Consider the following 115,343-nt stretch of genomic DNA (forward strand, 5'->3'; position numbering starts at 1 on the left):
CTCGCGAGGATCGCCGCGGTGGCGCCGTCGGTGAGCGGGGAGGCGTTGCCGGCGGTCACGCGACCGTGCGGGCGGAACGGCGTCTTCAGACTCGCCAGTCCCTCCATGGTCGTCTCGGGGCGACGGCCCTCGTCCTCGGTCGCGAGGCCCCAGCCCTCCGCGGTGCGGATCGCGACGGGCACGAGGTCGGGCTGGATGTGTCCGGCCTCGTACGCGGCCTGCACCTTCTGCTGGCTCAGCATGCCGAACCGGTCGGAGCGCTCCTTCGTCAGGTGCGGGAAGCGGTCGTGGAGGCGCTCGGCCGTGTTGCCCATGTTGAGCGCGTCGGCGGCCACGAGCTTCTCGGTGAGGAAGCGCGGGTTCGGGTCGGCGTCGAGGCCCATCGGGTGACGGCCCATGTGCTCCACGCCGCCGGCGATGACGACGTCGTACTGGCCGAAGCCGATGCCCGAGCCGGTGGTGGTGACCGCCGTCATCGCGCCGGCGCACATGCGGTCGATCGCGAATCCGGGCACCGTCATCGGCAGGCCGGCGAGGATGGCGGCCGTACGGCCCAGGGTCAGGCCCTGGTCGCCCTGCTGCGTCGTCGCGGCGATCGCGACGTCGTCGACGCGGTCTTTCGGCAGGTTCGGGTTGCGCTCGAGCAGTCCCGTGATGGCCTTGACCGCGAGGTCGTCGGCCCGGGTGTTCCAGTACATGCCCTTTTCACCGGCTCGACCGAACGGGGTTCGGACCCCGTCGACGAACACGACATCAGCTCGTTCAGCCACGCTGCAGCTCCCTTTCGATCAGGATGCCTCGATCCTACGAACGGCTCGGAAGGGCGTGGAATCGGTTGACGGAACCTACGAAGCGGCCGCGGAGGCGTCTTCGACGGATTGTGCCGCCTCGACAAAGGCGTCGGCGATAATCTGTGCGGTCGCGTCAAGCTGCCAGGGGCGGGCGCCGAGCGCCGCGAGCGCCTCGCGGATGCCCGCCGCCGAGGCATCCGCCGGCGGCTTCCAGGCCACCCGCCGCAGGTGGTCGGGGGTCAGCAGGTTCTCGACCGGCATCTGCATGCGCTCGGCCTGTTCGCCGACAGCGGTCTTCGCGAGGCGCAGCCGGGCATCGGCATCGGGATGCCGCGCCGCCCACGCCCGCGGCGGGGGAGGAGCGTCGCTCGGCACACGGACCGCGGGCAGGTCCTCCGTCGCGAGACCCTCCTCGATCGCGCTCCACCAGCGGTCGATCTCGGACCGGCTCGCGCGACCCGTGAACTCCCGCAGCTCGGCGAGCCCGCGCTTGCTGCGCGGCAGCGCCTTCGCCGCCGCGATGATCGACGCATCGGGCACGAGTCGTCCGGGGGCCACATCGATCTCGGCGGCCCGAGCGTCGCGCGCGAGCCACAGCGCCCGTGCGACCGCGAGGTTGCGCGCGTGACGGATCGAATGGATGCCCGAGAGCCGGCGCCACGGCTCCGCCGCAGCGGGCTTCGCCTCGCGGTGCAGCACCGCCTCGAACTCCTGAGTCGCGAGCTCGGCCTTGTGCGCCTCCGTGAGCCGTTCGTCGAGCCGGTCGCGGATGTCCACGAGCAGCTCCACGTCGAGGGCGGCGTACGTCAGCCACGACTCCGGGAGCGGCCGGGTCGACCAGTCGGCGGCGGAGTGCTCCTTCGCGAGCTTCACACCGAGCAGCTCCTCGGCGACCGAGGCGAGTCCGACGCGAGGCATCCCGAGCAGTCGCGCCGCGAGCTCCGTGTCGAAGATGCGGGTCGGGTCGAGCCCGACCTCGCGGAGGCACGCCAGGTCTTGGCTCGCGGCGTGCAGCACCCACTCCTCGCGCATGATCGTGTGCTCCAGCGCTGAGAAGTCGGGGATCGTGGGCGGGTCGAAGAGGAACGTGCCCGAGCCCCGCCGGTACATCTGGATGAGGTACGCGCGCTGCGAGTACCGGAAGCCGCTCGCCCGTTCGGCGTCGACCGCGATGGGACCCTCGCCCGCCGCCAGCGCCTCGACGGCGTCGTCGAACGCCTCGGGGGTCTCGATCACCCGGAATTCAGCCACGGTTCCTCCGTCGGGGCAGGGCCGTCACCCCTTCCGATCTGGGCGGGAGCCCGGCGAGCATGCACAACAGCTCACCCCACCCTTCCACATGCGGTGCGATCTGCGCGTCGAGCGGCGTCCACGAGGCACGGAGTTCCAGCTGCGCCCCGTCGCCGCGATGCGCGAGCTCGCCGTATCCCGTCGACAGCACCTTCGTCGCAGTGCCGCTGGCGGCCATGTACTTCGCGCCGCGCGCGTCGAGCGCGTCGACCAGCCACGACCACGCGACGTCGGCGAGGAACGGGTCGAGTCCGATGTCGGTCTCGAGCGGCGCCTGCGCGAAGCAGACGACCCGGAACCGGCCGCCCCAGGCCTCGGGCTCGTCGGGGTCGTAGAGCAGCACGAACCGGCCGGTGCCGAGCGAGGAGTCGTCGGCATGGCGGTCCGGCTCGACGTCGGCGGCCAAGGCGGCGGCGAACGGCGCAAGGGATCCCGGAGCGGGGAACTCCTCGATCCGCAGTTCATCTCTCGGCGCAGCCGACCGCATCGAGGCCAACGCGGCCTCGAACTCGGCTGGCGCTGGCGTGGCTCGGTCGGGCACGTGTGCAGACTAGAGTCTGGACCGGGGCGCCGGGCGGCGGCACGCCGCACCGTCCCTGGAACGATCCGCACCATGCATTGGAGGGGTTCGCATGCCACGTCGACGGGTCTCCGCGGGAGTGGTCGTCGGCCGTCTCGCGGCCGCGATCGGACTGCTCGGCGCCGTGGCGGCCGCCGCTGTGTCGATCGTCGCGGTGGTCTTCGCGCGAAAGGTGGTGACGCCGCCCCGGGTCCGCGACGAGGACGTGCGCATCGTCGGCGTCGACCTCCCGGCCGGCCGCATCGCGCTCGAAGGCGCGGACGTCGACATGCGCGGGCGGTACGGGTTCTGGTTCGACCGCGAATCGGGCCACGCCCGTCTCGGCGATGTCCTCGAGACCTCTGGACGTGTCGTCACGCGGGCGATCGAGGGCGTCGACTTCGGTCGTCTCGACCGCGCCCGTCGCGGCCGGATGGACGGCTGGATGCTGCTCGGCCCGTGGGAGCTCGGTGTGCCGTACCGGAACGTCGTGGTCGAGACCGAGCTCGGACCGGCGCCCGCGTGGCAGGTGCCGGCCGAGGCGTCGACGGGGCGCTGGGTCATCCAGGTGCACGGACGCGGCGCGAAGCGGCAGGAGGGCCTGCGTGCCGTGCCTGCCGCGCGCGACGGGGGCTGGGACACGTTGCTCGTCTCGTACCGCAACGACGGCGAGGCGCCCGAGAGCCTCGACCGCCGGTACGGGCTCGGCGGAACCGAATGGGAGGACGTCGTGGCAGCGGTCCGGTTCGCCCGCGAACACGGTGCGCGCGAGATCGTGCTCATGGGGTGGTCGATGGGCGGCTCGATCGTGTTGCAGGCCGTACTGCGATCGGCCGAGGTGCGCGACGGGCTCGTCGGGGTCATCCTCGAGTCGCCGGCCATCGACTGGGCCGACATCCTCCGCTTCCAGGGCTCGACCTACGGGCTGCCCGACGAACTCAGCGAGCTCGTGACGCGGCTGCTGAGCGCCCCGGTCGCGGTCGGCGTCACCGGGATGGCGGCGCCGATCGATCTCGAGAGCCTCGACGCGGTGGCACGTGCGGACGAGTTCGACGTGCCGATCCTCCTCCTCGCGAGCGAGGACGACGGGTTCGTGCCGATCGACGGCGCCCGCCGCTTCGCGGCCGCCAGGCCCGACCTCGTGGAGTTCGAGGTGTTCCAAGGCGCCAGGCACACGAAGCTCTGGAACCACGACCCTGAACGGTGGAGCCGGCTCATCGGCGCCTGGCTCGAGCGCCGCCGCGTCTCGGCAGCGCCGCTCCCGGAGGAAGCGGAGATCGCCGGCTGACGGCTCGTGCGCTCAGGCGGCGAGGCGCTCGCGCACCTGGCGCTTCACCCTGCCGAGCATGCCGGTCATGCCGCGCACCCGCAACGGAGACACCGCCTCGGCGAGCCCGAGCGTCTGCGGGTAGTCGGCGGGGACGGCGAGCACCTCGTCGACCGTCAGACCGTCGAGGCCCTGGACGAGGATCGACGCGAACCCGCGGGTGGTCGGCGCCTCGGCGGGCGCGGTGGCGTGCAGGTGCACGATGCCGCCGATCACCTCGACGAAGATGAAGACCGGGGACTGGCATTCCTCGACCCGCTCGAACAGGTCGGGATGGTCGCGGAACCGCTCGGGCAGCTCGGGCAGCTCGTTCGAGAAGTCGAGCAGCAGCTGCAGTCGATCGCGGACGCCGAGGGCGAGGAAGTCCTCACGGGTCTCCGCGAGGCGGGCGGGCAGGGGCGTGGCATCCATCGGTTCGATTCTCCCACGGGTGACGCGCTTCCCGGCCCGCCCGACATGGAGCGGGCGGCGCTCAGCGGGCCGGCAGTTCCCCGCGCTCGGTGCCCGAGACGATCGGCACGCGCACGGCGCTGCCCCACTCGGTCCACGAGCCGTCGTAGTTGCGGACCTGCTCGAAGCCGAGCAGGTGCTTCAGCACGAACCAGGTGTGGCTCGAACGCTCGCCGATCCGGCAGTACGCGATGATCTCGTCGCCGTCCTGCAGGCCGACCTCGTCGCGGTAGATCGCATCGAGCTCCTCACGCGACTTGAAGGTGCCGTCGGCCGCGGCCGCGCGGGCCCACGGCACGGACGCGGCGGTCGGGATGTGTCCGGCGCGGAGCGCGCCCTCCTCGGGGTAGGCGGGGGCGGTGGTGCGCTCGCCCGAGTACTCCTCGGGGGAGCGGACGTCGATGAGGGGGTTGCCGAGGTGGGCGAGCACGTCGTCCTTGAAGGCGCGGATCGCGACATCGTCGCGCTCGACGACCGGGTACTCGACCGGCGTCACTTCGGGCGCGTCGGTGGTGAGTGGTCGTCCTTCGGCGATCCACAGGTCGCGACCGCCATCGAGGAGGCGGACGTCTTCGTGGCCGAAGAGCGTGAACACCCAGAGCGCGTACGCCGCCCACCAGTTGTTCTTGTCGCCGTAGATGACCACGGTCGTATCGCGGGCGATGCCCTTCGACCCGAGCAGCGCCGCGAAGCGCTCGGGGTCGACGTAGTCGCGGACCACGGGGTCGTTGAGGTCGGTGTGCCAGTCGATCTTGACCGCGCCGGGGATGTGCCCCGTCTCGTAGAGCAGCACGTCCTCGTCGGACTCGACCACCACGAGGCCCGGTTGCCCCAGCCGTTCGGCGAGCCATTCGGTGCTCACGAGGCGCTCGGGATGCGCGTAGGCCGCGAACTTCTCGGCGGGGTCGAACTCGACGGACATGGGACCTCCTGGGGATCGCCCGGGTGGACGGGGCTGAACGGGGGTGCGGACTAGGCTGTTGAGCTGTCCACCTCGAATCTACGCGGCGCGCCGGTCGAAGTCACCGGCCCGTCACCCGCCGCGTCATCCGGTGCAATACGAAAGCCCCATTCCATGACCTCGGCTGCAGCCTCCGCCTTCATCCGCCTCGTCGACCGCGACCCCCTGATCTCGGGCGCCGAGATCGCCGGCGAGCTCGTGCCGCCGCCGCAGTTCGAGCACGCGAGCTTCGAGTCGTACCGGCCCGACCCCGACTTCCCGTCGCAGCAGGCCGCACTCGACCGGCTCAAGGTCTTCGCCGGAGCCTGGCGCGCCGCGCAGCGGCCGGGCGGGTTCTTCTCGCGCAAGCGGCCGGCCCGGATCGAACTGCCCGGCGTGTACCTCGACGGCGGGTTCGGCGTCGGCAAGACCCACCTGCTCGCGGCCCTCTGGCACGTGGCGCACGGCCCGAAGTACTTCGGCACGTTCATCGAGTACACCGCGCTCGTCGGCGCTCTCGGCTACGCCAAGGCGCTCGACGCGCTCCGCGGGGCGAAGCTCATCTGCATCGACGAGTTCGAGCTCGACGATCCGGGCGACACCATGCTGATGACGCGGTTCCTCGGCGAGCTCATGGCGGGCGGCACGCGCGTCGCGGCCACGAGCAACACGCCGCCGAACGCGCTCGGCGAGGGCCGCTTCGCGGCGGCCGACTTCCTCCGCGAGATCCAGGGCCTCTCCTCGAACTTCGAGACGCTGCGCATCGACGGCCTCGACTTCCGACGCCGCGACACCGACGGCCACGCCGAGGCGCTCGCCGACGACGCGCAGGTCGAGCACACCGCCGCCGCCCTGTCCGAACGGGGCCACCGCGTGTCCCTCGACGATTTCGACGCGCTCATCGCGCACCTCGCGACGGTGCATCCGTCGAAGTACGTCAAGCTCGTCGCAGGCGTCGAGTTCATCGCGCTCCGCGGCGTGCGGGTGCTGCACGACCAGAACGCGGCGCTGCGCCTCGTCGCGTTCATCGACCGCGTCTACGACGCCGAGGTGCCGATCATCGCGAGCGGCGTCCCGCTCGACCGGGTCTTCGACGACGAGATGCTGGGCGGCGGCTACCGCAAGAAGTACCTCCGCGCGATGAGCCGGATGACGGCGCTCACGACCGGCGAGCTGCCTCCCCACGACTGAGCGCGCTCCGCCCGGGCTGACCGTGCACGCACGGCCACGGGGCATCCGCTCGCAGCATCCCCTGGCGGATTCCCGGCTGATCGCGTGCTCGCCGAAACGCGGTGTTTACACGCGGGCCGTCCTCGTAACGACGTCGAAACACCGGCCGACGACGCAGGAAACCTCGACTCGTGAAACTGGGCCTCGCAAGCCCCCTGTTTTCACAAGAGAGGTTCGAGATGGATCAAGGCAACACCGCGTTTCTCCTGATCGCGGCAGCCCTCGTGTTGCTGATGACCCCTGGACTGGCGTTCTTCTACGGCGGTCTCGTCAAGGCCAAGAGCGTCATCAGCATGATGATGCTGAGCTTCGGCGCACTGGGACTCATCGGCGTCCTGTGGGTGCTCTACGGGTACGCGATCGCATTCCCTTCCGCCGACGGCCTCGCCGCCCCGTGGTCCATCGACTGGTCGGCGATCGGCCTGGCGAGCCTCCTCGAGACGCCTGAGGACGCGGCCTACCCGCCGCTCGCGTTCGTCGCGTTCCAGGCGACCTTCGCGATCCTCACGGTCGCGCTCGTGTCCGGTGCCATCGCCGACCGCGCCAAGTTCGGCGCGTGGATGATCTTCGCCGGCATCTGGGCGACCGTCGTCTACTTCCCGGTGGCGAGCTGGGTCTTCAACTTCGGCCTGGCCGAGGACGGTTCCTTCGCGTACGGCGGATGGATCACCTACGGCATGCAGGAGTTCTTCGGCGTCGGGGCGATCGACTTCGCCGGCGGCACCGCGGTGCACATCAACGCGGGTGCGGCTGCCCTCGCCCTCGCCCTCGTGCTCGGCAAGCGCGTCGGCTTCTCGAAGGGCGCGCACGTGCCGCACAACCCGCCGTTCGTGCTCCTCGGCGCCGGGCTGCTGTGGTTCGGCTGGTTCGGCTTCAACGCGGGCTCCGAGCTCGCGGCCGACGGCACCGCGGCGCTGGCGTTCGTGAACACTATCGCGGCCCCCGCGGCGGCCCTCCTCGCGTGGCTCGTCGTCGAGAAGATCAAGGACGGCAAGCCGACCTCGGTCGGTGCCGCCTCCGGCGCTGTGGCGGGTCTCGTCGCGATCACGCCCGCATGCGCCTCGCTGACCCCGGTGTGGGCGATCGTCCTCGGCGTGCTCGCCGGTGCGGTCTGCGCCCTGGCCGTGGACCTGAAGTTCAAGTGGGGCTTCGACGACTCGCTCGACGTGGTGGGCATCCACCTCGTCGGCGGCCTCATCGGCACGCTGTACCTCGGCATCTTCGCGAACGGCACCGGCCTCATCTACTCGGGCGACGCGACCCAGCTGCTCGTGCAGGCGATCGCGGCGCTCGCGGTACTCGCGTACTCGTTCGTGCTCGCCTACGTCATCGGCTTCGCCATCCAGAAGACCATCGGCTTCCGTGTGAAGAACGAGGACGAGATCGCCGGCATCGACACCGTGGTGCACGGCGAGGAGGGCTACAAGCTCGAGACCGTCTGATCCGTCGGATCCGCCGCGAGGGCGGTGGGGTAGTGTGCGGGTGTGCCGAGCACCAGTCGCTTCCTCACCGCCCTTCGGCGTGTCGTCCGCTCGGTCTCGGGCTCAGGTCGGCGGCCCGCTCCCGTCCGCGAGACGGCGGCGACGCGAGGGGGGCGTGCGGAGGTCTCCGCCCGGCGCGTGTCCGCAGGGGAGCTGTCGCCCGGGCAGGCGGGGGAGGCCGCGACGCTCGAACTCGACCCGCACCGCATCGGCCGCGTGCGCTTCGCCTACGCGCCCGAGCACGACGGACAGCCCGACCCCGGCGAGATCGTGTGGACCTGGGTGCCGTACGAGGAGCACGACGGGCGCGGGAAGGACCGGCCCGTGGCGATCGTGGCCGCCGGAGCGCCCGGCGACTTCCTCGCGGTGCAGCTCACGAGCAAGGGTCGCGACGGCGATCGCGACTACCTCGGCCTCGGCGCCGGCGACTGGGATGCTTCGGGCCGGCCGAGTTGGGCGCGGATCGACCGGGTCTTCCGGGTGCGGACCGGCGGGATGCGGCGCGAGGGAGCCTCGCTCGATGCGGAGCGCTTCGCGCGGCTGACGGCGGCGCTGGAGGCGCGGTACGGCTGGCGCTGACGCGGCGGCGCTGACGCGGCGCGCTGACAGGCCGGCGGTCGTGGTCGCGCGAGCCGCCTCCCGGAAACGACGAAGCCCCCGGCGGACCGGGGGCTTCTCTGTGTGGGCGATGCCGGGCTCGAACCGACGACCTCTTCCGTGTGAAGGAAGCGCGCTACCAGCTGCGCCAATCGCCCATCAGGAGTTCGCGACCGAACCGGTCGGCCGCGGGTTCGATACTAGCCGACGCGAGGGGGCGATTGCACATCGGCGCATGGCCCTCCGCCGGAGTGCCCGCCGGGGCCTCGGCGGCGAACGCTCGACACGCCCGGGATGCGCGGCGGGAATGGTCCGGTGACCGGGATGAATCCCGGTGGAGCCGGTGTCAGTTTGCGAGTCGTTCACCCGATCGGTTAGAGTCTCTCTGTCGCCGGAAACGGTGACAACGCGGATGTGGCGCAGTTGGTAGCGCATCACCTTGCCAAGGTGAGGGTCGCGAGTTCGAGTCTCGTCATCCGCTCTGATCGAAGCCGAGCAGCAATGCTCGGCTTTGTTCTGAGGTGGCAACACTGAGGAGAAAACCCAGTACGGTGAAGCCAGTGCTCACGTCGGCCTGAGGCCGGCCGAGGTACACGGTGGATTGGCCGAGAGGCGAGGCAGCGGCCTGCAAAGCCGTATACACGGGTTCGAATCCCGTATCCACCTCCACAACCTGGTCCGCCTGATACGGTTGATCAGTTCATACGGGCGATTGGCGCAGCGGTAGCGCGCTTCCCTGACACGGAAGAGGTCACTGGTTCGATCCCAGTATCGCCCACCGAGACGAAGGCCCCAGCGGATCCCGCGGGGGCCTTCGCCGTATCGAGGCCGGTGATCAGGGCTGGACCCAGGGGGACGGGGCCGGGGGAGCGACCACCGCCGGTCGGTCGTCGCACGTGATCGTGTTCGGAAGCTCCCACGGCGCGAGCCAGGGGCCGGTCGTGCCGCCGCCGTCGTTGCCGCCGAGGTCGGTCACGACGAACTCCGACCCGCTCGCCGGGAAGTTGAACGAGCCGCAGTTGTTGATGCCGACGGCGCCGACGTTGCGGGCATCCACGTTCTCGAAGGACGCACCGCCCGCGATACGCGCACTCACCACCGACGTGCCCGTCCCGTCGACGCGGATGTCGCGGAACGCGACGTCATCGATGCGGACGAGGTCCTTCACTCCCCAGTCCGAGACCAGCATGATCGCGTTGTAGGTGCTGTCGAGATAGTGGTCGCCCGTCACCTCGATACGCGAATCGATCGAGCGGTCGAGGGCGTAGAGCCAGATCGCACCGAGCCCGACCCGCCAGTTCAGCTCGAAGGTGCCCGCCCGCACGACGGTGTTGTCGGTGAAGCGGATGGTGCCGGCGAACGGCTCGGCGCCGAACCGCGAGCCGGCGTGCAACCCGCTGCCCTCGCGGATGGGGTCGGCCACCAGGTTGCCCTCGACGGTCAGGTCGGTGCCGCCGTACACGGCGATGCCGTTCGCGAGGGTCGGCGTCTGCACGGTGTTCCGGACGAACGCGTTGCCCGCGTTGGCGGTGCCCTCCGACCACATCGCGAGGCCGTCGTCGCCGGTGTTGCGGATGAAGCTGTGCGCCACGACCGAGTTCGTCACGCCGGTGTGGAAGTTCACGGCGTCGGCGATCTGGTCGACGATCATCACGTCGCTGATGCGCACCCCGTCCATCGGCCCGTCCAGCCAGATGCCCACCTTCGTGTGCTCGATGTGGAGCCCCTCGAAGGTGGAGTCGGAGAAGGCGCCGCCGATGCCGTTGACCTGGTCGGTGTCGATCCGCTCGCGCACGTCCCCGCGGATCGCGAAGCCCGACAGGTGGACGTCGTGGCTGCCGCCCTCGGCGGCCGGCTTGCCGTAGAAGCCGACGCCGGTGTGCACCGAGCCGTCGGGCGCGGGCTCCGCGAGCGCGACCTCGCGGCCCTGGACGACGGTATACCAGCTGCCTGCGCCCTCGATCGTGACGTCGTCCACGATGATGTGGCGGTCGACCCGGAAGGTGCCGGGCGGCAGGTAGACCGGCCGGTCCTTCCGCTTCGCGACGGCGATGGCGGCTTCGATGGCCGGCGCGGAGTCGCGGACGCCCGTCGGGTCCGCGCCGAACGCGAGCACGTTGGCCGCGCGCGCGAGCCGGGTCGGCGGCGCGACGAGCTCGGTGTCGATGAGGTCGATCGTGGTGAGGTCGGCCGGGGCGTCCGGGGGGACGCTGAGCCGCAGGGTGGCGCCGGCCGGGAACGCCCGGCCGAGGAGCAGCCGCTGCTCGTCGTAGAAGTGCATGGGCCGGAACGGCACGGTGATGCCCGTCGGCTCCGGACCGTCGCGCTCCACGACCCACCAGTCGGGGTGCAGGAGCCCCGCGTTCGGGTCGTTCGTGAACGGGTACTGGTTGTACAGCCACGAATACTCGGATGTCAGCGTCATGGTCTGCCGCTGCCTGCCGTCGACCGCGACGTCGAGCGGCGAGGTGATCCCGCCGCCGGCGGAGGCATCCGGAATGCTGTATCGGACCGTGATCGCGTTCGTGCGCTCGGGCAGCGTGAACTCGATCCACTCGCCCGGTGCGAGCTGCACGGCGCTGCGACCGGATGCCTCGGCCGCGAGCGTGTACGCGTCGCGGCTCGGAGGAAGCACCGATCCGGTCGTGGCGGCCGCGTGCTCGGCCTCCTGCTCCAGGAACGGGACGTCGGCGCCCCGGCCGTCGACGAGGGCGGGGTCGAGCGCCGCGCGGGTCACGACGGGCGCGGGCGCTGACGACGGCGTGGCCGCGGCGGCGGTCGCGCCCACCGAGCCGCCCAGCAGAACGGATGCCGCGGCGCCGGCGACCACGGCGAGCGGCCGTGCAGTCCGCCGTCGGAGGCCGCGGCGGGCGGAGGGGACAGGGGCGTCGGAGGAAGGCGGGATGCGTGTCATCGTCGACTCGTTTCGCGGGAGCGGGACCCGCGAGCGGCGCATCGGCGGGCCGGAACGAGCCGAAGGTACGACGGTGGCCGCTCCGCCCACAAGGCCTGGGAGCGGATTGCCGTGAGAATGTCGAGTTCTTGCAGAAGACGGCGCAAAACCATGGAAGTGACGACGCCAAGCGGAGCTTCCGCTTGCGTTCGCCGACGGAAGCGCTCCGTCGTCGTCACGGCTGGAGCACGGATCCGATCACGATGGGCGGACGGCCGATCGAGGTCGTGAACCACGACCACGACGCGCCGTCCGTCTGCTCGATCGCGGCGAACACCTCCTGCCCGGCCGGGACGTTCCGCAGGATCACCGTGATGGTGCGGCGTCCGCTGAACCGGATCAGCCCCGGCGCGTCCACGGTGCCGCTGCCGGCGAACCCCGACGGGCGGAACGCGCACCGCTGCGGGGCATCCACCGCGAACGTGAACACGTACGTGCCCGCCGCGGTGACGCCGTACGCGGCCGGAGCGAAGTGCACCGACACGGCGGGATTGCGGTCGGGCGATTCGCGCCGATCGAACGCCGCATGAGGCTCGGCCGCATCGGTCTGCACCACGAGCGGACGGACGAGCGTCAAGTTCGTGCGGCCGCGGCCGACCGGGTTCGCGGCGCTGATGACCTCGAACGGCGGGAAGTGGAAGGGAACGTGCAGGAGGTCGTCGAGGCGGAACTTTGCAGCCCAGTCCTCGGCGCTGAGATCGGGCTCGAAGCCCGGGTGGGCGAGTCGTGCCGGCGCGGCCCCGAGAAGGGCGTCGTCGACACGGGCGGTGGCATCCATGTCAGACATGCCGACACGGTAGGAGCCCGGCCGGGGCGAGGCATCCGGGCCGTCCCTGACCGCACCGCCCGGCGCACTACAGTTGTAGGGATCTGTTCGACGAGAAGGAAGTGGATCCAAGGTGGCCGACGGCTTCGAGCTCTTCACCGACCGATCCGTTGTCGCGATGCGCGTCAACGGCGAGCTCAAGGACCTCGCCACGACGGTGACGGACTCCGACGTCGTCGAACCCGTGACGATCGATTCGCCCGACGGGCTGAACATCCTGCGGCACTCCACGGCGCACGTGCTCGCGCAGGCGGTGCAGGCCGTGAACCCCGAGGCGAAGCTCGGCATCGGCCCACCCGTGACCGACGGCTTCTACTACGACTTCGACGTCGCCGACGCGTTCAGCACCGACGACCTCAAGGCGCTCGACAAGGAGATGGCCAGGATCGTGCGCGCCGGGCAGCGCTTCGTCCGCCGGGTCGTGACCGATGACGAGGCCCGGGCCGAGCTCGCTGACGAGCCGTACAAGCTCGAGCTCATCGGACTCAAGGGCTCCGCCGGCCACGGCGCTGGCAGCGGCGACGACCACGAGTCGGTCGAGGTGGGCGCCGGCGAGCTGACCATCTACGACAACGTCGACCCGAAGACCGGCGAAACCGTCTGGAAGGACCTCTGCCGGGGGCCGCACCTGCCGAACACCCGGATGATCGGCAACGGCTGGGCGCTCATGCGCGTCGCCGGAGCGTACTGGCGGGGCAGCGAGAAGAACCCGCAGCTGCAGCGCATCTACGGCACCGCGTGGCCCACCAAGGACGAGCTGCGCGCGTACCAGCACCGCCTCGAAGAGGCCGCCAAGCGCGACCACCGCAAGCTCGGCAAGGAACTCGACCTGTTCAGCTTCCCCGACGAGATCGGGTCGGGCCTCTCGGTGTGGCATCCCAAGGGCGGCATCGTCCGCGGCGAGATGGAGCAGCACGCCCGCCGCCGGCACATCGAGGGCGGGTACACCTACGTGTACACCCCGCACATCTCGAAGGAAGACCTCTTCCTCACCTCCAACCACCTCGTCACGTACAAGGAGGGCATGTTCCCGCCCATCGTGATGGACGAGGAGCGCGACGCCGAGGGCAACATCACCAAGCAGGGCCAGGACTACTACCTGAAGCCCATGAACTGCCCCATGCACATCCTCATCTACAAGGAGCGCGCCCGCAGTTATCGCGATCTGCCGATGCGGCTCGCCGAGAACGGCACGGTGTACCGCAACGAGCTGTCCGGCGCGCTGCACGGGCTCACGCGCGTGCGCGGCTTCACGCAGGACGACTCGCACCTCTTCGTCACGCCCGAGCAGCTGGAGGAGGAGGCCACCCGCGTCCTCGAGTTCGTCATCTCCATGCTCCGCGACTTCGGCCTCGAGGACTTCGAGCTCGAGCTCTCGATGCGCGACGACGAGAAGTCGAAGTGGATCGGCTCGGACGAGTTCTGGGAGTACTCGACGAACGCCCTGCGCAACGTGGCGCTCGCGAGCGGACTGAAGCTCACCGAGGTGCCGGGCGAGGCCGCGTTCTACGGGCCGAAGATCGACCTGAAGACCCGCGACGCCATCGGCCGCACCTGGCAGCTGTCGACCGTGCAGGTCGACCCGAACCTGCCCGAGCGGTTCGAGCTGGAGTACACCGGGTCCGACGGTGAGAAGCACCGGCCGATCATGATCCACCGGGCGCTGTTCGGCTCCATCGAGCGGTTCTTCGCGATCCTGCTCGAGCACTACGCCGGCGTGTTCCCCGTGTGGCTCGCACCCGTGCAGGTGGTCGGTATCCCGGTCGCCGACGAGTACGCACCGTACCTCGGCGCGATCCTCGAGCAGCTGAAGGGGGCCGGCGTCCGCGCCGAGCTCGACACGAGCGACGACCGTATGCAGAAGAAGATCCGCACCCACACCACGCAGAAGGTGCCCTACCAGCTCATCGCGGGGGAGAACGATCGATCGGCCGAGACGGTGAGCTTCCGGTTCCGCGACGGCAGCCAGGAGAACGGCGTGCCCGTCGCCCGGGCGATCGAACTCATCCGGGCGTCCATCGCCGACCACCGACAGGTGCTGACCCGCGACGATCTGTTCGCGTGACCGGGGGAGTCGGCGCATGAGCGGCAACTACCGACCCGACGAATTCGACGGCGTGCCCACCACGGATTCGAGCGGGTTCGCCGCTGTGCCCGACGCGTTCCAGCGCCTCTGGACGCCGCACCGGCTGGTCTACATCAACCAGGGCGAGCAGCCCGACGAGCACACGTGCCCGTTCTGCCATGCCCCCGAGCTCGACGACGAGCAGTCGCTGATCGTCGCGCGCGGGGTGCATGCGTACGTGCTGCTGAACCTGTATCCGTACAACAGCGGGCACCTGCTCGTGTGCCCGTACCGCCACATCGCGACCTACGACCAGGCGAGCGCCGAGGAGGTCGCCGAGATCGGCGAGCTCACCCAGACGGCCATGCGCGTGGTGAAGCAGGTCTCGCGCTGCGACGGCTTCAACATCGGCATGAACCAGGGGCGGATCGCCGGTGCCGGCATCGCCGAGCACCTGCACCAGCACATCGTGCCGCGCTGGGCGCTCGATGCGAACTTCTTCCCGATCATCGCGGGCACGAAGGCGCTGCCTCGGCTCCTCGGAGAGGTGCGCGCCGAGATCGCCGGCGCCTGGCCGGCCTGATCCGGGCCGCGCCGATCCGCGACCGGATCAGTCGCGGACGGCGCGGACCGACGCCCCGAGGTCGGCCGCGAGTCGCGCGAGCTCGACGTCGTCGAGGTCGTGCACGGTGAGCCGGAGGCGTTCGGATGCCGCGGCGTCGCCCACGGCGAATTCGTCGCCCGGGCGGGCGAGCCAGCCGCGGCGCATCAGCTGCTCGGTCACGGCGCGAGCGGGAACTCCGAGGGGCACCCAGACGTTCAGCCCGTCGCCCGGGTCGGTCGGCAGACCCTCGGCCGCGAGCAGCTCGGCGAATTCGGTGTTGCGCGCGGCGTAGTACTCACCCGCCGCGCGGATGCCGGCCGCGACCTCAGGGTCGGTCGCGAGGGCATGCACGAGCCGCTGCAGCAGATGGCTCACCCACGTCGTGCCGGGCGTCAGCCGCATGGCGAGCCGGTCGGCGGTCTCGGGGTCCGAGGCGGTGACGGCGAGGCACATGTCGGGTCCGAGGAACTTCGACACCGAGCGCACGAGGGCCCACCGCCGGTGGTGCGGGTCGATGAGCGAGTGGTACGGCTTGCGGGACAGCAGGGAGTAGTGGTCGTCTTCGATGACGAGCACGTACGGATGGTCGCGGAGGACTGCCCGCAACTCGGCCGCACGACGCTCCGAGAGGCTGGCGCCCGTGGGGTTCTGCGCCCGCGGGGTGCAGATGACGGCCCGCACGCCCTGCTCGAGGGCCGCGCGGAGGCCGTCGACGGTCATCCCCTTGTCGTCGACCGGCACGGCGACCGGCCGGTACCCCGCCACGCGGACGGTGTGGATGCTGGTGAGGAAGCAGGGGTCTTCGAGCGCGACGGCGTCGTCGCGGGTCAGCGCCTGCGCGAGCAGGCGTTCGACGGCGTCGGCCGCGCCGCTCGTCACGGTGAGTCGCATCGGCGTGCCGTCGGGCAGGTCGCGGCGCATCCATGCGTCGGCCCAGCGCTCGAGGTCGGGATCGATCACGGGTTCGCCGTAGAGCACCGGGCGACCGGCGATGCGCGCGAGCGCGGCGGACGGGTCGGGGATGCGGGAGGCATCCGGATTGCCCGTGCCGATGTCGCGCAGCGCGGTGTCGGCGGCGAAGCCCTCCTGGGCGACGGAAGCGGTGCCCGCGACGCGGGTGCCGCCGCGGCCGAGCGTGACGACGACGCCCGCGTTCGTGAGCTGGCGGTACGCGGCGACCGCGGTGTTGCGGTTGACGCCGAGCTGCTCGGCGAGCGTCCGCACTGGAGGGAGCGCGTCGCCGGGCCTGAGGGTGCCGCGCTCGATCAGCGCGCGGAGGCTGCCGGCGATCTCCGCCGCCGAGCGTCCCTCGATGTCGACGATCACGTCGTGGTCCTTCCTGTCGCGTTCGACCATGCTATCTTTTGGCCTAGGACAATCGCCCCGTTGTTCTGTTCCGTTGCGTGACGCGTTCGTCCGCCCGTCGAGAGGATTCCCAGTGACCGTACCCGAGACGGGCTCCAGCCGCGTGAAGCGCGGCCTCGCCGAGATGCTGAAGGGCGGCGTCATCATGGACGTCGTCACCCCCGAGCAGGCCCGCATCGCCGAGGACGCCGGCGCCGTGGCCGTCATGGCGCTCGAGCGCGTGCCGGCCGACATCCGCGCCCAGGGCGGCGTGGCCCGCATGAGCGATCCCGACCTGATCGAGGCCATCATCGCCGAGGTCTCGATCCCGGTCATGGCGAAGGCCCGGATCGGACACTTCGTCGAGGCGCAGGTGCTGCAGGCCCTCGACGTCGACTACATCGACGAGTCCGAGGTGCTCTCGCCGGCCGACTACGTCAACCACATCGACAAGTGGGCGTTCAACACGCCGTTCGTCTGCGGCGCCACGAACCTCGGCGAGGCGCTCCGCCGCATCAACGAAGGCGCCGCGATGATCCGCTCCAAGGGCGAGGCCGGCACCGGAGACGTCTCTGAGGCGACCAAGCACATCCGCAAGATCACTGCGGAGATCAACCAGCTCCGCTCGATGACCAAGGACGAGCTCTACGTCGCCGCGAAGGAGCTGCAGGCGCCGTACGAACTCGTCGCCGAGGTCGCCGAGACCGGGAAGCTGCCGGTCGTGCTGTTCACCGCCGGCGGGGTCGCCACCCCGGCCGACGCCGCGATGATGATGCAGCTGGGAGCCGACGGCGTGTTCGTCGGCTCCGGCATCTTCAAGTCGGGCAACCCCGAGGCGCGGGCCGCCGCGGTCGTCAAGGCGACCGCCTTCTACGACGACCCATCGGTGATCGCCGAGGTCTCCCGCGGACTCGGCGAGGCGATGGTCGGCATCAACGTGGGCGATCTGCCGGCGCCGCACCGGCTCGCCGAGCGCGGCTGGTGAGCTCGAGCCTCAGGAGCCGATCGCTCGGGGAAGCCGCATCCGCCGCGGCATCCTCCACAGCGACCGGCGCCGCAGCGGCCGGCTCCCGACCCCGCGTCGGCGTGCTCGCGCTGCAGGGCGACTTCCGCGAGCACGCGAGGGTGCTGGGCTCGCTCGGGGCGGAGGTCTCGCTCGTCCGTCGGCCCGCCGAGCTCGACGCGGTGGACGGGCTCGTCATCCCCGGCGGCGAGTCGACCGTGATGGACAAGCTGTCACGGACCTTCGGACTGCAAGAGCCGCTGCGCGCGGCCATCGCCCGCGGACTGCCCGTCTACGGCACATGTGCGGGACTCATCATGCTCGCCGACACCGTGCTCGACGCGATCGACGGCCAGCAGAGCCTCGGCGGGCTCGATGTCGCCGTCCGGCGGAACGCGTTCGGCTCGCAGAACCAGTCGTTCGAGACGGACCTCGACGTCCCCGCCCTCGGGAGCACGCCCGTCCATGCGGCGTTCATCCGCGGACCCGTTGTGGAATCCGTGGGCCCCAAGGCGCGGGCGCTCGCGACCCTCGACGACGGCCGCGTGGTCGCGGTCGAGCAGGGCAGCCTGCTCGGCACGAGCTTCCACCCCGAGATCACGGGCGAGCACCGCTTCCACGAGTACTTCCTGGCGAAGGTCCGCGGCGCGGAGTAGCCTCGCGGGCATGACGCTGTGGGTGGCGCTGCTCCGCGGGGTGAACGTGGGCGGAGTCGCGATCACGTCGGCCGAGTTGCGCGAGCTCGCCTCCGACCTCGGGTTCGAGGACGTGCGCACCGTGCTCGCAAGCGGCAACGTGGTCTTCAGTGCCGGTCGGTCGAGCAGCTCCGCGCTCCGACGGAAGATCGAAGGCGCACTCGAGGAGCGGTTCGGGTACGACGCGCATGTCGTCCTCGTCGAGCTCGCCCGGCTCCGCCGGATCGTCGACGACTTCCCGTTCGACGACGCCGACCGCGATCGACAACCGTACGTGGTCTTCGCCACCGAGGCATCCGTGCTCGGCGACGTGCTCGACGCGGCCGGCCCGCTCGACGAAGACGTGGACCCGATCGAGCGGGGAGACGGCGTCCTGTACTGGAATCCCGTGAAGGGAACGACGCTCAAGACGCCCTTCGCGAAGGTCACCGCGAAGCCGCCGTTCGCGCCCGAGCTCACGACCAGGAACCTCCGGACGCTCCGGAAGGTGCTCGCCTGACGGTCGGAGCACCGCGGCCGAACCGCGCGGCCGACGCGGGGGTCGAGTCCGCGCTGGCTTAGAATGTGCTGTCGGCGGGCGAACCCGCCGCGAAGCGGATACAGGAGACTCATGTCCGGGCATTCCAAGTGGGCGACGACCAAGCACAAGAAGGCCGTCATCGACGCGCGTCGTGCGAAGTCGTTCGCGAAGCTCATCAAGAACATCGAGGTCGCGGCCAAGCTCGGCGGCGCCGACCTCAACGGCAACCCCACCCTGTACGACGCGGTGCAGAAGGCCAAGAAGACCTCGGTGCCGAACGACAACATCGATCGTGCGATCAAGCGCGGCGCCGGCATCGGCGGCGAGGCGGTCGAGTACACGTCGATCATGTACGAGGCGTACGGGCCCGCCGGCGTCGCGCTCATGATCGAGTGCCTCACCGACAACAAGAACCGCGCCGCCGCCGAGGTCCGCACGGCGCTGTCCCGCAACGGCGGCACTCTCGCCGACCCCGGCAGCGTCGCCTACAACTTCAGCCGCAAGGGCGTCATCGTCGTCTCCGGCGAGGGCACCACGGAGGACGACGTGATGCTCGCCGCGCTCGAGGCGGGCGCCGAGGAGGTCGAGGCGCACCCGCAGGGCTTCGAGGTCGTCACCGAGGCATCCGACCTCGTCACCGTGCGCAGCGCACTCCAGGAGGCCGGGCTCGACTACGAGTCGGCCGACGTGGAGTTCGTGCCCAACCTCAAGGTCGAGATCGACGCCGAGACCGCCAAGAAGGTGTTCCGCATCATCGACGCGCTCGAGGACAGCGACGACGTGCAGAACGTCTACAGCAACTTCGACCTGTCGCCAGAGGTGCAGGCCGAGCTCGAGGCGGAGTAGCCGATCGCCATGCGGGTGCTCGGCGTCGACCCCGGGCTCACCCGCTGCGGCGTGGGCGTGGTCGACGTCGAGCCGAACCGCCGAGCGAGACTCGTCGACGTGGTCGTGCTGCGTTCGCCGACCGATCTGCCGATCGAGCGGCGCCTCGCGCGGATCGCCGACGGGCTCGAGGCGATCGTCGAGGAGCATCGTCCGCAGGCGGTGGCCCTCGAACGCGTCTTCGCGCGTTCCGACGTGTCCACCATCATGGGCACCGCGCAGATCTCCGGGGTCGCGATGCTCATCGCCGCACGGCGGGCGCTGCCCGTCGCCCTGCACACCCCCTCCGAGGTGAAAGCGGCCATCACCGGCTACGGCCGCGCCGACAAGAAGCAGGTCGGCGCGATGGTCGCTCGCATCCTCGGCCTCGATGCGGTGCCGAAGCCCGCCGACGCCGCCGACGCGCTGGCCCTCGCGATCTGCCACGCGTGGCGCACGGGCGGAGTCGCCGGTGAGGCGGTGCGCGAGGCGGGCGCGGCCGGGCGCACGCGCGTCGATGCGGATGCCGCCGGGCTCACGCCCGCTCAGCGCGCGTGGCTCGCCGCGGAGCGCTCCGCAGCCGTGTCGGGAGCCGCCCGTAGGGTGAAGGAGTGATCTCCTCCCTTCGCGGCCGTGTCCTCGTCGCCGCCGGCAGTTCGGTCGTGATCGACGTCGGCGGAGTCGGGTTCCACGTGAACACCACCCCCGCGCTCGTCCTCGCCACCCGCGAGGGGCATGAGCTCGCCGTGCACACCTCGTTGATCGTCCGCGACGACGCGCTCACCCTCTTCGGGTTCGCCACGCGCGACGAGCTCGACGTGTTCGAGCTGCTGATCGGCGTCACCGGCGTCGGCCCGAAGTCGGCGCTCGGCGTGCTGTCCGCGCTGTCGCCCGACCAGGTCGCCGAGGCCGTGCACCGCGAAGACGACGCGGTGTTCCGCAAGGTCAGCGGCATCGGGCCGAAGACGGCCAAGCTCATCACCGTCTCCCTCGCGGGCAAGCTGCAGGCGGCCGCCGAGCGTCCCGCGAGTGCGCCCGTCGCGACGGGCGGCGTCGCCGAGAGCGTGCTGGCGGCCCTCACCGGGCTCGGCTGGTCCGAGCGCGTCGCCGCCGAGGCGGTCGACGAGACGCTCGAGACCGCGTCCGAGACGGATGCTTCGTCGGTGCCCGCGCTCCTCCGGCTCACGCTGGCCCGGCTCGGCCCGGCACAGCAGGCGGGCAGGGCTCGATGAGCGACGAGCGAGACCTCGACATCGACCTCACCGACCCGGTGCTGGCCTCGGAGGCGGAGCTCGCCTTCGAGGGCGCGCTCCGGCCGAAGAGCCTCGGCGAGTTCGTCGGCCAGACCCGCGTCCGCGGTCAGCTCCAGCTGCTGCTCACCGCGGCCGCACTGCAGCAGCGTACGCCCGACCACATCCTGCTCGCCGGCCCTCCGGGCCTCGGCAAGACGACCCTCGCCATGATCGTCGCCCACGAGGGCGGGCGCCCGCTGCGGATGTCGAGCGGGCCGGCGATCCAGCATGCCGGCGATCTCGCGGCGATTCTCAGCTCCCTCGTTCCGGGGGAGGTGCTCTTCATCGACGAGATCCATCGCATGGCCCGCTCCGCGGAGGAGATGCTCTACCTCGCGATGGAGGACTTCCGCATCGACATCATGGTCGGCAAGGGTGCCGGCGCCACCTCGGTGCCGCTCGATCTCGCGCCGTTCACGCTCGTCGGCGCCACGACGCGCGCGGGCCTGCTGCCGAATCCGCTGCGCGACCGGTTCGGCTTCACGGCCCACCTGGAGTTCTATGACGAGGCCGAGCTCGAGCAGGTGCTGCACCGGGCGGCGGGCATGCTCGGCCTGACGATCGACCGCGAGGGCATCGCCGAGATCGCCGGCCGCTGCCGCGGCACGCCGCGCATCGCCAACCGGCTGCTGCGGCGCGTCCGCGACTACGCGCTCGTGCATCCCGCCGGCGCGAGCGGGGGAGCGGATGTCGCGGCCGTGCGCGCCGCGCTCGAGCTCTACGACGTTGACGCGCTCGGCCTCGACCGCCTCGATCGCGCCGTCATGCTCACGATCCTCACCCGGTTCGGCGGGGGACCGGTCGGCCTGAACACGCTGGCCGTGTCGGTCGGCGAGGAGGCCGAGACGATCGAGGCGGTCGTCGAGCCGTTCCTGGTGCGGATCGGACTGCTCACGCGGACGCCCCGGGGCCGTGTGGCGACGCCTGCTGCATGGCGGCATTTCGGCCTCGCAGAGCGCGCGTCGGATGCCGCATCGACGCTTCCGATCGATGACCTATAATCCAATGAGGCTCACGCCGCCCTGCACATGACTTCGTGCGCAGCGACGCACCTCGGAAGGTTCACTCGTCCCCATGGCTTTCGATCCGTTCACCATCATCATGCTCGCCGTCCTGGCGGTCCTGATCTTCTTCATGTTCCGCAACTCCAGGAAGCGTCAGGCCGAGGCGCGCGAGCTGCAGGCGAAGGTGGTGCCGGGCGCGAAGGTGATGACGAACTTCGGTCTCTTCGGCACGATCCTCTCGATCGACGAGGAAGACAACCAGGTCCAGCTCGAGGTCGGCCCCGGCACGGTGCTGACGGTGCACCGCCAGACGATCGCGCGCGTGGTCGACGCGGCCGAGCCCGCCGCCGACGAGGCGGCCGCGGCCCCCGTCGCGGGCGAGCCCGAGTTCGGCGAGCGTCTCGACACGCCCCCGGCCGACGAGACCCCCGACACCAAGAAGTCGGACGACTAAGCCCCCACCCCGTCGCTTCGCCCGCGCGATGACGCGCGGGCGCCTCCAGAGAAGGCACACAACGTGGCTGCACCTACCAAGCGGTCCTCACGACCGACGCCGGTCCGCAAGGCGTGGCGGTCGCTGACCTGGCTCGGCGTGATCATCGCCGGTCTGTTCGCGATCAACGCCGCCGGAGTCATCTGGGGCGGCGGCTCGTGGACGCCGAAGCTCGCGCTCGACCTCGAGGGCGGCACGCAGATCATCCTGGCGCCGCAGCTCGAAGACGGCCAGACGGCCTCCCAGGAGCAGCTCGACCAGGCCGTCGCGATCATCCGTCAGCGCGTCGACGCCTCGGGCGTCGCAGAGGCGGAGATCAACACCGAGGGCAGCAATGTCGTCGTGCGCATCCCCGGCGAGCTCGACGAGCAGACCGCGGCGCGGATCCAGTCGTCCGCGAAGCTCGAGCTCCGCCCGGTGCTGCTGGCCGGCGGCGCGACGAACGAATCGATCGACCCGAGCGCGTCGCCCGAGCCGACCGAGCCCGCCGAGGAGCTCTCGTCGACGCCGACCGTCGAGCCGACCGACGGCAGCGACCCGAACTGGGTGACCCCGGCGCTGCAGGCGCAGTACGACGACTTCAACTGCGCCGAGATGGACGAGAACGCCACGAACGTCGCGCCGGCCGACGAGCCGCTCGTGACGTGCGACACGACGCGCACGGTGAAGTACCTGCTCGGCCCGGTGGAGGTCAGCGGTGAGCACATCGTCGACGCCACCAACGGCATGGTGCAGACCAGCACGGGCGCCACCACGGGCCAGTGGGCCGTCAACATCGTCTTCGACGACCAGGGCACCGAGGACTTCGCCGAGGTCAGCACCCGCCTGTACGGTCTGAAGGACCAGGCGCCGCGCGACCAGTTCGCGTTCGTGCTCGACGGAGCCGTGCTCTCGGCGCCGTCCATGAACGGCATCATCACCGACGGTCGCCCCCAGATCACCGGCCAGTTCCAGCAGGCCGACTCGAAAGCCCTCGCCGACCAGCTGAAGTTCGGCGCCCTGCCGATCAGCTTCACGGTGCAGTCGACCGACACGATCTCCCCGACGCTCGGCACGTCGCAGCTGCAGTCCGGCCTCATCGCCGGTCTCATCGGCCTCATCCTGGTGGTCATCTACACGCTGTTCCAGTACCGCGCGCTCGGCTCGGTGACCATCGCGTCGCTCATCATCGCCGCGGTCATCACCTACCTCGCGATCACGATCCTGTCGTGGTACGAGGGGTACCGGCTCTCGCTCGCGGGCATCGCGGGCCTCATCGTCGCCATCGGCTTCACGGCCGACTCGTTCATCGTCTACTTCGAGCGCGTCCGTGACGAGCTGCGCGACGGCCGACCCCTCGTCGGCGCCGTCGAAGCGGGCTGGAAGCGCGCCTTCCGCACCGTGCTCGCCTCCAAGGGCGTCAACCTGCTCGCCGCGGTGGTGCTCTTCATCCTGGCGGTCGGCAGCGTGAAGGGCTTCGCGTACACGCTCGGTCTCACCACGGTCATCGACGTCATCGTCGTGATCCTGTTCACCCACCCGATGCTGCAGCTGCTGGCGCAGACGAAGTTCTTCTCGAGCGGAAATCCCTGGTCGGGCCTCGACCCCAACGCGCTCGGCGCGGTCTACCGAGGCCGGGCGGAGTTCCGGAAGCCGGCGACGGTGCCCGCGCGCAAGGTCGCGTCGAGCTCGAAGGAAGCGCAGAAGCGCCAGACGATCGCCGAGCGGAAGGCCGCGGTCTCCGCCGGCGTCGGCTCCGACGAGGGCAAGGAGTCATGATGGCCAACCGACTGACGACGTTCGGCAACGACCTCTACACCGGCAAGCGCTCCTTCAACTTCGTCGGCGGGCGCCGGAAGTGGTACCTCATCGCCGGCATCCTGCTCATCCTGAGCGTCGCCATCCCGCTGCTCCGCGGGGTGAACTTCAGCATCGAGTTCACCGGCGGCTCGCAGTTCCAGATCGCGGGCGTCGAGGATGCCACGGCTCAGCCGGCCGTCGATGCCGTGCACTCGGTCGTTCCCGAGTCAGTTCCGAAGGTCACGGTCGTCGGTGAGAGCGGTGTGCGCGTGCAGACCGAGCAGCTGACGCAGGAGGAGTCGCGCGAGGTGACCTCGGCGCTCGCCTCCGCGTACGACGTTCCCGAGGGGGAGGTCACGTCTACGTTCATCGGCCCGAGCTGGGGCGCGGATGTCACGCGCCAGGCGCTCGTCGGCCTCGTCGCCTTCGTGCTGCTCGCGGCGATCATCATGGCGCTGTACTTCCGCACCTGGAAGATGTCGGCGGCCGCGATCATCGCGCTCATGGCCGACCTCGTGGCCACGGTCGGCATCTACGCCGCCGTCGGCTTCGAGATCTCCCCGGCCGCGATGATCGGCATCCTGACGATCCTCAGCTACTCGCTCTACGACACGGTCGTCGTATTCGACAAGATCCGGGAGAACACAGCGGAAGACGGCCAGGAGTCCCGGCGGACGTTCGCCGAGTCGGTGAACCTGGCCGTGAACCAGACGCTGGTGCGCTCGATCAACACGTCGGTCGTGGCGGCGCTGCCGGTCGCGGCGATCCTCTTCATCGGGGCGGGCGTGCTCGGTGCGGACACGCTCCGAGACATTTCGCTGGCGCTGCTCATCGGCATCCTGGTCGGCACCTGGTCGACCGTGTTCATCGCCGCTCCGCTGTACTCCCAGCTCCGCGAAGGCGAGCCGGCGATCAAGCGTCACGATGCCAAGGTGCTGAAGGAGCGCGAGCGCGCGGCCGGGGCATCCGCCGACGCTCCGGCGGTCGCCTCCGCATGACGTTCGCCCAGAGCGCGTGCCGGTTCGGCCCGATGATCGCCCACGAGCGGCGATAATCGAACTCTGGAGGTGGCGAGCGTGACGGAGACCGGGGTCAATCAGACGGCGTCGCTGCGCCGTCTCGTGCCCAGGATCTTCTCGCGCGCGCAGTCGACCGGTGCGGTCGACACGCTCCTGCGGACCGTGCGGATGCACCACCCCAAGGCCGACCTCGCGCTCGTCGAGCGCGCCTACCAGGTGGCGGATCGGGCTCATGAGGGTCAGAAGCGCAAGAGCGGCGAGCCGTACATCACGCACCCCATCGCCGTCGCGCAGATCCTCGCCGACCTCGGCATCGGGTCGAAGACCGTCGCCGCGGCGCTGTTGCACGACACCGTCGAGGACACTGCGTACACGCTCGACCAGGTGCGGGCGGACTTCGGCGATGAGATCGCGATGCTCGTCGACGGGGTGACCAAGCTCGACAAGGTGAAGTACGGCGACTCGACCCAGGCCGAGACCGTCCGGAAGATGATCGTGGCGATGTCGAAGGACATCCGCGTCCTCATCATCAAGCTCGCCGACCGACTGCACAACGCCCGTACCTGGGGCTTCGTCCCGGCGGAGTCGGCGTCGCGCAAGGCGACCGAGACCCTCGAGATCTACGCGCCGCTCGCGCACCGGCTCGGCATCCAGACCATCAAGTGGGAGCTCGAGGACCTGTCGTTCGCGGTGCTGTATCCGAAGCTCTACGCGGAGATCGAAAGCCTGGTCAAGCAGCGCACTCCGCAGCGCGAAGAGTTCGTGCAGACCGTCATCGATCTCGTGAGCGACGACCTGAAGGCGGCGAAGATCCGCGGCAAGGTCGTCGGCCGGCCCAAGCAGTACTACTCGATCTACCAGAAGATGATCGTCAGGGGTCGCGAGTTCGACGAGATCTACGACCTCGTCGGAATCCGCGTGCTCGTGAACTCCGTGCGCGACTGCTACGCCGTGCTCGGCGCGATCCACGCCCGGTGGACGCCGCTTCCCGGTCGCTTCAAGGACTACATCGCGACGCCCAAGTTCAACCTGTACCAGTCGCTGCACACGACGGTCATCGGCCCGAAGGGCCGCGCCGTCGAGATCCAGATCCGCACGCACGACATGCACCAGCGGGCCGAGTACGGTGTCGCGGCGCACTGGAAGTACAAGGAGCGGATGGCCGGTCGGGCCGACGACAAGGCGGCGTCCACCGAGACCGACATGGCCTGGCTCGCGCACATCTCCGACTGGCAGGCGGAGACGGCCGACCCCGGAGAGTTCCTCGACTCGCTGCGGTTCGAGATCGGGGCGAAGGAGGTCTACGTCTTCACGCCGAAGGGACGGGTGATCGGCCTTCCCGCCGGCGCGACGCCGGTCGACTTCGCCTACGCCGTGCACACCGAGGTCGGGCACCGCACCATGGGCGCCAAGGTCAACGGGCGGCTGGTGCCGCTCGAGAGCGAGCTGAACAGCGGCGACGTCGTCGAGGTGTTCACCTCGAAGAACCCCGACTCCGGGCCCAGCAAGGACTGGCTGACGTTCGTCAAGAGCCCGCGCGCCCGGAACAAGATCCGGCAGTGGTTCACCAAGGAGCGCCGCGACGAGGCCATCGAGCACGGCCGCGACGCGATCGCCCGCGCGATGCGCAAGCAGAACCTCCCGCTGCAAAAGCTCATGAGCCAGGAGTCGTTCGCCGAGGTCGCCGCCCAGCTGCGGTACGACGATGTCTCCTCGCTCTACGCGGCCGTCGGCGAGGGCCACATCTCCACGCAGTCGGTTCTCGAGAAGGTGCTCGCGCTGGTCCGCGAGGTCGACGAGAGCGACGAGCCCGATCTGCCGATCTCGACGAGGCCGCGCCAACTGCCGCGGTCCAGCGATTCGGGTGTGCTCGTGCGCGGAGCGCCGGACATCCTGGTGAAGCTCGCCCGGTGCTGCACCCCCGTGCCGGGGGACGAGATCGTGGGCTTCATCACCCGCGGCTCCGGGGTGTCGGTCCACCAGGCCACCTGTCACAACGTGCAGTCGCTGCTGCGCGAGCCCGAGCGCATGATCGATGTGGAGTGGGCGCCGAGCTCGAAGAGCGTCTTCCTCGTGCAGATCCAGATCGAAGCGCTCGATCGCGCGGGGCTGCTGTCGGATGTCACGCGCGTGCTGTCGGAGCACCACGTGAACATCCTCTCGGCGAACGTGTCGACCTCGACGGATCGTCTCGCGCTCAGCCGGTTCGTGTTCGAGATGGGCGATACGACACATCTCGACCGCGTGCTGAACGCGGTGCGCCGGATCGACGCGGTCTACGACGTGTACCGCGTCTCGGACGGCTAGCCCCGACCGCTGGGCCGCCGAGGGTTCGGCCCGCCGCCGAGCTCACGCACTCAGGCGAACGGATCCGGCGCGGACCGTGGCGTCGTCGAGCCGGGCCAGGGCCGCCCGCTTGTACGGCAACCGGAACGCCCCCTCGAGCCGGTCGCGCACGGCGACGGCCACCGCGGGCTGCGGCTGGAGCAGCTGGGCGACGAGGCCGAGGTCCGCCGCGGTCGAGTCGGGATCGCGCACGAGGTCGTACACCGTTCGCGCCCGCGTGGTGCAGCGCACCTCGCCGATGAGCTCGACATCGCCCGGGTCGAGGGTCACCTCTCGCACGTGACCGAGCTCGGCGCGCACCGTGGTGCGCGCCGAGGCATCCACGCAGAACTGCGTCCGCGCCGGGGCCACCTGGCCGGCTCCGTGGACCCACGCCGCGGAGCGGCGGTCGAGCACCAGCGCACGGTCGACGCCGAGGGCGAGCAGGCGGGCCCGCAGGGCCGGCAGGTCGGGTTCGTCGATCGGGACGAAGCCGTCGCGCCAGGCGATGACGTCGCCGTCGAGCCGCGCGGCGCAGAGTTCGGCGAGCGGAAGGTCATCGGTGCCGAGGACGGCGGGCAGTCGCGACATGCTCCCATGCTGGCGCATCCGTCGCCGACCTCGCCCGGTGGCGAGCCGCCGTGTGGAGAACCTCCCGAGCGGGGCGCTGTGGAGAGGCGGCGCGGGAGCGGACGTGACCGGCGATCAGCCGCCGACGGCCTTCAGCCAGGCTCGCCGTGCCTCGAGCGCCTCCTTGGCCTCCGCGATCGCCTTGGCGTCGCCGGCGGCTTCGGCCGCCGCGAGGTCGGCCTCGAGCTTCGCGATGGCGTCCTGCAGCTGGCCCAGCATACCCTCGGAACGCGCCTTCTTCTCGGGATCCTCGCGCTGCCAGCGCTCGTCCTCGAGCGAGCGGACGTGCTGCTCGACCTTCCGGAGGCGGTCCTCGACGGTGCGCACCTGATCGCGGGGAACCCGGCCGATGTCGTCCCAGCGGCGCTGGATGCGGCTGAGCGTCGTGCGGGCCGCCGCCGGGTCGGTCGCCGTGAGCAGGGTCTCGGCTTCGGTCAGCAGTTCGAGCTTCTGCTCGAGGTTCGCGCGATACTCCTCGTCGTCACGGGCGTCGATCTCGGCCTTCGCCTGGAAGAGCACGTCGCCGGCCGCCTTGAACTTCGCCCAGAGGGCGTCGTCGAGCTTCTTGCCCGCACGACCCGCCTGCTTCCACTCGTCGAGCAGGCTGCGGTACTCGGCGACGCCGTCGGCACCGCGCGGGGCCAGGGCCTCGGCGCGCTCGATCAGGCGCTGCTTGCGTGCGCGCACGTCGCGGTGGGCGGCGTCGAGCTCGGCGAAGAACGCCTTGCGGTGCGTCTCGATCGTCGAGCGGGCCGTGCGGAACCGCTTCCAGAGCTCGTTGGCCTCGTTCTTCGGCAGGCGGGGGCCGTCCTGCTGGTGCCGCTGCCAGCTCGCGAAGAGCGCGTCGAGTTCGGACGACGTCTGCTTCCACTGCGTCTTCTGCGGGTCCTGCGCGGCGAGCTGTTCCGCTCGCTCCACGATGGCGGTGCGCTCGGCGAGCGCCGCCTCGACGGCCGCACGGGCCTCCGCCTGCTGCTGCTCGGTGAGCTCCTGCGCCGAACCGGAGAGGGCCTCCAGTCGCTTGGCCAGCGCGTCGAGGTCGCCGACCGCGTTGGCGCCCGCCACCGATTCGCGCAGGTGCGCCACCGCCTTGGCGACGTCGGCCGCGGGTGCGCCGCGGCGGACTCGCTGCTCGAGCAGCCCGACCTGGCCGGCCAGGTCGGCGTACTTCCGCTCGAAGTACGCCAGGGCTTCCTCAGCCGACGCGTCGGGGTACTGTCCGACGGCTCGCTCGCCGTCGGCGGTGCGAACGTAGACGGTGCCCGTCTCGTCGACGCGGCCCCACGGTTGCTGGTCTGAATCGGTCACGGCCTCACCCTGTCGTGGTCGGATGCCGCCCTCGGCGGCGCACTGGAGACAGCCTATTGCACGGCTCAGGAGCCGTCCGGCGCGTTACTCCAGCGTGAACGAGTCGATCGTCACCGGTACGGCGGGGGCGCCGTCGCCGGCGCCGTCCGCGGTTCCGGCGTCGATGACGGCGGCCTGGAGCTGGTCCAGTCCGCCCGTGACGCGCCCGATCACCGTGTAGCCGCCCGCGGCGTCCGACGGGATGGTCGAGTCGGCGTAGACGATGAAGAACTGGCTGCCCTGGCTCTCGCCGTTGCCCGACTGGCGGGCCATCGCGAGCGTCCCGGCGGGGTAGAGGTCGTCGGCCGGGGCGTTCTCGACGGGCCCGTAGGAGTAGCCGGGGCCGCCGGTGCCGTCTCCGGCGGGGTCCCCGCACTGCAGGACGAAGATCCCCTCCGTGGTGAGCCGGTGGCAGCTGGTGCCGTCGTAGAAGCCAGACTGCGCGAGGCTGATCTCGGAGGACACCGCCTGCGGGGCCGCGGCCCCGTCGAGCTCGACCGCGAGCGGGATGCCGTTGAGCGTGAGGGTGCCCGTCCAGGTGCGGTCTTCGGCGATCTCCGCGGACGGGACCTCCTCGGCGGAGGCGCTCGGCGACGGTGACGGCTCGGGCGTTGCGGCCGGCGCGCCGGGGTCGCCGTTGAAGTAGAACAGCTGGGCCGCGGTGGCGAGGACCAGGACGAGCACGAGGGCGCCGCCCGCGATGAGGTTGTCGCGCACGCGACGCCGCTGCTTGCGGTGGTGCACCTCCTGGCGAGCCTGATAGGTGCGCAGGCGCGCACGCTCCTCACGGGCCTGACGGTCGTTGGCTGCCACGCATGCTCCTTCTCGGGGTCCTGCGACGAGATGCTACGGGGGGCGCGCACGCGGCACCAAACGGCGCGCAGCGGGCGCTGTCGGATGCCGCGGCTACGCTGGTGGGCATGGTGGAGTCCGGCCCGGGGCTGCGCGCCGGCGCGACCCCGCTCGCAGTGCGCATGCGTCCGACGAGCCTCGACGAGGTCGCCGGTCAGCGGCATCTGCTGACGCCCGGCTCTCCGTTGCGCGCCCTCGCGGGCGACCGCGCGGGCACGTCCGGGTCCGTCTCGGTCATCCTCTGGGGTCCGCCGGGCACGGGCAAGACGACGATCGCGCAGGCCATCGCCCGATCGTCGGGCCGGAAGTTCGTCGAGCTCTCGGCCGTAACCGCCGGCGTGCGGGACGTGCGCCAGGTGATGGAGGAGGCGCAGGCCAGCCGCGACCTCTACGGCCTCTCGACGGTGCTGTTCCTCGACGAGATCCACCGCTTCACCAAGGCCCAGCAGGACGCGCTGCTGCCGGGCGTCGAGAACGGCTGGGTCATCCTCGTCGCGGCGACGACGGAGAACCCGTCGTTCTCGGTCATCTCGCCCCTCCTCTCCCGCTCGCTGCTGCTCACGCTCGAGACGCTGTCCGACGACGACCTCGGCGTGCTCGTCGACCGCGCGGTCGACGACGCGCGGGGGCTCGGCGGCCGGTTCCGGCTCGATCCGGAGGCTCGGGCGGCGATCATCCGGCTCGCCTCGGGCGATGCGCGTCGAGCGCTCACGGCGCTCGAGGCGGCGTCGGTCTCGGCGGCCGGCGTCGCGACGACGGGGGAGCCGGATGCCTCGGGCACGGTGTCCGCCGAGGCATCCGCCGTCGACGGCGACGGCGATCGTGACGAGGCGGACGCGGCCGATGACGAGGACGATGAGGCCGGTACCGCGACGGAGCCGGATCTTCCCGTCATCACCGCCGAGATCGTCGCGCGCGCCGTCGACCGCGCCCTGCTGCGCTACGACCGCGCGGGGGACGAGCACTACGACGTCATCAGCGCCTTCATCAAGTCGGTGCGGGGCAGCGACGTCGACGCCGCGCTGCACTACCTCGCGCGGATGATCGAGGCCGGCGAGGATCCTCGGTTCATCGCCCGCCGCATCATCGTGCTCGCGTCGGAGGACATCGGCCTGGCCGATCCCACGGCCCTCGGCGTCGCCGTCGCGGCCGCCGACGCCGTGCAGTTCATCGGCATGCCGGAGGGGCGCATCCCGCTCGCTCAGGCGGTCGTGCACCTCGCGACCGCCCCGAAATCGAACGCCGCGTACCTCGGCATCGACCGGGCGATCGCCGACGTCCGCGAGGGCCGCGCGGGGCGGGTTCCGAAGCACCTGCGCGACGCCCACTACCCGGGCGCGAAGCGTCTCGGCCACGGCAAGGGCTACCGGTACCCGCACGACGACGCGATCGGCGTGGTCGAGCAGCAGTACCTGCCCGACACGCTCCGCGGCGCCGTGTACTACGAGCCGACCGAGCACGGCAATGAGCGCGACGTGTCGGCGCGCCTCGCGAAGCTCCGGCGGATCGTGCGGGGCGACCGCTGACGCGAGAAGCCGGACCGGGCTCGCCGTGGTAGCATGGTCGCTGGCCTGAAGCCAGATTCTCGCGTGCGGCTGCGAGAGGATCACCGGCGAACGGGTGCGATCTGTAGCCGATCCACCCTTGGCGAATCCCTCTGACACACTTTCCGGCGCACGACAGCGCCGTGAAATCGCTTGAGATTCTTCCGAAAGGACATTCGTGTCGAACCAGTCACGCAGCAAGACGCGCCTCTCCCGCGCGCTCGGCGTCGCCCTCACCCCGAAGGCCGCCCGCATCATGGAGAAGCGCCCGTACGCTCCCGGTGAGCACGGCCGTACCAAGCGCAAGCAGGACAGCGACTACGCCGTCCGCCTCCGCGAGAAGCAGCGCCTGCGCGCCCAGTACGGCATCCGCGAGAAGCAGCTGCGCATCGCCTACAACGAGGCCAAGCGCACCGAGGGCCAGACGGGTGAGAACCTCGTCGAGCTGCTCGAGATGCGCCTCGACGCCCTCGTGCTGCGTGCCGGCTTCGCCCGCACCATCGCGCAGGCCCGCCAATTCGTGGTGCACCGCCACATCCTCGTCGACGGCAAGATCGTCGACCGCCCCTCGTTCCGCGTGAAGCCCGGCCAGGTCGTCGGCGTGAAGCAGCGCTCCGAGGGCACCGAGCCGTTCCAGGTCGCGGCCGCCGGCGGTCACGTCGACGTCCTGCCCAAGACCCCGGCCTACCTCGAGGTCGAGCTCGACAAGCTCCAGGTCACGCTCGTGCGTCGCCCGAAGCGCGCCGAGGTGCCCGTCACCTGTGACGTGCAGCTGGTCGTCGAGTACTACGCCGCTCGCTGACGCGTCGCGTCGGAACGACGGGGCCGCGGGAACCTTCCCGCGGCCCCGTCGTCGTCCCCGGGCCGATCGGCGAGCGCGGCCGGCAGGCGGCCGCCGCATCCGCCGCCACTAGACTGGTCCGAGGCCTGCCGGCGCCGGTCGCCGGGCGATTCGATCAGGGAGCACCCTCGTGAAGAGCATTCTGTGGTTTGCCGCGGGCGTCGCGGCGGGGTTCGTCGTCGCGCACCAGATCAACCGGACCGAGCCCGGTCGCGAATTCTTCGCCGCGGTCGACGCGAAGGCCCGCGCGTTCGGACAGGCCATCGCCGAGGGCTACCACGAGCGCGACGCCGAGCTGCGCGCCGGCGCTTCGCCGGCCGAGTCCGACCGCTGAGCGGCATCCCGAGCCATACCCCCGCCCGCGCGATCGCGGGCCGCGAGATCCAGAACGGAACCATGCAGACTGCCGAGATCAGCCGTCGCTACATCGACTACTTCGCCGAGCGCGGCCACACCGTCGTCCCGTCGGCGTCCCTCGTCTCCGACGACCCGACCCTGCTCTTCACGGTCGCCGGCATGGTGCCGTTCGTGCCGTACCTCACGGGCGTGGTGCCGGCACCCTTCCCGCGCGCGGTCGACGTGCAGAAGTGCATCCGCACGAACGACATCGAAGAGGTCGGCAAGACGGCCCGCCACGGCACCTTCTTCCAGATGCTCGGCAACTGGTCGTTCGGCGACTACTTCAAGGAAGGCGCGATCGAGTACGCCTGGGACCTGCTGACCCGGTCGGAGGCCGACGGCGGCCTCGGCTTCGCCGAGCGCGACCTCTGGGTCACGGTGTACGAGACCGACGACGAGGCGGCGGCGCTCTGGCAGAAGATCGCCGGGCTGCCCGCCGAGCGCATCCAGCGCCTCGGCAAGGAAGACAACTACTGGCACACCGGCCAGCCCGGCCCGGGCGGTCCGTGCTCCGAGATCTACTTCGACCGCGGTCCGAAGTACGGCCGCGACGGCGGCCCGGCCGTCGACGACAACCGGTTCACCGAGATCTGGAACCTCGTGTTCATGCAGGAGCTCATCACGAACGTCACCTCGAAGGTCGACTTCGACGTCGTGGGACCGCTGCCGAAGAAGAACATCGACACCGGCATGGGCCTCGAGCGCGTTGCCTTCATCAAGCAGGGCGTCGAGAACATGTACGAGATCGACCAGGTTCGCCCCGTGCTCGACCGCGCGTCCGAGCTCTCGGGTCGGCGCTACGGCGCCGAGCACGAGGACGACGTGCGCATGCGCATCATCGCCGACCACGTGCGTTCCTCGCTCATGCTCATGAGCGACGGCGTCACGCCGTCGAACGAGGGCCGCGGGTACATCCTCCGCCGGCTGCTGCGCCGCTCCATCCGCGCGATGCGACTGCTCGGTGTCGACGGCCCCAGCTTCCACGAGCTGTTCGCCGCGTCGCGCGATGCGATGAAGAGCGCCTACCCCGAGGTGGAGCGCGACTACTCGCACATCGAGCAGCTCGCCCTCGGCGAGGAGGACACCTTCCTGCGCACCCTCGCATCGGGGACTTCGATCCTCGACGTCGCCGTCGCGAAGACGAAGGATGCCGGTGCGCCCCAGCTCGCGGGCGACACCGCGTTCCTCCTGCACGACACCTACGGGTTCCCGATCGAGCTGACCCTCGAGATGGCCGAGGAGGCCGGACTCGCGGTCGACCGGCAGGCGTTCGACTCGCTGATGGCCGACCAGCGTGCGCGGGCGAAGGCCGACGCGAAGTCGAAGAAGAAGGTGCTCGCCGACCTCTCCGTGTACGGCGAGTTCCGCGCGAAGGGTGAGACGATCTTCCGCGGCTACACCGACCTCGTCACCGATTCCACGGTGCTCGGCATCCTGGTCGACGGCCGTCCGGCGCAGCGCGCGACGACGGGCCAGACCGCAGAAGTGATCCTCAGCGAGACGAGCCTCTACGCGGAGTCCGGCGGGCAGGCGCCCGACCAGGGTCGCATCGTCGGCGACGGGTTCGAGCTCGAGGTCCTCGACGTGCAGAAGCCCGTGAAGGGGCTCATCAGTCACACCGTGAAGGTCACCCGCGGCGAGGTCGGCGTCGGAGTGCCCGCCACGACGCTCGTCGACGAGGACTACCGACGCGGTGCGACGCAGGCGCACTCGGGCACCCACATCGTGCACGCCGCGCTGCGCGAGGTGCTCGGGCCGACCGCTCACCAGTCGGGCTCGTTCAACAAGGCCGGCTACCTGCGGCTCGACTACGGCTGGAACCAGGCGCTCTCGCCCGAGACCCGCAGCGAGGTCGAGGAGGTCTCCAACGCGGCGATCCGGCAGAACCTCGAGGTCGTGACCCGCGAGATGCCGCTCGACGAGGCCAAGGCGCTCGGCGCGATGGCGCTCTTCGGCGAGAAGTACGGCGATGTGGTGCGCGTCGTCGACATCGGCGGCCCGTGGTCGCGCGAGCTCTGCGCGGGCACGCATGTGTCGACGAGCGCCGAGATCGGCATGATCAACATCGTCGGCGAGTCCTCGGTCGGCGCATCCAACCGCCGCGTGGAGTCGCTCGTCGGCATCGAGGCGTTCCGGCAGTTCGCGGCCGAGCGCGCGCTGGTCGCCGAGCTCAGCCAGAACCTGAAGACGCCGTCGGGTCAGCTCGTCGAGCGCGTCGGCGAGCTGGTGCAGAATCTCAAGGCCGCGGAGAAGAAGATCCAGGCGTTCGAGGCGAAGGCCCTGAACGACCGCGTGCCGACGCTCGCGGATCGCGCCGGCCGGGTCGGCGAGGTGCTCCTCGTCGCCGAGCACGTCGGTTCCCTCGGCTCCGGCGACGAGCTGCGCTCGCTCGCCACCGCGGTGCGCGGTCGTCTCGGCGACGCGGCATCCGTCGTCGCGCTGACCGCGGACGTGGGCGGCAAGCCGCTCGCGATCGTGGCGACCTCGCCCGCTGCGCGGGAAGCCGGCGCGAACGCCGGCGCGTTGGCGAAGACGATGGCTGCGACCCTCGGCGGCGGCGGCGGCGGCAAGCCCGACCTCGCCCAGGGCGGCGGCAGCGACGTCGGGGCGATCCCGGCGGCGCTCGAGGCGGTCCGCGCCGAACTCGGGCGCTGACGGTGCGCCCCGGAGTCCGGCTCGGCATCGACGTCGGTCGGGCGCGCGTCGGGGTGGCCAGGTGCGACGCGGGGGCGATCCTCGCCGTGCCGGTCGAGACGGTGCCGCGGAGCCCGGAGGGGGAGTCGGGCGATCTCGCGCGCATCCTCGAGCTCGCGGACGAGTACGGCGCCGTCGAGCTGGTCGTCGGCAATCCGCTGGCGCTCTCGGGGCGGGCGACCGCGTCCACCGAGGACGCCGTCGCGTTCGCGGCACGCCTCGCCGCGGCGGTCGGCGCCGAGCGTCAGGTCAGACTCGTCGACGAGCGCCTTTCAACGGTGACCGCGCAGCAGCATCTGCGGGCGTCGGGGAAGAAGGCTCGCCAGCAGCGTCCCATCGTCGATCAGGCTGCGGCCGTTATCATTCTGCAACACGCCCTCGACGCCGAACGGGCGTCGGGCACCGCACCCGGCCGGGTGCTCCCCACCGACGAAGGGCCCTCACCCCTGTGACTCAGTTCCCCCCTGAGCCCCACGATCCGCGCGACGGCGCCGACTGGGACGCGTTCCTGCGCGGCGACGCCCCCCGCCGCCCGCAGGCGCCGTCCACTCCGGCCGCCGCGGCGGCACCCGCCTCTGCCGGCCGCCCGGCTCCCGACGCCGAGCCGTCATCCGCACGGCCCTCGACGAGCGCCCCCGATGGATCGCGGCCGATGACCCGCCGCGAGCTGCGCGAGGCGGAACAGCGACGCGCGGCCGAGGAGGAGGCCGCTGCAGCGTCCGCGGCGGGCCAGGGCGTCGTCGCCGATGCGACGGGACGTGTCGAGCCGCCCAGGCGCGCCGTCGCGCCGGACCGCGATCCCGATGAGGCCGAGCCGTGGCCGGCCATGGTTCCGGCGGGGGCGGCCGATGCGCGGTCGGAGTCGGCCGACGACCCGTTCGCGGGCCTCGGCGGAAACAGCCAGACAGGGAGCGAGCATCCGTGGCAGGGCTTCCACGACGATCCCGAGCCGTCGCGCCCGAGCCGGGCGGAGCGCCGCGCCGCAGCGGAGGCGTACCACGTGGGGGAGTCTGACCCGCCGAAGCGCAAGCGCCGCCCGTGGGGCTGTCTCATCGGGCTCCTCATCGTCGCCGTCCTCGGCGTGGGCGCCTACGTGTTCCTGCAGGGCCCGATCACCGCGGTCATCGAGCGGTTCCAGCCCGCCCCCGACTACGAGGGCTCCGGCACAGGCGAGGTGACGTTCATGATCCACGAGGGCGACACCGGCTCGGACATCGCCGAACGCCTCGCCGAGCAGGACATCACGGCCTCGTACGACGCGTTCTACGAGCTGCTGCTCGCTGAGACGCCCGAGCCGGAGTTCCAGCCCGGGGCGTACCGCCTCGCCGAGCAGATGAGCGCGGCCGCCGCCCTCGAGGCGCTCATGGACCCGTCGCGGAAACTCGAGAACACGTTCGTCATCCCAGAGGGCGCCGCCCTCCCCGACGCGCTGCAGCTGATCTCGGAGGGCACCGGGGTGCCGCTCGATCAGCTGCAGGCGGCGGCCGCCGAGCCGCCGGCGAACTACGGGCTGCCGCCGGAGGCGACCACGCTGGAGGGGTTCCTCTTCCCGGCGACGTACACGCTCGACCCCGGTCTCGACGCGCACGCGATCCTGCAGACGCTCGTGAACCGCCAGTTCGAGGCGCTCGACGCCGCCGGCGTGCCGGCCGACCAGCGGTGGAAGACGATCGTGCTCGCCTCGATCGTGCAGCGCGAGGCCGGCTCCGACGAGAACGACTTCCCGAAGGTCGCGCGGGTGTTCCAGAACCGGCTCGACCAGGGCATCAACCTCGAGTCGGATGCCACGGTCGCCTACGGCACCGGCAACACCCACACGGTCTGGACGACCGATGCCGAGCGCGCCGACGCGAGCAACCGCTACAACACCTACGCGAACCCCGGCCTGCCGATCGGTCCCATCGGCAACCCGGGCGACGTCGCCATCAACGCCGCCATCCACCCCGCCGACGGGTCATGGCTGTTCTTCGTGCCGGTGAACCTGGCGACGGGTGAGACCGTCTTCAGCACCACGGTCGAGGAGCACGAGGCGGCGGTCGCGCGGCTGCAGGAATGGTGTCAGGCGAGCGACGAGAACGCGTCCTACTGTGAGTGACGTCTCGGCCGCGGTCGACGCCGCGCGTCGCGGCGTACGCCGGCTCGCGGTGCTGGGCTCCCCGATCTCGCATTCCAAGAGCCCGGCGCTGCACGCGGCCGCCTACCGCGTGCTCGGCCTCGACTGGGAGTACCGGGCGATCGAGATGGACGGCGCCGGGCTGCCGGCGTTCATGGACGGGCTCGACGCGTCATGGCGCGGCCTGTCGCTCACGATGCCGCTGAAGCACGACGTGGTGCCCCTCCTCGGGTGGCGGGACCGCGTGGCCGAGGTCACCGGCGCCGTGAACACGGTGCTCTTCGCGGACGGCGGCCGCCGGCTGGGCTTCAACACCGACGTGGGCGGTATCGTCGGCGCCTTGCGCGAGGCCGACGCGGGCGACGTGGGTCGGGCGATGATCATCGGTGCCGGCGCGACGGCGGCGTCCGCGCTCGCGGCGCTCGCGGAACTCGGGGCGCACCGCGTCGACGTCGCGGTCCGCACGCCGGACAAGGCGGCCGCTCTCGGCGCGTTCGGCGACCGGCTCGGCGTCGAGGTGCGCATCGCCCCCGACGGCCTCGACCTGCTCGGTCGCGCCGGCGACGCCGACCTCGTGGTGAGCACGCTCCCGGGCGGCACGGTGCTGCCCGTCGAGGCATCCGAGGTGCTCCGCCGCAGCTCGACGCTCTTCGACGTCGCCTACTCTCCGTGGCCGTCGCGGCTCGCGGCGTCGTGGCAGGTGGCAGGAGGCCGCGTCGTCCCGGGTATCGGGATGCTCCTGCATCAGGCCGTGCTCCAGGTGCGCATCTTCGTCGGCGGCGACCCCGCGACGCCCCTGCCCGACGAGCCCGCCGTCATCGACGCGATGCGGCGGGCGCTGGCCTGACGCCGCGTCGCACGGGGGAACACCCGAGCCCCGTCACACGGCGCGGCCGCCCGTTCCGCCTGTGGAAGGATGGGGGAATGCTCCGTTGGCTCACTGCCGGAGAATCCCACGGCCCTGAGCTCGTGGCGATCATCGAGGGTCTCCCCGCCGGCATCCCCATCACGCTCGACCAGGTTCGCGCCGATCTCGCGCGCCGCAAGCTCGGCTACGGCCGGGGTGCGCGCATGAAGTTCGAGCAGGACGAGCTGGCGATCTCGGGCGGTGTGCGGCACGGCCTCACCCTGGGCAGCCCGGTCGCCCTGCGCGTCGGCAACACCGAGTGGCCGAAGTGGCAGGAGGTCATGAGCCCAGAGCCCGTCGACGCCGACCGGCTCGGCCGTGGCCGAGGCGCGCCGCTCACGCGGCCCCGGCCCGGGCACGCCGACCTCGTCGGCATGCAGAAGTACGGGTTCGACGAGGCCCGTCCGGTGCTCGAGCGTGCGAGCGCCCGCGAGACGGCCGCCCGGGTCGCGCTCGGTGCGGTCGCGAAGGCATTCCTCGGCGAGCTCGGCATCCGGCTCGTGTCGCACACCCTTGCCATCGGCCCCGTCGGGGTGCCCGAGGGCGCTGTGCTCCCGCTGCCGGACGACGTCGACCGGCTCGACGCCGATCCGCTGCGCTGCTTCGACCCCGAGACGTCGGCCCGCATGGTCGCCGAGGTCGACGACGCCCACAAGGCCGGCGACACGCTGGGCGGCGTCGTCGAGGTGCTCGCGTACGGACTGCCGCCGGGGCTCGGCTCGCACGTGCACTGGGACCGCCGGCTCGACGCGCAGCTCGCGGCGGCCCTCATGGGCATCCAGGCCATCAAGGGCGTGGAGGTCGGCGACGGCTTCCTCACCACCACGCGACGCGGTTCGGCCGCCCACGACGAGCTGCACATGGCCGACGGCCGCATCGTGCGGGCGACCGACCGGGCCGGCGGCACGGAGGGCGGCATGTCGACGGGCACGGTGCTCCGCGTGCGGGCCGGCATGAAGCCGATCGCGACGGTGCCGCACGCGCTGCCGACCGTGGACGTGGCGACGGGCGAGCCGGCCGCGGCCCACCACCAGCGCTCGGACGTCTGCGCCGTGCCGGCGGCCGGCGTGGTCGCCGAGGCGATGGTCGCGCTCACGCTCGCGAACGCGGTGCTGGAGAAGTTCGGCGGGGACTCGGTCGCCGAGACCCGGCGCAACCTCGAGGGCTACCTCGCCGCCATCCCCGACGCGCTCGAGACGGCGGGCGCCGACGCCCGTGCCTGAGCGCGGCGAACCGGTGCGCATCGCCCTGCCGGTGGTGCTGATCGGGCCGATGGGCGCCGGCAAGTCGCGGGTGGGCCACCGGCTCGCCGGGGCGCTCGGCGCGCCGTTCGTGGACACCGACCAGCGCATCGTCGAACGGTACGGCCCCATCGACGAGATCTTCGCCCGCGAGGGCGAAGCGTACTTCCGCGTCATCGAACGCGAGGTCGTCGCCGAGGCGCTCCGCGAGGAGGCCGTGGTGGCGCTCGGCGGCGGCGCGGTGCTGCACCTCGAGACGCAGGCCGACCTCGAGTCGCTGCCCGTCGTGCTGCTGCGCGTCGACGAGCAGGCCGTCGCGCCGAGGCTCGCGGGCGGGAACCGGCCGCTCCTCGCGCAGGGCGGGCTCGACCGCTGGCGGGACATCCTCGCCGAGCGCCTGCCCGTCTACGAGGCGCTCGCCGACATCGACCTCGACACCTCGCGCCGCCCGGTCGCGCGGATCGTCGCCGAGATCACCGGGCGACTGGGAGAGTCGGCATGACCAGCGACGAGCTCGGCGGCACCGAGGAGCGAGACGCGGACCGCACCGCCATCCGCGTGGGCGGCGACGACGGCTACGACGTCGTGATCGGACGGGGGGTGCTCGGCGAACTGGGCGACGCGCTCGGACCGGCCGTGCGGAAGGTCCTCGTGATCCACCCCGCGACGCTCGGCGCCCGGGCGAACGACCTCCGCGACGCGCTGCAGGACCGCTTCGAGGTGCTGCTCGCCGAGATCCCGGACGCGGAGGCGGGCAAGCGCGTCGAGGTCGCCGCATTCTGCTGGCAGATCCTCGGTCAGGCCGACTTCACCCGCAGCGACGCGATCGTCGGCCTCGGCGGGGGAGCGGCGACCGACGTCGCGGGCTTCGTCGCCGGAACCTGGCTCCGCGGCGTGCGCGTCGTGCAGGTGCCGACGACGGTGCTCGGCATGGTGGACGCCGCCGTCGGCGGCAAGACCGGCATCAACACGAACGAGGGCAAGAACCTCGTCGGCGTCTTCCACGCGCCCGCGGCCGTGCTGTGCGACCTCGACCTGCTCGGCACGCTGCCGCGGAACGAGATCCTCGCCGGCTTCGCGGAGATCGCGAAGGCGGGGTTCATCCGCTACCCGGAGATCCTCGACGTGATCGAGGCCGATCCCGACCGGGCGACCGATCCGACGACGGCCGAGTTCCGCCGCGTCGTCGAGCTCGCGATCCAGATGAAGGCCGACGTCGTCTCCGAGGACTTCACCGAGGCCGGCCTCCGCGAGATCCTGAACTACGGCCACACGCTCGGGCACGCCATCGAGCACGCCGAACGCTACCAGTGGCGCCACGGCGCGGCCGTCGCCGTCGGCATGGCGTTCGCCGCGGAGCTCGCGCGCCTGTCGGGCCGCCTCTCCGACGAGGTCGCCGACCGCCACCGGCGCGTGCTCGACCTGCTCAGCCTGCCGACCAGCTACCCGGCGGGCCGCTGGAACACCCTGCTCGCGACCATGCAGCGCGACAAGAAGGCCCGCGGCGGACAGCTGCGCTTCATCGTCCTCGACGACCTCGCCAAGCCGACCGTCATGCAGGCGCCCGACCAGTCGCTGCTGTTCGCGGCGTACCAGGAGATCGCGTCGTGAGTCCCGCGTCGCCGAACCGAGCCGGATGCCCCGCCGCTAGGCTCGTCGCGTGAGCTGGAGCATCCTCGTCCTGAACGGACCGAACCTCGGCCGGCTCGGCTCGCGCGAGCCGGAGATCTACGGCAGTCAGACCCTGGCGGACATCGGCGCCGAGCTCGAGGCGGCGCTGCCGGACGAGGTCTCGATCGAGCTGCGCCAGACCGACGACGAGGGCGAGCTCGTCGGCTGGCTGCACGAGGCGGTCGACCGGGGCACGCCGGTCGTGCTGAACCCGGCCGCGTTCACGCACTACAGCTACGCGCTCCGCGACGCCGCGGCACTGCTGAAACAGGCCGGCGTCCCGCTGGTCGAGGTGCACCTCTCCAACCCGCACGCGCGGGAGGCCTTCCGCCACACGAGCGTCATCTCGGGCGTGGCATCCGGGGTCATCGCGGGATTCGGGACCGAGAGCTACCGGCTGGCGATCGACTGGCTCCTGCGCACTCGCAGCTGAGTCGACTACACTCGATCAGTCGCACGCCGCTCGGCGCGCCCGCAGACGGCTCATCAGCACCCCTCAACGATCGGAACACCTCTCCATGGCATCGACCGCAGACATCAAGAACGGCGTCGTCCTCAGCATCGACGGCCAGCTCTGGAGCGTGATCGAGTTCCAGCACGTCAAGCCGGGCAAGGGCGGCGCCTTCGTGCGCACGAAGCTCAAGAACGTCGTCACCGGCAAGGTGGTCGACCGCACGTACAACGCCGGCGCCAAGGTCGACATCGAGAACGTCGACCGCCGCGACTTCACCTATCTGTACAACGACGGCGACGGCTTCGTGTTCATGGACACGACCGACTACGACCAGATCACCGTTCCCGCGGCGACCGTCGGCGACGCCGCGAACTTCATGCTCGAGAACCAGCCCGTCACGATCGCGCTGAACAACGGCAACCCGCTCTACATCGACCTTCCCGCCTCGGTCGTGCTCGAGATCACGTACACCGAGCCGGGCCTCCAGGGCGACCGGTCCACGGGCGGCACGAAGCCCGCGACCGTCGAGACCGGCTACGAGATCCAGGTGCCGCTGTTCCTCGAGACGGGCACGAAGGTCAAGGTCGACACCCGGACGGGCGACTACCTCGGCCGCGTGAACGACTAGTGAGCGCGCGTACGAAGGCGCGCAAGCGCGCCCTCGACCTGCTCTACGCGGCCGACATGCGGCAGGTGCCGGTCGAGCAGCTGCTCGTCGTCGAGGCCGAGCGCGCCGTCAACGAGCCCGAGCGCCAGGCGTCGTGGCTCTACGCCCGCGAGATCGTCGACGGCATCGTCGACCACCGCGAGGAGATCGACGAGCTCATCCAGACCCATTCGCGGGGCTGGACGCTCGAGCGCATGCCCGCGGTCGACCGCGCGCTGCTGCGCATCGGCGTGTGGGAGATCCTCTACAACGACCAGGTCCCCGACCCGGTCGCGATCTCGGAGGCCGTCGAGGCCGCGACCGTGCTCTCGACCGACGATTCGGCCGGCTTCGTGAACGGGCTGCTCGCGGCCGTGTCGCACGGCAAGGGCTGAGCCGCTCGACGACGCGTCCGCTGCGCGGGCCGGCGCCTCGGCGCACGGCCTGTTCCGCCAGCACGGAGTCGGCGCTCCGGGCGAGCACGGACCCGCGTTCAGCGGTGCTCCGGGCGACCCCGAGGGACGGGATCGATGGGATGGGATGGCTGCCGCATCCGGCTGCCACTCCCGATGACGCTCTCGAAAGGAGCATCCCCATGTCCACCACCGCCCTCGGCACCGGACGCGTCTCCACCGCGCCCGGCCTCGATACGGTCCTCGACCGTGCCAACCAGGCCCAGGCCGTCCTCCAGCGCTTCCTCGCCCGCACGGCGACGCCGGCGCTGCGCATCGCGCTCGGCCTGGTCTTCCTCGTCTTCGGCGCGCTGAAGTTCCTGCCGGGCGCGAGCCCGGTCGAGTCGCTCGTGACCCGCACCTGGAACGCGCTGTCGTTCGGCCTCGTCGACGGCGCCGCGGCGATGGCGCTCACCGCCGGGCTCGAGGTCTTCGTCGGTCTCACCTTCGTCACCGGTCTGCTGCTGCGGGTCGGGCTGCTGGCCCTCGCGGCGACGTTCGTCGGCATCTTCTCGCCGCTGGTGTTCTTCGCGGGCGACCTGTTCGTCGCAGCCGGGCCCACGCTCACGGCCCAGTACATCCTGAAGGACGTCGTGCTCGTGGCGGGCGCCATGGTGGTCGCGGCCGCGGCGCTGAAGAAGCCCATCGGCCGCCGGTGACGACGACCGACCGGCCCCCGACACGGACGGCCCTCGCCCCCACGGGCGGGGGCCGTCCGTCGTCGCTGGTAGGATCGGACGGACAACGACCACCTTTAAGGCCGTCCCGTGAGGCGGAGAAGGGAGTCGGCCTGTGGCACGCGCCGTGCTCAGCGAAGCTGACATCCAGCGGGCATCGACCCGCATCTCGCACGAGATCCTCGAGTCCAATCGAGGAGCATCCGATCTCGTCATCCTCGGCATCCCGACCCGTGGCGTGATCCTCGCCCGGCGGATCGCCGAGACCATCGCCCGCATCGAGCCGGGCGCTCCGCGCCCCGCCGAGCTCGCGGGCTCGCTCGACGTCACGATGTACCGAGACGATCTCGCCCGCACGCGGACGAGGACCCCCGCGCCGACCGAGCTGCCGCCGGGCGGCATCGACGGCAAGGTCGTCGTGCTCGTCGACGACGTGCTCTACTCCGGGCGGACCATCCGGGCCGCGCTCGACGCGCTCTCCGACCTCGGGCGTGCCCGCGCCGTGCGCCTCGCGGTGCTCGTCGACCGGGGGCACCGCGAGTTCCCGATCCGCGCCGACTTCGTCGGGAAGAACCTGCCGAGCTCGGCGCGCGAGCGGATCAACGTCCGCCTCGCCGAGATCGACGGCGAGGACGTCGTGACGATCGAGGGAGGCGACGAGTGAGGCACCTGCTCGGCACCCGCGGACTCGCGCGCGAAGAGGCCGTCGAGCTGCTCGACGTCGCCGAGGACATGGCGGCGGTGCAGGAGCGCGAGGTCAAGAAGCTGCCGACCCTGCGGGGCAAGACGGTCGTGAACCTCTTCTTCGAGGACTCCACCCGGACCCGTATCTCGTTCGAGGCCGCGGCGAAGCGCCTGTCGGCCGACGTCATCAACTTCAGCGCCAAGGGGTCCAGCGTCTCCAAGGGGGAGAGCCTCAAGGACACCGCGCAGACCCTGCAGGCGATGGGCGCCGACGGCGTCGTCATCCGTCACCCCTCGTCGGGTGCACCGCAGGTGCTCGCGACCAGCGGCTGGATCGACGCCGGCGTGGTGAATGCGGGCGACGGCACGCACGAGCATCCCACCCAGGCGCTGCTCGACGCGTTCACGATGCGCCGGCGCCTGCACGGCAGCGGCTCCAGGGGCAGAGGGCTCGACGGCGTCCGCGTCGTCATCGTCGGCGACATCCTGCACTCCCGCGTCGCGCGCTCGAACGTGTGGCTGCTCACGGCGCTGGGCGCCGAGGTCACGCTCGTCGCGCCTCCCACGCTGCTGCCGGTCGACACCAGCGGCTGGCCGGCCCGTATCGGCTACGACCTGGATGCCGCGCTCGCGGACGGCCCCGACGTGGTCATGATGCTGCGCGTGCAGGCCGAACGCATGCACGCGGCGTTCTTCCCGAACAGCCGGGAGTATTCCCGCACCTGGGGGCTCGACGACGACCGGTTCGACCGGCTTCCCCCGACTACGATGGTCATGCATCCGGGCCCGATGAACCGTGGGCTCGAGATCGCCGCCCGCGCCGCCGACTCCCCGCAGTCGACGGTGCGCGAGCAGGTCGCGAACGGAGTATCAGTGAGAATGGCTGCCCTCTACCTGCTGCTGTCCGGAGAGCGGGGCGACGCATGAGCGGCCGCATCCTGATCCGGGGTGCCGCCCTGCCCACGGGAGAGCGTGCCGACCTGCTGATCGACGGCGACGTCATCGCCGAGGTCGGACGCCTGGGCGACGTCTCCGGCGCCGAGGTCGTCGACGCCGACGGGCTCCTCGCCCTGCCAGGCCTCGTCGACCTGCACACCCACCTCCGCGAGCCCGGCTACGAGCAGAGCGAGACCGTGCTGACCGGCACGAGGGCCGCCGCGGCGGGCGGCTACACCGCCGTCTTCGCCATGGCGAACACCTTCCCGGTCGCCGACACCGCCGGCGTCGTCGAGCAGGAGCAGCGGCTCGGCCGCGCCGCGGGCTACGCGACGGTGCAGCCGATCGGCGCGGTCACGGTCGGGCTTCGCGGCGAGCAGCTCGCCGAGCTCGGCGCGATGGCCAGGTCGCAGGCGAACGTGCGCGTCTTCTCCGACGACGGCTTCTGCGTCGCCGACCCTCAGCTCATGCGCCGCGCGCTCGAGTACGTGAAGGCGTTCGACGGCGTCATCGCGCAGCACGCGCAGGAGCCGCGGCTCACCGTCGGCGCGCAGATGAACGAGGGCGCGCTGTCGAGCGAATTGGGGCTCGCCGGATGGCCCGCCGTCGCCGAGGAGTCGATCATCGCGCGCGACGTCCTGCTCGCCGAGCACGTCGGCTCGCGCCTGCACATCTGCCACCTCTCCACGGCGGGCTCGGTGGAGGTGGTCCGCTGGGCCAAGGCCAGGGGCATCGACGTCACGGCCGAGGTGACCCCGCACCACCTGCTGCTCACCGAGGAGCTCGTCGCGACGTACGACGCGCGTTTCAAGGTCAACCCGCCGCTCCGCCGGGCGGAGGACGTCGAGGCGCTCCGCGCGGCGCTCGCCGACGGCACCATCGACATCGTCGCCACCGACCACGCACCGCATCCGGTCGAGGCGAAGGAGTGCGAGTGGGATGCCGCGGCCAACGGCATGGTGGGCCTGGAGTCCGCCCTCTCGGTCGTGCATCAGACGATGGTGGAGACCGGGCTGCTCGACTGGTCGGGCGTCGCCCGCGTCATGTCGGAGACGCCCGCTCGCATCGGCCGACTCGCGGGCCAGGGAGCCGCGCTCGCGGTCGGGGCACCCGCCGAGGTCACCCTCTACGACCCGGAGGCGGTGGGCGTCTTCGACGCGTCGTGGCTCGCCGGCCGGAGCGGCAACTCGCCCTACCTCGGGCGCACCCTGCCCGGCCGCGTGGTGGCCACGATCCACGCCGGCTACGCGACCGTGCTCGACGGCGCGGTGCGCGACGAGACGGAGATCGCCGCGCTCGCGGCATCCCGATCGGAGGGCTCGCATGGCTGAGCTCATCGGCGTCCTCGTCGCCGTCGCGATCGTCGGCGGCGCCGGATTCCTCATGTGGCGTTCGTGGCGGCGCCGCACGCGACGCGACGCGGTCATGACGGCGTACCCGGTGCCCGAGCGACTCGGCGGCGCGGTCGTCGACGCCGAGATGCTCTACGTGGCCACGACCCCGGTCGGCCGGCCCCTCGAGCGCCTCGCCGTGCAGGGGCTCGCGTTCCGCGGCGCCGGCCATGTCGAGGTCCACCCCGAGGGCGTGATCCTCCGCATTGCAGGCGAGCAGCCGAGCTTCGTCCCGGCCGACCGCCTGGTGGGGGCGGGCACCGCGACGTTCGCCATCGACCGCGGCGTGGAGCCCGACGGGCTCGTCGCCATCACCTGGATCGTCGACGAGGAGGAGCCCGCCGAGCCTCCGACCCACGTCGACAGCTATCTCCGCGCCCGGTACCCGGGCGACGCGGGCCGCATCATCGCGGCCGTCACCGACATCGCCGCAGCGCACATCACGCTGCGGCCAGACGCAGGAAGCGAGACCGAAGCATGAGCGAGTCGACGCCCTTCACGGGCGAACCGGCCGTGCTCGTCCTCGAGGACGGCACCAGGTACGAGGGACGGGCCTACGGCGCCGTCGGACGCACGCTGGGCGAAGCCGTCTTCGCCACGGGGATGACCGGCTACCAGGAGACCCTGACCGACCCGTCGTACGCGGGCCAGATCGTGCTCATGACGGCGCCGCACATCGGCAACACCGGCATGAACGATGAAGACATGGAGTCGGCCCGCATCTGGGTCGCGGGCTACGTGGTCCGAGACCCCTCCCGCGTGGTGTCGAACTTCCGCTCGCAGCGGAGCCTCGACGACGACCTCGCCGCGGCCGGCGTCGTCGGCATCTCCGGCATCGACACGCGAGCCGTCACGCGGCACATCCGCTCGGCGGGCGCCATGCGGGCGGGCATCTTCTCGGGTGCGGATGCCGCGCTGACGCCGGGGGAGCAGCTCGAGCTCGTGCGCTCCGGCGCGGAGATGGCGGGGCGCAACCTCTCCGGCCAGGTCTCGACCGCCGAGGGCTACACGCTGCCCGCCGAGGGCGAGCGGGTCGGGTCGGTCGCGGTGCTCGACCTCGGCGTGAAGACCTCCACCCTGCAGTACCTCGCCGCCCGCGGCTTCGACGTCCACGTCGTGCCGCAGACGGTCACCATCGACGAGATCCGCGCGCTCGGCCCTGACGCGCTGTTCTTCTCGAACGGCCCAGGCGACCCGAGCGCGTCCGACCGCCACGTCGAGCTGCTCCGCGACTCGCTCCGCGACGGACGCCCGTACTTCGGCATCTGCTTCGGCAACCAGCTGCTCGGCCGCGCCCTCGGGTTCGAGACGTACAAGCTGCCCTTCGGGCACCGCGGCATCAACCAGCCCGTGATCGACAAGGCCACGGGCCGGGTCGAGATCACCGCGCACAACCACGGCTTCGCGGTCAAGGCGCCCATCGACGAGATCAGCGAGTCCACCCAGGGCTTCGGTCGCGTCGAGGTGAGCCACGTCGACCTGAACGACGACGTCGTGGAGGGGCTCAACTGCCTCGACATCCCCGCCTTCAGCGTGCAGTACCACCCCGAGTCGGCGGCCGGCCCGCACGACGCCAACTACCTCTTCGACCGCTTCCGCGACCTGGTGATCGCCAGCAAGGAGTCCGACGCCTGATGCCCAAGCGCGACGACATCAATTCCGTCCTCGTCATCGGGTCCGGCCCGATCGTCATCGGACAGGCCGCCGAGTTCGACTACTCGGGCACGCAGGCCTGCCGGGTGCTCCGCGCCGAGGGGGTGCGGGTCATCCTCGTGAACCCCAACCCGGCGACGATCATGACCGACCCCGACTTCGCCGACGCGACCTACATCGAGCCCATCACGCCCGAGGTGATCGAGTCGATCATCGTCAAGGAGCGCCCCGACGCGGTGCTGCCGACCCTCGGCGGCCAGACCGCGCTGAACGCGGCGATCGCGCTGGAGGAGGCCGGCATCCTCGCGAAGCACGGCGTCGAGCTCATCGGTGCGAAGGTCGACGCGATCCGCAAGGGCGAGGATCGCCAGCTGTTCAAGGAGCTCGTGGTCGAGTGCGGTGCCGACGTGGCGCGCTCGCACATCGCACACACCATGGACGAGGTGCTCGCCGCTGCCGAGGACCTCGGCTACCCGCTCGTCGTGCGCCCCTCGTTCACCATGGGCGGGCTCGGCTCGGGGTTCGCGTACAACGAGGAGGACCTGCGTCGGATCGCGGGCGCCGGGCTGCACGACTCGCCGACGACCGAGGTGCTCCTCGAGGAGTCGATCCTCGGCTGGAAGGAGTACGAGCTCGAGCTCATGCGCGACACGGCCGACAACACCGTCGTCGTCTGCTCCATCGAGAACGTCGACCCCGTCGGCGTGCACACCGGCGACTCGATCACGGTGGCGCCCGCCCTGACGCTGACCGACCGTGAGTACCAGCGGCTCCGCGACATCGGCATCGACATCATCCGGGCCGTCGGCGTCGACACCGGCGGCTGCAACATCCAGTTCGCCGTCGACCCGTCCAACGGGCGGATCATCGTCATCGAGATGAACCCGCGCGTCTCGCGCTCGTCGGCCCTGGCGTCGAAGGCCACCGGCTTCCCGATCGCGAAGATCGCCGCCAAGCTCGCCATCGGCTACCGCCTCGACGAGATCCCGAACGACATCACCCGGGTCACGCCCGCGTCGTTCGAGCCGACGCTCGACTACGTCGTGGTCAAGGTGCCGAGGTTCGCGTTCGAGAAGTTCCCCGCCGCCGACCCGACCCTCACCACGACCATGAAGTCGGTCGGCGAGGCCATGGCGATCGGCCGCAACTTCGCCACGGCGCTGCAGAAGTCGCTCCGCTCGCTCGAGAAGCGCGGCTCGTCGTTCCACTGGGGCGAGGAGACGCGCGAGGTCGAGGAGCTGCTCGCCGCGGCATCCGTGCCGACCGACGGCCGGATCGTCCTCGTGCAGCAGGCGCTCCGGAAGGGCGCGACCATCGAGCAGGCGTTCGAGGCGACGAAGATCGACCCCTGGTTCCTCGACCAGATCGCCCTCATCAACGAGGTCGCCGCGCACGTCGCGGCGGCCGAGTCGCTCGACCACGACACGCTGCTGCTCGCGAAGGACCACGGGTTCTCCGACGCGCAGATCGCCGAGCTCCGCGGGTTCGGCAGCGAGGCGGACGCGCGCGAGGTGCGCCACATCCTCGGCATCCGCCCGGTCTACAAGACGGTCGACACGTGCGCGGGCGAGTTCCCGGCGCTCACGCCGTACCACTACTCCAGTTACGATCTCGAGACCGAGGTCGCGCCGAGCGACCGGCGCAAGGTCGTGATCCTCGGCTCCGGGCCGAACCGGATCGGCCAGGGCGTCGAGTTCGACTACTCGTGCGTGCACGCGTCGTTCGCGCTGTCCGCCGCCGGGTTCGAGACGATCATGATCAACTGCAACCCCGAGACCGTCTCGACCGACTACGACACGAGCGACCGGCTCTACTTCGAGCCGCTCACGCTCGAGGACGTCCTCGAGGTCATCCACGCCGAATCGCAGTCGGGTGAGCTCGTCGGCGTCGTCGTGCAGCTCGGCGGCCAGACCGCGCTGGGGCTCGCGAAGGGGCTCGAGGCGGCCGGCGTGCCGATCCTCGGCACCACGCCCGACGCGATCGACCTGGCCGAGGAGCGGGGCCTGTTCTCCGGCATCCTCGACCAGGCCGGCCTCCTGGCGCCCCGGAACGGCACCGCGACGGACCTCGCCGGCGCCGTGCACGTGGCCGAGGGCATCGGGTACCCCGTCCTGGTCCGCCCGAGCTTCGTGCTCGGCGGCCGCGGCATGGAGATCGTCTACGACACCCCGAGCCTCGCCGACTACTTCACCCGCATCGAGGGGCAGGGCATCGTCGGTCCGAGCCATCCGCTGCTCGTCGACCGGTTCCTCGACGACGCGATCGAGATCGACGTCGACGCGCTCTACGACGGCGTCGACCTGTACGTCGGCGGCGTCATGGAGCACATCGAGGAGGCCGGCGTGCACTCGGGCGACTCCAGCTGCACCCTGCCGCCGGTGACCCTCGGCCGGGCCGAGGTCGACCGGGTGCGGGAGGCGACCCGGGCCATCGCCGAGGGCATCGGCGTGCGCGGGCTGCTCAACGTGCAGTTCGCCATCGCCGCAGGCGTGCTCTACGTGCTCGAGGCGAACCCGCGCGCGAGCCGGACCGTGCCCTTCGTGTCGAAGGCGCTCGGCATCCCGCTCGCGAAGGCTGCGAGCCGGATCATGGTGGGCGCGACCGTCGCCGAGCTGATCGACGAGGGGCTCCTGCCCGAGTCGGACGGCTCCCGCGTCCCGCTCGACGCGCCGGTCGCCGTCAAGGAGGCCGTGCTGCCGTTCCACCGCTTCCGCACGCGCGAGGGCATCATGGTCGACTCCGTGCTCGGCCCCGAGATGCGCTCGACGGGGGAGGTCATGGGCATCGACCGCGACTTCCCGACCGCGTTCGCGAAGAGCCAGCTCGCCGCCTACGGCGGTATGCCGACGTCGGGCACCGTGTTCGTCTCGGTCTCCGACCGCGACAAGCGCGCCGTCATCCTGCCGGTGCTCCGCCTCCAGCAGCTCGGGTTCCGCATCACCGCGACCGAGGGCACCGCCGAGGTGCTGCGTCGCAACGGCATCCGCGCCGACGAGGTGCTGAAGTACCACGACAAGCCCACGCCCGAGTCCACGAGCGTCGTCGAGCTCATCCACCGCGGTGAGGTCGACGTGGTGGTGAACACGCCGAGCGGCCGCTCCTCGCGGGCCGACGGCTACGAGATCCGAGCGGCGGCGGTCGCCGGGAACATCCCGCTCTTCACCACGATCGCCGAGCTCTCGGCGGCCGTCGCGTCCCTCGACGCGGGCGAGGGCGGGTTCGAGGTCACCAGCCTGCAGGAGTACCAGCTCCGCCGGGAGGCGCACGCGTGACCGAGGCGACGCCGTTCGGCGAGCGGCTCGCGGCCGTCTTCGCCGCCTATGGCCGGCTCTGCGTGGGCATCGACCCGCACGCGGGTCTGCTCGACCGCTGGGGACTCGACGACTCCGCGGAGGGCGCGCGCGAGTTCGGCCTGCGCGTCGTCGAGGCGTGCGCCGGCCGCGTCGGCATCGTGAAGCCGCAGCTCGCGTTCTTCGAGCGCCACGGCGCGGCCGGGTACGCCGCGTACGAGCGGGTGCTGCGCGAGGCGAAGGACGCCGACCTGCAGGTGCTCGCCGACGTCAAGCGCGGCGACATCGGGTCGACGATGGACGCGTACGCGGAGGCGTGGCTGCGTCCGGGATCGCCGCTCGAGGCAGATGCCATCACGGTGAGCCCGTACCTCGGGCTCGGGTCGCTGGAGGGCACCCTCCGGCTCGCCGAGTCGGCGGGCAAGGGCGTGTTCGTGCTGGCGGCGACGTCGAACCCCGAGGCCGCGCCCGTGCAGCGCTCGGTGCTGCAGCAGTCGAGTCGGGCCGGCAGCACGATCGCCGGCGCGATCGTCTCCGGCGTGACGGCGTGGAACGCGGGGCGACCGGATGTCTCGAACCCGCCGATGGGCGCCGTCGGCGTCGTCATCGGGGCGACGGTCGACCTCGCCGCCGCGGGCATCGACCGCGACGGGGAGCCGCCCCGGCCTGGCCTGCCGGTGCTCGCCCCGGGCTTCGGCCACCAGGGGCCGTCAGCGTCGGACTACCGGACGATCTTCGGGGCGCTCGCCGACGGCGTGCTCGTCAGCGAATCCCGTTCGATCCTCGGCGCGGGGCCCGACGGCATCGCGGACACCATCGCCCGCCGGGTCGACGAGGTGGTGGCCGCCGGTGCCTGAGCCCGCACGCACACCTCCCGAGGTCGACCGCGCCGCGGCGTCGCGGGCGGCCGTCGCCGCACGTCGCGCCCGGGCGGCCGTGAAGCAGCAGGTCGCGAGCGGCGCCCGCAGCCCCCTCGACGTGCTGCGCGTCGCCTTCGAGGAGCCCGAGGGCGTCGAGGGCCGCCTGCGGGTGACGGAGTTCCTCGGATCCATCCCCGCGATCGGCGAGACGAAGACGGCCCGGATCATGGCCGACCTGCAGATCGCCGCGTCGAAGCGGCTCGGCGGGCTCGGGCGGCTGCAACGGCGTCGGCTGCGCGAGTTCACCGCGGAGTGGGTCGCCTCGCACGGCGGCACGGGCGACCGCCTCGTCGTGCTCGCCGGCCCGACCGCGGTCGGCAAGGGCACGGTGGCCGCTTACATCCGCACCCACCACCCCGAGGTGCGGCTCTCGATCTCGGCGACGACGCGCGCCCCTCGACCGGGCGAGGTCGATGGGGAGCACTACTACTTCGTCGACGACGCGGAGTTCGATCGCATGATCGAGCAGGGCGAACTCCTCGAATGGGCGACCGTGCACAACGCGCACCGCTACGGCACGCCGCGCGGGCCGGTCGAACGCGCGATCGCAGCGGGCGACAGCGTGCTGCTCGAGATCGACATCCAGGGCGCGAGGGCGGTGCGCCGGGCGATGCCTGAGGCGACACTGGTCTTCCTGCTGCCCCCGACCTGGGACGAACTCGTCCGCCGGCTCGTGGGCCGGGGCACCGAGACGCCCGCGGAGCAGCAGCGACGACTGGAGACCGCGAAGGTCGAGCTCGCCGCCGTCGACGAGTTCGATCACCAGGTGGTGAACCACGAGGTCGGCGAGGCCGCGAGAAAGGTCGTAGACTTGATGCGGCCTCGAAAGGGCCGGCGACCTGCCGCCCTTCGCCACGATCTTCCGCGCACCGGGGGTGCGCGCCCATCGAATGAGGAGTCTGTCCATGGCTGAGAAGCTGTCCGGCATCATCGACCCGCCCATCGACGACCTGCTGTCGAAGGTCGACTCGAAGTACCAGCTGGTGATCTTCGCGTCCAAGCGCGCCCGCCAGATCAACGACTACTACGCCGACCTGCACGAGGGCAGCCTGTTCGACAACGTGGGCCCGCTGGTCGACTCGTCGATCGACGACAAGCCGCTCACGGTCGCGCTGCACGAGATCAACGAGGACAAGCTCCGGCTCCGCCCCGCGGGCGAGTGACCCGGGCGCGCCCGTGCCGCTGAACGTCGTCGTCGGCATCACCGGCGGCATCGCGGCCTACAAGGCCGTCGGGGTGGTGCGCGCCCTCGTGCTCGCGGGCCACGAAGTCCACGTGGTGCCGACCGAGGCGGCGCTGCGATTCGTCGGGCGTCCGACGCTCGAGGCGATCTCGCGCAATCCCGTGCACGTCGACCTCTACGAGGGCGTGGCCGAGGTCCGTCATGTCGCGATCGGTCAGGCGGCCGATCTCATCGTGATCGCGCCCGCGACGGCGAACACCATCGCGAAGCTCGCGAACGGGCTCGCCGACGATCTGCTCGGCAACACGGTGCTCGCGAGCGAGGCGCCGCTCGTCATCGCTCCCGCGATGCACACCGAGATGTGGCGGAACCCTGCGACGCAGGCGAACGTCAGCACCCTCGCCGAACGCGGGGTCACCATCGTGGGTCCGGCGGTCGGGCAGCTCACGGGCGCCGACTCCGGCCCCGGGCGCATGGAGGAACCCGAGGTCATCGTCCGGGCCGCGCTGGCTGCGGTCGGCGGGCGAGCGGAAGACTCGGCCGGGCGCCGCGACGCGGCGCAGGGCGATCTCGCCGGACGCCGCATCGTGGTCTCGGCCGGCGGCACGCGCGAGCCCCTCGACCCCGTGCGATTCCTCGGCAACCGGTCGAGCGGCAAGCAGGGCGTCGCGATCGCGGAAGCGGCGCGCGCCAGAGGCGCAGAGGTCACCCTCGTCGCCGCGAACCTCGAGATCGGCGAACCCGGCGGCTGCGACATCCGACGCGTCTCGACGGCGCTCGAGCTCCGCGAGGCCATGCAGACCGCGGCCGCGGGCGCCGACGCGGTGATCATGGCCGCCGCGGTCGCCGACTACCGCCCGGCCGCGATCAGCGAGGCGAAGATCAAGAAGGAGCCGGGCGACGCCGGGCTGACGCTCGAGCTCGTCCGCAACCCCGACATCCTGGCCGAACTCGGCCACGCCCCGCACGACGGCACGCTCCTCGTCGGCTTCGCCGCAGAGACCGAGAACGACCCCGAGCGGCTGCTCGCGCTCGCCCGCGCGAAGCGCGAGGCGAAGGGCGCCGACCTGCTGGTCGTCAACCGCGTCGGCTGGACCGAGGGGTTCGCGAGCGACGAGAACCGGGTGAGCGTCATCGGCGCCGGCGGCGTCGTGGTCGCCGAGCTGCACGGCAGCAAACTGTCGGTGGCAGACGGCATCCTCGACGTCATCGCCGAAGCGCTGACCGACCACCCCGCGAGTGAGGACACCCACGCCAGATGAGCGACCTGCGACTGTTCACCTCCGAGTCCGTGACCGAGGGGCACCCCGACAAGATCTGCGACCAGATCTCCGACTCGATCCTCGACGCGCTGCTCGCCGCGGACCCCCACGCGCGCGTCGCCGTCGAGACGCTGGTGACCACCGGCCTCGTGCACGTCGCGGGCGAGGTGACGACATCGGGCTACGTCGAGATCCCGGCGATCGTCCGGCAGAAAGTCACCTCGATCGGCTACGACTCCTCCGACGTGTGGTTCGACGGACGCTCGTGCGGCGTGTCGGTGTCGATCGGCGGGCAGTCGCCCGACATCGCCCAGGGCGTCGACCACGCCTTCGAGGCGCGCGAGCGCGCGAGCGAGGACGCGCTCGACCTGCAGGGTGCCGGCGACCAGGGCATCATGTTCGGCTACGCCGTGCGGGAGACGCCCGAGCTCATGCCGGTGCCCATCTGGCTGGCGCACCGGATGGCCGAGCGGCTTTCACAGGTGCGCAAGGCCGGCGAGCTCGACTACCTGCGGCCCGACGGCAAGACCCAGGTCACGGTCGGCTACGAGGGGCAGACGCCTCGCACGATCGAGACGGTCGTGCTCTCGACGCAGCATTCGCCGCAGGTCGCCACGGAGCAGCTGCGCGCCGAGGTCGAGGAGCTGGTGATCCGCCCCGTGCTCGAGACGGTGGACCTCGCCGCCCCCGAGCTGAACGTCCTCATCAACCCCACCGGACGCTTCGAGATCGGCGGTCCGCAGGGCGACGCGGGGCTCACCGGCCGCAAGATCATCATCGACACCTACGGCGGCGCGAGCCGACACGGCGGCGGCGCCTTCAGCGGCAAGGACCCGTCCAAGGTCGACCGGTCGGCGGCGTACGCGATGCGGTGGGCGGCGAAGAACGCGGTCGCCGCAGGGCTCGCCGACCGCCTCGAGCTCCAGGTCGCGTATGCGATCGGCAAGGCGGCGCCGGTGGGACTGTACGTCGAGACGTTCGGCACCGGGCACTTGCCCGATGATCGGATCATCGCCGCGATCCGCGAGGTGTTCGACCTCCGGCCGGCCGCGATCATCCGCGATCTCGACCTGCTGCGACCGATCTACGCGCAGACCGCCGCCTACGGCCACTTCGGCCGGGAGCTCCCCGACTTCACGTGGGAGCGGCTCGACCGCGTCGACGACCTGCGCGCGGCCGCCGGGTTCTGAGCGTGCCCGAGGGGCCGGTCGCGCGGGTCCTCGTCGATTCGCCGCTGCCGCAGCTCGACCAGCTGTTCGACTACCGGGTGCCCGACCGCCTTCGCCAGGCGGCGCTCCCCGGGATGCGCGTGCGCGTGCCCATCCGGTCCGGCGGGCGCATCGCCGACGGTTGGCTCGTCGAGCTCGTCGACGAGAGCGAGTACGGCGGGCGGCTGAGCGAGCTCGAGGACGTCGTCGGCGAGGTGCCGCTGCTCACGGACGAGGTCTGGCGGCTCGCCCGAGCCGTCGCCGATCGCGCCGCGGGCAACGCGAGCGATGTGCTGCGGCTCGCGATCCCGTCGCGCTACGTCCGGGTCGAGCGTTCGTGGCGCCAGGCGGAAGCGGATCCCGGCCCGTTGCCGGAGCCCGGCACCGTCGACGGATTCGCGCCGGGTGCGGTCGAGGCGGCCATCGCGGGGGGTGAACGACTGGCCCTCGCCGCAGACCCACGGCCGGTGCGGCTGGCCTCCGGGACGTGGGTGGGCGCATGGGCGGTGACGCTGGCCCAGGCCGCGCGCGTCGCCCTCGCCGCCGACCGATCGAGCCTCATCGTCGTGCCCGACCACCGGGACCAGGAGCAGCTGGAGGCCGCCCTGGCCGATCAGGTCGACGCTCGGCGCATCCTCCGCACCGACGCCAGGCAGCCGGGTGGGGCGCGGTACCGTGCGTTCCTCGACGCGACCGGCGATGCGGCTCGCGTGATCATCGGCAACCGTTCGACGGTCTACGCCCCCGCCGCGCGGCTCGGGTTGATCGCGCTCTGGGATGACGGCGACCGGTTGCAGGCCGAGCCCCTCGCCCCGGGCGTGCATGCGCGGGACGCCGCGCTCATCCGACAGGAGCAGTCGGGAGCGGCCCTGGTGTTCGCGGCGCATACGCGCAGCGTCGAGGTGGCGCGCCTCGTCGAGCTCGGCTGGGTGCGCGAGCTGCCCCCCGTCCGGCACGCGCGTCCGCGCATCGTGCTGACGGAGCAGCAGGCGTCGCCCGAGCCGGGTTCGGCCCGGATCCCCTCCGCCGCCTGGCGGCAGGCTCAGGAGGCCGTCGCATCCGGGCCGGTGCTCGTGCAGGTCGCGCGTCCCGGCCACACGCCCATGCTCGTCTGCGACCGCTGCCGCGAGCCCGCGCGCTGCGCCGCCTGCGGCGGAGCGTTGGCGATCCCCGCGGCGGGCGGCGCGCCGAGATGCACGCTCTGCGGCACGATCGCCGCCGGCTGGCGATGCCCGGTCTGCGACGGGACGAAGCTGCGGGCGGCCACGGTCGGCGCGACCCGCACGGCGGAAGAGCTCGGGCGGGCGTTCCCGCGCGCTCGGGTCATCCTCTCCGACGGCGAGCGGCAGGTACTCCGCGTCGGCGCCGAGCCCGCGCTCGTCGTCGCCACTCGCGGGGCGGAGCCGATCGCCGACGGCGGCTATCGTGCCGTGCTCCTGCTCGACGGCGAGCGGATGCTGCTCCGCGAGTCCCTCCGCGTGGCGGAGGACTGCCTGCGCTGGTGGTCGAACGCCGCCGCGCTCGCGGCGCCGGGCGCGCCGGTCTTCCTCGTCGGCGTCGCGGGAGCGCTCGGTGCGGCGCTCGCGACGTGGCGTCAGCCCGCCTGGGCGGGCGAGGAGCTCGCCGCCAGGCGCGCGGTCCGGTTCCCGCCGGCCGTCCGGATGGCGAGCGTGGTGGCCGCACCCGACCGGGTGCAGTCGGCCGTCCGTGCCGTCCTCGCTGCAGCGCCGGGCGCCGACGTCCTGGGACCGGTGCCGCAGCCCGACGGCCTCGAACGCGCCGTCGTCCGCTTCGAGTACGGCGCGGGCGCTGCGGTCGCGGCGGCGCTGAAGGCGGAGGCGATCCGCACGGCGACCGAGCGCCGGCGCCCGGTCGCCGGCCGCGGACCCGGCCGCCCGCCGATCCTCCGGCTGCGCTTCGACGACCCGGACCTTCCGTGAGAGCTGCGCGAGCCGATCCGGGAGAATGACCAGGTGACTCCGCTCCGCCTCGTCTTCGCCGGCACGCCGGCCGCCGCCGTGCCGAGCCTCGAGCGGCTCGCCGCCGGGCCGCACACGATCGTCTCCGTCATCACCCGCCCCGACGCGCCCGTCGGCCGGAAGCGGGTACTGACGCCCTCGCCGGTGGCCGCGGAGGCGGAGCAGCTCGGGCTGCCGGTGCTCCGTGCGCGCCGGCTCGACGACGCGGTGACGGCCGAGATCGCCGCGCTCGCACCCGACCTCGGCGTCATCGTGGCGTACGGCGGGCTCGTCCGCGAGCCCCTGCTGTCCACGCCGCGGCACGGCTGGATCAACCTGCACTTCTCGCTCCTGCCCGCCTGGCGCGGCGCGGCGCCGGTGCAGCACTCGCTGATCGCCGGCGACCCGGAGCTCGGCGCCGCGGTGTTCCGCCTCGTGCCGGAGCTCGACGCCGGCGACGTGTTCGCCGAGTTCCGTCGCCCCGACGACGGAACCTCGACGGCGGGGGAGGTGCTGGACCGATTCGCGCACGACGGGGCGGAGCTGCTCGCCGGGGTCGTCGACGGCATCGCCGACGGCACGGCGCGGGCGACGCCGCAGAAGGGCACGCCGAGCCTCGCCCCGAAGCTCGACGTGGCCGCCGGGCGACTCGACTGGACGAGACCGGCGGCCGAGGTGCTCGCGCGGTACCGCGGGGTCACCCCGGAGCCCGGTGCGTGGACGACGGTCGGCGGCGAACGCGTCAAGGTGCTCGAGGCTCGCGCGGCCGACCTGGCCGAGGCATCCGAACCGCTGCCCGCCGGGCGCCTCCGCGCCGAACGCCGGCGCGTGCTGGTCGGCACGGCGACGACGCCCGTCGAGCTGGTCCGCGTCCAGCCGGCCGGGCGCGCCGCGATGCGCGCGGCCGACTGGGGACGAGGGCTCGGCGCGGACGCGCTCGACGCCGGCTGACCGGTCCGCGCGGCCACCGTACAGTTGACGGGTGGCCACGCACCAGGAACCTCAGCGCCGACGCGGCGCCCGCCCGCCGCGGCCCGGGGGAGAAGCCCGCCGCGTGCGGGTCTCACCGGCCCGGATCGTCGCCTTCGAGGTGCTGGAGGCGGTGCGCGCCGACGAGGCGTACGCGAACCTGCTGCTCCCGAACCGGATCGAGCGCTCGCGCCTCAGCGAGGCCGACGCGGCGCTCGCGACCGAGCTGACGTACGGGACGCTGCGCCTGCAGGGCTTCTACGACGCGATCATCGCCCTGGCCGCCGACCGGCCGACCGATCGCATCGATCCGCCCGTGCTCGACATCCTGCGCCTCGGGGTGCACCAGCTGCTCGCCACCCGTGTGCCCACGCACGCCGCGGTCAACGAGTCGGTCGTGCTCGCGAAGCGGCTCTCGCCGGGCGCGAGCGGCTTCGTGAACGGGGTGCTCCGCACCGTGTCCCGCTCGACCGTCGAGGAGTGGCGCGGCTGGGTCGAGGAGGAGACCTCGGGCGGCGCCGACGCGAAGCTCGCCGCCGTCGCCTCCCACCCCGAGTGGATCGTCCGGGCGCTGCGCGCCGGTCTCGCGCACGAGGGTCGCGAAGACGAGCTCGAGGCCCTGCTCGCCGCCGACAACGCCTCACCCCGGGTGAACCTCGTCGCCCTGCCGGGTCTCGGCGACGAGTCCCCGGCCGAGCTCGGCGACCCCGACCGGTTCTCGCCCATCGGCTTCACCGCCGGGCGTCCTCTCGAGCTCGTCGCGGCCCACGAGGGGCGCGTCCGGGTGCAGGACGAAGGCTCGCAGCTCGCGGCCCTCGCGCTCACCCGCGCGCGGCCGGTCGAGCCGGGGGAGCGCTGGCTCGACCTCTGCTCGGGTCCGGGCGGCAAGACCGCTGTGCTCGCGGCCGAGGCGCTCGCTGGCGACGCCGTGCTCGCGGCGAACGAGCTCGTGCCGGCGCGCGCCGAACTGGTGCGGCGCGCGGTCGCGGGCGTGCCGCTCGAGGTGCACGTGCGCGTCGGCGACGGCCGCACCGTCGAGGCGTCCGAGTTCGGGGCGCCCGGCGGATTCGACCGCATCCTCCTGGATGCCCCGTGCACCGGTCTCGGCGCCCTCCGACGCCGCCCGGAGGCGAGGTGGCGGAAGCTTCCCACCGACGTGCCCGAACTGACGGCGCTGCAGGGCGAGCTGTTCGATGCCGCGGCCGCCCAGCTCGCGCCCGGCGGCATCCTCGCCTACGTCACCTGCTCGCCGCACACCGCGGAGACGCACGGCACCCTCGGGGCTGCGCTGACCCGCTGGGCGGGCCGCCTCGAGCAGCTGGACACGGCGGCCGTCGTGCAGTCGATCGTGCGCGAGCCGCTCGACCTGGCCGGCGACGGGCGCACGGTGCAGCTGTGGCCGCACCGCCACGGCACCGATGCGATGTTCATCGCGCTGCTGCAGCGCACCGACTGAGCGGCGCGTTCCGCTCGGTAGGCTCTGGGCCATGACGACGCGCATCAACCCGAGCATCCTGGCCGCCGACTTCGCGAACCTCGAGCGCGAGCTCGGCCGGATCGCGACGGCCGACCTGGTGCACGTCGACATCATGGACAACCATTTCGTGCCGAACCTGACGTTCGGTCTGCCGATGGTCGAGCGCCTCGCGCAGGTCTCGCCGATCCCGCTGGACGTGCACCTCATGATCGACGACCCCGACCGGTGGGCGCCGGGCTATGCGGAGGCCGGAGCCGCGAGTGTGACGTTCCATGTCGAGGCCGCCGCCGACCCCGTGCGCCTCGCCCGTCGACTCCGCGAGATCGGCAGCCGAGCCGGCCTCGCGCTGAAGCCGGGCACCGAGGTCGAGCCGTGGCTCGAGGTGCTCGGCGAGTTCGACCAGGTGCTGGTGATGACGGTGGAGCCGGGCTTCGGCGGACAGGCGTTCATGCCCGAGACGATGCCGAAGCTCCGCCGGACCGCTGAAGCCGTCCGCGCCGCGGGACTCGACGTCTGGCTGCAGGTCGACGGGGGCATCACCGTCGACACGATCGGCATCGCCGCGGAGGCCGGCGCGGACACGTTCGTCGCGGGCTCGGCCGTCTACCGCGGCGAGCCGGCGGAGCAGATCGCCGCGCTCCGCGAAGCGGTCGCCGGCCACCGCCATGGCGCCGCCCCCGCCGACGCTAGGCTGGACGGGTGAAGACCTTCGACGACCTCTTCGTCGAGCTCAGCGACAAGGCCCGGACCCGCCCCGAAGGGTCGGGCACGGTGCGCGAGCTCGACGCCGGCGTGCACGCCATCGGCAAGAAGATCGTCGAGGAGGCGGCCGAGGTCTGGATGGCCGCCGAATACCAGAGCGACGAGGAGACCGCCGAGGAGATCTCGCAGCTGCTGTACCACCTGCAGGTGCTGCTCCTCGCGAAGGGCCTGACGCCCGCGGACGTGTACCGACATCTCTGATCGGCCGACCCCATGACCGATCCGTTCCGTCCACACGAAAGCCAGGGAATGCTCCGCATCGCCGTGCCCAACAAGGGCTCGCTCTCAGACACCGCCGCGCAGATGCTCTACGAGGCCGGGTACACCGGCCGTCGCGATCCGCGCGACCTGCACACCGCCGACCCCCGCAACGGGGTCGAGTTCTTCTACCTGCGTCCGCGCGACATCGCCACGTACGTCGGCTCGGGTGCGCTCGACGTCGGCATCACGGGTCGCGACCTGCTGCTCGATTCCGGGTCGGATGCCTCGGAGATCGCCCCGCTCGGCTTCGGCGACTCCACGTTCCGCTTCGCCGGCCCGGCCGGCGCGTTCGCCGACCTCGCCGACCTCGAGGGCGTCCGGGTCGCGACGAGCTACCCCGGACTCGTGGGCGGCTTCCTCGCCGGTCACGGCGTGACCGCCAAGCTCGTGAAGCTCGACGGCGCCGTGGAGTCGGCCGTCAGGCTGGGCGTCGCCGACGCGGTCGCCGACGTGGTCTCCACGGGCGGCACGCTCCGCAAGGCGGGGCTCGAGATCTTCGGACCCGTGATCCTGGAGTCCGAGGCGGTCCTTATCGGCTCCGGCGTCGAGCAGCCGGGGGCGCAGACGCTCGTCCGCCGGCTGCAGGGCGTCCTCGTGGCGCGACAGTACGTGCTGCTCGATTACGACGTGCCGGTCGCGAACCTCGAGCGGGCCACCGCGGCCGCTCCCGGATTCGAGTCGCCGACCGTGTCGCCGCTGCACGATCCCGAGTGGGTCGCCGTGCGGGTCATGATCCCGCGGGTCGACATGAACCACGTGATGGACGAGCTCTACGCGATCGGCGCGCGTGCGATCCTCGTCTCCGCGATCCACGCCGCTAGGCTGTGACCGGGATGAGCCTCGCCGTCCGCGTCATCCCGTGCCTCGACGTGGCCGCCGGCCGCGTCGTCAAGGGGGTGAACTTCCAGAACCTCCGCGACGCCGGTGACCCCGTCGAGCTCGCCGCTCGCTACTCCGACCAGGGCGCCGACGAGCTCACCTTCCTCGACGTGACCGCCACGGTCGACGACCGGTCGACCACGTACGACATGGTGCAGCGGGTCGCCGAGCAGGTCTTCATCCCGCTCACGGTCGGCGGCGGCGTCCGTTCGGCCGAAGACGTCGCGCGACTGCTCGGCCACGGCGCAGACAAGATCGGCGTGAACAGCGCCGCGATCGCGCGGCCTCCGCTCATCGCGGAGATCGCGGATCGCTTCGGGGCGCAGGTCGTCGTGCTCTCGCTCGACGTGAAGCGGTCGCCGCGCACCTCGTCGGGCTTCGTCGTGACCACGCACGGCGGGCGCACCGAGACGGATCTCGACGCGCTCGCCTGGGCGCGGCAGGCCATCGAGCTCGGCGCGGGGGAGCTGCTCGTGAACTCGATCGATGCCGACGGCACCAAGCAGGGCTTCGACCTCGAGCTGACCGGCCTCATGCACGAGCTGTCGAGCGTGCCGGTCATCGCGTCGGGAGGCGCGGGAGCGGTCGCCGACTTCGCGCCCGCCGTGGCGGCCGGGGCGGACGCCGTGCTCGCGGCATCCGTGTTCCACAACGGCGAGGTGACCGTCGGCGAGGTGAAGGACGCCCTGCGGGCGGACGGGAGGATCGTGAGATGAGCACGCCAGTCGAGGAGGCGCTCGAGCGCGCCGCGTTCAACGCCGACGGGCTGCTGCCCGCCGTCATCCAGCAGTTCGACACGCGCGAGGTGCTGATGCTCGGCTGGATGGACCGCGAGGCCATGCGGCGCACCCTCACCGAGGGCCGCGTCACCTTCTGGTCGCGCTCGCGCCAGGAGTACTGGCGGAAGGGCGACACGTCGGGCCACGTGCAGTTCGTGAAGTCGGCCGCGCTCGACTGCGACGCCGACACGCTGCTCGTCGAGGTCGACCAGATCGGCGCGGCGTGCCACACCGGCACCCGCACCTGCTTCGACGGCGACCCGGTCGAGGCGATCGCGATCGACGTCCAGGGAGGGCGATGATGGGCACGTCGGCGACGACGCGGTTCGACGACTTCGACGGCCTGCTCGAAGGCCGGCGTGTGGTGCCGGTCGTGCGGGAGCTCTTCGCCGACGGCGAGACGCCGGTCGGCATCTACCGGAAGCTCGCGGCGGGGCGTCCGGGCACGTTCCTCCTGGAATCGGCGGAGCAGGGCGGCATCTGGTCGCGGTACTCGTTCGTCGGGGCCGCCTCGTACGGCGTGCTCACCGAGCGCGACGGACGCGTCGTCTGGCAGGACTACGGCCTGCCTGCCGGCCGGGCCCTCGGCGAGGCATCCGAGCTCGCCCCGCTCGCCGCGCTCGAGGCGCTGCACCAGCGCTGGGCGACCGAGGACGTACCGGGGGCGCCGCCGCTGACCGGCGGTCTCGTGGGGTTCATCGGCTGGGAGGCGATCCGGCAGATCGAGCACCTGCCGAACCGGCCGCCGGCGGAGTTCGCGATGCCCGGGCAGGCGTTCGCGTTCGTCTCAGAGCTCGCCGTCATCGACCACCGCACCGGCACCGTCCAGCTCGTCGCGTCGGTGCTGAACGACGGCGCCGACGACGCGGCGACGCTGTGGGCCGACGCGCAGGCGCGCCTCGACCGCATGCAGGCGGCGCTCGCGCAGCCCTCCGACGCCTGGCTCGCCGAGATCGACTTCTCCGCGGCGCACGACCCGCGACACCGGACCGAGAAGGCGGACTTCCTCGCCGCGGTGGAACGCTCGAAGGAGTACATCCGCGACGGCGACATCTTCCAGGTCGTCATCTCGCAGCGGTTCGAGCAGGAGGCGACGGCGCATCCGGTCGACGTGTACCGGGTGCTGCGCACGCTGAACCCGAGCCCGTACATGTACCTGCTGCACCTCGAGGACGTCGACGGGGAGCCGTACTGGATCGTCGGGTCGTCGCCGGAAGCCCTGGTCAAGGTCGAGGACGGCCGGGTCTACACGCACCCCATCGCCGGTTCGAAGCCGCGGGGGGCGACGCCGGAGGCCGACGCCGACCTGGAGGCCGAGCTGATCGGCGACCCGAAGGAGCAGGCGGAGCACCTGATGCTCGTCGATCTCGCGCGCAACGACCTTGCCAAGGTGTGCACGGCGGGCTCGGTCGAGGTCACCGAGTTCATGCGGGTCGAGCGGTTCAGCCACATCATGCACCTCGTCTCGTCGGTCGAGGGAGATCTGGCGCCCGGTCGCAACGCGATCGACGTCTTCCGGGCGACCTTCCCGGCCGGCACGCTGTCAGGCGCGCCGAAGCCGCGCGCGCTCGAGATCATCGACGAGCTCGAGCCTGCCCAGCGCGGCCTCTACGGCGGGGTCGTCGGGTACTTCGGGTTCGGCGGCGACGCCGACCTCGCGATCGCGATCCGGACGGCGACGATCGCCGGCGGCGTGGCGCGCGTGCAGGCAGGCGGGGGACTCGTCGCCGATTCCGACCCCGAGTCGGAGTACGAGGAGTCCCGGAACAAGGCGGCGGCGCCGCTTCGGGCCGTCGCGGTCGCGAACGCCATGCGGAAGGTCGGCTGAGTGCGGCGCGAGCGGATGAAGCTGCCGGCGATCCTCCTCGCGATCGCCGGCGGCGGGCTCGCACTGCTGAGCTGGAGCCAGCCGTGGTTCCGGCTCGCGCTCGACGCCGGGGCGGGAACGGGCGCGGGTTCGCCGATCGACGTGACCGGTCAGGTGGCGTCGCCCGCGCTCGCCGCGCTCGGCCTCGCCGGCCTCGCGCTGGCCGGGGCGCTCGCGATCGCCGGGCCGGGCATCCGCGTGGTGCTGGCTGTGCTCGCGGTGCTCCTCGGCGGCTGCATCCTGCTGGCGGCGGGGCTGAGCCTCGGCGATCCGGTCGCGTCGGTCTCGCCGGCGGTGACGGATGCCACCGGCGTGGCGGGCGCCGGGCCGACGGCGGAGCTCGTGGCCTCGGCCGCCGCGACGTTCTGGCCGGCAGTCGCGATCGTCGGCGGGGTGCTCCTCGTCGCGGCGGGCGTGGTCGTCCTCGCGACCGGCACGGCCTGGCCGGCGTCCTCGCGACGATACCGCGATGGCGGCGCACGGTTCGCCGACGCCGAGTCGTCGGGCCCTGCGACGGCCGCGGATCGGCGGCGCGGCGCGGCCGATCGGGCCATCGACGACTGGGACGAGCTCAGCCGCGGCGACGACCCCACCGACTGACGACCGGTCGCCGGGCGGGGCGGGGCGGATGCCTCGCGCCCGCGCAGCAGGAACGGCCCCGACCGAAGCGCCCGCTAGACTGGCAGACGACCCCCGCAACGAAGGAGCGACATGAGCACTGAGACCGCAGAGCCCGGCCACGGACACTCGCCCGCGGCATGGACCGCCGTCACGATCATGCTCATCGCCTTCACGATCGGCACCGTGGCGTTCTTCCTCGACCTCGCCTGGCTCGTGTGGGCGTCCGCCGGACTCCTCGTCGTCGGCCTCATCGTCGGCTGGGTGCTCGCCCGTGCCGGCTACGGTGTCGGCGGCGCGAAGACCACCCCCTCGACGCACTGACGCCGGCGTGCTCTCCGAACTGACGGCCAACGCCGTCGCGGACGCCCGTGCCCGCGAGGCCGAACGGCCCCTCGCCGACGTCGAAGCAGCCGCGCTGGCCCGACCGGCCGCGCTCGACGCTCTCGCCGTGCTCGCCCCGGGCGAGCGGGTGAAGGTCATCGCCGAGATCAAGCGGTCGAGCCCGTCCCGCGGTGCGCTCGCGGAGATCACCGACCCCGCAGCCCTGGCTCGCAGCTACGAGCTCGGCGGGGCGAGCGCGATCAGCGTGCTCACCGAGGGCCGCCGCTTCGGCGGCTCCCTCGCCGACCTCGAGGCCGTTCGTGCGGCCGTCGCGCTCCCGGTGCTGCGCAAGGACTTCATCGCCACGCCGTACCAGGTGTTCGAGGCCAGGGCCGCGGGCGCCGATCTGGTGCTGCTCATCGTGGCCGCCCTCGACGACGCGACCCTCGCCGAGCTGTACGGGCTGATCACCGAGCTCGGGATGACCGCGCTGGTCGAGACGCACTCGGCCGACGAGCTCGACCGGGCCGCCGCGCTCGGCGCGAAGCTGATCGGCGTGAATGCGCGCGACCTCACGACGTTCGAGCTCGACCGAGATCTCTTCGGCCGTCTCGCCGACCGATTCCCGCCGGGCGCCATCCGCGTCGCGGAGTCGGCGGTGCTCTCGCCCGACGACGTCGCCCACTACCGCCGTGCCGGCGCCGACGCCGTCCTCGTCGGCGAGGCGCTCGTCACCGGCGATCCGATCGCGAACCTCTCAGCATTCCTGGCGGTGTGAACATGGCCCTGCGCGACCAGACCGGTCCCTACTTCGGCGACTTCGGCGGGCGCTTCGTGCCCGAGTCCCTCATCGCCGCGCTCGACGAGCTCGGCGAGGCGTACACCCTCGCGAAGCTCGACCCCGGCTTCGCCGAGGAGCTCGCAGAACTCGGTCGCAGCTACACCGGCCGGCCCTCGATCATCACCGAGGTGCCGCGGTTCGCCGCGCACGCGGGCGGCGCACGCGTCATCCTGAAGCGCGAGGACCTGAACCACACCGGCTCCCACAAGATCAACAACGTCCTCGGGCAGGCGCTGCTCACCAAGCGCATCGGCAAGAAGCGCGTCATCGCCGAGACGGGGGCCGGTCAGCACGGCGTCGCCACGGCGACCGCGGCGGCGCTCTTCGGGCTCGAGTGCACCATCTACATGGGCGAGGTCGACACGGAGCGCCAGGCGCTGAACGTCGCCCGGATGCGCCTGCTCGGCGCCGAGGTGGTCGCCGTGAAGACCGGGTCGCGCACCCTGAAGGACGCGATCAACGACGCCATGCGCGACTGGGTCACCAACGTCGCCACCACGAACTACATCTTCGGCACCGTCGCCGGCCCGCACCCGTTCCCCGAGATGGTGCGCGATTTCCAGAAGATCGTCGGCGAGGAAGCGCGCCAGCAGGTCCTCGACCTCACGGGTGCGCTGCCCACGGCCGTCGCGGCCTGCGTCGGCGGCGGGTCGAACGCGATCGGCATCTTCCACGCGTTCCTCGACGATGCGGGCGTCGGACTGTACGGCTTCGAGGCGGGCGGCGAGGGCGCGGAGACCCCGCGGCACGCGGCGACCATCACCAAGGGCCGGCCCGGCGTCCTCCACGGTGCGCGGAGCTTCCTCCTGCAGGACGAAGACGGGCAGACCATCGAGTCGCACTCGATCTCGGCCGGCCTCGACTACCCGGGCGTCGGGCCCGAGCACGCCTGGCTCTCGGCCCTCGGGCGGGCGGAATACCGCCCCGTGACCGATGCGGCCGCGATGGAGGCGCTGCGCCTGCTGACCCGCACGGAAGGCATCATCCCGGCGATCGAGTCCGCGCACGCGCTCGCGGGCACGATCGAGCTCGGGCGGGAGCTCGGACCCGAGGCGACGATCCTGGTCAGCCTCTCCGGCCGCGGCGACAAGGACATGGACACCGCCGCCCGCTGGTTCGGGCTCTACGACGGCGAGGAGCAGGCATGAGGACCGCCGGCCCCGTCATCCGCCGCCGCAACGAGGAGGGCGCTGGGGCGCTCATCGGCTACCTGCCGGTCGGGTTCCCCGACCTCGACACCAGCGTCGAGGCGGCCGTCGCGCTCGTGGAGAACGGCGTCGACGTGCTGGAGCTCGGCCTGCCGTACTCCGACCCCGTCATGGACGGTCCCGTGATCCAGGCCGCCACGCAGCAAGCTCTGGCGGGCGGCTTCCGCATCGCCGACGGGTTCGAGGCGGTGCGCCGCATCACCGAGCGGACCGACGCCCCGGTGCTCATGATGACGTACTGGAACCCCGTCGTGCAGTACGGCGTCGACCGGTTCGCCGACGATCTCGCGGCGGCCGGGGGAGCGGGCCTCATCACGCCCGACCTGATCCCCGACGAGGCGGCCGACTGGCTCGAGGCATCCGACCGCACGGGCCTCGACCGCGTGTTCCTCGCGGCGCCGACCTCGACCGACGCGCGCATCCGGCGCACGGTCGAGGCCAGCCGGGGCTTCGTGTACGCCGTCTCGACCATGGGCATCACCGGTGCCCGCGCCGACGTCGACCAGGCCGCCCGATCGGTCGTGTCGCGACTGCAGGATGCCGGTGCGCCGGCCAGCTGCGTCGGCGTGGGCATCTCCACGGCGGCCCAGGTCGCCGAGGTGCTCGGATACGCCGACGGCGCCATCGTGGGGTCCGCGCTGGTGCATGCGCTGGCCGAGCGCGGCGTGTCCGGCGCCGGCGAGCTCGCGGCCGACCTCGCGCGCGGCACCGTCCGCCAGTGAAGTAGTCTCGTCACGGCCCTCCATCAGCTTCCTTCGGCGAGCGGCCCGAGCATCCCGTGAGAAAGGCGCAGCAGGCGTGATCGCACCCCTCAGCATCCCGAGCCCCGACTACGAGTGGCAGGTCTGGGAGATCCCCCTGTTCGGCTGGACCACGCTGAACATCCACATGTACGCCCTGTGCATCCTGCTGGGCATCATCCTCGCGGTGGCCATCACGTCGCGCCGCCTCACGAAGCGCGGCGCCGAGCCGGGCGTCGTGCTCGACATCGCGCTGTGGGCGGTGCCGCTCGGCATCATCGGCGCACGGCTCTACCACGTGCTGACCCACCCCAACGACTACTTCGCCGGCCAGGAGTGGTGGAAGGTCTTCGCCATCTGGGAGGGCGGCAACGCCATCTTCGGGTCGCTGATCGGCGGCGCGGTCGGCGTCTGGATCGGCTGCCGCATGACGGGCCTGCGCTTCTGGTCGTTCGCCGACGCGCTGGCTCCCGGCCTCCTCGTCGCGCAGGCCGTTGGACGCATCGGCAACTGGTTCAACCACGAGCTGTACGGCCTGCCGACCGACCTTCCCTGGGGCCTCGAGATCGAGTCGACGAACCCTGCCTGGCCGCAGGGGCTCGCGGAGGGCACGCTCTTCCACCCGACGTTCCTGTACGAGCTGATCTGGAACCTCGCGGGTGCCGCGCTCATCATCGCGCTCGAGCGCAAGCTGAACCTGCGCTGGGGCCGGGCGTTCGCGGTGTACCTCATCTGGTACGGCACCGGCCGGGCGTTCTTCGAGTCGATCCGGGTCGACCCGAGCGAGATGTTCCTCGGCATCCGGTCCAACGTCTGGGCCGCCTGGCTCGCGGTCGTGCTCGGCATCGTGATCCTGTTCGTGCAGCGGCGCCGGCACCCCGGAATCGAGCCCAGCGTGTACGTTCCGGGCCGTGAGTGGGCGGGCCCCGACACTGAGGTAGACTCGGACGACACCGAGTCCGACTCCGACTCTCTCGACGACGGCGTCGAGGGTGAGAACGATTCCGGCAAGACGGCGGCCACAAGCCCCGGCCGGTCTGCCACCGAGTAGCGAATCCACGTTCTCCGACGCGACGCCGCACCTAGCGCCGCGACTTCCCCTTCGCAGGGCCGACGACGTCCCCCGCTGCCACTTAGTTGATGAGGACGGTTCACGTGTCGCTCACCCCACCCTTCGCGAGGTTCGGCACCGTTCCGGCCGCCCAGGGCATGTACGACCCTGCGGCCGAGAAGGACGCCTGCGGTCTGGCCATGGTCGCGACCCTGCGCGGGTCCGCCGGGCATGACATCATCACCGCCGCGCTCGACGCGCTCCGGCACCTCGAGCACCGCGGCGCCGTCGGCTCGGACGCGGGCACGGGTGACGGGGCCGGCATCATCACGCAGGTGCCGGACGCGTTCCTCCGTGAGGTCGCGGGCTTCGCACTGCCCCCCGCCGGACAGTACGCGGTCGGCAACGCCTTCCTCCCGGTCGACCCGACGACGCGCAGCCGCGTGAAGCAGCAGCTCGTGCAGATCGCCGCCTCCGAGGGGCTGCGCGTGCTCGGCTGGCGCGAGGTGCCTGTGCGGCCCGAAGAGCTCGGCACGCTCGCCCGCGCCGCGATGCCGGTCGTGCAGCAGCTGTACGTGGCATCCGCTGCGGAGCGCGATGGCGAGCACCTCGCCGGTATCGCACTCGACCGCCTCACCTTCCGCTTGCGCAAGCGCGCTGAACGCGAACTCGAGCTGTACTTCGCGTCGCTGTCGAGCCGGACCCTCGTCTACAAGGGCATGGTCACGACGCTGCAGCTCGAGCCGTTCTACCCCGACCTCTCCGACGAGCGATTCACGTCGAAGCTGGCGCTCGTGCACTCGCGCTACTCGACGAACACGTTCCCGTCGTGGCCGCTCGCGCAGCCGTTCCGCATGATCGCGCACAACGGCGAGATCAACACCATCCAGGGCAACCGCAACTGGATGCGGGCGCGCCAGTCGCAGCTCGAGTCCGAGCTGCTCGGCGACCTGTCGCCGATCATGCCGATCGTCACCGAGGGCGCGAGCGACTCCGCCTCGTTCGACGAGGTGGTGGAGCTGCTCACGCTCTCGGGTCGCAGCCTCCCGCACGCCGTCATGATGATGGTGCCGGAGGCATGGGAGAACCAGACCGAGATCGACCCGGCTCGCCGGGCGTTCTACGAGTACCACTCGATGCTCATGGAGCCGTGGGACGGCCCCGCCGCGATCGTCTTCACCGACGGCTCGCTCGTGGGCGCGACCCTCGACCGCAACGGCCTGCGACCCGGGCGCTACGTCGTCACCGACGACGGCCTCGTGGTGCTCGCGAGCGAGATCGGCGTGCTCGACATCGAGCAGTCGCGCATCGTCCGGAAGGGCCGTCTGCAGCCGGGGCGCATGTTCCTCGTCGACACCGAGGCGGGCCGGCTCATCGAGGACGACGAGATCAAGTCGGAGCTCGCCGCATCGGCGCCCTGGGGCGACTGGCTCGAGGAGGGGCGCATCCGCCTCGCCGACCTGCCGGAGCGCGAGCACATCGTGCACCCGCCGGCCTCGGTGAACCGGCGCCAGAAGACCTTCGGCTACACCGAGGAGGAGGTGCGGATCCTCCTCACCCCGATGGCGCGGACCGGCCAGGAGCCGCTCGGCGCGATGGGATCGGACACGCCGGTCGCCGTCCTCTCCGAGCGCCCCCGGCTGCTGTTCGACTACTTCACCCAGCAGTTCGCGCAGGTGACGAACCCGCCGCTCGACTCCATCCGCGAGCAGGTCGTGACCTCGCTCGGCACCTCACTCGGACCCGAGCGGAACCTGCTCTCCGCGGGGCCCGAGCACGCCCGTCAGGTGTCGCTCGACTTCCCGGTGATCGACAACGACGAGCTCGCGAAGATCGTCCACATCGACCCGAACCCGGGCTCGACCACCACGCGCACGCTGCGCGGGCTCTACCGCGTCGACGCCGGACCGGAGGCGCTCCGCGCCCGGCTCGCCGAGCTGTGCGCCGAGGCCGACGAGGCCATCGCCGAGGGCGCGGCGTTCATCGTGCTCTCCGACCGCGACTCGACGAAGGACCTCGCGCCGATCCCGTCGCTGCTCATGCTGTCGGCCGTGCACCACCACCTCATCCGGTCCGGAGACCGCATGAAGGTGGGCCTCGTCGTCGAGGCGGGCGACGTGCGCGAGGTGCACCATGTCGCGCTGCTCGTCGGGTACGGGGCATCCGCCGTCAACCCGTACCTCGCCATGGAGTCCTGCGAAGACCTCGTGCGGTCCGGTGTCATCACGGGCGTCACCGCCGAGCAGGCCGTGCACAACGTGATCAAGGCGCTCGGCAAGGGCGTCCTCAAGATCATGTCGAAGATGGGGATCTCGACCATCTCGTCGTACGCGGGCGCTCAGGCGTTCGAGGCCGTCGGGCTCGCGCAGGAGTTCATCGACGAGTTCTTCACCGGCACCACGTCGAAGCTCGGCGGCGTCGGGCTCGACGTCATCGCCGCGGAGAACCTCGCGCGGCACTCCGCGGCCTTCCCGATCGACGAGGCGGTTCGCGCGCACGAGCGGCTCGCGACCGGCGGCGAGTACCAGTGGCGCCGCGACGGGTCGCCGCACCTGTTCAACCCCGAGACGGTGTTCCGGCTGCAGCACTCGACGCGGACCCGGCGCTACGACGTCTTCCGCGAGTACACCTCGCTCGTCGACTCGCAGGCCGAGCAGCTGATGACCCTCCGCGGCATGTTCGCGCTCCGCACGGGCGTGCGCCCGCCCGTGCCGATCGACGAGGTCGAATCGGTCGCCTCGATCGTGAAGCGCTTCTCGACCGGGGCGATGAGCTACGGCTCGATCTCGAAGGAGGCGCACGAGACGCTCGCCATCGCGATGAACCGGCTCGGCGCGAAGTCGAACACGGGCGAAGGCGGCGAAGACCTCGACCGTCTGCTCGACCCCGAGCGTCGCAGCGCGATCAAGCAGGTCGCGTCGGGCCGCTTCGGCGTCACGAGCATGTACCTCACGCACGCCGACGACATCCAGATCAAGCTCGCCCAGGGCGCGAAGCCCGGCGAGGGCGGTCAGCTGCCGCCGACGAAGGTCTACCCGTGGGTCGCCCGTACGCGGCACGCGACCGCGGGCGTCGGGCTCATCTCGCCGCCGCCGCACCACGACATCTACTCCATCGAAGACCTCAAGCAGCTGATCTTCGACCTCAAGCGCGCGAACCCGAAGGCCCGCATCCACGTGAAGCTGGTCAGCCAGTCGGGCATCGGCGCGGTGGCGGCCGGCACGGCGAAGGCCCTGGCCGACGTCATCCTCGTCTCCGGACACGACGGCGGCACCGGCGCGAGCCCGCTGAACTCGTTGAAGCACGCCGGCACGCCCTGGGAGCTCGGCCTCGCCGAGACCCAGCAGACGCTCATGCTGAACGGCATGCGCGACCGGGTGGTGGTCCAGGTCGACGGGCAGCTGAAGACGGGCCGCGACGTGGTCATCGGCGCGCTGCTCGGCGCCGAGGAGTTCGGCTTCGCCACGGCACCGCTCGTGGTCGAAGGGTGCGTGATGATGCGCGTCTGCCACCTCGACACCTGCCCCGTGGGCGTCGCCACGCAGAACCCCGAGCTCCGCAAGCGCTTCAGCGGCAAGCCCGAGTTCGTGGTGAACTTCTTCGAGTTCATCGCGCAGGAGGTGCGCGAGTACCTCGCCGCCCTGGGTTTCCGGTCGATCGACGAGATCGTCGGACGCCGCGAGCTGCTCGACGTCGACCGCGCCGTGCAGCACTGGAAGGCGTCGGGGCTCGACCTCACGCCCGTCCTCGTCGGCCCCGATTTCTCGGAGTCGGAGCCGCGCCGCAACGGGCGGACCCAGGACCACGAGCTCGACGAGCACTTCGACAACGAGCTCATCCGGCGGAGCGCGATGGTGCTCGAGGGCGGCGGCACGATCCAGATCGAGCTGCCGATCAAGAACACCGAGCGCGCCGTCGGCACGATGCTCGGCCACGAGGTGACGGCCCGCCACGGCGAGCACGGCTTGCCGGCCGGGTCCATCGACGTCACGCTCCGCGGCTCGGCCGGGCAGTCGTTCGGCGCGTTCCTGCCGAACGGCGTCACCCTCCGACTCGAGGGCGACTCCAACGACTACGTGGGCAAGGGGCTCTCGGGCGGTCAGATCGTCGTCCGCCCCGCACCCGACGCCGGCTTCGTCGCCGAGCGCAACGTCATCGCCGGCAACGTCATCGGCTACGGCGCGACGCGCGGCTCGATGTTCATCCGCGGCATCGTCGGCGAGCGGTTCCTCGTGCGCAACTCAGGGGCGACGGCCGTGGTCGAGGGCGTGGGCGACCATGCGCTCGAGTACATGACCGGTGGGCTGGCGTTGATCCTCGGCGAGACCGGGCGCAACCTCGGCGCCGGCATGTCCGGCGGGACCGCCTACGTGCTCGGCCTCCGGGAGGGCCGCGTCAACCGCGAGTCGCTCGCCGCCGGCGAGCTCGAGCTGCTCCCGCTCGGCAGCGCCGACCGTGAGATCGTGCGCGACCTGCTCGAGCAACACGTCTCGCACACCGGATCGGCCGTGGCATCCCGCCTCCTCGAGGAGGGCGACGCCGCGTTCGACCGATTCACGAAGGTGCTGCCGCGCGACTACGCGGCGGTGCTCCGCACCCGTCAGACGGCGGTCGACGAGGGGCTCGACCCCGACGGCGACGTCGTGTGGACTCGGATCTTGGAGGTGACGGGTGGCTGACCCGAAGGGCTTTCTGAAGGTCACCGAGCGGGAGCTGCCCAAGCGGCGGCCCGTGCCGGTGCGCATCATGGACTGGAAAGAGGTCTACGAGCAGGGCGATCCCGCCCAGCTGCGGCGCCAGGCCGGTCGCTGCATGGACTGCGGCATCCCGTTCTGCCACCAGGGCTGCCCGCTCGGCAACCTGATCCCCGAGTGGAACGACCTGATGTGGCGCGGCGAGGGCCGTGACGCGATCGAGCGGCTGCACGCGACGAACAACTTCCCCGAGTTCACGGGCCGGCTCTGCCCGGCGCCGTGCGAATCGGCCTGCGTGCTCGGCATCAACCAGCCCGCGGTCACGATCAAGCAGGTCGAGGTGTCGATCATCGACCAGGCGTTCGGGCACGGCTGGGTGCAGCCGCAGCCGCCCGGGCGGCTGACCGGGAAGACCGTGGCGGTCGTCGGGTCGGGCCCCGCTGGGCTCGCCGCCGCCCAGCAGCTGACGCGTGCCGGCCACACGGTGGCCGTGTTCGAGCGCGACGACCGCATCGGCGGCCTGCTCCGCTACGGCATCCCCGACTTCAAGATGGAGAAGAAGCACATCGACCAGCGCCTCGCGCAGATGACGGCCGAGGGCACCCGCTTCCGCGCGGGCGTGAACATCGGCGTCGACATCACGTGGGACCAGCTGCGCGAGCGCTACGACGCCGTCGTGGTCGCCACGGGAGCACCGGTCCCGCGCGACCTGCCGATCCCCGGGCGCGACCTACCCGGCGTGCACTTCGCCATGGACTACCTCACGCAGTCCAACCGCGCGGTCGCGGGCGACGACGTCTTCGACCAGATCACGGCCGAGGGCAAGCACGTCGTCGTCCTCGGCGGCGGCGACACGGGTGCCGACTGCATCGGCACCGCGCACCGCCAGGGTGCGCTCACCGTCACCAACCTCGCGATCGGCAAGCAGCCGGGCGCCGTGCGCTCGACCGACCAGCCGTGGCCGATGCATCCGACGCTCTTCGAGGTGCAGTCCGCGCACGAGGAGGGCGGCACGCGCGAGTACCTCGCGTCGACCGTCGAGTTCCTCGCGGACGAGCAGGGTGCGGTGCGCGCGATCCGCGTCGCCGAGACGGAGTACGTCGACGGGCGCCGCGTGCCGAAGGCCGGAACGGAGCGCGAGATCCCCGCGGACCTCGTGCTGCTGGCGCTCGGCTTCACCGGTCCCGAGACCACGGCGCTCGACGAGCAGCTCGGCCTCGAGTCCACCGGCCGCGGCAACCTCGCGCGCGACGACGACTACGCGACCGCGACCCCCGGCGTGTTCGTCGCGGGCGACGCCGGCCGCGGGCAGTCGCTCATCGTCTGGGCGATCGCCGAGGGCCGGGCTGCGGCCGCGGCCGTCGACCGGTACCTTGAAGGCGAGACGCGCCTGCCGAGCCCGATCCCGGCGACCGCGCGAGCGTTCGCCGTCTGACCGGTCCGGCGCCGCTCGGCGCCGACCACCGACCCGCGCTCCGGCGCGGAACATTTGGGAGCACACAACGAAATGAGACGAGCGAAGATCGTCGCCACCCTCGGGCCGGCGACGTCGAGCTATGAGCAGATCCGCGCGATCATCGACGCGGGCGTGGACGTGGCGAGGATGAATCTCAGCCACGGCAGCTACGACGTGCACGAGGGCGTCTACCAGAACGTCCGGAAGGCCGCGAACGACTCCGGCCGCGCGATCGCCGTCCTCGTCGACCTGCAGGGGCCGAAGATCCGCCTCGGGAAGTTCGAGGGCGGCCCGTACGACCTCGCCGAGGGCGACATCTTCAAGATCACGACCGAAGACGTCGTCGGCACCAAGGAGCTCGTCGGCACGACGTTCAAGGGCCTTCCGCAGGACGTCAAGCCCGGCGACTTCCTCCTCATCGACGACGGCAAGGTCCGCGTCGAGGTCCTCGAGACCGACGGCGTCGTCGTCACCACCAAGGTGATCGTCGCCGGTCCGGTGTCGAACAACAAGGGCATCAACCTCCCGGGCGTGGCCGTGAACGTGCCGGCGCTCTCCGAGAAGGACGAGGCCGACCTCCGCTGGGGCCTCGAGCTCGGTGCGGACCTCATCGCGCTCTCCTTCGTGCGCAACGCCGCCGACATCACCCGTGTGCACGAGATCATGGACGAGGTCGGCCGTCGAGTGCCGGTCGTGGCGAAGATCGAGAAGCCGCAGGCCGTCGACCACCTCGAGGAGATCATCGAGGCGTTCGACGCGATCATGGTCGCCCGTGGCGACCTTGGCGTCGAGCTTCCGCTCGAGGCCGTGCCGATCGTGCAGAAGCAGGCCGTCGAGATCGCGCGTCGCCTCGCGAAGCCGGTCATCGTCGCCACGCAGATGCTCGAGTCGATGATCCACAGCCCGGTGCCCACGCGCGCAGAGACCTCGGATGTCGCGAACGCCGTGCTCGACGGCACCGACGCGGTCATGCTCTCCGGCGAGACGAGCGTGGGGGAGTACCCGGTCGTCACCGTGAAGACGATGGCCCGCATCGTCGAGTCGACCGAGCAGCACGGCCTGGAGCGCGTGCCGAAGCTCGGCACGAAGCCCCGCACCCAGTCGGGTGCGATCACCGCCGCCGCGGTCGACATCGGCGACTTCGTCGACGCGAAGTACCTCTGCGTCTTCACGGAGTCGGGCGAGTCGGTCCGCCGGATGTCGCGGCTGCGGTCGCGAATCCCGATCCTCGCGTTCACGCCCGACCAGGCCATCCGCCGCCGGATGTCGCTGTTCTGGGGCGTCGAGTCGTTCGTCGTCGACCGCGTCACCCACACCGATCAGATGGTCGGCCAGGTCGACGAGGTCCTGAAGAAGTCGGGCCGCGCCGTCGACGGCGACACCGTGGTCATCATCTCCGGGTCGCCTCCCGGCATCCCGGGCACCACGAACGACGTGCGCGTGCACAAGGTCGGCGAGGTGCTCTGATCCGATCGGCCGAGGGCCGGCGTCCCGACGGACGCCGGCCCTCGTCGTCGGCGCGGCGTCCGCACCGGCCGGAGTCGGCGCACCTATCGCGCCGGAGGTCGTCGTGCCAGAATGCGGACATGGCCGTCGACGCGCAGCCGCGACGGGGGCGCCGGGCACCGGTGCTCGCGGAGCGATGGACCAGGATCGACGGCGTCCGCGTGTTCTACCGCGAGTCGCCGGAGCCGCCGGACGCGCCGGCGATGATGCACGTGCACGGGTTCGGGCTCTCGGGGCGGTATCTGCTGCCGACGGCGGAGCAGCTGCACACCGAGTTCCACACCCTCGTACCCGACCTGCCCGGGTTCGGCCGGAGCGGCCGGGCGCGCGGCGGGCTCGACGTCCGTGATCTGGCTGACGCGGCGGCGCGCTTCCTCGACGACCGGGGCATCGACCGGGTCACCCTGGTCGGCAATTCGATGGGATGCCCCGTCATCTGCGAGTTCGCGCATCACCACGGCGACCGCCTGGAGCGGGCGGTGCTGGTCTCGCCGGCAGGCGGCCTGCACAACCAACCGCTGACGCGGGCCATGCTGCAGCTCGCGCGCGACGGCGGGCGGGAGCCCGGGTCGCTCATCGGCGTGGCCGCGCCCGACTATCTGCGGTTCGGCGTGGCCAGCACCGCCCGGATGTTCCGGTCGCTGACGAGGTACCCGTCGCTCGAGCGTCTGCTGGAGCTGGACGTGCCGGCCCTCGTCGTCATCGGGGATCGCGATCCGCTCATGCCATCGCGGGAGCGCATCGAGGAGGTGCTGCAGCGGATCGACAGCGCCGTGCTGGTCGTCACCGTCGGGGGAGCGGCGCACGCGATCAACTTCAGCCATCCTCGGGAGCTCGCGCACCTGATCCGGTCGTTCACGGCCGACCGGCCGATCGCCGACGATCCGTCGGCGCCGGGGAGTGCGCACGTGATCGAGATCCACCGCGGGAAGCGCCATCCGCGCGCTCGGGAGAGCTGATCGAGCCGCCGTCGCACGCGGGAACCGGGTCGCCGCGTGCCTCCGGTGCCGGTGGTGGGGGTCGAACCCACACGCCCTTTCGGGCAAAGCATTTTGAGTGCTCCGCGTCTGCCATTCCGCCACACCGGCCAGAGGCCCCGGCCAGAATACCGTAGGCTTTCTGCCGTGACAGACAGCGAACCCACCCAGTCGGCGCCTCGGCGCGTCGTCGTCGCGGAAGACGAGTCGCTCATCCGGCTCGACATCGTCGAGATCCTCCGTGACAACGGCTTCGAGGTCGTCGGCGAGGCCGGAGACGGCGAGACGGCCGTCGCGCTCGCGACCGAGCTGCGCCCCGACCTCGTCATCATGGACGTGAAGATGCCCCAGCTCGACGGCATCTCGGCCGCGGAGCGGCTCTCGAAGGGCCACATCGCCCCGGTCGTGCTCCTCACCGCGTTCAGCCAGAAGGAGCTCGTCGACCGGGCGAGCGAGGCGGGCGCCCTCGCCTACGTCGTGAAGCCGTTCACGCCCAACGACCTGCTGCCGGCGATCGAGATCGCCCTCGCCCGGCACGCCCAGATCATCGCGCTCGAGGCCGAGGTCGGCGACCTCGTCGAGCGGTTCGAGACGCGCAAGCTCGTCGACCGCGCGAAGGGCCTGCTGAACGAGAAGATGGGCCTCACCGAGCCCGAGGCGTTCCGGTGGATCCAGAAGGCGTCGATGGACCGACGCCTGACGATGCGCGACGTCTCGCAGGCGATCATCGAGCAGCTCTCCGCCAAGAAGTAGGGGCACGACGCCTCACCCCGGGTGCCGCGACGGATGCTCCGTCGCGGCATCCGTCGTCTCGTCGGGACGTGTCGGCGGCCGCTTGTAGGCTGTCATGGTGTCGGACCCCCAGAAGCCCACCCTGCTCGTCGTCGACGGCCACTCGCTCGCGTTCCGGGCGTTCTACGCCCTTCCCGTCGACAGCTTCACCACCCGCGACGGGCAGCACACGAACGCCATCCACGGCTTCCTCTCGATGCTCCTGCTGCTGCTGGCGAACGAGAAGCCCACCCATCTCGCGGTCGCGTTCGACAAGTCTCGCGTCTCCTTCCGCACCCGTGAATACGAGGAGTACAAGGGCAACCGCGGCGAGACGCCTCCCGAGTTCAAGGGCCAGGTGCCGATCCTGCAGGAGGCGCTGCAGGCGATGGGCATCACGGTGCTCGAGAAGGAGGACTTCGAGGCCGACGACCTGCTCGCGACCCTCGCGACGCGCGGTGAGGCCGAGGGCTACCAGGTGCTCCTCGTCTCGGGCGATCGCGACACCATCCAGCTCGTCGACGACGACGTCACGCTGCTGTACCCGAACACCCAGGGCGTGTCGCAGCTGAAGCGGTACGACACCGCAGCCGTCATCGAGCGGTACGGCATCAGGCCCGAGCAGTACCCCGACGTCGCCGCGCTCGTCGGCGAGACGAGCGACAACCTGCCCGGCATCCCGAAGGTCGGCGAGAAGACCGCGGTGAAGTGGCTCGGCCTCTACGGCGATCTCGACGGCATCCTCGCGCACGCCGACGAGATCAAGGGCGTCGTCGGCCAGAACCTCCGCGACCACCGCGAGCACGCGATCCGCAACCGCAAGCTGAATCGCCTCGTGCGCGACGTGCCGCTCGAGGTCGAGCTCGCCGACCTCGAGGCGAAGCCGATCGATCTCGAGGCCGTGCGACCCGTCTTCGCGCGGCTCGAGTTCCGCACCCTGCTCGACCGGATCACGAAGCTGGTCCAGGGCGCGGACGCGCCCGCGGCGCCGGCCGTCCCGGCGGATGGCCCGTCGGCGGAGGCAGCTCCCGCGCCTGCGGCGCCCACGGCGGCGCGCCTCGCGGGAGACGAGCTCGCGGCATGGTTGGCGCGGGCCATCGAGGCGGAGCCGGCGGGCCTCGGCCTGCACCTCGAGCTCCTCGACGGCAAGGTCATCGGCGCCGGCGTCGCGACTCGCACGGAGACGATCGACGTGCAGTGGCAGCCCGGTCGCGACGAGCTGGCGCCCTTCGAGGCCTGGCTTGCGAGCACCTCGCCGAAGATCATCACCGACGCGAAGGGGCAGCTGAAGGCGCTCGAGCGTTCCGGCCTGGCCTTCGACGGCCTGGTGGTCGATCCGCTCCTCGCCGGCTGGCTGGTGCGGCCGAACCTCCAGGAGAAGACCCTCGCCGACCTCGTCCGTCGATATCTCGGCGAAGAGCTGCCCGAGGGCGACCCGGCTCAGCTCGTGCCGCTCGAAGGCGAGGCGGCCGGTACGCCCGAGCTCGCCTGGTACAGCCTGCGCCTCGCACCGGCGGTGCTCGCGGCCATGAGCGACGGCACCCGCCAGGTGCTCGCCGACATCGAGATCCCGCTGGTGCCCGTCCTCGCCGCGATGGAGCTGCGCGGCGTCACCGTCGAGCACGCGCGGCTCGCCGAGCTGTCGGCCGAGCTGGGCGAGCGCGCCGCCGGTCTCGCGGCGGCGGCGTTCGCCGAGATCGGTCGCGAGGTGAACCTGGGCTCGCCGAAGCAGCTGCAGGAGGTGCTCTTCGACCAGCTCGGCATGCCGAAGACCCGCGCGACGAAGACCGGGTACTCCACGGATGCGAGCGCCCTCGCCGACCTGCAGGACTCGAATCCGCACCCGTTCCTCGGCCTGCTGCTCGAGCACCGCGACGCCACCAAGCTCCGCCAGATCGTCGACGCGCTCGACAAGGCCATCGGCTCCGACGGGCGCATCCACACGACCTACGGGCAGATCGGCGCGGCCACCGGGCGCATGTCGAGCAACGATCCCAACCTGCAGAACATCCCGATCCGCACGGAGGACGGCCGGCGCATCCGCGAGGCGTTCCGTCATGGTCCCGACTACGCCGAGCTGCTGACGGCCGACTATTCGCAGATCGAGATGCGCATCATGGCGCACCTGTCCGGCGATCCCGGGCTCATCGAGGCCTTCAACGCCGGCGAAGACCTGCACCGGTTCGTCGGAGCACGCGTCTTCTCGGTCGATCCGGCGGATGTCACGCCCCTCATGCGCACCAAGGTGAAGGCGATGTCCTACGGTCTCGCCTACGGTCTCAGCGCGTTCGGCCTCTCGAAGCAGCTGCGCATCGACCGAGCCGAGGCGACGCAGCTGATGAAGGACTACTTCGAGCGGTTCGGCGCCGTGCGCGACTACCTGCGCGGCGTGGTCGAGCAGGCCCGCATCGACGGCTACACCGAGACGATCTTCGGGCGTCGCCGGCCCTTCCCCGACCTCAACAGCCCGAACCGCGTCCTCCGCGAGAACGCCGAGCGTGCCGCGCTGAACTCGCCGATCCAGGGCTCCGCGGCAGACCTCATCAAGCTGGCGATGAGCCAGACCGAGCAGGCCCTGTCCGAGGCGGGTCTGCGCTCGCGAATGCTGCTGCAGGTGCACGACGAGCTCATCTTCGAGGTCGCGCCGGGCGAGTCCGACGAGGTCGAACGGATCGTGCGCGACCGGATGGCGCACGCCGCAGATCTGCTCGTGCCCCTCGACGTGCAGATCGGCCGAGGTGCCAGCTGGGACGACGCCGCGCACTGAGCGCGAGCCCGACGGCCTCGTTCCACCCGCGCCGGGCGGGGCGGTCGCCGGGGCGTCGGTGCCGGGCGATAGGGTCGGGTCCATGTCTGCCGAACCCCGCACCCCGTCCGACATCGACCGCGTCGCCGAGGAATGGGTCGACACCGTCGTCGACCTGCACCCCACCATCGGCACCTACATCGGCCGCCGGGAGGCCGATCGGCGCCTGCCCGATTACTCGCCCAAGGGCCACGAGCGGGTCGTGCAGGCCACGCGCGACGCCCTCGCCGCGATCCGGGCGATCGAGCCGGTCGATGCCGTCGACCTGGTCACGGCGACCGATCTCGGCAGCGAGCTCGAGCTCGCGCTCGAGGAGGATGCCGCGCAGCTGCACCTGCGCGACCTCAACGTCATCGCGAGCCCGGCCCAAGACATCCGCGACGCGTTCGACCTCATGGCCACGGAGACCGTCGACGACTGGGAGACGATCGCGGCCCGACTGGGTGAGGTGCCCCGCGCCGTCGACGGCTACGTCGCGACGCTGCGCCTCGGCGGGGAGCGCGGCGTCGTCCCCGCCATCCGGCAGGTGCGCGAGGTGGCGGCACAGGCTCGCCGGCAGGCGCGACCCGACGGGTTCTTCGTCGAGTTCGCCGCCGGCGCGACGGCCGGCGACGCGAAGCTGCCCGCCACTCTCGCGGCCGACCTCGAGCGGGCGGCCGCCGGTGCCGCATCCGCCTACGAGCGCCTCGCCGATTTCCTCGAGACCGAGCTCGCGCCGCGGGCCGGCGAACGCGACGCCGTGGGGCGGGAGATCTACGCGCTCCGGTCGCGGCACTTCCTGGGCGCCGTCGTCGATCTCGACGAGACCTACGAGTGGGGCATCGAGGAGCTTGCGAGGATGGTCGCCGAGCAGGAGTCGATCGCTCGCGAGATCCTGCCCGGCGCATCGGTCGCCGAGGCGATCGCGCACCTCGAGGCCGATCCGTCGCGGAAGCTGCACGGCACCGACGCGCTGCAGCGCTGGATGCAGGAGACGAGCGACCGGGCGGTCGCAGAGCTCGGAGCGACCCAGTTCGACATCCCGGCCGAGATCCGGACGTTGGAGTGCATGATCGCGCCGACGCAGGAAGGCGGCATCTACTACACCGGCCCGACCGACGACTTCTCCCGCCCCGGGCGCATGTGGTGGTCCGTACCCGAGGGTGTGACCGAGTTCGACACCTGGCGCGAGCTCACGACGGTGTACCACGAGGGCGTTCCGGGGCACCACCTGCAGATCGGCCAGGCGGTCGTGAACCGCGCCATGCTGAACACGTGGCGGCGCCAGCTCGCCGGTACGTCGGGTCACGCCGAGGGCTGGGCGCTCTACGCCGAGCGGCTCATGCAGGAGCTCGGCTACCTCGACGATCCCGCCGACCGGCTCGGCATGCTCGACGGGCAGCGCATGCGCGCGGCTCGCGTCGTGCTCGACATCGGCGTCCACCTCGGCAAGCCCCATCCCGACGGCCACGGCGACTGGACGGGCGATGACGCGTTCGACTTCCTTCGACGCAACGTGGCGATGAGCGACGAGTTCGTGCGGTTCGAGGTGAACCGCTACCTCGGCTGGCCCGGACAGGCGCCGTCGTACAAGGTCGGCCAGCGCATCTGGGAGCAGCTGCGCGACGAGACGCGCCGCCGCGAAGGCGCTGCCTTCGACATCCGGTCGTTCCACAAGCGTGCGCTCGACCTCGGCGGCGTCGGCCTCGACACCCTGCGCACGGCGCTGCTCGGATGACGGCGACGTCGGTGAGCTCACGCGCGCGAACGTCGCGCGCGTGAGCACCGTCGTCGTCGCCGGGGCCTCCGGTTTCATCGGCCGCTCGCTCGTCGCGCGTCACCGCGCACGAGGCGACCGCGTCGTCACCATCGGGCGGGGCGAGGCGGATGCCTCGTGGTCGGACGCCGACGCGATCCGCCGTCTCCTCGACGGCGCCGACGTCCTCGTGAACCTCGCGGGCCGGAGTGTGAACTGCCGGTACACCGCGGCGAATCGCGCGGAGATCCTCCGCTCCCGGTCGGAGACCACCGCGACCCTGCGCGAGGCGGTGGCGGCGGTGTCGCAGCCGCCGCCCGTGTGGTTCAACTCCTCGACGGCGACGATCTACCGGCACGCCGAGGACCGACCGATGACGGAGTCGACCGGCGAGCTCGGGACCGGATTCTCGGTCGAGGTCGCGAAGGCCTGGGAGCGGGAGTTCTTCGCTGGGGAGCTGCCCGGCACCCGCCGGGTGGCTCTGCGGCTGGCCATCGTGCTGGGGAAGGGCGGCGTGATCGTCCCGATGCGTCGGCTCGCGCGCTCCGGGCTCGGCGGCCCGCAGGTCGACGGCCGCTGGCCCGCGACCCGTCGCCGGCGCGCGGCGGGCACCGTGCACGAGTTCGGCGCCCGCGGGGGCCGGCAGCGATTCAGCTGGGTGCATCTCGAGGATGTCGCGGGCGCCATCGACTTCCTCCGGGGGCGCGACGACCTCGCGGGCGCGTTCAATGTCAGCGCACCGGGCGCGAGTGACAACCGCACGCTCATGCGCGCGCTCCGGCAGACGCTCGGCGTCCCGGTGAGGCTCCCGGCGCCGCGGTGGATGCTCGAGCTCGGCGCCGCGGCGATCCGGACCGAGACCGAGCTGGTGCTGAAGAGCCGGTGGGTGGCGCCCGAGCGGCTGCTCGAGGCCGGGTACGCGTTCCGGTTCCCGGAGCTGGAGCCGGCCCTCGGAAACATCCTGGGCCGCGCCGCGCCCCGTCGCGACGTCGCCATCTGAGATCGCGGTTGCCGGGGGAGCGCGCTCTCCGTTAGGATGGAACGTCACTCTTGTGACATCCCTGTCCGCATGCCCATCGCGGAACCAACACACGCTCGACCTTTGCGATGGGCCTGATTCTGTCCTTTCGGAGCAACCACTACATGACCACCGCAACGACCAAGGCGCCCAAGCAGGTCGCGATCAACGACATCGGATCTGCTGACGATTTCCTCGCCGCGGTCGAGAAGACGCTCAAGTTCTTCAACGACGGCGACCTCATCGAGGGCACCGTCGTGAAGATCGACCGCGACGAGGTCCTCCTCGACGTCGGCTACAAGACCGAGGGTGTCATCCCCTCCCGCGAGCTTTCCATCAAGCACGACGTCGACCCCAGCGAGGTCGTCAACGTCGGCGACACCGTCGAGGCCCTCGTTCTCCAGAAGGAGGACAAGGAAGGCCGACTCATCCTGTCGAAGAAGCGTGCGCAGTACGAGCGCGCCTGGGGCGACGTGGAGAAGATCAAGGAGTCCGACGGCGTGGTGACCGGCCAGGTCATCGAGGTCGTCAAGGGCGGCCTCATCGTCGACATCGGCCTCCGCGGCTTCCTCCCGGCGTCGCTCATCGAGCTCCGCCGCGTCCGCGACCTCACGCCGTACCTCGGCCAGGAGATCGAGGCGAAGATCCTCGAGCTCGACAAGAACCGCAACAACGTCGTGCTCTCGCGCCGCGCGCTGCTCGAGCAGACGCAGTCCGAGTCGCGTTCGACGTTCCTCGCGAACCTGCACCCGGGCCAGATCCGCAAGGGTGTCATCTCCTCGATCGTCAACTTCGGTGCGTTCGTCGACCTGGGCGGCGTGGACGGCCTCGTGCACGTCTCCGAGCTCTCGTGGAAGCACATCGAGCACGCCAGCGAGGTCGTCGAGGTCGGCCAGGAGGTCACCGTCGAGGTGCTCTCCGTCGAGCTCGACCGCGAGCGCGTCTCCCTGTCGCTCAAGGCGACGCAGGAGGACCCGTGGCAGGTCTTCGCCCGGACCCACGCGATCGGCCAGGTCGCACCGGGCAAGGTCACCAAGCTTGTTCCGTTCGGCGCGTTCGTGCGCGTCGCGGACGGCATCGAGGGCCTCGTGCACATCTCGGAGCTCTCGGCCAAGCACGTCGAGCTCGCCGAGCAGGTCGTGTCGGTGGGCGAAGAGGTCTTCGTCAAGGTCATCGACATCGACCTCGAGCGTCGCCGCATCTCGCTCTCGCTGAAGCAGGCGAACGAGGGCGTCGACCCCGAGGGCACCGAGTTCGACCCGGCGCTCTACGGCATGCTCACCGAGTACGACGAGCAGGGCAACTACAAGTTCCCTGAGGGCTTCGACCCCGAGACGAACGAGTGGCGCGAAGGCTTCGAGACCCAGCGCGAGGAGTGGGAGCAGCAGTACGCCGCCGCCCAGGCCCGCTGGGAGGCTCACAAGAAGCAGGTCGCCGCGTCGCAGGCCGCTCAGGCCGCCGACGACTCGTTCGGCAGCGGCTCCGCGTCGTACACGAGCGAGTCCGCGTCGAGCGGCACCCTCGCCGACGACGCGTCGCTCGCGGCGCTGCGCGAGAAGCTCTCGAGCAACAACTAGTCGCCCGCGTCGACAGACGCGACGACCTCCGGAGGCCGGTCCCAGTCGGGGCCGGCCTTCGGTGTCTCATCGGCGCGATTCCGCCGATAGGCTGTCGGCGTGTACCTCATCGGCCTCACCGGCGGCATCGCGTCGGGCAAGTCCACCGTCGCCCGCCGGCTCTACGAGCACGGCGCCATCCACCTCGACGCCGACCAGCTCGCGCGCCGGGTCGTCGAGCCCGGTACGCCGGGGCTCGCGGCCGTCGTCGAGGCGTTCGGCAGCGACATCCTCCGCTCCGACGGGTCGCTCGACCGCGAGAAGCTCGGCGAGATCGTCTTCGCCGACGATGCGGCGCGCGCGCGGCTGAACGGCATCGTGCACCCGGCCGTCCGCGAACTGTCGGGCCGGCTCATCGCGAAGGCCGAGCAGGAAGACCCCGATGCCGTCGTGGTCTACGACGTTCCGCTGCTGGTCGAGGCATCCGTCGACCACCCGTTCGATCTCATCGTGGTGACCAGCGCGGGGCGGCGGGAGCAGGTCAAGCGGCTCGTCGAGGAGCGCGGCCTCGACCCGGTGCAGGCCGAGGCGCGGGTCGACGCGCAGGTCGACGACGAGGAGCGCCGGAAGATCGCGGACGTCGTGATCGACACGTCGGGATCGCTCGCGCACACCATGAGCCAGACCGACGCGCTCTGGGCGCGGATCACCGAGGAGCGCCGCCGCACCTCGTAGCGGCGCGCACGGGCGGCCGGCGGGAGACCTGCGGTCGCTCGCACCGCGGATGGTCGCTGGCAGCGAACTCGGGCCGGGGTGTCGGTGGCCGAACCTAGACTTGACGATATGCAGGCCACGCGTTCCGTCCGTCCGTTCGAGGTGGTCAGCGAGTACCGGCCGAGCGGTGACCAGCCGCAGGCGATCGCCGAACTCGCGGGCCGGATCAACGCCGGCGAGACCGACGTCGTCCTGCTCGGCGCGACCGGTACCGGCAAGTCGGCGACGACGGCCTGGCTGATCGAGCAGGTGCAGCGGCCGACGCTCGTGCTCGCGCACAACAAGACGCTGGCGGCGCAGCTCGCGAACGAATTCCGCGAGCTCATGCCGAACAACGCCGTCGAGTACTTCGTCTCGTACTACGACTACTACCAGCCCGAGGCGTACGTCCCGCAGACCGACACCTTCATCGAGAAGGACTCGTCGATCAACGCCGAGGTCGAGCGGCTGCGCCATTCCACGACGAACTCCCTGCTCAGTCGGCGCGACGTCGTCGTGGTCTCCACGGTCTCCTGCATCTACGGCCTGGGCACCCCGGAGGAGTACCTGTCGGCGATGATGCCGCTGCAGGTCGGGCAGCGCGTCGATCGCGACTGGCTCATCCGCAAGTTCGTGTCCATGCAGTACCAGCGCAACGACGTCGACTTCTCTCGTGGCACGTTCCGCGTGCGCGGCGACACGATCGAGATCATCCCCGTCTACGAGGAGCTCGCGATCCGCATCGAGATGTTCGGCGACGAGGTCGAGGCCCTCTACAGCCTGCACCCGCTGACCGGCGAGGTCGTCGCCAAGCTCGACGCGGTGCCGGTCTTCCCCGGGTCGCACTATGTCGCGAGCACCGACGTGATGCAGCGGGCCATCGGCACGATCCGCGACGAGCTCGACGAGCGGCTCGCGGAGCTCGAGCGCGAGGGCAAACTGCTCGAGGCACAGCGGCTCCGGATGCGCACGACCTTCGACCTCGAGATGATGGAGCAGATCGGGTTCTGCTCGGGCATCGAGAACTACTCCCGGCACATCGACGGCCGGTCGGCGGGGGAGCCGCCGCACTGCCTCCTCGACTACTTCCCCGACGACTTCCTCGTGGTCATCGACGAGTCGCACGTGACGGTGCCTCAGATCGGGGCGATGTACGAGGGCGACTCGTCGCGCAAGCGCACGCTCGTCGAGCACGGATTCCGGCTGCCCAGCGCGCTCGACAACCGACCGCTGAAGTGGGACGAGTTCAAGGCCCGCGTCGGCCAGACGGTGTATCTCTCCGCGACGCCGGGTCGGTACGAGCTCGGCATCGCCGACGGGGTGGTCGAGCAGATCATCCGCCCCACTGGGCTGGTCGACCCCGAGATCGTCGTGAAGCCCAGCAAGGGGCAGATCGACGACCTGCTCGAGGAGATCCGCGCGCGCGCGGAGCGTGACGAGCGCGTGCTGGTCACCACGCTCACCAAGCGGATGGCTGAAGAGCTCACCGACTTCCTCACCGAGGCCGGCGTGCGGGTGCGGTACCTGCACTCCGATGTCGACACGCTGCGCCGAGTCGAGCTGCTCACGGAGCTGCGGGCCGGCGTGTACGACGTGCTCGTCGGCATCAACCTGCTCCGTGAGGGCCTCGACCTGCCCGAGGTGTCGCTCGTGGCCATCCTCGACGCCGACAAGGAGGGCTTCCTGCGCTCCTCCACCTCGCTCATCCAGACGATCGGCCGCGCGGCCCGGAACGTCTCGGGGCAGGTGCACATGTACGCCGACGTCGTGACCGACTCGATGGCGAACGCGATCGACGAGACGAACCGCCGGCGCGAACGACAGCTCGAATACAACCGCGTGAACGGGATCGACCCGCAGCCGCTCCGCAAGCGCATCGCCGACATCACCGATGTGCTCGCCCGCGAGGAGGCCGACACCGCGGCGCTGCTCGCGGGGCGCGACGCCCGCAAGAAGGCGCCGGTGCCGAACCTGAAGCGCGAGGGCATCGCGTCGGCCGGCGGCAACGAGCTGGAAGACCTCATCCGCGACCTGAACGATCAGATGCTGGTCGCCGCCGGCGAACTGAAGTTCGAATTGGCGGCCCGCCTGCGCGACGAGGTGCAGGAGCTGAAGCGCGAGCTCAGGCAGATGGAGAAGGCGGGTCACCTCTCCTGATCAGCGCCGGGGTCGGAACGAGCAGCGAACTCGCGGACGAGCGGGGCTGAGGCTGTGCATCGAACGTATGTTCGCTGAGAGCGCGTCCGACGGCGGGCCTCGTGTCGGTGGCCCTCCGTAGACTCGTAGGGTGCCAGTTTCACGTCTCGATGCCCATGCCCGCCTGAGTGTTCGCGGCGCCCGCGTGCACAACCTGCGGAACATCGACGTCGAGGTCCCGCGCGATGCGATGGTCGTCTTCACGGGCCTGTCCGGGTCGGGCAAGTCCTCGCTCGCGTTCGACACGATCTTCGCCGAGGGCCAGCGCCGCTATGTCGAGTCGCTGTCGGCCTACGCCCGACAGTTCCTCGGCCAGGTCGACCGCCCCGACGTGGATTTCATCGAGGGTCTGAGCCCGGCGGTCTCCATCGACCAGAAGTCGACCAACCGCAACCCGCGCTCGACCGTCGGCACCATCACCGAGATCTACGATTACATGCGTCTGCTGTGGGCGCGCATCGGCGTGCCCCACTGCCCGGTCTGCGGCGCCCGGATCGAGAAGCAGACCGTCCAACAGATCGCCGACCGCCTGATGGAGCTCGATGAGGGCACCCGCTTCCAGGTGCTGAGCCCCGTCGTCTCGAAGAAGAAGGGCGAGTTCGTCGACCTGTTCCGCGACCTCGCGGCGCAGGGCTACACCCGGGCCGTCGTCGACGGCGAGCTCGTCCGGCTCGACGAGCCGCCGACGCTGAAGAAGCAGGTGAAGCACGACATCTCGGTGGTCATCGACCGCCTGGTCGCCTCGCCCGACATCCTCGGCCGGCTCACCGACTCCCTCGAGACTGCGCTGCGTCTCACCGACGGGCTCGTCCAGATCAACTACGTCGACCTCGAGGGCGACGCGGCGTGGCAGACGTTCTCCGAGAAGCTCTCCTGCCCCAACCAGCACCCGATCCAGCTCACCGAGATCGAGCCCCGCACGTTCTCGTTCAACGCCCCGTTCGGCGCGTGCCCCGAGTGTTCAGGGCTCGGAACGCGGATGTCGGTCGATGAGGACCTGCTGCTCGGCGACCCGTCGCTGTCGATCTCCGAGGGCGTCATCCTACCGTGGACCTCGCAGGGCAAGAGCCTCTACAACTACTACGAGAAGCTCCTCGACGGCCTCGCGCGCGACCTCCGGTTCTCGCTCGACACCCCATGGGAGCAGCTCGACGAGACGGCGCGCAACGCCGTGCTCCGCGGCGACAACTTCGAGGTGAAGGTCAAGTGGCGCAACCGCTACGGCCGCGAGATGAGCTACACCTCGGGCTTCGAGGGCGTGGTGCCCTACATCGAACGGCAGTACGTGCAGGCGGAGACCGATGTGCAGCGCGCCCGGTGGGCCGAGTACCTCCGCGAGGTGCCGTGCCCCGTCTGCGACGGCAAGCGACTGAAGCCCGAGGTGCTGTCGGTGCTCATCCACGACCGCAGCATCGCCGACGTGGCGCAGCTCAGCCTCACCGATGCGCGCTCCTTCATGGACCGACTGGAGCTCAGCGACCGCGAGCAGGCGATCGCCGCGCAGGTGCTCCGCGAGATCAAGGTGCGGCTCGACTTCCTCATCCGCGTCGGCCTCGCCTATCTCGACCTGGCACGCGCCGCCGCGACGCTCTCGGGCGGTGAAGCGCAGCGCATCCGTCTCGCCACGCAGATCGGCTCAGGCCTCACGGGAGTGCTGTACGTGCTCGACGAGCCGAGCATCGGCCTGCACCAGCGAGACAACCGCCGGCTCATCGATACGCTCGTCGCGCTGCGCGATCTCGGCAACACCCTCATCGTGGTCGAGCACGACGAAGACACCATCCGCACCGCCGACTGGATCGTCGACATCGGGCCGGGAGCGGGCGTCAACGGCGGCACGGTCGTGCACTCCGGTTCCTACGCCGATCTGCTGAAGAACACGGCGTCCCTCACGGGCGACTATCTGTCGGGTCGACGCGAGATCGCCGTGCCGTCCCGCCGTCGTCCCATCGACCCCGAGCGGGTCATCCGCGTCGAAGGGGCGTCGGCGAACAATCTGCGCAACGTCGAGGTCGACTTCCCGCTGGGCGTGTTCACCGCCGTGACCGGCGTCTCGGGCTCGGGGAAGTCCTCGCTCGTGAACGACATCCTCTACCGCGTGCTCGCCAACCGGCTGAACGGCGCCCGGAAGGTCCCGGGCAAGCATCGTCGCGTGAACGGCCTCGACCAGCTCGACAAGGTCGTGCACGTCGACCAGGCGCCAATCGGCCGGACCCCTCGGTCGAACCCCGCGACCTATACCGGCGTGTTCGACCGGATCCGGACGCTGTTCGCGGAGACCACCGAGGCGAAGGCCCGCGGCTACCTGCCCGGCCGGTTCAGCTTCAACGTCAAGGGCGGGCGCTGCGAGGCCTGCGCGGGCGACGGCACCATCAAGATCGAGATGAACTTCCTGCCCGACGTCTACGTCGCGTGCGAGGTCTGCGGCGGCAAGCGCTACAACCGCGAGACCCTGCAGGTGCACTACAAGGGCAAGAACATCGCCGAGGTGCTCGAGATGCCGATCAGCGAGGCGGCCGACTTCTTCGAGCCGATCTCGGCGATCCACCGCTACCTGAAGACGCTCGTCGATGTGGGACTCGGCTATGTGCAGCTCGGGCAGAGCGCCACGACCCTGTCAGGCGGCGAGGCGCAGCGCGTGAAGCTCGCGACCGAGCTGCAGCGACGATCCAACGGCCGCAGCGTCTACGTGCTCGACGAGCCCACCACCGGCCTGCACTTCGAGGATGTGCGAAAGCTCCTGAAGGTGCTCGGCAAGCTCGTCGACAAGGGCAACACCGTCATCGTCATCGAGCACAACCTCGACGTCATCAAGTCGGCCGACTGGCTCATCGACCTCGGGCCGGAGGGCGGCTCGGGCGGCGGCCGGATCGTCGCGACCGGCACCCCCGAACAGGTCGCCGACCACCCCGACAGCCACACGGGCACGTTCCTCCGCGAGATCTTCGACGCGCACGAGCGCGCCGAGGTCGCCAGCTGAGGCGATGGCCGGCACCGTTCCGTACCGGCCGAAGCCGGGGGAGATCCCGACCTCGCCGGGCGTGTACCGCTTCCGCGACGCCGATCGGCGTGTGCTCTACGTCGGCAAGGCGAAGAACCTCCGCGCCAGGCTGTCGAACTACTTCGCACCGCTGCGCACGCTCCACGAGCGCACGCGCCGCATGGTGCTCACGGCCACGTCGGTCGAGTGGACCGTGGTCGGCAACGACGTCGAGGCGCTTCAGCTCGAGTACACCTGGATCAAGGAGTTCGATCCGCCGTTCAACGTGAAGTACCGCGACGACAAGTCGTATCCGTACCTGGCGGTGACCCTGGCGGACGAGGCGCCGCGGGCGATCGTCACCAGGCGGCGGGGCATCCCCGGCGCCCGGTATTTCGGCCCGTATCCGAAGGTGTGGGCCGCGAACGAGACGCTCGACCTGCTGCTGAAGCTGTTCCCCATCCGCACCTGCAAGGACAGCGACTACCGCCGGGCGATGGCGAGCGGCAAACCGTGCTTCGCCGGGCAGATCGGTCGGTGCTTCGGGCCGTGCTCCGGCAAGGTCACCATCGAAGAGCACCGTGCGAATGTCGACCGCTTCGTCGCGTTCATGCAGAACCCCGATCGGCGGATCGTCGACGATCTCGCGCGTGAGATGCATGCGGCCGCCGCGGTGCAGGACTACGAGGCCGCGGCGCGCCGGCGCGACGAGCTGCAGGCGGCGCGGGAGTTCTTCGAGCAGAGCGCCGTCGTGCTGGGGGAGAAGGTCGACGTCGACGTCTTCGGCATCGACGACGATGAGCTCGCGGCAGCGGTGCAGCTGTTCATCGTGCGTGGCGGCCTGATCCGAGGCGTCCGCTCGTGGACGGTCGACAAGGAGCTCGACGTGCCGCTCGGCGACCTCGTCGACTCGGTGCTCCAGCACGCCTACGGCGATGACATCCTGCCGCCCGGGGAGATCATCGTGCCGGAGCTGCCGGGCGACGCGACCGCGGTCGAGGAGTGGCTGAGCGGCGTCGGCGGGCGTCGGGTCAGGCTCCGCGCCGCCAAGCGCGGCGACAAGGCCGCGCTGCTCGCGACGGCGACGCAGAACGCGCGCCAGTCGCTGATGCTCTACAAGACGAGGCGGAGCGCCGACTTCACGACCCGGTCGCGCGCGCTGGAGGACATCCAGGAAGCGCTCGGCATGCCGGATGCCCCGCTGCGCATGGAGTGCTACGACGTGTCGCATCTCTCCGGCACCAACATCGTCGCCTCGATGGTCGTCTTCGAAGACGGGCTGCCGCGGAAGGACGAGTACCGCCGGTTCACCATCCCCGCGTCGACGGATGACACCGACTCGATCCATCAGGTGCTGACCCGGCGCCTCGCGTACCTGCGCGACGATCCGGCGCCGAGCGGTGCTGCCGATTCCGGCGCGGTCGGTGCGTCGGGAGCTGAGGGCGTGGCATCCGAGGACCCGGTGGAGACCGCGGTGACCTCCGCCAGGCGGAAGAAGTTCGCGTACCGGCCGAACCTCCTCATCGTCGACGGCGGGCAGCCGCAGGTCGAGGCGGCCGCGCGCGCGCTCCGCGAGTCGGGTGTGCAGGGCATCACGCTCTGCGGCATCGCAAAGCGGCTCGAGGAGATCTGGACGCCCGACTCCGATTTCCCCGTCATCCTGCCGCGCAACTCCGACGCGCTCTTCCTGTTCCAGCGGATCCGCGACGAGGCGCACCGGTTCGCGATCACCCACCAGCGTCAGCGACGCAAACGCGATATCGGATCCGTGCTCTCCGAGATCCCCGGCCTCGGCCCGTCGCGGGTCAAGGAACTGCTGCGGCACTTCGGCTCGGTCACGCGTCTGAAGGGCGCGACCGAGGAGGAGATCGCCGAGGTGAAGGGCATCGGACCGACCCTCGCCGCGACGATCCGCAGCACGCTGCACGCCGATCGTGCTCCGACGCCCCGGTAGGGTGGAGGGAGCGAGCGAGAGGGGGCGTCTGCCGATGGGAGACGAGGTCGAGCGTCAGGAGATGCTCATCGTCACCGGGATGTCCGGGGCCGGCCGCTCGACCGTCGCGAACGCGCTGGAAGACCTCGGCTGGTACGTGGTCGACAATCTCCCACCGCAGATGCTGCGGCCGCTCGTGGAGCTGGTCGAACGCGCCGGCACCTCGCTGCCTCGCATCGCCGCCGTGGTCGACGTCCGCGGCGGCGACTTCTTCGCCGAGCTGCAGGACATCATCCAGGCGCTGCGCAGCGGGGTGAACGTGCGCGTGGTGTTCCTCGACGCGGCCGATGCGACGCTCGTGCGCCGGTTCGAGTCGGTGCGTCGTCCGCACCCGCTGCAGGGCGACGGCACCATCCTCGACGGCATCACCGCCGAGCGCACGAGACTGCAGGCGCTGCGCGAGATGAGCGATGTGCTCATCGACACCACCGACCTGAACGTCCACCAGCTCGCCAACCGCGTGACCGACGCGTTCGCGGAGGAGGACGCCGCCGGCCTCCGGGTGACGGTGGTGAGCTTCGGCTTCAAGTACGGACTCCCGCCAGACGCCGACCACGTCGCCGACGCACGCTTCCTGCCGAACCCGTTCTGGGTGCCCGAGCTGCGACCGCTGACGGGGATGGACGAGGTCGTGTCGGGATACGTGCTCGGCCAGAACGGCGCGCGCGAATTCCTCGACGCCTACGCGGCGGCGCTGGAACCCGTCTTCGCGGGCTACCAGCGGGAGAACAAGCGGCACGCGACGGTCGCGATCGGATGCACCGGCGGGAAGCACCGGTCGGTGGCCCTGGTGCGCGAACTCGCGGCTCGCATCGAACGAATGCCCGGCGTGGCCGTGGCGGTGAAGGACCGGGACCTCGGTCGTGAGTGATCGAGACCCCGGCTGCGACAGATTGGAACACAGGTGGCATTGACCGCGGACGTGAAGGAAGAACTCGCTCGGGTCGAGGTGTCGAAGACGAGCGTCCGCGCGGCGGAGCTGGCGTCGATCCTCCGCTTCGCCGGCGGACTCCACCTCATCTCCGGGCGCATCGCGATCGAGGCCGAGCTGGACTCCGCGACGGTGGCCAAGCGCGTCACGCGCGACCTCGGTGAGCTGTACGGCGTTCGGCCGGATGTCTCGGTGATCTCCGCCTCCGGCATCCGGCGGCAGAACCAGTACCTCGTCCGCGTGCTCGATGGCGGCGAGACCCTCGCCCGGCAGACCGGTCTGCTCGATGCCCGGCGCCGGCCGGTGCGCGGCCTGCCCAACCGGCTGACCACGGGGTCCCGCGACGAGGTGGCTGCGGTGTGGCGCGGGGCGTTCCTCGCGCATGGGAGCCTCACCGATCCCGGCCGCTCCGCCGCCCTCGAGGTCACCTGCCCCGGCAACGAGACCGCGATGGCGCTCGTCGGCGCGGCCGGTCGGCTCGGCGTCTCGGCGAAGGCCCGCGAGGTGCGCGGCGTGCACCGGGTCGTGATCCGCGACGGCGAGGCGATCAGCGCGATGCTGAGCCTCATGGGCGCGACGGGGACGGTCCGGAACTGGGAGGAGCTCCGCCAGCGCCGCGAGGTGCGGGCGACCGCGAACCGCCTGGTGAACTTCGACGACGCGAACCTCCGCCGTTCCGCCCAGGCCGCGGTGGCGGCGTGCGCACGGGTCGAACGCGCGATGGAGATCCTGGGCGACGACATCCCCGATCACCTGAAGTACGCCGGGCAGCTGCGACTGGCGCACCGCGAGGCGAGCCTCGACGAGCTCGGCCACCACGCCGATCCGCCGATGACGAAGGACGCGGTCGCCGGGCGCATCCGGCGTCTGCTCGCGATGGCCGACAAGCGGGCCGCCGATCTCGGCGTGCCGGGCACCGAGGCCAGCCTGCCCGCCGATTTCGACGTCGTCTGACGCAACCCCCGGGCGGGGGATCGGCCGCCGGGCATAGAGTGGGACGCGCCGCGGTTCACCCGAGCAGAGGCCCGGGAACCCGGCATCTGACAAGGAGAAGCAATGGCTGACTACACCCTCCCCGATCTTCCGTACGACTACGCGGCGCTCGAGCCGTCGATCAGCGGCCGGATCATGGAGCTGCACCACTCGAAGCACCACCAGGCGTATGTGACGGGCGCGAACACGGCGCTCGCGCAGCTCGCCGAGGCGCGTGAGACGGGCAACCTCGCGAACGTCAACAAGCTCGAGAAGGACCTCGCGTTCAACCTCGGCGGCCACGTCAACCACTCGATCTTCTGGACCAACCTGTCGCCGAACGGCGGAGACAAGCCCACCGGCGAGCTGGCCGCGGCGATCGACGACCAGTTCGGCTCGTTCGACGCGTTCCAGGCGCACTTCACCGCCACGGCGCTCGGCGTGCAGGGCTCCGGGTGGGCCGTCCTCGCGTGGGATTCGCTCGGTCAGCGCCTGATCATCGTGCAGTTCTTCGACCAGCAGGGCAACCTGCCGGCCGGTATCGTGCCGCTGCTCATGCTCGATGTCTGGGAGCACGCGTACTACCTCGACTACCAGAACGTGCGGGCCGACTACGTCAAGGCGTTCTGGAACATCGCCGACTGGGCGAACGTCCAGCAGCGCTTCGACGCCGCCCGCGAGCGCACTTCCGGCCTGCTGCTACTGTCATAGCGGATGGTGTCCCCGGACGCCGTCCGGGGACACCGCCGTCCGGCTTCACCATTGAAATCGCGCGCTCGCGCATGTCTAACAGGAGCACTTCGTGTCCGTAAAGATCGGCATCAACGGCTTCGGCCGCATCGGCCGCAACTACTTCCGCGCCGCCCTCGCGCAGGGCGCAGACCTCGAGATCGTCGCGGTCAACGACCTCACCGACAACAAGACGCTCGCCCACCTGCTGAAGTACGACTCGATCACGGGCCGCCTGGACGCGACGGTCGAGTACGACGACGAGAACCTGATCGTCAACGGCAAGGCCATCAAGGCGTTCGCCGAGCGCGACCCCGCGAACCTCCCCTGGGGCGAGCTCGGCGTCGACATCGTCATCGAGTCGACCGGCTTCTTCACCAAGGCCGCCGACGCGCGCAAGCACCTCGACGCCGGCGCGAAGAAGGTGCTGATCTCGGCCCCCGCCACCGACGAGGACGGCACGTTCGTCATGGGCGTGAACGAGGACACGTACGACCCGGCGACGCAGCACATCATCTCGAACGCGTCGTGCACGACGAACTGCCTCGCGCCGCTCGCCAAGGTCTTCAACGACGCGTTCGGCATCGAGCGCGGCCTCATGACGACGGTGCACGCGTACACGGCCGACCAGAACCTGCAGGACGGCCCCCACAAGGACCTCCGTCGCGCGCGCGCCGCCGCGATCAACATCGTCCCGACCTCGACCGGTGCGGCCAAGGCGATCGGCCTGGTGCTGCCCGAACTCGTCGGCAAGCTCGACGGCTTCGCGCTCCGCGTTCCGGTCCCCACCGGCTCCATCACCGACCTCACCGTGACCGCGTCGCGTCCCGTGACGGTCGACGAGGTCAAGGCCGCCTACAAGGCGGCGGCCGAGGGCCCGCTGAAGGGCATCCTGAAGTACACCGAGGACGAGATCGTCTCGAGCGACATCGTCACCGACCCGCACTCGTCGATCTTCGACGCCGGCCTCGTCCGCGTGATCGGCGACCAGGTGAAGCTCTCGGCGTGGTACGACAACGAGTGGGGCTACTCCAACCGGCTCGTCGACCTCACCGAGTACGTGGCTGAACGTCTCTGAAACGAGTCGACGTGACCCTGCGAACGATCGAGTCCCTGGGTCCGCTCGCCGGCAAGCGCGTCGTCGTCCGGTGTGATCTGAACGTCCCCCTGAAGGACGGCAGCATCACCGACGACGGTCGCGTGCGGGCGTCGGTCCCCACCCTCGAGGCCCTCACGGGCCAGGGGGCGCGTGTGATCGTGGTCTCCCATCTCGGGCGGCCCGACGGCGCACCCGACCCGAAGTACAGCCTTGCGCCCGTCGCGGCGCGCCTCGGCGAACTCCTCGATGCGCCGGTGGCCTTCGCGTCCGACACCGTCGGACCGGATGCCGCGTCGAAGGTCGAGCACCTCGCCGACCGTGAGGTGCTCGTGCTCGAGAACCTTCGCTTCAACGCAGGCGAGACGGCGAAGGACGACGAAGCGCGCGCGGCGTTCGCGGGGGAGCTCGCGGCGTTCGCCGACGCGGTCGTCTCCGACGGCTTCGGCGTCGTGCACCGGAAGCAGGCGAGCGTCTTCGACCTCGAGCAGCTGCGCCCGAGTGCGGCCGGCCTGCTCATCGCCGCCGAGCTCGAGGTGCTCGACCGGCTCACGGAGAACCCCGAGCGGCCGTACACGGTCGTCCTCGGCGGCTCGAAGGTGTCGGACAAGCTCGGGGTGATCGCCCACCTGCTGCCGCGGGTCGACGCGCTGCTCATCGGCGGGGGCATGCTGTTCACGTTCCTCGCCGCCCAGGGCCACAAGGTCGGCTCGAGCCTGCTCGAGGAGGACCAGATCGAGACCGTGCGCGGCTACCTCGCCGAGGCGCGCGAGCGCGGGGTCGAGATCGTCCTGCCGACCGACGTGGTGGTGGCCGAGCGGTTCGCGGCCGATGCCGAGCACGTCGTCGCGCCCGCCGACGCGATCGAGGACACGGCGTTCGGAGCATCCGGCCTCGGCCTCGACATCGGCCCCGACACGGCCGCCGCGTTCGCGGAGAAGATCCGCGGATCGAAGACGGTGTTCTGGAACGGCCCCATGGGCGTGTTCGAGCTCGCGCCGTTCGCCGCCGGCACACGCGAGGTCGCGCAGGCGCTGACCGAGGTCGACGGCCTGAGCGTGGTCGGCGGCGGCGACTCCGCCGCGGCGGTCCGCCAGCTCGGCTTCGCCGACGACGCGTTCGGACACATCTCGACGGGCGGGGGCGCGAGCCTCGAGTTCCTCGAGGGCAAGAAGCTCCCCGGACTGGAGGTCCTCGGATGGCAGTAGGCCGCACCCCGCTCATCGCGGGCAACTGGAAGATGAACCTCGACCACCTGCAGGCGATCGCGTTCGTGCAGAAGCTGGCGTGGTCGCTGGCCGACGCGAAGCACGACGCGGCCGACGCGGAGGTGGCGGTGTTCCCGCCCTTCACCGACTTGCGCTCGGTGCAGACGCTCGTCGCCGCCGACTCGCTGCCCATCGCGTACGGCGGTCAGGATGTCTCGGCCCACGACTCCGGCGCGTACACGGGCGAGATCTCGGGCGCGTTCCTCGCGCAGCTCGACTGCCGGTACGTGATCATCGGACACTCCGAGCGGCGCACGCTGCACGACGAGACCGATGCCGATGTGAACCGCAAGGTCCTCGCCGCACAGCGCCACGGCCTCGTGCCGGTGCTCTGCGTCGGCGAGACCGCCGAAGACCTCGAAGAGCATGGCGCGAGCGCCGTGCCCGTCGCGCAGCTGCGTGCGGCCCTCGAGGGCGTCGACGCGGCGAAGGAAGTCGTCGTCGCGTACGAGCCCGTCTGGGCCATCGGGTCGGGCCAGGCGGCGACTCCCGCCCAGGCCGAGCAGGTCGCCGCGGCGCTGCGCGGCGTTCTGGCCGAGGTCCTCGGCGAGGATGCCGCGAAGGCGACCCGGATCCTCTACGGCGGCTCGGTGAAGGCGGCGAACATCGCCTCCTTCATGCGGGAGCCGAACGTCGACGGGGCACTCGTCGGCGGTGCAAGCCTTGACATCGACGAGTTCTCGAGCATCGTCCGCTTCAAGAAGCACGTCGGCGCCTGAACGCGCCGTGGCCCGTTCCCGACCGGAGCGGGCCACGGCCACTGGCTATACTCTAATGTCGGCACGGCAGCACGCCGTGCCCGGAAAGGGTTCACCGTGGAGATTCTCCAGGTCGTCCTGCAGGTGCTGCTCGGCCTCACGAGCCTCCTGCTGACGCTGCTCATCCTGCTGCACAAGGGCCGCGGCGGTGGTCTGTCCGACATGTTCGGCGGCGGCGTGACCTCCAGCCTCGGCGCCTCCGGCGTCGCCGAGCGCAACCTCAACCGGATCACGATCATCCTGGGCCTCGTCTGGGTCGCTTGCATCGTGGTGCTCGGGCTCATTACCAAGTTCGACGCCGGCATCTGAGGACGACACGATGGTTTCAGGTAACAGCGCCATCCGCGGCTCGCGCGTCGGCGCGGGCCCCATGGGCGAGCAGGACCACGGTTTCCACGCCGACCGCATCGCGGTCAGTTACTGGGACGCGATGGGCAATGAGACGGTCCGCTACTTCGCGGCCAACCTCCCCGCCGAGGAGATCCCCGACATCATCGACAGCCCGTCGACCGGGCTTCCGGCCGGCCGCGACCGCGAGAACCCGCCCGCCGTCGCGAAGGCCGAGCCGTACAAGACCCACCTCGCCTACGTGAAGGAGCGCCGCACCGAGGAGGAAGCGGCTCAGCTCCTCGAAGAGGCGCTCGAGCAGCTCCGCGCGCGTCGCGGGACGAGCTCGAAGTAGCGATCCGCGCGGCTCGCACGACGACGCACGGCGTCGGGCGGTGCGTGCCACGAGGACATGACGAAGGGGCCGGCTCCACGGAGCCGGCCCCTTCGTCATGTCCGCTCAGTACTCGCGGGCGATGAGCTCCTCGGGCACCTCGGCCGCGGCATCCTGGTCGACGAAGAACACGGTGCGGCGGCGTCCCTTGATGCCCGCCACGGGCACCTCGTCCCGGCTTGCGCCGGCCAGGGCGAGGCCGAGCGCGGAGGCCTTGTCGGCGCCGGCCAGCACGAGCCAGATGCGCTGCGAGCTGTTGATCACGGGGCGCGTGAGGCTCAGGCGCTCGGGCGGCGGCTTGGGCGAGTTCCGTACCGGGATGACGGTCCGGTCGGTGACTCGGATCCCCGACCGGTGCGGGAACAGGGAGGCGATGTGCCCGTCGGGCCCGACGCCGAGGAAGGAGATGTCGAAGATCGGGTGCGGGAGGTCGTCCATGCCGAACCGGGCCAGTTCCTCGGCGTACCGGTCGGCGGCCGCGTCGAGCTCGAGACCTGAATCGGCGGCGGGCATGGCGTGCACCTGGCCGGCGTCGAGCTGGAGCCGGTCCAGCAGCGCATCACGCGCCTGCCGGTCGTTGCGTTCGGCGTCGCCCTCGGGCAGCCACCGCTCGTCACTCCACCAGAAGTGCACCCGGCTCCAGTCGATCGACGCCTGCGCGGGCGACGCCCACACGGCTTCGAGCACTGCCGACCCCATCGAGCCCCCGGTCAGCGACAGATGGGCCGTCTCCTGACCGTCGAGGATGTCGAGCGTCTTGGTGATGAAGCGCGCCGCGACGGCGCCCGCGAGGGACGCCTTGTCGGGGTGGACAAGCACGCGTCGTTCGTTCGTCATCGAACCGCCTCCTCGCGGTCTGGGGCAGGGGCGCCGAGCTCGGCGAGCCCGACGGTGATCACCTCGCCGTACAGCTCATCGGGGTCGAGTCGCCGTAGCTCGTCGGCCAGGCAGTCGCGGAGGCTCCGCCGGGGGAGTGCCACGTCGTGCGTCGGCTGGCCGGGCTGCCGGAGCGTCGCGACGCCGGGGATGTCGCGCACCAGGTCGACCGGTCCGCTCGGCCGTTCGAGCCGCACCCCGTGGATGCCGTGCGAGCCCTGCTCGACGGGCGTCAGCCGGTAGGTCGTCTCCGCGCTGAGCTGCATCTGCAGCCAGGCCGCGAGGAGCGTGGTCGACGGGGAGTCGATCGCGCCGTCGACGTCGACCGCGGTGACGGGCTCGTACGGCGGCTGGTCGAGCACGGCCGCCAGCTGCGCGCGCCAGAGGGTGAGCCGGGTCCACGCGAAGTCGGCGTCGCCGGGGGAGTAGTTCTCCGCCAGGACGCGGAGCGCCGCCTGCGGGTCGGCCTGGGCCGAGGCATCCGTGATGCGTCGCTGGGCGATGCGGCCGAGCGGCGACTCGCCCGGCCGGGCCGGTGCCTCGCCCGGCCACCAGGTGACGACCGGGGCGTCGGGCAGCAGGAGCCCCATCACGAGGCTCTCCGGGCTGTCGGCCGCGTCGCCGCAGGCGCGCAGCACGATGACCTCGCTCGCGCCCGCGTCGCCGCCGACGCGGATCTCCGCGTCGAGTCGCGGCGCCACGTCGGCGCCGTCGGCATCTGCGGTCGTCGAGACGACGATGACGCGCATCGGGTGCTCCCGCGACGCGTCGTTCGCGGCCTCGATCGCCTCCTCCTCGGCGCCCGAGCGCGTGGCGATCACGAGGGTCAGCACCCGCCCCAGGGCGACCGCGCCGCCCTCCTCGCGGATCTTGACCAGCGCCTTGGAGATCTGGCTGGTGGTGGTGTCGGGCAGGTCGACGATCACGGGCGCCTCCAGGTTCGGCCGTCGCGGGCGAGGAGCGCGTCGGCGGACGACGGCCCCCAGGTACCGGGGCGGTACTGCTCGGGCTGCCCCTGGGTGGCCCAGAACTCCTCGATCGGGTCGAGGATCTTCCAGCTGAGCTCGACCTCCTCCTGGCGGGGGAACAGCGGCGGGTCGCCGAGCAGCACATCGAGGATCAGCCGCTCGTACGCCTCGGGGCTCGCCTCGGTGAAGGCGTGGCCGTAGCCGAAGTCCATGGTCACGTCGCGCACCTGCATACCCGCGCCCGGCACCTTCGAGCCGAACCGGATCGTCACGCCCTCGTCGGGCTGGACCCTGATGACGAGCGCGTTCTGCCCGAGCTCCGAGGTCTGGCTGTCGGCGAACACCTGCTGCGGCGCGCGCTTGAACACCACGGCGATCTCGGTGACTCGCCGGCCCAACCGCTTGCCGGCTCGCAGGTAGAACGGGACGCCGGCCCACCGCCGGGTGCCGATGAGCAGTTTCATGGCGGCGTACGTCTCGGTCGTCGACTCGGGGTTCATCCCGTCTTCGTCGAGGAAGCCGACGACCTTCTCGCCGCCCTGCCAGCCGCCCGCGTACTGGCCCCGCGCGGTGCCGGTCGCGAGGTCCTCCGGCAGCCGGACGGCCGCGAGGATCTTCTCCTTCTCGGCGCGGAGATCCGCCGCGTCGAACGAGATCGGCTCCTCCATCGCGGTGAGCGCCAGCAGCTGCAGCAGGTGGTTCTGGATGACGTCGCGCGCCGCGCCGATGCCGTCGTAGTACCCCGCGCGGCCGCCGACGCCGATGTCCTCCGCCATCGTGATCTGCACGTGGTCGACGAAATTGGCGTTCCAGATTGGCTCGTACAGCTGGTTGGCGAAGCGCAGCGCGAGGATGTTCTGCACCGTCTCCTTGCCGAGGTAGTGGTCGATGCGGAACACCGAGTCGGGCGGGAAGACCGAGGCCACGACGTCGTTCAGCTCGCGTGCCGTCTTGAGGTCGCTGCCGAACGGCTTCTCGATGACCACGCGGCGCCACTGGCCGTCGCGCTGCTCGGTGAGGCCCGAGCGCTTCAGCTGGGCGATGACCTCCGGGAAGGACTTCGGCGGGATCGAGAGGTAGAACGCGTGGTTGCCCATGGTGCCGCGGTCGCGGTCGAGCTGCTCGACGACCTCACGCAGGCGGTCGAACGACGCGTCGTCGTCGAAGGTCCCCGAGACGAAGCGGATGCCTCGCGCCAGCTGCTTCCACACGTCCTCGCGGAACTCGGTGCGGGCGTACTGCTTGACCGAATCGTGGACGACCTGCTCGAAGTCCTGGTCCTCCCAATCCCGACGGGCGAACCCGACGAGCGCGAAGCCGGGCGGAAGCAGGCCGCGGTTCGCGAGGTCGTACACCGCCGGCATCAGCTTCTTCCGCGACAGGTCGCCCGTCACGCCGAAGATGATGAGGCTCGATGGACCCGCGATGCGGTTCAGCCGGTAGTCCTTCGCAGACCGGAGCGGGTTGTGACCCGCCGAGATCGTGGCCGGTTGCATGCCGTCTCCGCCGATCAGCCGATCGCGTCGCGGAGGCCCGCGAGCTGGGCGGCGGGATCGGTGAGGGTCAGCGTCAGCACCGGGCGTCCGTGGTCGGCGAGCACGCTCGCGTCGCCGGAGGCCTGCGCCGCGATGAGCTCGCCGAACGTGAACGGCCGCTCGGGGATCGCGAGATCGTCCGCGGGGCGCTGCGTGAGCTGCAGGAACACGCCCACCGCCGGACCGCCCTTGTGGAACTGGCCGGTGGAGTGCAGGAACCGGGGCCCCCAGCCGAACGTCACCGGCCGGCCGGCGCGCGCCGCGAGGAGGTCGCGGAGCTCGGCGAGCTCGGGGTGGGCCACCCGGTCGACGTACGCCTGCACCGAGAGGTAGCCGTCGGCGGGCAGTTCCTCGAGCAGCACCTCGATGGCGGAGGCGAGGTCGCTCGCCGCGCCGATGACCTCGGGCGTGCCGCGCACCTCGATGCCGTCGGCGACGAAGGCCGCGGGCGCGGGCTCGGGGCGGGCGTCCAGGAGTCCGCGTGCCGCGATCTTGGCGGACTCGACGTCGGGCTGGTCGAACGGGTTGATACCGAGCAGACGACCTGCGACGGCGGTGGCGTACTCCCAGACGAGCAGCTGCGCGCCGAGGGTGCCGGACACGCGGATCTCGCCGTCGTCGCCCGCGAACACGTCGTCGCCGGCGTCGGCGACGAGCCGCACCACCTGGACGTCGGAGAGACGGGCAGACAGCTCGGGTGCCGCGGTGTCGAGGACGACGGGCAGGATGCCGGTGCCCTCCTTGCCCGTCGACTCCGCGATGAGCTGCTCGGCCCAGTCGGCGAAGCCGACGATGTGGGTGCCGTCGGCGACGATCGCGAGCTTGTCGCGGCGCGGGCTCGTCGCCGCGATCGCCGCGCCCAGGATGAGGCCGGGGTTCTCCTCCGCGTCGATCGCGAGCGGGAGCTCGATGGCCTCGGCTTCGTCGAGGATCTCCGCGATGTCGACGCCGGCGAGACCAGAGGGCACGAGCCCGAACGCCGTCAGCGCGGAGTAGCGTCCGCCGACGTTCGGGTCGGCGTTGAACACGCGGTAGCCGGCTGCCCTCGCCGACTCGTCGAGCGGCGAGCCAGGGTCGGTGACCACGACGATGCGACCGACGGGGTCGATGCCCGCCTCGCGGAAGGCCTGCTCGTACACCCGGCGCTGACTGTCGGTCTCGACGGTCGAGCCGGACTTCGACGAGACGACGAGCGCCGAGGAGGCGAGCCGGTCGGCGAGGGCCGCCCGCACCTGACCCGGCTCGGTCGAGTCGAGCACGGTGAGTTCGGCGCCGACGGTCCGGGTGATGACCTCGGGCGCGAGCGAGGAACCGCCCATGCCGGCGAGCACGATGTGGTCGACACCCGCGGCACGGAGCTCGTCGCGGAGCGCGACGATCTCGGGCACGAGGGCGCGCGAGATCGCGACCGCCTCGGTCCAGCCGAGGCGCTTGGCCGACTCCTCCTCGGCCGCGCGCCCCCAGAGCGCGGGGTCCTGCGCGGTGATGCCGGATGCGACGCGGTCGGCGACGAGCGTCGGCACGGTGCGACGAACGGCGTCCGCCGCGGCGCCGCTCACGGCGATGCGGAAGCTCACTTCGCCGCCTCCAGCGCTGCGCGGACCGTCTCGAGCAACTCGTTCCACGACACGATGAACTTCTCCACGCCTTCGCGCTCGAGGAGCGCGGTGACGTCGTCGTAGTCGACGCCGACGCCCGCGAGGGCGTCGAGCACGCGACCGGCGTCGGCGTAGGCGCCGGTGACCGTGTCGCCGACGATCTCGCCGTGGTCGAACGTGGCCTCGAGCGTCTTCTCGGGCATGGTGTTCACGACGCCGGGTGCGACGAGCTCGGTCACGTACAGCGTGTCGGGCAGCGCCGGGTCCTTCACGCCGGTCGACGCCCACAGCGGACGCTGCCGGTTCGCCCCCGCCTCGAGGAGCGCCGTGGCGCGGTCGCTCGCGAACACCTGCTCGTAGAGCTCGTAGGCGAGGCGGGCGTTGGCGATGCCGGCCTTGCTCTTCAGCGCGAGCGCCTCGTCGGTGCCGATCTCGGTGAGTCGCTTGTCGATCTCGGTGTCGACGCGCGAGACGAAGAACGATGCGACCGAGTGGATGGTCGACAGGTCGATGCCGGCCGCCTTCGCCTGCTCGAGCCCGGCGAGGTAGGCCTCGATGACCTGGCGGTACCGGTCGAGGCTGAAGATCAGGGTGACGTTCACGCTGATGCCCGCCGCGATCGTGTCGCGGATCGCGTCGAGCCCCTCGACGGTCGCCGGGATCTTGATCATCGCGTTCGGCCGGTCGACCTTCGCCCAGAGCGCCTTCGCCGAGGCGATCGTGCCCTCGGCGTCGTGCGCGAGGTCGGGCGCCACCTCGATCGAGACCCGGCCGTCGAAGCCGTTGCTCGCGTCGTAGACCGGCCGGAAGACGTCGGCCGCGGCCTGCACGTCGTCGGTGGTGATCTCGAAGACGGCGGTGTCGACGTCAGCGCCCTGCCCGGCGAGCGCGTGCAGCTGCTCCGCGTAGGCGGCGCCGTTCGCCAGTGCGCCGGCGAAGATCGTCGGGTTGGTCGTCACGCCGACGACATCGCGATCGGCGATGAGGCGGGTGAGGTCGCCCGTCGCGAGGCGCTGACGCGACAGGTCGTCGAGCCAGATGCTGACGCCGGCCTCGGAGAGGGCGGCGGTGGGAGTGGTGCTCATGGGGATGATTCTCCTTCTGCTCGCTCAGACGGCGGCGAGCGATTCCTTCGCGGCGGCGACGACGGCTTCGGTCGTGATGCCGAACTCGCGGAACAGGGTCTTGTAGTCGGCGGAGGCTCCGAAGTGCTCGATCGAGACGCTGCGACCGCGGGGGCCGACGTAGCGCTGCCAGCTGAGCGCGAGCCCGGCCTCGACCGAGACCCGGGCGGTCACCGACGACGGCAGCACGGACTCGCGGTATGCGGCATCCTGCTCTTCGAACCACTCGAGCGAGGGGGCCGAGACGACGCGCGCCTGGATGCCCTCTGCGGCGAGCTGCTCGCGAGCCGCGACGGCGAGCTGCACCTCGGAGCCCGTGGCGATGAGGATCACGTCGGGCTCGCCCGACGGGGCCTCTGCCAGCACGTACGCGCCCTTCGCGACGTTGGCGGCGGATGCGAGCACGTCGCCGGAGGCGTCGCCGTCGCCGCGCTCGAACACCGGGATGTTCTGGCGCGTGAGCGCGATGCCGACAGGCGCGTCGCGGCGCTTCAGGATCTCGAGCCAGGCGTGCGACACCTCGTTCGCGTCCGCGGGCCGCACGACGGTGAACCCGGGGATGGCCCGGAGCGTCGCGAGCTGCTCGATCGGCTGGTGCGTCGGGCCGTCTTCGCCGAGCGCGACCGAGTCGTGGGTCCACACGAAGATCGAGGGCACCTTCATGAGCGCCGCGAGACGCACGGCCGGCCGCATGTAGTCGCTGAAGATGAGGAACGTCCCGCCGAACGGCCGCGTAGGCCCGTGCAGCACGATGCCGTTGACGATCGCGCCCATGGCGTGCTCGCGGATGCCGAAGTGCAGCACACGGCCGTACGGGTCGCCCGAGAACTCGTGGGTCGACCACTGCGCGGGGATGAACGAGGGCGCGCCCGCGATCGTCGTGAGGTTCGACTCCGCGAGGTCGGCCGAGCCGCCCCAGAACTCGGGCAGCTGCGGGGCGAGCGCGTTGATGACCTTGCCCGATGCGGCGCGCGTGGACACCTCCGTGCCGCCGTCGAACGACGGGAGCGCCGACTCGATGTCGTCGGGCAGCTCGCCGGCCTCGAGGCGGTCGAGCAGGGCCTTCCGCTCGGGGTTCGCGGCGGCCCAGGCGTCGAACGCCCGCTGCCACTCCGCGTGAGCCGCTGCGCCGCGCTCACGTGCCGCGCGGGTGTGCGCGATCACGTCCTCGGCGACGACGAAGGTGGCCTCGGGGTCGAAGCCGAGCACCTCCTTCGTCGCGGCGAGCTCCGACGCGCCGAGCGCCGAGCCGTGGATCTTGCCCGTGTTCTGCTTGCCGGGCGAGGGCCATCCGATGATGGTCTTCAGGATGATGATCGAGGGCTTGTCCTGCTCGCCCTTGGCGGCCTCGATCGCGGCGTGCAGCTCGGCGACGTCTTCGACGTACTCGCCGGTCTTCTTCCAGTCGACGGTCTGGACGTGCCAGCCGTAGGCCTCGTAGCGCTTGGCGACGTCTTCGGTGAAGGCGATGTTCGTGTCGTCTTCGATCGAGATCTGGTTGGAGTCGTAGATGACGACGAGGTTGCCGAGCTGCTGGTGGCCCGCGAGCGAGGAGGCCTCGCTCGTCACGCCCTCCTGCAGGTCGCCGTCGCCGGCGATCACGTAGACGAAGTGGTCGAAGGGGCTCTCACCGGCCGGGGCGTCGGGGTCGAAGAGTCCGCGTTCGAACCGCGAGGCGTAGGCGAAGCCGACCGCGGAGGCGAGGCCCTGGCCGAGGGGGCCGGTCGTGATCTCGACCCCGTCGGTGTGGCCGTACTCGGGGTGTCCGGGCGTCTTCGAGCCCCAGGTGCGCAGCGCCTTGAGGTCGTCGAGCTCCAGGCCCGAGCCCTCGAGGTAGAGCTGGACGTACTGCGTGAGGGAGCTGTGGCCGGCCGACAGGATGAACCGGTCGCGTCCGAGCCAGTGGGTGTCCGACGGGTCGCGCCGCATGACCTTCTGGAAGAGGAGGTAGGCGGCGGGCGCGAGGCTCATCGCCGTACCGGGGTGCCCATTGCCGACCTTCTCCACCGCGTCCGCGGCGAGCACGCGCGCCGTGTCCACGGCCCGGTCGTCGATGGGATCCCATTGCAGAGTTGCCACGAGGTGTCGTTCCTTCCGATCGTGGCGGCGTCAGGGGAGCCGACAAGCCCCCGGACCCGCCGGGATACGCTTCGGCGCGGTGGAGCCTGGCGACTGCCTGCGGAAGGTGCGTCGCGTGAGACGGCACATCGGATCCGCGCCGCCGGGCGCGCTTCCCTCAGTATATGGACAGGATGACGCCCTGTGACGGGACATGACTCACCCGCGCCGGGGGTTGACGTGAGGTCGCCGGGATGCGGGCGGGACCGCCGCGCGGACGGCATGGCCTAGAATCGGGAGCGGCCCGCGCGCACGTACGAGCGCGCCCGCGTGCCGGAAGAGGAACGATGCAGGCAGCCGTAGAGACCCGTGACGCCAGACCGGCGATGACCGTCCGCCGCAAGCTCGCGGCGTACGTCGCGCTCACCAAGCCGCGGGTGATCGAGCTGCTGCTCGTCGTCACCGCGCCGACGATGATCCTGGCCCAGCAGGGGCTGCCCGACCTGTGGCTGCTGCTCGCGACCCTCATCGGCGGCGCGATGAGCGCTGGGTCCGCCGGCGCGTTCAACTGCTACATCGACCGCGACATCGACCGGGTCATGAAGCGCACGAAGAAGCGGCCGCTCGTCACGGGCGAGCTGACCGACCGCGAGGCGCTCCTGTTCGCGTACGGGCTCGGCATCGCCTCGATCGCCTGGCTCTGGATCTTCACGAACTGGGTGGCGGCAGCGCTCTCGCTCGCCGCGATCCTGCTCTACGTCGTCTTCTACAGCCTCATCCTGAAGCGCCGTACGTCGCAGAACATCGTGTGGGGCGGGGTCGCGGGCTGCATGCCCGTGCTCATCGGGTGGGCCGCCGTCACCGGCAGCCTTGACTGGGCGCCGTTCATCCTGTTCCTCATCATCTTCCTCTGGACGCCGCCGCACTACTGGCCGCTGTCGATGAAATACAAGGACGACTACGCCGCCGCCGGCGTGCCCATGCTCGCGGTCGTCCGCGGCCGCGCGCAGGTCGGCCTGCAGGTGATCCTCTACGCGTGGGCGACCGTCGCCTGCTCGCTGCTGCTCATCCCGGTCGCCGGCATGGGGCTCGTGTACACGGCGACCGCGCTCGTCGTCGGCGGCTGGTTCGTGTACGAGACGCACCGCCTCTACGGCCTTGCGATCCGTCACGAGCAGGTGTCACCGATGCGCGTGTTCCACGGGTCGATCGTCTACCTGTCGCTGCTGTTCCTCGCGATCGGCATCGACCCGCTGCTGCCCTTCTAGGGGTCGGTCGAGACTAGACGGTGCGCTCGGCGTCGGGCGCTTCATCGCCCGATGCCTCGTCATCGCTCAGGACGACGTCGTGATCGTGCGCGGCGAAGAACGCCGACTGCCGGCGCATGATCTCAGCCATGCCGTCGGCGCGCGGATCGCCGTACACCGTGTGCACGAAGTCGAGCTCGCGCTGGATGGCCCAGATCTCGTCGTGACGGTCGGGGGAGAGGATGCTCGCGGGCGACCCCACCGCGACCCATCCGATCGGCACGAGCGCTCCGGCCGGCAGCACCGTGTTCACCTGCACGACGCCGTTGATGCGCACCTCCGAGTCGTCGCCGAGCTCCGCACCGGGGAAGATGGCGGCACCCGTCGCGACGAAGACGCGGTCGCCGACGCGCGCACCGTTCACGTGCGCGTGCGGACCGATCATCACGTCGGCGCCGACGAGCGCCGGATGCCCCGCGCGACCGCGCACCAGCGCATGCTCCATGACCACCGTGTTCGGCCCGATGCGGACCTGCCCGTCTTCGGCGGTGAGGACGGCTCCGTGCAGGATGCGGGCGCCCGCGTCGACGACCACGTCGCCGGAGAGGATGGCGCCCGGCGCGACGGTCGCGTCGGGGTGGACACGCGGCGCACGGCCGCGGTGCGCGACCCTCATCGCGCCGCCGTGCCTAGGGATGCCTCGGCCGGCCGCTTGAGGCGCATCAGGACGGAGGTCATCGCGGCGACGAGGATGACCGCAAGCACCATGTGGATGTTCACGAGGACGATGGGCAGTCCCGTCCGGGCTTGCCAGAGGCCGACTGCGATCTGCACCACCTCTACGGAGCAGAGGAGGCCGACCGCTCCACGGAGGCCGAGATCGCTCGGCGTCCGGAACGCGCCGACGAGGAGGGCGATGGTGAGTGCGAACGTGAGATACCCGGGCCAGGCGTGGATGTGCTGCCAGAGGATGGGATCCAAGCCGTTCCGAGCCGCGGCGTCGTCGCCGGCGTGCGGACCCGAGCCGGTGAGCAGGATGCCGACGATCACCGTGAGCAAGACGGCCGCGCTCGTGAGGTGCGCGAGGGTCGCATACCCTCGGGAGACGGCGAGGCGCCGAGGTCCCGGTGCGGCGTACACACGATGCACCAGGAGCGTCGCGAGGCAGACCAGCGCGGCCGAGACGAGGAAGTGGAAGCCGACGACGGCGGGGTGGAGATGCAGCCACACGGTGATCCCGCCGACGACCGCTTGCACGATGATCCCGACGCCGATCGCGAACGAGATTCCGGTGAGGTCCCGGCGACGCGGCTGCAGGCGCAGCACCGACAGGAACATCAGAGCCGCGACGATGACGAGGACGCCCGTCAGCGTGCGGTTGCCGAACTCGATCAAGCCGTGGACGCCCAGCTCGGGGGTCGGGACGAGTGACTCCGCGGTGCAGTAGGGCCAGGTCTCGCACCCCATTCCGGATCCCGTCAGGCGCACGAGCCCACCGGTGCCCACGATGCCCACGTTGACGATGAGTGAGAGCCACGCCATCGCGCGGACCCATCGGGTGATCGTCGTCGGGAGCAGGAACGCGAGGATGCGATTACCCCTGTCGACTCGGGCTTCGGGCTGCGCGACGCGGTGCACGGGCGGAACGGTCCTCACTGGGTCTCGGGGGCTGTGACGGTGCCGTGAGTCCGGCACCGAGCACCGCGCGACCCTGTAGTCTTGATGGGTTGAGGCATCCGCCCGTCGCGCGCGATTTCGCGTCGTGCGGATCCCCAGCCATCTTAGGTTCGCATTGGAGCCACCCGCACATCACCGCTGATCGCCCGTACCTCGACGCGCGAGGCGCGGTGAGCCGGACTGATAGCCGGTCGCACGGGAGGAGAAGAGGAGCACATGACGGACGTACTGATCGACCGCCCCGAGCTGGAGGGTCTCGGCGTCTACGAGTTCGGCTGGGCCGACTCCGACAGCGCCGGCGCATCCGCCCGCCGCGGCCTGTCGGAGGACGTGGTCGCCGACATCTCGGCGCTGAAGAAGGAGCCGGAGTGGATGCTCCAGCGGCGCCTCCGCGCGCTGCAGCTCTTCGACCGCAAACCGATGCCGTCGTGGGGCGCCGACCTCTCCGAGATCGATTTCGACAACATCAAGTACTTCGTCCGCTCCACCGAGAAGCAGGCGCAGTCCTGGGAGGACCTCCCCGAGGACATCCGCAACACGTACGAGCGCCTCGGCATCCCCGAGGCCGAGCGTCAGCGCCTCGTCGCGGGTGTGGCCGCGCAGTACGAGTCCGAGGTGGTCTACCACCAGATCCGCGAGGACCTCGAGGCGCAGGGCGTCATCTTCCTCGACACCGACACCGCCCTGAAGGAGCACCCCGAGTTCTTCGAGGAGTACTTCGGCACCGTCATCCCGGCGGGCGACAACAAGTTCGCCGCGCTCAACACGGCCGTCTGGTCGGGCGGCTCCTTCGTCTACGTGCCGAAGGGCGTCCACGTCGAGATCCCGCTGCAGGCCTACTTCCGGATCAACACCGAGAACATGGGCCAGTTCGAGCGGACCCTGATCATCGCCGACGAGGACAGCTACGTCCACTACATCGAGGGCTGCACCGCGCCGATCTACAAGTCCGACTCACTGCACTCCGCGGTCGTCGAGATCATCGTGAAGAAGAACGCCCGCGTGCGCTACACGACGATCCAGAACTGGTCGAACAACGTCTACAACCTCGTGACCAAGCGCGCCGTCGCCCACGAGGGCGCCACCATGGAGTGGATCGACGGCAACATCGGCTCGAAGGTCACGATGAAGTACCCGTCGATCTTCCTCATGGGCGAGCACGCCAAGGGCGAGACGCTCTCGGTCGCGTTCGCGGGTCCCGGCCAGCACCAGGACGCCGGCGCGAAGATGATCCATATGGCGCCGTACACGCAGTCGTCGATCGTCTCGAAGTCGATCGCGCGCGGCGGCGGGCGCGCCGGCTACCGCGGTGAGGTCCGGGTCGACGCGAACGCGCACCACTCGGCCAACACCGTGCGCTGCGACGCGCTGCTCGTGGACACCATCTCGCGCTCCGACACCTACCCGGCGATCGACATCCGCGTCGACGACGTCCAGCTCGGTCACGAGGCGACCGTCTCGAAGGTCAGCGAGGAGCAGCTGTTCTACCTGATGTCCCGCGGGCTGCCCGAGGACGAGGCGATGGCGATGATCGTGCGCGGCTTCATCGAGCCGATCGCCCGCGAACTGCCCATGGAGTACGCGATGGAACTCAACAAGCTCATCGAGATGGGCATGGAAGGATCGGTCGGCTAGGAATGACCGCCGCTACGCAGAGCACAGCCATGCCCACCGCCGAGCAGCACGGCCTCCGCGCCCACTCCGACACCCTCGCTCCGGTGCAGACCCGCTCCGAGCGGTTCCGGTCGGCGGACGTCGCCGACTTCGCGCCCGTCACGGGTCGCGAGCACGAGTGGAAGCTCTCGCCCGTCGGCGCGTTCGCCGACCTCACCGGCGGCGAGCTCGACGGCTCGCGGCTCCAGCTCGAGACGATCGACGCCCAGGGCGTGACCGTCGGCTGGATCGGCCGTGACGACGCCCGGATCGGCACCGCCGGACTGCCAGAGGACCGGGCGTCGGCCAACGCCTGGTCGAGCTTCGGCGAGGCGCTGCTCGTCTCGATCACCGGCGAGGACGACAAGGTGGCGAGCGTCAGCCGCACCGGGCTCGGCTCCGCGCCGCGCGCCGCGCACACCGTCATCGAGGCGGCGCCGAACAGTCGGGGCCTCATCGTCCTGCGGGGTGCCGGCGACGCGCGCCTCGCCGAGAACGTGGAGATCCTCGTCGGAGAGGGCGCGAACCTCACCGTCGTGTCGCTGCAGGAATGGACCGACGACTCGGTCCACCTCGCGAGCCACTTCGCCCGCGTGGGCCGCGACGCCAAGCTCAAGCACATCGTCGTCTCGCTCGGCGGCAAGGTCGTGCGGGTGAACCCGTCGACCCACCTCGCCGAGCAGGGCGGCGACGTCGAGGCGCTCGGGCTCTACTTCTCCGACGCCGGGCAGCACCTCGAGCAGCAGGTCTACGTCCACCACGACGCCCCGCACACCCGCTCGCGCGTGACCTACAAGGGCGCGCTGCAGGGCGAGGGCGCGCGGACCGTGTGGATCGGCGACGTGCTCATCGGCAACGCGGCGACCGGGACCGACAGCTACGAGCAGAACCGCAACCTCGTGCTCACCGACGGCACCCGTGCCGACTCCGTGCCGAACCTCGAGATCGAGACGGGTGACATCGAGGGCGCCGGCCATGCGTCGGCGACCGGCCGGTTCGATGACGAGCAGCTGTTCTACCTCATGGCCCGCGGCATCCGCGAAGACGAGGCGCGCCGGCTCGTCGTCCGCGGCTTCCTCACCGAGATCGTGCAGCAGATCGGCTCGCCCGAGCTCGAGGAGCACCTCATCGCCGCACTCGAAGCCGAACTGCAGGGGAGCTGACGTGGCATCCGTTCGCGTCTGCGGGGTCGACGACCTCGCCGTCAACCAGGCGTCGCGCTTCGTGGTCGAGGGCGTGCCGATCGCTGTCGTCAAGGACGCGGCCGGCGACGTCTTCGCGATCGGCGACACCTGCACCCACGGCGACATCTCCCTCGCCGAGGGCTTCGTCGAGGACGACACGCTCGAGTGCTGGGCCCACGGCTCGAAGTTCTCGCTGCGCACCGGCAAGCCCCTCACCCTGCCGGCCTACGAGCCGGTGCCCGTCTACCAGGTCACCATCGAGGGCGGCGACGTGCTGATCGACCCCTCGGCGACCGTGGCCGTCTGACCCCACCTCCTTCCCGGCCG

At 71.1% G+C, this 115,343-nt stretch carries 101 protein-coding genes and 5 tRNA genes (1 of these 106 running past the window's edge); 85 read left to right on the top strand and 21 right to left on the bottom strand.

Annotation, left to right across the window (positions count from 1 at the left end; genetic code table 11):
• The 3 genes from ABIQ69_RS07575 to ABIQ69_RS07585 form a co-directional block, all read right to left on the bottom strand.
• A protein-coding gene (locus ABIQ69_RS07575) for a thiolase family protein (RefSeq protein ID WP_350349753.1) crosses the window boundary here: on the bottom strand, positions 1-770 show its 5' portion. Its footprint begins 436 nt before the window's first position; the window shows 770 of its 1,206 coding nt (coding positions 1-770); its start codon is at positions 768-770; its stop codon lies off the left edge, out of view.
• A gap of 75 nt (positions 771-845) precedes the next feature.
• Complete coding sequence (locus ABIQ69_RS07580; RefSeq protein WP_350349754.1) at positions 846-2,042, bottom strand: HRDC domain-containing protein; 1,197 nt, start codon at positions 2,040-2,042, stop codon at positions 846-848.
• Entirely contained in the window at positions 2,035-2,622 is a 588-nt protein-coding gene (locus ABIQ69_RS07585) for a DUF3000 domain-containing protein (protein ID WP_350349755.1), read from the bottom strand. The genes ABIQ69_RS07580 and ABIQ69_RS07585 overlap by 8 nt, the downstream gene beginning before the upstream one ends.
• A gap of 91 nt (positions 2,623-2,713) precedes the next feature.
• On the opposite strand from ABIQ69_RS07585, the gene ABIQ69_RS07590 reads away from it, so the two are divergent.
• Positions 2,714-3,928: an alpha/beta fold hydrolase gene (locus ABIQ69_RS07590; RefSeq protein ID WP_350349756.1), complete on the top strand. Its 1,215-nt coding sequence runs from the start codon at positions 2,714-2,716 to the stop codon at positions 3,926-3,928.
• A 12-nt stretch (positions 3,929-3,940) separates the two neighbouring features.
• On the opposite strand, the gene ABIQ69_RS07595 is transcribed toward ABIQ69_RS07590, so the two are convergent.
• Positions 3,941-4,378 carry a SufE family protein gene (locus ABIQ69_RS07595; protein WP_350349757.1) on the bottom strand — a complete coding sequence of 146 codons (438 nt, stop codon included), beginning with the start codon at positions 4,376-4,378 and terminating at the stop codon, positions 3,941-3,943.
• A gap of 61 nt (positions 4,379-4,439) precedes the next feature.
• On the bottom strand, positions 4,440-5,339 hold the full coding sequence (locus tag ABIQ69_RS07600) for a sulfurtransferase (protein ID WP_350349758.1): 900 nt from the start codon (positions 5,337-5,339) through the stop codon (positions 4,440-4,442).
• A 153-nt stretch (positions 5,340-5,492) separates the two neighbouring features.
• Between ABIQ69_RS07600 and zapE the strand changes: the two genes are divergently transcribed.
• The 3 genes from zapE (at position 5,493) to ABIQ69_RS07615 (ending at position 8,647) form a co-directional block, all read left to right on the top strand.
• The gene (gene zapE, locus ABIQ69_RS07605; RefSeq protein WP_350349759.1) at positions 5,493-6,548 is read left to right on the top strand and encodes a cell division protein ZapE; all 1,056 of its coding nucleotides are present in this window, start codon (positions 5,493-5,495) and stop codon (positions 6,546-6,548) included.
• 218 nt (positions 6,549-6,766) lie between these two features.
• On the top strand, positions 6,767-8,029 hold the full coding sequence (locus tag ABIQ69_RS07610) for an ammonium transporter (protein WP_350349760.1): 1,263 nt from the start codon (positions 6,767-6,769) through the stop codon (positions 8,027-8,029).
• Positions 8,030-8,071: 42 nt separating this feature from the next.
• The gene (locus ABIQ69_RS07615) at positions 8,072-8,647 is read left to right on the top strand and encodes a type II toxin-antitoxin system PemK/MazF family toxin (RefSeq protein ID WP_350349761.1); all 576 of its coding nucleotides are present in this window, start codon (positions 8,072-8,074) and stop codon (positions 8,645-8,647) included.
• Positions 8,648-8,750: 103 nt separating this feature from the next.
• Here the strand turns inward: ABIQ69_RS07615 and ABIQ69_RS07620 are convergent.
• Positions 8,751-8,823, bottom strand: a tRNA-Val gene (locus tag ABIQ69_RS07620).
• 250 nt (positions 8,824-9,073) lie between these two features.
• On the opposite strand from ABIQ69_RS07620, the gene ABIQ69_RS07625 reads away from it, so the two are divergent.
• The 3 genes from ABIQ69_RS07625 to ABIQ69_RS07635 all read left to right on the top strand — a co-directional run bounded on the left by ABIQ69_RS07625 (position 9,074) and on the right by ABIQ69_RS07635 (position 9,443).
• Positions 9,074-9,146 (top strand) — tRNA-Gly (locus tag ABIQ69_RS07625).
• A 114-nt stretch (positions 9,147-9,260) separates the two neighbouring features.
• Positions 9,261-9,334, top strand: a tRNA-Cys gene (locus tag ABIQ69_RS07630).
• Between the two features lie 37 nt (positions 9,335-9,371).
• A tRNA-Val gene (locus ABIQ69_RS07635) sits at positions 9,372-9,443 on the top strand.
• Positions 9,444-9,500: 57 nt separating this feature from the next.
• Here the strand turns inward: ABIQ69_RS07635 and ABIQ69_RS07640 are convergent.
• Both ABIQ69_RS07640 and ABIQ69_RS07645 read right to left on the bottom strand, forming a co-directional pair.
• Complete coding sequence (locus ABIQ69_RS07640; protein ID WP_350349762.1) at positions 9,501-11,579, bottom strand: glycosyl hydrolase family 28-related protein; 2,079 nt, start codon at positions 11,577-11,579, stop codon at positions 9,501-9,503.
• A 214-nt stretch (positions 11,580-11,793) separates the two neighbouring features.
• On the bottom strand, positions 11,794-12,405 hold the full coding sequence (locus tag ABIQ69_RS07645) for a hypothetical protein (protein ID WP_350349763.1): 612 nt from the start codon (positions 12,403-12,405) through the stop codon (positions 11,794-11,796).
• Positions 12,406-12,562: 157 nt separating this feature from the next.
• Between ABIQ69_RS07645 and thrS the strand changes: the two genes are divergently transcribed.
• Both thrS and ABIQ69_RS07655 read left to right on the top strand, forming a co-directional pair.
• Positions 12,563-14,509: a threonine--tRNA ligase gene (thrS, locus tag ABIQ69_RS07650; RefSeq protein ID WP_350349985.1), complete on the top strand. Its 1,947-nt coding sequence runs from the start codon at positions 12,563-12,565 to the stop codon at positions 14,507-14,509.
• Positions 14,510-14,525: 16 nt separating this feature from the next.
• Positions 14,526-15,092: an HIT domain-containing protein gene (locus ABIQ69_RS07655; RefSeq protein WP_350349764.1), complete on the top strand. Its 567-nt coding sequence runs from the start codon at positions 14,526-14,528 to the stop codon at positions 15,090-15,092.
• Positions 15,093-15,119: 27 nt separating this feature from the next.
• Here ABIQ69_RS07655 and ABIQ69_RS07660 read toward each other — a convergent pair whose 3' ends face one another.
• Positions 15,120-16,469, bottom strand: a complete 1,350-nt coding sequence (locus ABIQ69_RS07660) for an aminotransferase class I/II-fold pyridoxal phosphate-dependent enzyme (protein WP_350349765.1) — start codon at positions 16,467-16,469, stop codon at positions 15,120-15,122.
• Positions 16,470-16,551: 82 nt separating this feature from the next.
• Between ABIQ69_RS07660 and pdxS the strand changes: the two genes are divergently transcribed.
• The 11 genes from pdxS (at position 16,552) to ABIQ69_RS07715 (ending at position 27,433) form a co-directional block, all read left to right on the top strand.
• Complete coding sequence (gene pdxS / locus ABIQ69_RS07665) at positions 16,552-17,442, top strand: pyridoxal 5'-phosphate synthase lyase subunit PdxS (protein ID WP_350349766.1); 891 nt, start codon at positions 16,552-16,554, stop codon at positions 17,440-17,442.
• Between the two features lie 101 nt (positions 17,443-17,543).
• A complete protein-coding gene (gene pdxT / locus ABIQ69_RS07670) occupies positions 17,544-18,116 on the top strand; it encodes a pyridoxal 5'-phosphate synthase glutaminase subunit PdxT (RefSeq protein ID WP_350349986.1) in 573 nt (190 codons plus the stop codon).
• Between the two features lie 10 nt (positions 18,117-18,126).
• A complete protein-coding gene (locus ABIQ69_RS07675; RefSeq protein WP_350349767.1) occupies positions 18,127-18,654 on the top strand; it encodes a DUF1697 domain-containing protein in 528 nt (175 codons plus the stop codon).
• Between the two features lie 111 nt (positions 18,655-18,765).
• Complete coding sequence (locus tag ABIQ69_RS07680) at positions 18,766-19,521, top strand: YebC/PmpR family DNA-binding transcriptional regulator (protein WP_350349768.1); 756 nt, start codon at positions 18,766-18,768, stop codon at positions 19,519-19,521.
• A 9-nt stretch (positions 19,522-19,530) separates the two neighbouring features.
• Entirely contained in the window at positions 19,531-20,154 is a 624-nt protein-coding gene (ruvC, locus tag ABIQ69_RS07685) for a crossover junction endodeoxyribonuclease RuvC (RefSeq protein ID WP_350349769.1), read from the top strand.
• The gene (gene ruvA, locus ABIQ69_RS07690; protein ID WP_350349770.1) at positions 20,151-20,771 is read left to right on the top strand and encodes a Holliday junction branch migration protein RuvA; all 621 of its coding nucleotides are present in this window, start codon (positions 20,151-20,153) and stop codon (positions 20,769-20,771) included. Before ruvC ends, ruvA begins: the two co-directional genes overlap by 4 nt.
• Positions 20,768-21,832, top strand: a complete 1,065-nt coding sequence (gene ruvB, locus ABIQ69_RS07695; protein WP_350349771.1) for a Holliday junction branch migration DNA helicase RuvB — start codon at positions 20,768-20,770, stop codon at positions 21,830-21,832. The genes ruvA and ruvB overlap by 4 nt, the downstream gene beginning before the upstream one ends.
• Before the next feature lie 73 nt (positions 21,833-21,905).
• Positions 21,906-22,289: a preprotein translocase subunit YajC gene (yajC, locus tag ABIQ69_RS07700; protein WP_350349772.1), complete on the top strand. Its 384-nt coding sequence runs from the start codon at positions 21,906-21,908 to the stop codon at positions 22,287-22,289.
• Between the two features lie 63 nt (positions 22,290-22,352).
• Positions 22,353-24,086, top strand: coding sequence for a protein translocase subunit SecD (gene secD, locus ABIQ69_RS07705; RefSeq protein ID WP_350349773.1), 1,734 nt, complete (start codon positions 22,353-22,355; stop codon positions 24,084-24,086).
• Positions 24,086-25,105, top strand: a complete 1,020-nt coding sequence (secF, locus tag ABIQ69_RS07710; protein ID WP_350349774.1) for a protein translocase subunit SecF — start codon at positions 24,086-24,088, stop codon at positions 25,103-25,105. The genes secD and secF overlap by 1 nt, the downstream gene beginning before the upstream one ends.
• A 78-nt stretch (positions 25,106-25,183) precedes the next feature.
• Positions 25,184-27,433, top strand: a complete 2,250-nt coding sequence (locus ABIQ69_RS07715) for a bifunctional (p)ppGpp synthetase/guanosine-3',5'-bis(diphosphate) 3'-pyrophosphohydrolase (protein WP_350349775.1) — start codon at positions 25,184-25,186, stop codon at positions 27,431-27,433.
• A 42-nt stretch (positions 27,434-27,475) separates the two neighbouring features.
• Here the strand turns inward: ABIQ69_RS07715 and ABIQ69_RS07720 are convergent, their stop codons facing one another.
• The 3 genes from ABIQ69_RS07720 to ABIQ69_RS07730 all read right to left on the bottom strand — a co-directional run bounded on the left by ABIQ69_RS07720 (position 27,476) and on the right by ABIQ69_RS07730 (position 30,241).
• On the bottom strand, positions 27,476-28,042 hold the full coding sequence (locus tag ABIQ69_RS07720; RefSeq protein WP_350349776.1) for a hypothetical protein: 567 nt from the start codon (positions 28,040-28,042) through the stop codon (positions 27,476-27,478).
• A gap of 114 nt (positions 28,043-28,156) precedes the next feature.
• Entirely contained in the window at positions 28,157-29,389 is a 1,233-nt protein-coding gene (locus tag ABIQ69_RS07725) for a DUF349 domain-containing protein (RefSeq protein ID WP_350349777.1), read from the bottom strand.
• 84 nt (positions 29,390-29,473) lie between these two features.
• A complete protein-coding gene (locus ABIQ69_RS07730) occupies positions 29,474-30,241 on the bottom strand; it encodes a peptidylprolyl isomerase (RefSeq protein WP_350349778.1) in 768 nt (255 codons plus the stop codon).
• A gap of 107 nt (positions 30,242-30,348) precedes the next feature.
• Between ABIQ69_RS07730 and ABIQ69_RS07735 the strand changes: the two genes are divergently transcribed.
• From ABIQ69_RS07735 to ABIQ69_RS07950, 44 genes are all read left to right on the top strand, one after another.
• The gene (locus tag ABIQ69_RS07735) at positions 30,349-31,806 is read left to right on the top strand and encodes a replication-associated recombination protein A (RefSeq protein ID WP_350349779.1); all 1,458 of its coding nucleotides are present in this window, start codon (positions 30,349-30,351) and stop codon (positions 31,804-31,806) included.
• Between the two features lie 196 nt (positions 31,807-32,002).
• Positions 32,003-32,626, top strand: coding sequence for a 30S ribosomal protein S4 (gene rpsD / locus ABIQ69_RS07740; protein ID WP_350349780.1), 624 nt, complete (start codon positions 32,003-32,005; stop codon positions 32,624-32,626).
• 169 nt (positions 32,627-32,795) lie between these two features.
• Entirely contained in the window at positions 32,796-32,999 is a 204-nt protein-coding gene (locus tag ABIQ69_RS07745) for a hypothetical protein (protein ID WP_350349781.1), read from the top strand.
• Between the two features lie 62 nt (positions 33,000-33,061).
• A complete protein-coding gene (gene alaS / locus ABIQ69_RS07750; protein ID WP_350349782.1) occupies positions 33,062-35,719 on the top strand; it encodes an alanine--tRNA ligase in 2,658 nt (885 codons plus the stop codon).
• A gap of 2 nt (positions 35,720-35,721) precedes the next feature.
• Positions 35,722-36,210 (top strand): Holliday junction resolvase RuvX, encoded by a 489-nt coding sequence (gene ruvX / locus ABIQ69_RS07755; RefSeq protein ID WP_350349783.1) that lies wholly within the window; start codon positions 35,722-35,724, stop codon positions 36,208-36,210.
• Between the two features lie 200 nt (positions 36,211-36,410).
• Positions 36,411-37,853 carry an endolytic transglycosylase MltG gene (gene mltG, locus ABIQ69_RS07760; RefSeq protein WP_350349784.1) on the top strand — a complete coding sequence of 481 codons (1,443 nt, stop codon included), beginning with the start codon at positions 36,411-36,413 and terminating at the stop codon, positions 37,851-37,853.
• Positions 37,846-38,718, top strand: a complete 873-nt coding sequence (locus ABIQ69_RS07765) for a shikimate dehydrogenase (protein ID WP_350349785.1) — start codon at positions 37,846-37,848, stop codon at positions 38,716-38,718. The genes mltG and ABIQ69_RS07765 overlap by 8 nt, the downstream gene beginning before the upstream one ends.
• Before the next feature lie 77 nt (positions 38,719-38,795).
• Positions 38,796-40,001 (top strand): chorismate synthase, encoded by a 1,206-nt coding sequence (aroC, locus tag ABIQ69_RS07770; RefSeq protein WP_350349786.1) that lies wholly within the window; start codon positions 38,796-38,798, stop codon positions 39,999-40,001.
• On the top strand, positions 39,994-40,521 hold the full coding sequence (locus ABIQ69_RS07775) for a shikimate kinase (RefSeq protein ID WP_350349787.1): 528 nt from the start codon (positions 39,994-39,996) through the stop codon (positions 40,519-40,521). Before aroC ends, ABIQ69_RS07775 begins: the two co-directional genes overlap by 8 nt.
• Positions 40,518-41,630: a 3-dehydroquinate synthase gene (gene aroB, locus ABIQ69_RS07780; RefSeq protein ID WP_350349788.1), complete on the top strand. Its 1,113-nt coding sequence runs from the start codon at positions 40,518-40,520 to the stop codon at positions 41,628-41,630. Before ABIQ69_RS07775 ends, aroB begins: the two co-directional genes overlap by 4 nt.
• Before the next feature lie 49 nt (positions 41,631-41,679).
• Positions 41,680-42,123: a type II 3-dehydroquinate dehydratase gene (gene aroQ, locus ABIQ69_RS07785; protein WP_350349789.1), complete on the top strand. Its 444-nt coding sequence runs from the start codon at positions 41,680-41,682 to the stop codon at positions 42,121-42,123.
• An 85-nt stretch (positions 42,124-42,208) separates the two neighbouring features.
• Positions 42,209-42,772: an elongation factor P gene (gene efp, locus ABIQ69_RS07790; RefSeq protein ID WP_350349790.1), complete on the top strand. Its 564-nt coding sequence runs from the start codon at positions 42,209-42,211 to the stop codon at positions 42,770-42,772.
• Positions 42,772-43,185 (top strand): transcription antitermination factor NusB, encoded by a 414-nt coding sequence (gene nusB / locus ABIQ69_RS07795; protein ID WP_350349791.1) that lies wholly within the window; start codon positions 42,772-42,774, stop codon positions 43,183-43,185. Before efp ends, nusB begins: the two co-directional genes overlap by 1 nt.
• A gap of 200 nt (positions 43,186-43,385) precedes the next feature.
• On the top strand, positions 43,386-43,901 hold the full coding sequence (locus tag ABIQ69_RS07800) for a DoxX family membrane protein (RefSeq protein WP_350349792.1): 516 nt from the start codon (positions 43,386-43,388) through the stop codon (positions 43,899-43,901).
• A gap of 133 nt (positions 43,902-44,034) precedes the next feature.
• A complete protein-coding gene (gene pyrR / locus ABIQ69_RS07805) occupies positions 44,035-44,583 on the top strand; it encodes a bifunctional pyr operon transcriptional regulator/uracil phosphoribosyltransferase PyrR (RefSeq protein WP_350349793.1) in 549 nt (182 codons plus the stop codon).
• The gene (locus ABIQ69_RS07810) at positions 44,580-45,530 is read left to right on the top strand and encodes an aspartate carbamoyltransferase catalytic subunit (RefSeq protein ID WP_350349794.1); all 951 of its coding nucleotides are present in this window, start codon (positions 44,580-44,582) and stop codon (positions 45,528-45,530) included. Before pyrR ends, ABIQ69_RS07810 begins: the two co-directional genes overlap by 4 nt.
• Complete coding sequence (locus ABIQ69_RS07815) at positions 45,527-46,870, top strand: dihydroorotase (RefSeq protein WP_350349795.1); 1,344 nt, start codon at positions 45,527-45,529, stop codon at positions 46,868-46,870. The genes ABIQ69_RS07810 and ABIQ69_RS07815 overlap by 4 nt, the downstream gene beginning before the upstream one ends.
• Entirely contained in the window at positions 46,863-47,411 is a 549-nt protein-coding gene (locus ABIQ69_RS07820) for a hypothetical protein (protein ID WP_350349796.1), read from the top strand. The genes ABIQ69_RS07815 and ABIQ69_RS07820 overlap by 8 nt, the downstream gene beginning before the upstream one ends.
• Positions 47,408-48,565, top strand: a complete 1,158-nt coding sequence (gene carA, locus ABIQ69_RS07825) for a glutamine-hydrolyzing carbamoyl-phosphate synthase small subunit (RefSeq protein WP_350349797.1) — start codon at positions 47,408-47,410, stop codon at positions 48,563-48,565. Before ABIQ69_RS07820 ends, carA begins: the two co-directional genes overlap by 4 nt.
• Positions 48,565-51,855: a carbamoyl-phosphate synthase large subunit gene (gene carB, locus ABIQ69_RS07830; RefSeq protein WP_350349798.1), complete on the top strand. Its 3,291-nt coding sequence runs from the start codon at positions 48,565-48,567 to the stop codon at positions 51,853-51,855. The genes carA and carB overlap by 1 nt, the downstream gene beginning before the upstream one ends.
• Positions 51,852-52,730 (top strand): orotidine-5'-phosphate decarboxylase, encoded by an 879-nt coding sequence (pyrF, locus tag ABIQ69_RS07835; protein ID WP_350349799.1) that lies wholly within the window; start codon positions 51,852-51,854, stop codon positions 52,728-52,730. Before carB ends, pyrF begins: the two co-directional genes overlap by 4 nt.
• Positions 52,723-53,706, top strand: a complete 984-nt coding sequence (gmk, locus tag ABIQ69_RS07840) for a guanylate kinase (protein WP_350349800.1) — start codon at positions 52,723-52,725, stop codon at positions 53,704-53,706. Before pyrF ends, gmk begins: the two co-directional genes overlap by 8 nt.
• Complete coding sequence (gene rpoZ / locus ABIQ69_RS07845) at positions 53,699-53,956, top strand: DNA-directed RNA polymerase subunit omega (RefSeq protein WP_350349801.1); 258 nt, start codon at positions 53,699-53,701, stop codon at positions 53,954-53,956. Before gmk ends, rpoZ begins: the two co-directional genes overlap by 8 nt.
• 19 nt (positions 53,957-53,975) lie before the next feature.
• Complete coding sequence (coaBC, locus tag ABIQ69_RS07850) at positions 53,976-55,238, top strand: bifunctional phosphopantothenoylcysteine decarboxylase/phosphopantothenate--cysteine ligase CoaBC (RefSeq protein ID WP_350349987.1); 1,263 nt, start codon at positions 53,976-53,978, stop codon at positions 55,236-55,238.
• A complete protein-coding gene (gene metK / locus ABIQ69_RS07855) occupies positions 55,235-56,428 on the top strand; it encodes a methionine adenosyltransferase (protein ID WP_350349802.1) in 1,194 nt (397 codons plus the stop codon). Before coaBC ends, metK begins: the two co-directional genes overlap by 4 nt.
• A 2-nt stretch (positions 56,429-56,430) precedes the next feature.
• Positions 56,431-58,386, top strand: coding sequence for a primosomal protein N' (locus ABIQ69_RS07860; protein WP_350349803.1), 1,956 nt, complete (start codon positions 56,431-56,433; stop codon positions 58,384-58,386).
• 33 nt (positions 58,387-58,419) lie between these two features.
• Positions 58,420-59,355, top strand: a complete 936-nt coding sequence (gene fmt, locus ABIQ69_RS07865) for a methionyl-tRNA formyltransferase (protein ID WP_350349804.1) — start codon at positions 58,420-58,422, stop codon at positions 59,353-59,355.
• 103 nt (positions 59,356-59,458) lie between these two features.
• Entirely contained in the window at positions 59,459-60,829 is a 1,371-nt protein-coding gene (locus tag ABIQ69_RS07870) for a transcription antitermination factor NusB (RefSeq protein ID WP_350349805.1), read from the top strand.
• Between the two features lie 31 nt (positions 60,830-60,860).
• Positions 60,861-61,553 (top strand): ribulose-phosphate 3-epimerase, encoded by a 693-nt coding sequence (rpe, locus tag ABIQ69_RS07875; RefSeq protein ID WP_350349806.1) that lies wholly within the window; start codon positions 60,861-60,863, stop codon positions 61,551-61,553.
• On the top strand, positions 61,550-61,813 hold the full coding sequence (locus ABIQ69_RS07880; RefSeq protein WP_350349807.1) for a phosphoribosyl-ATP diphosphatase: 264 nt from the start codon (positions 61,550-61,552) through the stop codon (positions 61,811-61,813). The genes rpe and ABIQ69_RS07880 overlap by 4 nt, the downstream gene beginning before the upstream one ends.
• Before the next feature lie 48 nt (positions 61,814-61,861).
• Positions 61,862-62,701 (top strand): ATP phosphoribosyltransferase, encoded by an 840-nt coding sequence (hisG, locus tag ABIQ69_RS07885; protein ID WP_350349808.1) that lies wholly within the window; start codon positions 61,862-61,864, stop codon positions 62,699-62,701.
• A 5-nt stretch (positions 62,702-62,706) separates the two neighbouring features.
• Complete coding sequence (gene hisF / locus ABIQ69_RS07890) at positions 62,707-63,468, top strand: imidazole glycerol phosphate synthase subunit HisF (RefSeq protein ID WP_350349809.1); 762 nt, start codon at positions 62,707-62,709, stop codon at positions 63,466-63,468.
• On the top strand, positions 63,465-63,833 hold the full coding sequence (hisI, locus tag ABIQ69_RS07895; protein ID WP_350349810.1) for a phosphoribosyl-AMP cyclohydrolase: 369 nt from the start codon (positions 63,465-63,467) through the stop codon (positions 63,831-63,833). The genes hisF and hisI overlap by 4 nt, the downstream gene beginning before the upstream one ends.
• Positions 63,833-65,359 (top strand): anthranilate synthase component I, encoded by a 1,527-nt coding sequence (locus ABIQ69_RS07900; protein ID WP_350349811.1) that lies wholly within the window; start codon positions 63,833-63,835, stop codon positions 65,357-65,359. Before hisI ends, ABIQ69_RS07900 begins: the two co-directional genes overlap by 1 nt.
• Before the next feature lie 15 nt (positions 65,360-65,374).
• Positions 65,375-65,998, top strand: coding sequence for a Trp biosynthesis-associated membrane protein (locus tag ABIQ69_RS07905; protein ID WP_350349812.1), 624 nt, complete (start codon positions 65,375-65,377; stop codon positions 65,996-65,998).
• A gap of 111 nt (positions 65,999-66,109) precedes the next feature.
• Positions 66,110-66,340, top strand: coding sequence for a DUF6704 family protein (locus ABIQ69_RS07910; protein WP_350349813.1), 231 nt, complete (start codon positions 66,110-66,112; stop codon positions 66,338-66,340).
• A 7-nt stretch (positions 66,341-66,347) separates the two neighbouring features.
• On the top strand, positions 66,348-67,118 hold the full coding sequence (gene trpC / locus ABIQ69_RS07915) for an indole-3-glycerol phosphate synthase TrpC (RefSeq protein ID WP_350349814.1): 771 nt from the start codon (positions 66,348-66,350) through the stop codon (positions 67,116-67,118).
• A 2-nt stretch (positions 67,119-67,120) separates the two neighbouring features.
• The gene (gene trpB, locus ABIQ69_RS07920; protein WP_350349815.1) at positions 67,121-68,329 is read left to right on the top strand and encodes a tryptophan synthase subunit beta; all 1,209 of its coding nucleotides are present in this window, start codon (positions 67,121-67,123) and stop codon (positions 68,327-68,329) included.
• Positions 68,326-69,111: a tryptophan synthase subunit alpha gene (gene trpA / locus ABIQ69_RS07925; protein WP_350349816.1), complete on the top strand. Its 786-nt coding sequence runs from the start codon at positions 68,326-68,328 to the stop codon at positions 69,109-69,111. Before trpB ends, trpA begins: the two co-directional genes overlap by 4 nt.
• A gap of 130 nt (positions 69,112-69,241) precedes the next feature.
• Entirely contained in the window at positions 69,242-70,180 is a 939-nt protein-coding gene (gene lgt, locus ABIQ69_RS07930; protein ID WP_350349988.1) for a prolipoprotein diacylglyceryl transferase, read from the top strand.
• Positions 70,181-70,338: 158 nt separating this feature from the next.
• On the top strand, positions 70,339-74,859 hold the full coding sequence (gene gltB / locus ABIQ69_RS07935) for a glutamate synthase large subunit (protein ID WP_350349989.1): 4,521 nt from the start codon (positions 70,339-70,341) through the stop codon (positions 74,857-74,859).
• Positions 74,852-76,309, top strand: a complete 1,458-nt coding sequence (locus ABIQ69_RS07940; RefSeq protein ID WP_350349817.1) for a glutamate synthase subunit beta — start codon at positions 74,852-74,854, stop codon at positions 76,307-76,309. Before gltB ends, ABIQ69_RS07940 begins: the two co-directional genes overlap by 8 nt.
• A 72-nt stretch (positions 76,310-76,381) precedes the next feature.
• On the top strand, positions 76,382-77,797 hold the full coding sequence (gene pyk, locus ABIQ69_RS07945) for a pyruvate kinase (RefSeq protein WP_350349818.1): 1,416 nt from the start codon (positions 76,382-76,384) through the stop codon (positions 77,795-77,797).
• Positions 77,798-77,916: 119 nt separating this feature from the next.
• Complete coding sequence (locus ABIQ69_RS07950; protein ID WP_350349819.1) at positions 77,917-78,795, top strand: alpha/beta hydrolase; 879 nt, start codon at positions 77,917-77,919, stop codon at positions 78,793-78,795.
• 46 nt (positions 78,796-78,841) lie between these two features.
• Here the strand turns inward: ABIQ69_RS07950 and ABIQ69_RS07955 are convergent.
• A tRNA-Leu gene (locus ABIQ69_RS07955) sits at positions 78,842-78,924 on the bottom strand.
• A 36-nt stretch (positions 78,925-78,960) separates the two neighbouring features.
• On the opposite strand from ABIQ69_RS07955, the gene ABIQ69_RS07960 reads away from it, so the two are divergent.
• From ABIQ69_RS07960 to ABIQ69_RS08040, 17 genes are all read left to right on the top strand, one after another.
• Entirely contained in the window at positions 78,961-79,566 is a 606-nt protein-coding gene (locus tag ABIQ69_RS07960; RefSeq protein WP_350349820.1) for a response regulator, read from the top strand.
• A gap of 97 nt (positions 79,567-79,663) precedes the next feature.
• Positions 79,664-82,351, top strand: coding sequence for a DNA polymerase I (polA, locus tag ABIQ69_RS07965; RefSeq protein WP_350349821.1), 2,688 nt, complete (start codon positions 79,664-79,666; stop codon positions 82,349-82,351).
• Positions 82,352-82,433: 82 nt separating this feature from the next.
• Positions 82,434-84,107 carry a DUF885 domain-containing protein gene (locus tag ABIQ69_RS07970; protein WP_350349822.1) on the top strand — a complete coding sequence of 558 codons (1,674 nt, stop codon included), beginning with the start codon at positions 82,434-82,436 and terminating at the stop codon, positions 84,105-84,107.
• A 40-nt stretch (positions 84,108-84,147) separates the two neighbouring features.
• Positions 84,148-85,125, top strand: a complete 978-nt coding sequence (locus ABIQ69_RS07975) for a DUF1731 domain-containing protein (protein ID WP_350349823.1) — start codon at positions 84,148-84,150, stop codon at positions 85,123-85,125.
• A gap of 143 nt (positions 85,126-85,268) precedes the next feature.
• Positions 85,269-86,720 (top strand): 30S ribosomal protein S1, encoded by a 1,452-nt coding sequence (rpsA, locus tag ABIQ69_RS07980; protein ID WP_350349824.1) that lies wholly within the window; start codon positions 85,269-85,271, stop codon positions 86,718-86,720.
• A gap of 99 nt (positions 86,721-86,819) precedes the next feature.
• Entirely contained in the window at positions 86,820-87,434 is a 615-nt protein-coding gene (gene coaE / locus ABIQ69_RS07985) for a dephospho-CoA kinase (RefSeq protein WP_350349825.1), read from the top strand.
• A 108-nt stretch (positions 87,435-87,542) separates the two neighbouring features.
• Complete coding sequence (gene uvrB / locus ABIQ69_RS07990) at positions 87,543-89,609, top strand: excinuclease ABC subunit UvrB (protein ID WP_350349826.1); 2,067 nt, start codon at positions 87,543-87,545, stop codon at positions 89,607-89,609.
• A 130-nt stretch (positions 89,610-89,739) separates the two neighbouring features.
• The gene (gene uvrA, locus ABIQ69_RS07995; RefSeq protein ID WP_350349827.1) at positions 89,740-92,628 is read left to right on the top strand and encodes an excinuclease ABC subunit UvrA; all 2,889 of its coding nucleotides are present in this window, start codon (positions 89,740-89,742) and stop codon (positions 92,626-92,628) included.
• Between the two features lie 4 nt (positions 92,629-92,632).
• Positions 92,633-94,582, top strand: a complete 1,950-nt coding sequence (gene uvrC, locus ABIQ69_RS08000) for an excinuclease ABC subunit UvrC (RefSeq protein ID WP_350349828.1) — start codon at positions 92,633-92,635, stop codon at positions 94,580-94,582.
• Between the two features lie 34 nt (positions 94,583-94,616).
• A complete protein-coding gene (rapZ, locus tag ABIQ69_RS08005) occupies positions 94,617-95,492 on the top strand; it encodes an RNase adapter RapZ (protein WP_350349829.1) in 876 nt (291 codons plus the stop codon).
• 33 nt (positions 95,493-95,525) lie between these two features.
• Positions 95,526-96,506, top strand: a complete 981-nt coding sequence (gene whiA / locus ABIQ69_RS08010) for a DNA-binding protein WhiA (protein ID WP_350349830.1) — start codon at positions 95,526-95,528, stop codon at positions 96,504-96,506.
• A 102-nt stretch (positions 96,507-96,608) separates the two neighbouring features.
• Positions 96,609-97,235 (top strand): superoxide dismutase, encoded by a 627-nt coding sequence (locus ABIQ69_RS08015; protein ID WP_350349831.1) that lies wholly within the window; start codon positions 96,609-96,611, stop codon positions 97,233-97,235.
• Positions 97,236-97,326: 91 nt separating this feature from the next.
• The gene (gene gap / locus ABIQ69_RS08020; protein WP_350349832.1) at positions 97,327-98,331 is read left to right on the top strand and encodes a type I glyceraldehyde-3-phosphate dehydrogenase; all 1,005 of its coding nucleotides are present in this window, start codon (positions 97,327-97,329) and stop codon (positions 98,329-98,331) included.
• An 11-nt stretch (positions 98,332-98,342) separates the two neighbouring features.
• The gene (locus tag ABIQ69_RS08025) at positions 98,343-99,557 is read left to right on the top strand and encodes a phosphoglycerate kinase (RefSeq protein WP_350349833.1); all 1,215 of its coding nucleotides are present in this window, start codon (positions 98,343-98,345) and stop codon (positions 99,555-99,557) included.
• On the top strand, positions 99,548-100,336 hold the full coding sequence (tpiA, locus tag ABIQ69_RS08030; RefSeq protein ID WP_350349834.1) for a triose-phosphate isomerase: 789 nt from the start codon (positions 99,548-99,550) through the stop codon (positions 100,334-100,336). Before ABIQ69_RS08025 ends, tpiA begins: the two co-directional genes overlap by 10 nt.
• Before the next feature lie 96 nt (positions 100,337-100,432).
• A complete protein-coding gene (gene secG / locus ABIQ69_RS08035) occupies positions 100,433-100,684 on the top strand; it encodes a preprotein translocase subunit SecG (RefSeq protein WP_350349835.1) in 252 nt (83 codons plus the stop codon).
• Between the two features lie 10 nt (positions 100,685-100,694).
• Positions 100,695-101,057: an RNA polymerase-binding protein RbpA gene (locus tag ABIQ69_RS08040; protein WP_350349836.1), complete on the top strand. Its 363-nt coding sequence runs from the start codon at positions 100,695-100,697 to the stop codon at positions 101,055-101,057.
• Between the two features lie 105 nt (positions 101,058-101,162).
• On the opposite strand, the gene pgl is transcribed toward ABIQ69_RS08040, so the two are convergent.
• Genes pgl through tkt form a run of 6 tightly spaced genes read right to left on the bottom strand, consistent with a single transcriptional unit; the run spans position 101,163 to position 109,276 of the window.
• Positions 101,163-101,933 carry a 6-phosphogluconolactonase gene (pgl, locus tag ABIQ69_RS08045; protein WP_350349837.1) on the bottom strand — a complete coding sequence of 257 codons (771 nt, stop codon included), beginning with the start codon at positions 101,931-101,933 and terminating at the stop codon, positions 101,163-101,165.
• A complete protein-coding gene (locus tag ABIQ69_RS08050; RefSeq protein ID WP_350349838.1) occupies positions 101,930-102,898 on the bottom strand; it encodes a glucose-6-phosphate dehydrogenase assembly protein OpcA in 969 nt (322 codons plus the stop codon). The genes pgl and ABIQ69_RS08050 overlap by 4 nt, the downstream gene beginning before the upstream one ends.
• The gene (zwf, locus tag ABIQ69_RS08055; RefSeq protein ID WP_350349839.1) at positions 102,895-104,436 is read right to left on the bottom strand and encodes a glucose-6-phosphate dehydrogenase; all 1,542 of its coding nucleotides are present in this window, start codon (positions 104,434-104,436) and stop codon (positions 102,895-102,897) included. The genes ABIQ69_RS08050 and zwf overlap by 4 nt, the downstream gene beginning before the upstream one ends.
• Before the next feature lie 14 nt (positions 104,437-104,450).
• Positions 104,451-106,052 (bottom strand): glucose-6-phosphate isomerase, encoded by a 1,602-nt coding sequence (locus tag ABIQ69_RS08060; protein ID WP_350349840.1) that lies wholly within the window; start codon positions 106,050-106,052, stop codon positions 104,451-104,453.
• On the bottom strand, positions 106,049-107,158 hold the full coding sequence (gene tal, locus ABIQ69_RS08065; RefSeq protein ID WP_350349841.1) for a transaldolase: 1,110 nt from the start codon (positions 107,156-107,158) through the stop codon (positions 106,049-106,051). The genes ABIQ69_RS08060 and tal overlap by 4 nt, the downstream gene beginning before the upstream one ends.
• 24 nt (positions 107,159-107,182) lie before the next feature.
• Complete coding sequence (gene tkt, locus ABIQ69_RS08070) at positions 107,183-109,276, bottom strand: transketolase (RefSeq protein WP_350349842.1); 2,094 nt, start codon at positions 109,274-109,276, stop codon at positions 107,183-107,185.
• A 326-nt stretch (positions 109,277-109,602) separates the two neighbouring features.
• Between tkt and ABIQ69_RS08075 the strand changes: the two genes are divergently transcribed.
• Entirely contained in the window at positions 109,603-110,523 is a 921-nt protein-coding gene (locus ABIQ69_RS08075) for a heme o synthase (protein ID WP_350349843.1), read from the top strand.
• A 13-nt stretch (positions 110,524-110,536) separates the two neighbouring features.
• On the opposite strand, the gene ABIQ69_RS08080 is transcribed toward ABIQ69_RS08075, so the two are convergent.
• Together ABIQ69_RS08080 and ABIQ69_RS08085 are read right to left on the bottom strand one after the other, a co-directional pair.
• A complete protein-coding gene (locus tag ABIQ69_RS08080) occupies positions 110,537-111,178 on the bottom strand; it encodes a gamma carbonic anhydrase family protein (RefSeq protein WP_350349844.1) in 642 nt (213 codons plus the stop codon).
• Positions 111,175-112,140: a COX15/CtaA family protein gene (locus ABIQ69_RS08085; RefSeq protein ID WP_350349845.1), complete on the bottom strand. Its 966-nt coding sequence runs from the start codon at positions 112,138-112,140 to the stop codon at positions 111,175-111,177. Before ABIQ69_RS08085 ends, ABIQ69_RS08080 begins: the two co-directional genes overlap by 4 nt.
• 255 nt (positions 112,141-112,395) lie before the next feature.
• Between ABIQ69_RS08085 and sufB the strand changes: the two genes are divergently transcribed.
• The 3 genes from sufB to ABIQ69_RS08100 are packed head-to-tail and all read left to right on the top strand — an operon-like array spanning position 112,396 to position 115,323.
• Positions 112,396-113,814, top strand: a complete 1,419-nt coding sequence (gene sufB / locus ABIQ69_RS08090; protein WP_350349846.1) for a Fe-S cluster assembly protein SufB — start codon at positions 112,396-112,398, stop codon at positions 113,812-113,814.
• A 29-nt stretch (positions 113,815-113,843) separates the two neighbouring features.
• Entirely contained in the window at positions 113,844-114,995 is a 1,152-nt protein-coding gene (gene sufD / locus ABIQ69_RS08095) for a Fe-S cluster assembly protein SufD (protein WP_350349847.1), read from the top strand.
• Position 114,996: 1 nt separating this feature from the next.
• Entirely contained in the window at positions 114,997-115,323 is a 327-nt protein-coding gene (locus ABIQ69_RS08100; protein WP_350349848.1) for a non-heme iron oxygenase ferredoxin subunit, read from the top strand.
• The last annotated feature ends 20 nt before the right edge of the window (positions 115,324-115,343 follow it).

The sequence above is a fragment of the Agromyces sp. G08B096 genome, assembly GCF_040267705.1.
Lineage (GTDB): Bacteria > Actinomycetota > Actinomycetes > Actinomycetales > Microbacteriaceae > Agromyces.

What these genes read in the sequence shown, in the direction of transcription:
- alaS (WP_350349782.1), top strand. Translation starts at nt 33,062, where the DNA reads ATGCAGACTGCCGAGATCAGCCGTCGCTACATCGACTACTTCGCCGAG.
- trpB (WP_350349815.1), top strand. Translation starts at nt 67,121, where the DNA reads ATGGCCCTGCGCGACCAGACCGGTCCCTACTTCGGCGACTTCGGCGGG.
- ABIQ69_RS07900 (WP_350349811.1), top strand. Translation starts at nt 63,833, where the DNA reads ATGGGCACGTCGGCGACGACGCGGTTCGACGACTTCGACGGCCTGCTC.
- ABIQ69_RS07655 (WP_350349764.1), top strand. Translation starts at nt 14,526, where the DNA reads ATGAGCGGCAACTACCGACCCGACGAATTCGACGGCGTGCCCACCACG.
- ABIQ69_RS07815 (WP_350349795.1), top strand. Translation starts at nt 45,527, where the DNA reads ATGAGCGGCCGCATCCTGATCCGGGGTGCCGCCCTGCCCACGGGAGAG.
- rpe (WP_350349806.1), top strand. Translation starts at nt 60,861, where the DNA reads ATGACGACGCGCATCAACCCGAGCATCCTGGCCGCCGACTTCGCGAAC.
- ABIQ69_RS07800 (WP_350349792.1), top strand. Translation starts at nt 43,386, where the DNA reads ATGTCCACCACCGCCCTCGGCACCGGACGCGTCTCCACCGCGCCCGGC.
- ruvB (WP_350349771.1), top strand. Translation starts at nt 20,768, where the DNA reads ATGAGCGACGAGCGAGACCTCGACATCGACCTCACCGACCCGGTGCTG.
- secF (WP_350349774.1), top strand. Translation starts at nt 24,086, where the DNA reads ATGGCCAACCGACTGACGACGTTCGGCAACGACCTCTACACCGGCAAG.
- hisG (WP_350349808.1), top strand. Translation starts at nt 61,862, where the DNA reads ATGCTCCGCATCGCCGTGCCCAACAAGGGCTCGCTCTCAGACACCGCC.
- ABIQ69_RS07595 (WP_350349757.1), bottom strand. Translation starts at nt 4,378, where the DNA reads ATGGATGCCACGCCCCTGCCCGCCCGCCTCGCGGAGACCCGTGAGGAC.
- tal (WP_350349841.1), bottom strand. Translation starts at nt 107,158, where the DNA reads ATGAGCACCACTCCCACCGCCGCCCTCTCCGAGGCCGGCGTCAGCATC.
- ABIQ69_RS07610 (WP_350349760.1), top strand. Translation starts at nt 6,767, where the DNA reads ATGGATCAAGGCAACACCGCGTTTCTCCTGATCGCGGCAGCCCTCGTG.
- rpsA (WP_350349824.1), top strand. Translation starts at nt 85,269, where the DNA reads ATGACCACCGCAACGACCAAGGCGCCCAAGCAGGTCGCGATCAACGAC.
- hisF (WP_350349809.1), top strand. Translation starts at nt 62,707, where the DNA reads ATGAGCCTCGCCGTCCGCGTCATCCCGTGCCTCGACGTGGCCGCCGGC.
- ABIQ69_RS07645 (WP_350349763.1), bottom strand. Translation starts at nt 12,405, where the DNA reads ATGTCTGACATGGATGCCACCGCCCGTGTCGACGACGCCCTTCTCGGG.
- ABIQ69_RS08040 (WP_350349836.1), top strand. Translation starts at nt 100,695, where the DNA reads ATGGTTTCAGGTAACAGCGCCATCCGCGGCTCGCGCGTCGGCGCGGGC.
- ABIQ69_RS07950 (WP_350349819.1), top strand. Translation starts at nt 77,917, where the DNA reads ATGGCCGTCGACGCGCAGCCGCGACGGGGGCGCCGGGCACCGGTGCTC.
- yajC (WP_350349772.1), top strand. Translation starts at nt 21,906, where the DNA reads ATGGCTTTCGATCCGTTCACCATCATCATGCTCGCCGTCCTGGCGGTC.
- gltB (WP_350349989.1), top strand. Translation starts at nt 70,339, where the DNA reads ATGTACGACCCTGCGGCCGAGAAGGACGCCTGCGGTCTGGCCATGGTC.
- sufD (WP_350349847.1), top strand. Translation starts at nt 113,844, where the DNA reads ATGCCCACCGCCGAGCAGCACGGCCTCCGCGCCCACTCCGACACCCTC.
- ABIQ69_RS07820 (WP_350349796.1), top strand. Translation starts at nt 46,863, where the DNA reads ATGGCTGAGCTCATCGGCGTCCTCGTCGCCGTCGCGATCGTCGGCGGC.
- rapZ (WP_350349829.1), top strand. Translation starts at nt 94,617, where the DNA reads ATGGGAGACGAGGTCGAGCGTCAGGAGATGCTCATCGTCACCGGGATG.
- zapE (WP_350349759.1), top strand. Translation starts at nt 5,493, where the DNA reads ATGACCTCGGCTGCAGCCTCCGCCTTCATCCGCCTCGTCGACCGCGAC.
- ABIQ69_RS07600 (WP_350349758.1), bottom strand. Translation starts at nt 5,339, where the DNA reads ATGTCCGTCGAGTTCGACCCCGCCGAGAAGTTCGCGGCCTACGCGCAT.
- pgl (WP_350349837.1), bottom strand. Translation starts at nt 101,933, where the DNA reads ATGACGAACGAACGACGCGTGCTTGTCCACCCCGACAAGGCGTCCCTC.
- uvrC (WP_350349828.1), top strand. Translation starts at nt 92,633, where the DNA reads ATGGCCGGCACCGTTCCGTACCGGCCGAAGCCGGGGGAGATCCCGACC.
- ABIQ69_RS08015 (WP_350349831.1), top strand. Translation starts at nt 96,609, where the DNA reads ATGGCTGACTACACCCTCCCCGATCTTCCGTACGACTACGCGGCGCTC.
- ABIQ69_RS07590 (WP_350349756.1), top strand. Translation starts at nt 2,714, where the DNA reads ATGCCACGTCGACGGGTCTCCGCGGGAGTGGTCGTCGGCCGTCTCGCG.
- efp (WP_350349790.1), top strand. Translation starts at nt 42,209, where the DNA reads ATGGCATCGACCGCAGACATCAAGAACGGCGTCGTCCTCAGCATCGAC.
- sufB (WP_350349846.1), top strand. Translation starts at nt 112,396, where the DNA reads ATGACGGACGTACTGATCGACCGCCCCGAGCTGGAGGGTCTCGGCGTC.
- ABIQ69_RS08075 (WP_350349843.1), top strand. Translation starts at nt 109,603, where the DNA reads ATGCAGGCAGCCGTAGAGACCCGTGACGCCAGACCGGCGATGACCGTC.
- rpoZ (WP_350349801.1), top strand. Translation starts at nt 53,699, where the DNA reads ATGGCTGAGAAGCTGTCCGGCATCATCGACCCGCCCATCGACGACCTG.
- carB (WP_350349798.1), top strand. Translation starts at nt 48,565, where the DNA reads ATGCCCAAGCGCGACGACATCAATTCCGTCCTCGTCATCGGGTCCGGC.
- uvrB (WP_350349826.1), top strand. Translation starts at nt 87,543, where the DNA reads ATGCAGGCCACGCGTTCCGTCCGTCCGTTCGAGGTGGTCAGCGAGTAC.
- ABIQ69_RS07680 (WP_350349768.1), top strand. Translation starts at nt 18,766, where the DNA reads ATGTCCGGGCATTCCAAGTGGGCGACGACCAAGCACAAGAAGGCCGTC.
- aroC (WP_350349786.1), top strand. Translation starts at nt 38,796, where the DNA reads ATGCTCCGTTGGCTCACTGCCGGAGAATCCCACGGCCCTGAGCTCGTG.
- ABIQ69_RS07905 (WP_350349812.1), top strand. Translation starts at nt 65,375, where the DNA reads ATGAAGCTGCCGGCGATCCTCCTCGCGATCGCCGGCGGCGGGCTCGCA.
- ABIQ69_RS07675 (WP_350349767.1), top strand. Translation starts at nt 18,127, where the DNA reads ATGACGCTGTGGGTGGCGCTGCTCCGCGGGGTGAACGTGGGCGGAGTC.
- ABIQ69_RS08080 (WP_350349844.1), bottom strand. Translation starts at nt 111,178, where the DNA reads ATGAGGGTCGCGCACCGCGGCCGTGCGCCGCGTGTCCACCCCGACGCG.
- tpiA (WP_350349834.1), top strand. Translation starts at nt 99,548, where the DNA reads ATGGCAGTAGGCCGCACCCCGCTCATCGCGGGCAACTGGAAGATGAAC.
- ABIQ69_RS07910 (WP_350349813.1), top strand. Translation starts at nt 66,110, where the DNA reads ATGAGCACTGAGACCGCAGAGCCCGGCCACGGACACTCGCCCGCGGCA.
- metK (WP_350349802.1), top strand. Translation starts at nt 55,235, where the DNA reads ATGAGCGACCTGCGACTGTTCACCTCCGAGTCCGTGACCGAGGGGCAC.
- ABIQ69_RS07640 (WP_350349762.1), bottom strand. Translation starts at nt 11,579, where the DNA reads ATGACACGCATCCCGCCTTCCTCCGACGCCCCTGTCCCCTCCGCCCGC.
- ABIQ69_RS07970 (WP_350349822.1), top strand. Translation starts at nt 82,434, where the DNA reads ATGTCTGCCGAACCCCGCACCCCGTCCGACATCGACCGCGTCGCCGAG.
- carA (WP_350349797.1), top strand. Translation starts at nt 47,408, where the DNA reads ATGAGCGAGTCGACGCCCTTCACGGGCGAACCGGCCGTGCTCGTCCTC.
- zwf (WP_350349839.1), bottom strand. Translation starts at nt 104,436, where the DNA reads ATGCAACCGGCCACGATCTCGGCGGGTCACAACCCGCTCCGGTCTGCG.
- trpA (WP_350349816.1), top strand. Translation starts at nt 68,326, where the DNA reads ATGAGGACCGCCGGCCCCGTCATCCGCCGCCGCAACGAGGAGGGCGCT.
- aroB (WP_350349788.1), top strand. Translation starts at nt 40,518, where the DNA reads ATGACCAGCGACGAGCTCGGCGGCACCGAGGAGCGAGACGCGGACCGC.
- hisI (WP_350349810.1), top strand. Translation starts at nt 63,465, where the DNA reads ATGAGCACGCCAGTCGAGGAGGCGCTCGAGCGCGCCGCGTTCAACGCC.
- mltG (WP_350349784.1), top strand. Translation starts at nt 36,411, where the DNA reads ATGACCCGCCGCGAGCTGCGCGAGGCGGAACAGCGACGCGCGGCCGAG.
- ABIQ69_RS07660 (WP_350349765.1), bottom strand. Translation starts at nt 16,469, where the DNA reads ATGGTCGAACGCGACAGGAAGGACCACGACGTGATCGTCGACATCGAG.
- ruvC (WP_350349769.1), top strand. Translation starts at nt 19,531, where the DNA reads ATGCGGGTGCTCGGCGTCGACCCCGGGCTCACCCGCTGCGGCGTGGGC.
- ABIQ69_RS07735 (WP_350349779.1), top strand. Translation starts at nt 30,349, where the DNA reads ATGGTGGAGTCCGGCCCGGGGCTGCGCGCCGGCGCGACCCCGCTCGCA.
- ABIQ69_RS07720 (WP_350349776.1), bottom strand. Translation starts at nt 28,042, where the DNA reads ATGTCGCGACTGCCCGCCGTCCTCGGCACCGATGACCTTCCGCTCGCC.
- thrS (WP_350349985.1), top strand. Translation starts at nt 12,563, where the DNA reads ATGCGCGTCAACGGCGAGCTCAAGGACCTCGCCACGACGGTGACGGAC.
- pyk (WP_350349818.1), top strand. Translation starts at nt 76,382, where the DNA reads ATGAGACGAGCGAAGATCGTCGCCACCCTCGGGCCGGCGACGTCGAGC.